The sequence below is a fragment of the Rhizobium sp. 32-5/1 genome (assembly GCF_029537235.1).
Lineage (GTDB): Bacteria > Pseudomonadota > Alphaproteobacteria > Rhizobiales > Rhizobiaceae > Pararhizobium.
Genome location: NZ_CP120638.1, coordinates 3,251,268 through 3,362,319 on the forward strand (window position 1 = coordinate 3,251,268; position 111,052 = coordinate 3,362,319).

Sequence of the window (111,052 nt, forward strand, 5' to 3'; positions counted from 1 at the left end):
ATTGGGGCTTCGGTGTGGACCTGGGCGATCGTCGTCGACAAGACGCTGAAGTTCGGCAAGGTTCGCCGCCAGCTCGACGCCTTCGAACAGGTGTTCTGGTCGGGGCAGTCGCTCGAGGAGCTCTATCGGACGCTCTCCGATCGCACGACCTCAGGCATGGGTGCGATTTTCGTATCGGCCATGCGCGAATGGAAGAAGAGCTTCGAGCGCGGTGCCCGCTCGCCGATCGGCCTGCAGATGCGCATCGACCGCGCCATGGATGTGACGCTGTCGCGCGAAGCAGAGACGCTGGAAGCACGCCTCGGATCGTTGGCCACCATCGGTTCGGCGGGTCCTTTCGTCGGCCTGTTCGGTACGGTCGTCGGTATCATGACCTCTTTCCAGGCGATCGCCGGTTCGAAACAGACCAGTCTCGCGGTTGTTGCGCCGGGTATCGCCGAAGCGCTGCTGGCGACGGCAATCGGCCTGCTCGCCGCTATTCCGGCGGTTATCGCCTATAACAAGTTCTCCGCCGATGCGGGCAAGCTGACGGCTCGCATGGAAGGTTTCGCCGATGAGTTCTCGGCCATTCTTTCGCGCCAGATCGATGAGAAGCTGCAGCCGCGGCAAGCTGCACAGTAAGCACGGATCGCCAGCGAATACGGAGTAAGTACCATGGGTATGGCAATGGGCGGATCGAAGGGCTCGGGCGGCGGACGTCGCCGGCGGGGTCGCGGCGGCAAGGCCATCATGAGCGAGATCAACGTGACGCCGTTCGTCGATGTCATGTTGGTTCTCCTGATCATCTTCATGGTGGCCGCCCCGATGATGACGGTCGGCGTTCCGATCGACCTGCCGGAAACCCAGGCCAAGGCGCTGAATTCCGAAACGCAGCCAATCACGCTCTCCGTCAAGACCAATGGCGAAGTCTTCCTGCAGGAAACCCCGATCCCGCTTGAAGAGATCGTTGCCAAGCTCGAAGCGATTGCCACCACTGGCTACAGCGAGCGCATCTTCGTGCGCGGCGATGCGACGGCGCCCTATGGCGTGATCGCCGACGTGATGACGCGCATCCAGAATTCGGGCTTCAAGAATATCGGCCTCGTTACGCAGCCGAAGAAGGACCAGTAGAGCGCGCGCGATGAAGACCAGTCTCGTCACATCTGCGGTTCTGCATGCGCTGGTTCTCACCTGGGCGCTGGTGTCGCTCGGCAGTCCGGAAGCTTTCGAAGTTATGGACAGCGAGGCGCTGCCTGTCGAGATGGTGCCTGTCGAGGAACTGACGCAGACACAGCAGGGCGTGAAGGAAGCGCCGAAGGCGGAGAAGTCGTCGCCAACGCCGACCAAGCGTCCCGACAAGGTCGAGAATGCCGAAAATGCCGGTGACAACGACGTCGATCTGAAGACGCCGCCGGTCCCGGATGCGAAGCCTGCCAACACGGAATCGGCCGCCGCTCCGGAAAAGACCGAAAAGGCCTTGCCGACGCCTGATCCCGTGAAAGAAGAGATAGAGGAACAGACCGAGGAAAAGCCGGCATCCGAGCCAGCGACCGAAGTCGCGGCTTTGCCAACGCCCAAGGAAGAGGTCAAGCCGGAGTCGCAGCCCGAGGAGACGCCCGCGGAAGAGCAGCCGGCCGAGAACCCGGAAGCCGAAGCGCTTCCCGACAAGATCCCGACGCCGATGGCCAAGCCCAAGGTTGAGCCGCAGGCCCAGACTGCAAAGACGCCGGACCGCAAGAAAGAGGAAGCCAAGAAGGAAACGAAGAAGGCCACGTCCGCCAATGAAAGCGATTTCAATGCTGACGAGGTGGCCGCTCTTCTGAACAAAACCGATCCTTCCGGCGGCGGTGCAAAACGTTCGACAGAAACAGCGTCGCTCGGCACGAAGAAGACGACGACCGGCAATACGCTCTCCCAAAGCGAGATGGACGCGCTGCGCGGCCAGATTCAGAACAACTGGTCCGTTCTTGCGGGTATCGCCGACGCAGGCGAGGTTCGGGTTCGTATCGCCATGCAACTCGATCGCGACGGCAATATCATCGGCGATCTGGATGTTGAAGCGACCGGGGGATCCGAGGCTGCACGCAGGACGATTGCCGGTGGCGCGCGCCGTGCCGTGTTGAAATCCGTCCCCTTCAAGGGCTTGCCCCTGAAAAATACGACTCGTGGAGCGAAGTGGTTGTGAACTTCGATCCGAGTTCGATGATGATCCAATAGTCAATAATGAATGGCTGAAAGGCTTCGATGATATGCTGAGACGCACCTTTTTCCGTATTCTCGTCACGCTTGCGGCGGTTGTCACCTTGTCGACACCGCCCGCATTTGCGCTTGTCGAACTGAATCTTAACAAGGGCAACGTCGAGCCGATGCCCATTGCCGTCACCGACTTCCTGCAAGGGAGCTCGGCCAGAAGATTTCCGACGTCGTGGCCGCCGACCTGAAACGATCAGGCCTCTTTGCGCCGATCGACAAGGGCGCCTTCATCGAGAAGATCAGCAATCCAGACGCGGCTCCCCGCTTCGAGGACTGGAAGATCATCAATGCTCAGGCGCTTGTCACCGGCCGCGTGACGCAGGAGGCCGACGGGCGTCTCAAGGCGGAGTTTCGCCTTTGGGACTCGTTTGCCGGGCAGCAGTTGACCGGCCAGCAGTTCTTTACCCAACCGGAAAACTGGCGTCGCGTCGCTCATATCATTGCCGACGCGATCTATGAGCAGATCACCGGCGAAAAGGGCTATTTCGATACGCGGATCGTCTATGTCGCCGAAAGTGGCCCGAAGACAGCCCGCAAGCGTCAACTGGCGATCATGGACCAGGACGGAGCCAATGCCCGTGCCGTCACCAACAACAACGATCTCGTGCTGACGCCGCGGTTTTCGCCGAACAAGCAGGAAATCACCTATATGTCGTTCGAGGGCAACCAGCCGCGCGTCTATCTGCTGCAACTGGAAACCGGGCAACGCGAAGTCGTGGGCAATTTCCCGGGCATGACCTTTGCACCGCGCTTTTCGCCGGACGGCCAGCGGGTCATCATGAGCCTGCAGCAGGAAGGCAATGCCAACATCTACACGATGGACCTGCGCTCGCGCACAACGACCCGCCTGACGAATACAGCCGCGATCGATACGTCGCCCTCCTATTCGCCTGATGGTAGCCAGGTGGTGTTCGAAAGCGACCGCGGCGGCAAGCAGCAGCTCTACGTGATGAGCGCCAATGGTGGCGGCCAGAACCGCATCTCCTTCGGCGACGGCTCCTATTCGACGCCGGTCTGGTCACCGCGCGGCGATCTGATCGCCTTTACCAAACAATCTGGCGGCAAGTTCTCGATTGGTGTGATGAAGCCTGACGGTTCGGGCGAGCGCATCCTCACGACGGGCTTCCACAATGAAGGCCCGACATGGGCACCGAATGGCCGCGTGCTGATGTTCTTCCGTCAGAATGCCGGTGCCGGTGGTCCGCAGCTCTATTCCATCGATCTGACCGGTTACAACGAACAGCTTGTTTCGACGCAGGGCTTCGCGTCCGACCCGGCCTGGTCGCCGCTCCTGGAATAGCTCTTGTGCATTGCGGCGGGAATTGTGGCAGTGCTGCCGCGTTCTCGCCGCAAAGTGCTGATTAGCAAGCCTTCAAGTATAGAATTGTCAATCTGTTAACCATACCTGTTGAAATCGGATTAACCGCTTCCGGTTACAGTCTGGCAACCCTGAATACAAACAGTCCAGATTTTTACTGACAGCCAAGGAGACCGGCCCATGAGCCGCATTCACACCCCGGCCGCAAGCCGCATGAATACCATCGCTCGCAATCCGGTGATGATTGCCTTGTTCATGACGCTCGCCATCGCCGGCTGCGCATCGAAGAAGAACCTGCCGAACAACGCCAACGACCTTGGCCTCGGCGCCAATGCCGCGACCCCGGGTTCGCAGCAGGATTTCACGGTCAACGTCGGCGACCGCATCTTCTTCGACACCGATTCGTCGTCGATCCGCGCCGATGCACAGTCTACCCTCGCTCGCCAGGCCCAGTGGCTTGCCAAGTACCCGAACTACCAGATCACGGTCGAAGGCCACGCCGACGAACGCGGTACCCGCGAATACAACCTCGCACTCGGCGCTCGTCGTGCTGCAGCTACCAAGGACTTCCTTGCTTCGCAGGGCGTTCCGGGCAACCGCATGCGCACGATCTCCTTCGGCAAGGAAAAGCCGGTCGCCGTCTGCGACGACATTTCCTGCTGGTCGCAGAACCGCCGCGCCGTCACGGTGCTGGGTGGCGCCGGCATGTAATGCCGGCTCCTATCGAAAAGACACCGGAAATGGCGGCAGTTTTGCCGCCATTTCTTTTTATCCATACTTTGGCCGAACTCCGTTGCTTTTTGACGGCAATTGGAAAAGTGTGCGGCAATCACCGCAAGGCCGCAATCCCAATGGCCGGCGGGTGAGATCATGGGTTTTCGAACAGGATATGACGATATGAAACATCTTGTCGTGGCAGCAATGATTGGCCTTTCCGCCGTGGCGGGTCTGGGTCAGCCGGCGATGGCCATGCCGCTTTCAGCGCTTTTGAACCGCGCCCTCCACGGCGATGCCCAGACCGGGCAGACGCCGCCGCTCTTGAAAGTCCAGGCGACTGAAGCCGGACGTGTCGGGCAGCTCGAAGAACAGATCCGCTCTCTCAACGGGCGTATCGAGGAGATGAGTTTCCAGCTTCTGCAGATGCAGGAGCAGATCCGCAAATTTCAGGAGGACAATGAATTCCGCTTCCAGGATCTGGAAAGCGGAAAACCGGGAGCCACCAAGAAGAGCGGCGCGCTGGAAACACCGAAGACCAACGACCAGGCATCCGCAACCGCTCCGGCAGGCGAGGCCCAGGCAACGGCAACCGATCCCAACGCAGGTTTGGGATCGGACACTGCGGCAGCGACACCACCCTCGACGCTGGGCCAGATCATTTTCGATGAGAACGGCAATCCGGTTGCCGCCAATACGGATACGCAGGCAGGTCTCGACACCACGCTTCCGGGTATCGACAGCGGCATCAATGCAACCCCGGAAACACAACAGCAGACAGCTTCGCTCGATAATCCCGGCGATCTCTATCAGGCCGCCTACGGTCATGTGCTGTCTGGCGACTATGGCGTGGCCGAACAGGAGTTCCGCGACTACCTGGATGTTTTCCCGAACGGCGAAAAGGCAGCCGATGCGAGTTTCTGGATGGGCGAAGCCCAATATTCGCAGGGCAAATTCAACGAATCGGCCAAGACCTTTCTGAATGCCCATCAGGCCTACAGCAAATCGCCGAAGGCCCTGAAATGCTGCTGAAGCTCGGTATGTCGCTCGCAGCGCTCGACAACAAGGACACCGCCTGCGCCACGTTGCGCGAGGTGAACAAGCGTTATCCGAAGGCCTCCAGCGCCGTGAAGGCCAAGGTGACCAGCGAGCAGAGCCGCCTTGCCTGCTAAGGCCAAGTCGACGGGCACTGCTGCGGTTCGAGATGCCGCGCGTCAATTTCTCAACAGATTCAAGAAACCCGGCCTTATCCTCGTTGCCGTTTCCGGTGGCAGCGATTCCAAGGGGCTGCTTATTGCCCTGCACGAAGCCATGGTCGGCATGCCGGGATTTTCGCTGGCCGCCTGCACGGTGGACCACGCCCTTCGTCCCGAATCAGCGGCAGAAGCCAATGCCGTCGCGCAGCTTTGCGCCCGCCTTGGGTTTGTCCACCTGATCCGACGCTGGGATGGGGAGAAACCGCCAACCGGTCTTCAGGCGGCGGCCCGCAATGCGCGCTACAGCCTGTTATCGGCGGCAGCGCAGGAAACGGGCGCTCTGTGCGTCGTCACCGGCCATTCGCGCAACGACCAGATCGAGACGATCGTTATGCGCAGCGTCCGTTCCAGCAGGGACAGCACAGGCTTTTCCGGCATGGCGGATGCCGTGCTTTTCGATCGCATGACATGGATCCTGCGTCCGTTTCTCGATCTCGATCGCGTGGCGATCTCGCGACTATCTTTTGGAGCGCGGAGAGGGCTGGTTTGAGGATCCGAGCAATGACAGCCTTCGTTTTGAGCGGGTCAGGGTGCGCCAGGCGCTGGCTGAAAGCGGCGAGGCTGGCGCGCAGGATGAAGAGGGCGGACCGGCGGAGCGGCTGGCAGTGGCAAAACAGGCGGCGGCATTTCTGGCGGCGCATGCACGGGTGTACGACAGGCTTGTGGCACGGATCGATCCGGTGGGGGCTGATGCCTGCTCCGGTGGTGCGGCCATGAAGGCAATTCTGTCGCTCGCTGCCTGCCTTGGCGGGCGTGCCTATCTTCCCGGTCGCGAGACGACGGATCGCATGCGTCGTTTCATCGATAGCGGGCTCGACGGGCGGCAAACGGCGGGGCGTGTGGTGTTCGACCGCCGCCGCTTTGGTCTTTACTTGTATCGCGAAGCGCGGGACCTGCCTGACCTGCGCCTGGAATCGGGGGAAGACTGCATTTGGGACGGCCGCTTCCACATGCGAAACCGAAGCAAAAGGGTCATGAGCGCCTCCGCAGGGACCATCGATACGCAGACAGTGGCGGGACTCATTGCCGCAGGTGTGCCGCACGGTGTGGCGCGGCGCGCGGTGCGGGCGTCTCCACCGCTTTCCATGGCCGGCACTGAGATTGCCACTGCAACCCCTGTGAACATTGAGGTTTGCCTTTCGCCGTGGGACACCTTTTTGCCGCGTTTCGACATGATACTCGCAAATCAGTGCGCTGCGCTTTTGGGTCGGGAGCCCTACAAGCCCCTGCCGGTTCACCATGTTTTCGCAGAAACTGCCGGCTTTTGAAGGATAAAGATGGCTTGAGCCGCGGTTTGCCTTGGCAAGGCGATCCGGCAACCCTATGTTAAGCGCAAGAAAGCAGCTTCAAATCATTGCAGGCTGCGAGAGGTTCCGGGGAGTTCGATGAACCCTAATTTTCGTAATTTTGCCCTTTGGGCAATCATAGCGCTTCTTTTGATCGCATTGTTCAGCATGTTCCAGCAACCGGCCGAGCGCACGGGCTCGCGCGAAATTCCATTCTCGCAGTTCATGAAGGACGTGGATGGCGGCCGGGTCAAGGAAGTCGTGATCACCGGCAACAAGGTGATCGGCTCCTATGGCGAGAGCGGCGCGACCTTCCAGACCTATGCTCCGGCGGTGGATACAGCGCTGACCGAGCGTATGGAAGCCAAGAACGTGACCGTCACGGTTCGCCCCGAAACCGATGGTTCTTCCGGCTTCCTCAGCTATGTCGGCACTTTGTTGCCCATGCTTTTGATCCTTGGTGTCTGGTTGTTCTTCATGCGTCAGATGCAGGGCGGCTCGCGTGGCGCCATGGGCTTTGGCAAGTCCAAGGCCAAGCTTTTGACTGAAGCGCACGGTCGCGTCACGTTTGACGACGTCGCTGGTGTCGATGAAGCCAAGCAGGATCTTGAGGAAATCGTCGAGTTCCTGCGTGATCCGCAGAAATTCCAGCGTCTCGGCGGCCGCATTCCACGTGGCGTGCTTCTGGTTGGTCCTCCCGGTACCGGTAAGACGCTTTTGGCCCGTTCCGTGGCCGGTGAAGCCAATGTTCCGTTCTTTACCATTTCGGGTTCGGACTTCGTCGAAATGTTCGTCGGTGTCGGTGCAAGCCGAGTCCGTGACATGTTCGAGCAGGCCAAGAAGAATGCGCCCTGCATCATCTTCATCGACGAAATCGACGCTGTCGGCCGCCATCGTGGCGCCGGTCTCGGCGGTGGCAATGACGAGCGCGAACAGACGCTCAACCAGTTGCTCGTCGAGATGGACGGCTTCGAGGCCAATGAAGGCATCATCCTGATCGCTGCGACCAACCGTCCTGATGTTCTCGACCCTGCGCTTCTGCGTCCAGGCCGTTTCGACCGCCAGGTCGTCGTTCCGAACCCTGACATCAATGGCCGCGAGCGTATTCTCAAGGTCCACGTGCGAAATGTGCCCTTGGCGCCGAATGTCGACCTCAAGGTTCTTGCCCGCGGCACCCCAGGTTTTTCCGGTGCCGACCTGATGAACCTCGTCAATGAATCTGCCCTGATGGCTGCGCGTCGCAATAAGCGCGTCGTCACCATGCAGGAATTCGAAGACGCCAAGGACAAGATTATGATGGGCGCGGAGCGCCGCTCGTCCGCCATGACCGAGGCCGAGAAGAAGCTGACGGCCTATCACGAAGCTGGCCATGCGATCACGGCGCTCAAGGTGCCGCTCGCCGATCCGTTGCACAAGGCAACGATCATTCCGCGCGGCCGTGCGCTCGGCATGGTCATGCAGCTTCCCGAAGGCGACCGCTATTCGATGAGCTACAAGTGGATGGTGTCGCGCCTGATTATCATGATGGGCGGCCGCGTGGCCGAAGAGATCACTTTCGGCAAGGAAAACATCACGTCCGGCGCATCCTCCGATATCGAGCAGGCGACCAAGTTGGCGCGTGCAATGGTCACGCAGTGGGGCTTCTCCGACGTGCTGGGTCATGTTGCCTATGGTGAAAACCAGCAGGAAGTGTTCCTTGGGCATTCTGTCTCTCAGTCCAAGAACGTATCGGAATCGACTGCGCAGAAGATCGACACGGAGGTTCGCCGCCTGATCGACGAGGCTTATGTGGAAGCGACCCGTATCATTACCGAGATGAACAGCGAATTCGTCGCGATTGCCGAAGGTCTGCTCGAATACGAGACGCTGACAGGCGACGAGATCAAGGCTCTGATCCGCGGCGAAAAGCCGGCGCGCGATCTGGGCGACGATTCGACGCCGCATCGCGGTTCCGCTGTCCCTTCGGCCGGTTCGAAGAAGGACGGTTCGGTTGGCACCAAGGGCGATGAGGCCGAAGGTGGCTTCGAACCCCAGCCGCAATAACGAGCGAACCGTAAGGTATGATGAAAGCCGCCGACCGTAGGGTCAGGCGGCTTTTTCTTTGGCTCGGGTAGAGGTTCGCAGCCACCCGCCCATTTGGTAACCGGATGTAATGATTTCTGATGATAGAACTGGTGCCATTTATTGCAGTTTTATGGCACAGAGAGCGCCAGCATGCCGGATTTCCGTGCCAGATGGCACGATGACAGCGGAGCGCCCAGAGCGCGCGCACGGTGTGATAACAGGAACGGAGCTTACATGAAGCGGAAATATTTCGGTACGGACGGCATCCGCGGGCAGTCGAACATGTTTCCGATGACGCCAGATCTAGCCATGCGCGTCGGCATCGCCGTCGGAACGATCTTTCGCAACGGCGCCCATCGTCACCGGGTGGTGATCGGCAAGGATACCCGGCTTTCGGGCTACATGCTGGAAAATGCCATGGTTGCGGGGTTCACCGCCGCCGGCCTTGATGTCTTCCTGCTCGGCCCGATCCCGACGCCCGGCGTCGCCATGCTGACGCGCTCCTTGCGTGCGGATATCGGCGTGATGATTTCCGCCTCGCACAATCCCTTTGCCGATAACGGCATCAAGCTCTTCGGCCCTGATGGCTATAAACTTTCCGACGAGATGGAGAGCCAAATCGAGGATCTTCTCGACAAGGACATGACGGCGCAACTGGCAAAGTCGCATGAGATCGGCCGTGCCAAGCGCGTCGAGGGTGATATCTATCGTTATATCGAACATGCCAAGCGCACCTTGCCGCGTGACGTGACGCTGCAGGGTCTGCGCATTGCGATCGATTGCGCAAATGGCGCTGCCTACAAAGTGGCTCCGCTGGCGCTTTGGGAACTAGGCGCCGATGTGGTGACAATCGGCAATGAGCCGAACGGCGTCAACATCAATCTCGATTGCGGCTCGACGCATCCGGAAACTTTGGCCCGGAAGGTGCATGAGGTCCGCGCCGACATCGGGATCGCGCTGGATGGCGACGCCGACCGCGTGCTGATCGTCGACGAAAACGGCACGGTGATCGACGGCGATCAGTTGATGGCCGTGATTGCCGATAGCTGGGCGGCGGAAGGCACGCTGAAAGGCGGCGGCATCGTTGCGACCGTCATGTCTAACCTGGGCCTTGAGCGCTACCTGAACGGTCGAGGGCTCGATCTGCACCGCACCAAGGTCGGCGACCGCTATGTCGTCGAGCATATGCGCCAAAATGATTTCAACGTCGGCGGCGAACAGTCCGGTCATATCGTGTTGTCCGATTTCGGCACGACCGGTGACGGCCTCGTTGCTGCGCTGCAGATTCTTGCCTGCGTCAAGCGGCAGGGCCGCACGGTCAGCGAAGTTTGCAACCGTTTCGAGCCTGTGCCGCAGATCCTCAAGAATGTACGTGTCTCCACCGGCAAGCCGTTGGAAGACAATGCGGTTCGAGCAGCCATCGCCGATGCCGAAGCCGAGCTTGCAAAGTCCGGCCGCCTGCTGATCCGTCCGTCCGGCACTGAGCCGCTGATCCGGGTGATGGCGGAAGGTGACGATCGGGCACAGGTGGAGCGGATCGTCAACGATCTCATCGGCGTCATCGGCAACGCACGCAGCGCGGCCTGATCACCGCAATACTTCCCATTTTTGAAAATTGCAGAAGGACCGGTCGGCGCATCGGTCCTTTTTTATGTCTAGTTCGAGCTTTTCTTGGTAAATAGTCCTTAATACTGAAATACATTAACAAGCACGGTAAATTTTTGTAGTTAATCGAGCCTTAACCTTTCTAATCCATGATCCATTGCGAGAAACGGATTTTGGACACCGCAATACGGGTGGCCAAGCAACAATGGTATTGGAGTGTGGCCATGAAGAAGATTTTGAGTGGCGTTGTTGCAGCACTGCTCTGCGGCACATCGGCTTATGCGGCGGACGTCTATGAACCGCCGGTCGAGCAGCCCATCATTGAGCAGCCGGTTGCCGTTGAGGCCGCCAGCGGCTGGTACCTGCGAGGTGACGCCGGCTATTCGTTCACCAAGCTGCGCGGTGCGCATTTCTACCAAGGTTCGAATGCCAACGACCGCGATTTCGACAGCGCCGATCTGGACGATTCCTACACTCTGGGCATCGGTGCCGGCTATCAGGTCAACAACTACCTGCGCGGCGACGTGACGCTCGATTATCTCGGCGAGGCCGATTTCGAAGGCTCGACGAGCGGCGCCTGCGGCGTGGCTGCGGCCTGCACCTCGCGTGACATTTCGTCGATGACCGCCTGGAGCCTGCTCGCCAACGCCTATGTCGACATCGGCACCTATGGTTCGATTACACCTTACGTCGGCGCCGGTATCGGTGGCACGAATGTCAAGTGGGACAAGCTCCGCAACACGAGCTGCGAAACCGGCAATCCGGCAAACTGCGATCCGACCGTCGAACACGGTGGCAAAGACAAGTGGCGCTTTACTTACGCGCTGATGGCCGGCGCGTCGATCGACGTGACCTGCAACGTCAAGGCCGACCTCGGCTATCGCTTCCGCCATGTATTGGGCGGCAACATGTTCGGCTATGAGCAAAACGGCGGCCCGGGTTCCGACAAGGGGCTATATCTGCACGAAGCCCGCGCCGGCATGCGCTACTCTTTCGGCGGATGCGAACAGCCTTACGAGCCGGTCGATTACCCTGCTCCCCAGCCTGTCTATAAGTAACAGCGCTCCCAATTACATCCTGAATTCAAGCCGTCCGGTTCCGCCGGGCGGCTTTTGCGTTGGGCTTGATTGGCGCTCGTTGACAAACGGCAGAACGGGGCGTGCACCTTTAAGGCTTTCTTAACGGAGGACGATTTATGGTTAACGAACTCTGAAACGCGGATTCGAGGCAAGGCCCGACGCGCCGGAGATGCAAAACTTTCCATTGAATAGGCGCACGGACTGCGCGGCGGAAAAGGGTGAAGACCATGAACTGGCGCAACACATTTGTCGGCATCTCCGTCGCACTCGCGTCAGTTGCGCCCATGACTGCGCTTGCGGAAGACATCATCGACGCGCCCGAAGTGACGATCTCGACCGCGGCTGAACAGCAGGGCTTCTATCTGCGCGGCGACATCGGCTACGCGCCGTGGAGCGGGCAGGGCGATCCATCCTACCGCACCTTCGATGCCGGCACCGGCACCTATGGCAGCGTGCCCTTCAATGGCGAGCGATTCGGTGAACCTCTCGCTGCCTCTCTCGGTCTCGGTTACCAGATCAATGACATGTTCCGCGCCGACGTCACCGGGGATTATTTCGATGGTCGCTTCGAAGGCGCTTCGGCGGTGGCGCTACCCTGCGCGGGCGAGGGGCGGGCACGACTTGCTCCATCGGCACGAATGCCGACGTCAAGGCCTATGGCCTGATGGCCAATGCCTATGTCGATCTCGGCACGCTGGCCGGCTTCACGCCCTATCTGGGGGCCGGCCTTGGGGCCACCAACCTGCGCTTCTCGGACGTGTCGCAGACATCCGCCTGCATCGCCGGTCTCGGCGTCTGCTCCGGTGGATCTTCGGCGAGTGCTTCCTATGATGGCTATGACAGCTGGCGCTTCACCTATGCGCTGATGGCCGGCGTCTCCTACGACGTCACCGATCGCCTGAAGCTCGATCTTGGCTATCGTTATTCCCATATCGGCAGCGGTGAGATGTTTGGTTTTGGTGCCGAATCACTGGCCGGTGCCAGCGGCGCAAAAGGTCTCGACGATGGCCTGGGGCGCCACGAATTGCGCGCCGGGTTGCGGCTGTCCATCTGGTAGCGCGCTTGCGCCGCTTGGATCCTTTGTCCGCAGCGCCAAAAATCTTGTCATTCACGACACAACATTCTTGACTTCCTTCCCGCTCCACCATATTCACGGCGGCAGGCCACCTCTCCCTAACGAGAGGCTTTCTATCTGGAAGGATAGCTTTGATGACGAACCCTGCGACACCGGACCTGCGTCCGAAAAACACCCATTTTTCTTCTGGTCCCTGCTCGAAGCGTCCCGGTTGGTCGCTCGAAGCGCTCTCCGATGCCGCCCTCGGGCGCTCGCATCGCGCCAAGATCGGCAAGAGCAAGCTCAAGCAGGCCATCGATCTCACCCGTGAAGTTCTTGATGTGCCTGCGGATTACCGCATCGGCATCGTGCCTGCGTCCGACACCGGCGCCGTCGAAATGGCGCTCTGGTCGCTACTCGGCCCGCGTGGCGTCGACATGGTCGCCTGGGAAAGCTTCGGCTCCGGCTGGGTCTCGGATGTCGTCAAGGAACTCAAGCTCCCGGATGTCAGAAAGTTCGTCGCCGATTACGGCAAGCTGGTCGATTTCTCGAAGGTCGATTTCGATCGCGACGTCGTCTTCACCTGGAACGGCACCACCTCTGGCGTGCGCGTCCCGAATGCCGATTTCATTCCTGCTGACCGCAAGGGCCTGACGATCTGCGATGCGACGTCCGCCGCTTTTGCCCAGGATCTCGATTTCGCCAAGCTCGATGTCGTAACCTTCTCCTGGCAGAAGGTTCTCGGCGGCGAGGGCGCGCATGGCATCCTCATCCTCAGCCCACGTGCCGTCGAGCGTCTAGAGAGCTATGAGCCTTCCTGGCCGCTGCCGAAGATCTTCCGCATGACCAAGGGCGGCAAGATCATCGAAGGCATCTTCCAGGGCGAGACGATCAACACGCCGTCGATGCTCTGCGTCGAGGACTATATCGATGCGCTCCTGTGGGCAAAATCGCTCGGCGGCCTGAAGGCGCTGATCGCGCGGGCCGATGCCAATGCACAGGCCATCGAGGATTTCGTCGCCAAGACCGACTGGATCGCCAATCTGGCGGTTGATCCGGCGACGCAGTCCAACACCTCCGTCTGCCTGAAGATCGTCGATCCGCAAGTTGCTGCCCTTGATGCAGCAGGCCAAGATGCCTTTGCCAAGGGCATGGTGGCGCTGCTGGAAAAGCAGGGTGTCGCCCATGATATCGGCGCCTATCGCGATGCTCCCTCGGGTTTCCGTATTTGGGCTGGCGCGACGATCGAAACAACGGACCTTAAGGCGCTGATGCCGTGGTTCGACTGGGCGTTCGCGACGCAGAAGGCAACGCTTTCCCAGGCTGCGGCCTGACGCTTTCGACCGCGCCGACAGGGCGCGGTTACACCATCCCTTTCATTTTTGACGAAACTCATGGAGGCCTCTCATGGCACCTCGCGTACTCGTATCCGACGAACTTTCCGAAACCGCCGTCCAGATATTCCGGGATCGCGGCGTCGACGTCGATTTTCAGCCGAAGCTTGGCAAGGACAAGGACAAGCTTGCCGAGATCATCGGCAACTATGACGGTCTTGCCATCCGTTCCGCCACCAAGGCGACGGAAAAGCTGATCGCTGCTGCGACCAATCTCAAGGTCATCGGCCGCGCCGGCATCGGCGTCGACAATGTCGATATTCCGGCCGCCTCGCGCCGCGGTATCATCGTCATGAACACGCCGTTCGGCAATTCGATCACCACGGCCGAACATGCCATCGCGCTGATCTTTGCGGTTGCCCGGCAGTTGCCGCAGGCCGATGCCTCGACGCAGGCCGGCAAGTGGGAAAAGTCCAAGTTCATGGGCGTCGAGATCACCGGCAAGACGCTCGGCGTCATCGGTGCCGGCAATATCGGCGGCATCGTCTGCGCCCGGGCCATCGGCTTGAAGATGCACGTCATTGCTTACGACCCCTTCCTGTCGAAGGAGCGCGCCGAGGAAATGGGCGTCGTCAAGGTCGAGCTCGACGAACTGCTGGCCCAGGCGGATTTCATCACCCTGCACGTGCCGATGACCGACAAGACGCGCGGTATCCTGAGCCGCGAAGCCCTGGCGAAGACCAAGCCGGGCGTGCGCATCATCAACTGTGCCCGCGGCGGTCTGGTCGACGAGCAGGCGCTGGCCGATGCCATCAAGTCCGGCCATGTCGCCGGTGCAGGCTTTGACGTTTTCGAAGTCGAGCCTGCCACAGAAAGCCCGCTGTTCGGCCTTCCGAACGTCGTCTGCACGCCGCATCTGGGTGCGTCCACGACCGAAGCGCAGGAGAATGTGGCCCTCCAGGTTGCCGAGCAGATGTCGGATTATCTGATCAAGGGTGCTGTCTCCAACGCCATCAACATGCCGTCGATCACGGCCGAGGAAGCGCCGCTTCTCAAGCCCTTCATCAAGCTTGCGGATGTGCTCGGGGCCTTTGTCGGCCAGGTCACGGAAAGCGCGATCAAGGAAATCGAAATCCTTTACGACGGTGCGACGGCGAGCATGAACACGCGGGCGCTGACCAGTGCGGCCCTTGCCGGTCTGATCCGCGCGCAGGTAGCCGACGTCAACATGGTTTCGGCACCTGTGATGATCAAGGAAAAGGGCATCATCCTGTCCGAGGTCAAGCGCGACAAGTCGGGCGTCTTCGACGGCTACATCAAGCTCACGGTGACGACGGACAACCAGACGCGCTCTATCGCCGGCACGGTGTTCTCGGATGGCAAGCCGCGCTTCATCCAGATCAAGGACATCAACCTCGATGCCGATGTCGGCAATCACATGGTCTACATCACCAATACCGACGTTCCCGGCATGATCGGCTTCATCGGCACGACCCTGGGGGATGCAGGCGTCAACATCGCCAACTTCCAGCTTGGCCGCAACACGGCGGGTTCGGATGCGATTGCGCTTCTGTATGTCGATGGTGCTGTTTCGGAAGCCGTGCTCGACAAGCTGCGCGCCAACCCGGCCATCCGGGCCGCCAAGCTGCTGGTCTTCAACGTCGACTGATAGCATCCCAAGCGATCGAAAGGGCACGCCTGGTCAACCGCCGGGCGTGCCCTTTTAGTTTGAGCGTGATTTGCTTTGCGGGAACCAATCCTGGTCCTCGGCGTTTCTGGCCATGGACCAGATCATCGCCGAAATCTTCCCGAATACCCAACTGCCATACCCGATCATTTTTGCCCGCTTCTGCGGTGCCATCTTTTTCGGGGGATTGATCGGGATCGAACGGGAAGTGCGCGACAGGCCGGCGGGTCTCAGGACCCATATTCTCGTCAGTCTCGCGGCCGCGGTTTTTGCGATCATCTCGATAGAGAGCATTCACATGCCCGGTTTGTCAGAGGAGCAGGTGCGTATTGATCCGCTGCGCGTTGTCGAAGCGGTGACGGCCGGCGTCGCGTTTCTGGCCGCCGGAACGATCTTCCTGTCCAAGGGCGAGGTTCATGGGCTGACCACAGGTGCAGGCCTCTGGCTTGCCGGCGCGATCGGGCTGGCATTGGGCTTCGGCCATTGGCTGATTGCCGCCTTTGCGCTGGTAGCAGGGCTGACGGTGCTTTTGCCGTCGGCCGTTTTGAGATCCGGATGAAGTGGAAGAGCGAGCAAGACGCTGCGACGAAACTCACCGAAAAATCCGAATAACGATTCTCAAGCCGGATCCTTGGGGCGCCCCCGTTCGGCAACGGCGATGCCGCCAAGTACAAGCCCCATCGCGATGATGTGAAATGTCTGCAGGGCCTCGCCGATCAGGAGGATCGAAAGCACCATGCCGAAGATCGGTATGGTGTTGATGAACAGGCCGGCCCGGTTCGGCCCGATCAATTCCACACCTCGGACGTAGAGGATCTGCGATACCAGCGAGGGCAAGAGACCGGCATAGGCGACGATCACCCAGCCGGTCATATCAGGCCAGATCATGCGATCTGTTGCGATTTCCCAGCCGACCAGCGGAATGCTGCTCAAGAGGGCTCCGAAGGCGGAGATGGCAATCAGGCTCTTCCAGTGAATCTCCGGCTTGAAGCGCAGCGCCACCGTATAGGCGGCATAGACGAGCACGGCCGCCATCATTAGCGCGTCGCCCTGGTTGAGGTCTAGGGTCAGGAGGGTGGTCAGGTCGCCGTGCGAAGCCGTCAGGGCGACCCCGAACAGCGTCAGCGTAAAACCGGCGATCTGGGCTGGGGAAACCTTTGTCCGGAACAAAAGGAAGTTGACGACGAAGATAACCATTGGAATGCCGGCCTGCTCGATTACGCAGTTGATGGCGCTGGTAAACTGCAGCGCGGAATAGAGAAATGCGTTGAAGCCGGTGAAGCCGACAAGGCCGTAACCCAGAAGCAGGGCCCAGTTTTTTCGGATGACAGGCCAGTCGCGGCGCACCTGTGGGGCTGCGAAGGCCAGAAGCACCGAGCAGGCGATAACCCACCGCATACCAGTCAGCATCATCGGACTGACATGGCCGACGGCGAGCTTGCCGGCAACCGAATTGCCGCCCCAGATGAGGGTCGTGATGCAAAGAATAATATAGGCCTGGACATTCACGGGGGCGTATTTCCGAAGGTTGATTGGCTTGCCTTCGATCAGGAAGCGCACGGGATGCACCGTGATATAGGCCAAACCGGTCAAATGTCATGCAAAAAGCCTGATGTGCGGGCACAACAGGGTCGCTTTCCAAAAACAAAACAGTATAGATGCGCGGGTTTGAAGGCTGCGCACGGACGGGCGCCCGAAAACGCGAAACAGAAAACAGGAAATCTGAAATGACGAATGTGGTGGTGGTTGGTTCGCAGTGGGGTGATGAAGGCAAGGGCAAGATTGTCGATTGGCTCTCCGAGCGTGCCGATATCGTCGTGCGCTTCCAGGGTGGCCACAATGCCGGCCATACCCTTGTGATCGACGGCATAAGCTACAAGCTGTCGCTGCTGCCTTCGGGCGTCGTGCGCCCCGGCAAGCTGGCGGTCATCGGGAACGGTGTCGTCATCGATCCGCATGCGTTGCTTGCCGAAATCGAGAAGCTGGCCAAGCAGGGCGTGACGATCACGCCGGAGAACCTGCGTGTTGCCGACAATGCCACGCTTATCCTGTCCCTCCACCGCGAGTTGGACGGTATCCGTGAAGATGCGGCCTCCAACAGCGGCACCAAGATCGGCACAACCCGTCGCGGCATCGGCCCGGCCTACGAGGACAAGGTTGGCCGTCGTGCCATCCGCGTCATGGATCTCGCCGATCTCAGCACGCTGCCAGCCAAGGTCGATCGTCTGCTGACGCATCACAACGCTCTGCGTCGCGGCCTCGGCGAAGCCGAAGTCAGCCACGAAGCCATCATGCAGGAATTGTCCTCGATCGCCGATCGCGTTCTGCCCTTCATGGATACCGTCTGGCTTCTGCTCGATCGCCAGCGCCGCAAGGGTGCGCGTATCCTGTTCGAGGGTGCGCAGGGCACCCTGCTCGATATCGACCACGGCACCTATCCTTTCGTCACCTCATCCAACACGGTCGCGGGCCAGGCGGCCGCGGGCTCTGGCATGGGTCCAGGCGCGCTCGGCTACATCCTCGGCATCACCAAGGCCTACACGACCCGCGTCGGCGAAGGTCCGTTCCCAACCGAGCTTTTCGACGAAGTCGGCCAGTTCCTCGGCGAGAAGGGCCATGAATTCGGCACCGTTACGGGCCGCAAGCGGCGTTGCGGTTGGTTTGATGCCGCGCTCGTGCGCCAGTCGGTTGCCACCAATGGCATCACCGGCATCGCGCTGACCAAGCTTGATGTTCTCGACGGGCTGGATGAGTTGAAAATCTGCGTCGGCTATACGCTGGATGGAGAAGAGATCGATCATCTGCCGGCAAGCCAGGCGCAGCAGGCTTTGGCTAAACCGGTCTACATCACGCTTGAGGGCTGGAAAGAATCCACTGTCGGTGCGCGCAAATGGGCTGATCTGCCGGCGCAGGCGATCAAATATGTCCGCCAGGTCGAGGAACTCATCGGTGCGCCGGTCGCTCTGCTGTCGACCAGCCCGGAGCGGGACGACACGATACTTGTGACGGACCCCTTTGAGGACTAGTCTTCATTGATAAGACACATATATGAGTTTGACGTGAAAGAGCGTCGAATTAGTTTGAGAAAGTTCTGATGGCGGATTTTGTAGCAGTTATTCGAAGGACCGTTGACGGCCTGTCGGACAATGTTCCCGAGATGCGGGCCAAGGTCTATGACAAGGCCCGGGGCGCTGTTCGCCGTCAGCTGGAAAGCATGAAGCCGCAACCATCGGAAGAGATGATCAACCGGCAGATGGCCAAGCTCGAATTGGCCATTGCCGAGGTGGAAAGCGATCACGCCGAAGCCTTGCCGCCTGTCGAAGAGCAGCCGGTCTTTGCGGAGGAGCCTGCCCGAGAAGAGCCGGTTGCCGTTGAAGAACCACACGTCGTCACGCAGCCGGAAGCGGTTGACGAACCTTCCGATGTCGAGCCTTCTGTGGAAGCACAGATCGATACGCCGCCGCCAGCCGGGGCCGTTCAGGAAGACACGCCGGTAGAGCCTGAGGTTGCCGCGGAAAGCGAACCCGAGACTTGGCCCTCTGATCCCGCTGCCGCGGAAGTCATCTCCGCCACCGAGTCGGCGAGTGCCGAGGAGCATGTAGCCAGCCTGCATTCCGATCCAATCTGGGAAGCGGCGGAGCCTCCAGTTGAGCCTGAGGCCGATACGAGTGCGGAATCTTCCGTCGAAAATCAGCAAGCTGTCGAGGTCGTATCGTCAGAAGCTGAGTATGTCGAAAGCGATCATGCGCAAATGCACGAGCGGGAACAGGCAGAGCCCGAGGCTGCCGAAGCCGATCGACACCATGACGATGTGCCAGCTGAAGCGCCCGCCGAGGTGCATACGGCGATTGAAGTAGAACCCGAGCCTGCGCCTGCGACGGTCGCCTCCGAATGGGAGCTGCCGGAATGGAACGACCCGGCGCCGGCATCCGCCGAAGCAGAGGTGGCATGGTCCGACCGCGAGCAGACGGTCGAACATGCGGAAGAGGCAGTCGAGCTTGCTGTCGAACGGGTTGGGGAGCTTGCGCGCGAAACGGACGGTAATGCGCCGACGACGATCGAGCCGACCCATTCATGGGCCTGGGAAGATGGCGATCCATTTGCACAGAGCACAGCTCCGGAAAGCCAAGCGACCACGGAACCCGCAGTCTCCGACTGGTCCTGGCCTGTGGAGAAGACTACCGCTGCCGACGTCGTTGACGATCGCACCTTAACAGGCGAGCGTCAAACTAGCTCGTGGGACGACATCGACGCGTTGTTGAACGGCGCCGGTAGTGCTTCCGTGGCTGCAGCAACAGCCGATCTCGCGCCAGAACGCGTGGCTGACCCACAACCTGTCGATGGAGCGCCGCTCCAATCACGACCAGTGTCCTATCGTGTCGAGCCGAAGCGCTCTGCCCTTAACGTGAAGACAATCGGCCTCTCCGCCGTTTTGCTGCTGTTGTTGGGCGGCGGAGGATTCGCCTATTGGCAGAATCAGGACAGAATCAACGATTGGGTTGTAGGCATGATCGCTACGGCGACCGCGCCGGCGCCCGCTGAGCAAACCGTCGATGCGTCCGGTTCCGGGACGGCCGAAACCACGCCGGCGGCGGATACGGCAACGCCAGTCGGCCAAGAGGTTGCGGCCCTTAACGCCGCAACGCCCACGAAGTTCACGCAGCGCTTGCAGGCCGATGGTAGCGAGGTCGATGAAGGCCCGGCGGTCACTGCAGCGGGAGAAAGCTCCCAGCAGGAAGGCAAGTCGGTTGCGGCCCAGACCGAAGCCGGGAAGCCTACCGATACTGCTGTCTCGGCGCAGGTGACACCTGAGACGACGCCAACGACCACAACAACCGAGGCGCAGCCGGCACAGGATACGACTCCTGCCGCCACCGATAACGCACAGTCGCAGGCCGTGCCGGCCGGAGCGCAGAAGATGTTTCTCTATGAGGAGCGGCTCGGGCAGTCGGCTCCCACGGCGATCGAGGGCAATGTTGCCTGGTCGGTGAAGGAAGAATCGCCGGGTGGCGATGCAAAGCCTGAACCGGTGATCGAGGCGCAGATCAACGTGCCGGAGCGGGCCTGACGGCGCTTGTTACCATCAAGCGCAATGCCGACGCGTCGCTTCCGGCAAGCCATGTGATCGAATTTGTCTTCTCGCTGCCCGATACATTCGACGGCGGCAGCATTGACAGCGTTCAGCGTGTTGCGATGAAGCGCAACGAGCAGGATCGCGGGGATGCGCTGATTGCCGTGCCGGCAAAGATCACCGAAGATTTTCATATGATCGCGCTCAACGATTTTCCGGAAGCGGTGACCACCAATACCGAGCTGCTGCGCAGCCGCAGCTGGATCGACATTCCGCTGACCTATCGCAATGGCCGCCGAGCCCTGCTGACGCTTGAAAAGGGACCTACCGGGACCGAGGCCTTCAACAAGGCGCTGCAGGCATGGAGCTTGACTGCGACGGCAAGCCCAGCGGCGCAATAAGGACCGGTTCATTCGTCCAATAAAAAACAGGCCCGGCTGAGATATCAGCCGGGCCTGTTTGATTCTGAAATGCGTACGCTTATGCGTCTTCGACGACCCGCAGCGAATTCTGGCGATCAAGCGCCGCCTTGCGGACTGCGTCCTGAACCTTTTCGAAGGCACGAACCTCGATCTGGCGGACGCGCTCGCGGCTGATGTCGAATTCGGTCGACAGTTCTTCAAGCGTGACCGGGTCTTCCGTCAGGCGCCGAGCTTCGAAGATGCGGCGTTCACGGTCGTTCAGGACTTTCATGGCGCTCGACAGCAGGGCACGGCGGCTTTCCAGTTCGTCCTGCTCGATCAGGATGGTCTCCTGGCTGTCATGGTCATCGACAAGCCAATCCTGCCATTGCCCGGATTCGCCTTCGCTGGCGCGGATCGGCGCGTTCAGCGATGCGTCGCCCGACAGGCGCTGGTTCATCGAGATCACTTCGGCCTCGGACACTTTCAGCGTCGTTGCGATCTGCGTCACATGCTCGGGCTTCAGGTCACCCTCGTCGAGGGCCTGAATCTTGCCCTTGAGGCGACGCAGGTTGAAGAACAGCCGCTTCTGGTTGGCGGTCGTGCCCATCTTCACCAGCGACCAGGAGCGCAGGATGTATTCCTGAATGGACGCCTTGATCCACCACATCGCATAGGTCGCCAGGCGGAAGCCGCGTTCGGCATCGAATTTCTTGACGGCCTGCATCAGGCCGACATTGCCCTCCGACACGACTTCGCCGATCGGCAGGCCGTAGCCGCGATAGCCCATGGCAATCTTGGCTACAAGACGAAGATGGCTGGTCACGAGCCTGTGGGCTGCTTTCCGGTCGTCATGCTCCTGATAGCGCTTGGCGAGCATGTACTCTTCCTGCGGCTCGAGCATGGGAAACTTGCGGATTTCGTCCAGGTAACGATTAAGACCGCCTTCTCCGGCGGTAATTGACGGCAATGTACTGCGGGCCATGATGCACCTCTTTCGCGTTCCGGTCTCCAGATGGCTGACCGGGCATGTGGGTCTATCCGACCCCACGATCTACTAAATAAGTACGGCGAAAGCATGATTCAAGCATTCCGGTTTCACGGATTGGTGAACCGGGAGAACGGGATGCCAGACTGTGGTTGCTTCCCGTAAATTGTGTTTCAAAGCCGGGAAAGCAAGCCTTGAGCCGCTAAAAAACGCTGTTCAAGGGCCTGCGTTCATCAGAATCGTCGATAAAAATTATTGGATCATGCCGGTGTCTTCAGGGCCTTGACCAGAGCGCGCATGTCGTCCGGCATCGGGCTTTCGAAATGCATGGTCTTGCCCGTCGCCGGGTGTTCGAACTGAAGCAGGAAGGCATGCAGCGCCTGTCGCGGAAACCGGTCGACAACGGTCTTGGCGGCATCGGGCAAAAGGTTGGATTTGGTGCGGAACGCCGCGCCATAGTCGGGATCGCCGATCAAGGGATGGCCGACATAGGCCATGTGCACGCGGATCTGATGGGTGCGGCCAGTTTCAAGCCGGCACTCGACCATGGAGGCGAGCGCGGTGGAATCCGGTTTTTCGAGAAAGCGGTCGATCACGGTGTAGTGCGTGATGGCTTCGCGGGCATCATCGGTGTCTACCTTCTTGACGGCACGCTTGATGCGGTCTCCGGCGCGGCCAAGCGGCGCATCGATGGTTCCCTTCAATGTCTTCGGCCGGCCCCAGACGATCGCCTGGTAGGCGCGCTCCAGCGGGCCGGTGCGGCCGTGGTCGGCGAACTGTTCGGAAAGATGGCGATGGGCATTGTCGTTCTTGGCGACGACCATGACGCCGCTGGTGTCCTTGTCGAGTCGGTGGACGATACCGGGGCGCTTGACGCCGCCGATGCCCGACAGGCTGTCGCCGCAATGATGGATCAGCGCGTTGACCAGCGTGCCGGTCCAGTTGCCGGCACCCGGATGCACCACAAGGCCGGGCGGCTTGACCAGCACGATGACGTCCGCGTCCTCGTAGACGACGTCGAGCGGAATGTCTTCGCCCTTGGGTTCCGGGTCTTCCGGTTCGGGCAGCCCGATCTCGAAGACGTCGCCGGGCTGCACCTTGCGTTTCGGCTCGGTGACCGCCTTGCCATTGACGAAGACCACGCCCTGCTCGATCAGCGCCTTGATGCGATTGCGCGAAAACTCGCCGTCCAGTGCGTCCGTGAGATACGCATCCATGCGGCCGCTGGCATCTTCAGCGGCCGTCAGGACTTTCCTAATCGCCGGGGCTTGTTTAAAGGGGTCGTTCATCATTCTTCGATCTCACAGGTAAAGGCCAGCCATGTCGCACCAGGAAAAAGACGGACAGGAAGAAAAGCCGCTCGATCCGGCGATGGAAAACGTCCGCCGCAAGATGATCAAGCTGCAAGTCGTCTCGGTCGGCGTCATGCTGGTGATGCTTATGGCTGTGCTGGGCGCGATTGTCTACAAGGTGACCCGCCCGAGTGGCACGCCAGCGGCACAGACAGCGTCGCTGAGCGTGCCGAGCGATGCCCCGGTTGCGGCTGTCGCCGCGTTGCCTACGGGCTTTGTGGTGTCTGATGTGGCGCTGTCCGGCGGGCAGATCCTGTTTTATGGCAGCCTTTCCGGTGGCGAGCGCAAGGCTCTGGTCTTTGACATCGCCAGCGGTCGCATCGTTGCCGACATTCTCGTCAAAAACTGAACCGGTGCGGAGGTGAACGCCGACCGAGTACGTATCGCCGATCCCGCCGATCCGCGGGTGGCGGGCTTCGTCTCCATCAAGGAGCGGGATCTCATCGGCCGACAGGGCCTGTTTATCGCAGAGGGCACGGTGGTGCTGCGCATGCTGGCCGCGGCCCATGCAAGGCGCCGTGGCATCACGGCGGAGGCGATCCTGATCCTTGAAAACCGGCTGGATGGGCTTTCAGAGATTCTGACCGCCTTTCCGGGCGATGTGCCGGTTTATGTCGCCACGGCGGCAGTCTTCGATGCCATTGCCGGCTTCAACATGCACCGTGGCGTGCTGGCGCTGGGCAGCCGATCGGGTGTGGCCAGCCGGGATGTCTTGCTCGATGGTCTTCCCGCCCACAGCCTCGTGCTTGCCGCCTGCGGTATCTCAAATCACGACAATCTCGGGTCGATATTCCGCAATGCCGCTGCCTTCGGTGTCGATGCGGTGCTGATGGACGAGACGAGTTGCTATCCGATGTACCGCAAGGCGATCCGCGTGTCGGTCGGATCGGTGCTGAGCGTGCCTTTCGCCCGCGAGGGTTCGATTGCGGCCCTCATCGAGCGGCTGCAGGCGGAGGGTTTTGCGATCTGGGGGCTATCGCCGCGCGGGGAAACCGACCTGCACGACATTCCGCCATCACCGCGCACGGCGCTTCTTGTCGGAACGGAAGGGGAGGGGCTGCCTGCGGCGATCCTGTCGTCGATCCGCACTGCCCGTATCCGCCAGCGTCCGGGCCTTGACAGCCTCAACGTCGCCACGGCAACGGGCATCGCGCTGCATCAGGTGGCGATGGTCAACACTTTCATCTGACAAGGGCGCGCTGCTTTACGCGTCGTTGGGCGGCAACATTTCGTGCGCGCGCTTGGCAAGGCTCTTTCGATTTCCGGTATTCTGGGAGTTTGCGGCAGACGCAAGAAGTGCGTGGATCGACGAGGCACTGCCTTCCTTGGCAGCCGTAACCGCGATCATGGTCGCGGCAATGCCGGCGATTTCCTCGCGCAAAGCGTCGTCATGCGCCGCGGTTTTCGAATTGCTCAGCCGTTCGGAAAGCGCTGTCGCGCGGTTGCGGGCCTCATCGGAAAGCAGCGGAATATCAATTGTCGAAGGGGCAATTCAGCAACCGCCACTGGCTCGGGCGTTTTCTTTTCCTTGCGCGGCAGCGGCGTCACGCCGGCCGAGCGCAGGGCACGCGACGCATCCCGTAGCTCAAGCCCGGCTTCCTTGTTCTTTGCCCGCAGGCGCTCGATTTCGGCCATGCGCCGTTCGATGATGTTGTCCTTGTCTGCATTGGCCGAAACCTCCTTGGACAGCGTTGTTTCAAGCTGGCGAATGCGGACTTCCTCGCGGCCGAGACGCACCTCCATTTCACGCGCACGCGCACCTTCGACCTTCAGTTCTGCGCGCAGTCCTTCGCGTTCGTCACGAAGGCCCGCAATCCGGCTTTTCAGGTTTTCCACCTCAGTATCGCGGGCAGCAAGATCGATGCGCATGCTGTCGACATCTGCGGATATACGGTCCAGTTGCCGAACCAGTGTGCGGATTTCGTTGCTCTTGCTCGCATTGTCCGTTTCAACGGAGGAAAGCGTCGTATTCAGCCGCTCCAGCCGCTGCTCGAACTGGCGGATGGTGGATCGTAGGTCTGCCGCCTCGACGTTCATGTCGGCAATCTGGGTGTGCAGTTCCGCATTTTCGCCGGATAGCCGTTGGGCTTCCTTGAGCACTGTGCCATTGGTGACCATCAGCGCCACCGTCTTGTCTCGCTCGCGCTTCAGAGCCTGGCTGGTGCGCGCGTTTTCAGCGGCATACCCAGCACGCGCGGCATCTTTCTGAGCGCGGACTTCCTGCGGCGAAAGCGGCATGGTGGCCTTCAGCCGGTCCTCGGCGAAGCGAACGATGCGCCTGTGAACGGCAGGGGCAAGCATCAGGCCGATAATGGCAGCCGTCAGAAAACCCAAGACAAACAGCAGGGCAAATTCGATCACGGGCCAGAACCACTCAAGATAAGTTTACAGCGATTTTTCAGGTGCTGCGGCCTCAGACATCTATTTCACACGGCCAAAACTCGCCCATGTGCATTAGATGTTCTCGTCCCGCTTTTCTCTATCTATGCTCTAAGCATGCCGTTCTTATAACTTCAAGTATTCGATGGTTTGAACGGCAATTTGATACATGGCCGGAGCCCTAGATCAGAAGGGGTTCCAGGTCGGTCTATCGGTGAGCTTGAGGTAGCCGACATTGATCCCCAGTCTGGCGCCGAGGCCGGTACGAATGGGAACGAGCACGACATTGTCATCGGTCAATACGGTCATGCCGACACCGGCGACCACATAGGCCGAGCCGGAGACGCCGCCGTAGCGTTTGTAGAGGGCAGGGATGCTTGGCAGGTTGTAAACCAGCATCATCGTACGGCTGCCTTGCCCACCCCAGTCCAGGCCGAGAGATGGGCCTTGCCAGAAAACATTATGCTGGCCGGCATTTTTCGTATTGAGCTCGCCCTCCCCATAGGTCAGGCCGGCCACGAAGGCGCCGGAGCCTTCCTGCCCCAGGATGTAACCGTTCGGGAGTCCATAATTCTGGAAAGCGCGCTCCACGACCTTGGCAAGTCCGCCGGATGTGGATCCGAAAAAACCGTGCCCGGCATCGACGATTTCCTGTGCCGTATACTGCGTGCCGCCTGACTGTTGTGCCAGTGCTGGCATAAGCGAAGCTGCGACGGCAACCGTCGCAACGCACAGTCTCAGGAACAGGGACCTTGCGGCATTGATGATCGACTGCATTTTTCCTCCGTCAAAGCCTGCCTTCGTGGACGCTGAAGGGGTGCGGCTTGCTGGTCAATGAACCCGTTACCAACGCAAGCGCCGTTTTACCATGGATCATGTTCCATCGCCGCAATTTGAACCGATGATCTTAACAATCGGTTTACCAAATGTGGTGTCTTTATGACCTTCGTCTTCGCGGATATGTCCGCGCAATCTTCACCGCATATTATGCGGGTCGGTTGAATGTAAACGGCCAGCCAATTGCCGGAATGACACCGGAAGCCGAACGAAGGCCATTGAGGATATTCTATGGGAAAGAACCCGAACCTGACGCTGACCGGCCCCGATCTGGCAGCACTTCTTTGCAGCCGCGTCTGCCATGACATCATTTCTCCGGTGGGTGCGATCAACAACGGTCTCGAACTTCTGGACGAAGGCGGCGCCGATGCGGATGCCATGGACCTCATCCGGACCAGTGCGCTGAATGCATCGGTTCGCCTGAAGTTCGCCCGTCTGGCTTTCGGTGCATCTGGTTCGGTCGGTGCATCGATCGATACCGGCGAAGCCGAAAAGGCCGCCAAGGATTTTGCTGCCGCTGAAAAGAAGACAGAAGTCATCTGGACCGGCCCACGTGTCATCATTGCGAAGAATCGCGTTAAGCTGCTGCTCAACCTGTTTCTCATCGCCTATGGTGCCATCCCGCGCGGTGGCTCGATCGATGTTATCCTGGAAAATCCGGAATATGATGCTGTTTTCAAGCTGATCGCGAAAGGCCGGATGATGCGGGTTCCGCCACGGCTGGTCGAACTGCTGTCCGGTACGCTGGAAGAAGCTGTCGATGCACATACGATCCAGCCTTACTACACGGTGTTGCTTGCTGAAGAAGCCGGCATGGAAATCGAAGTGTCATCGACCAGCGAGGAAATCCTCTTCACGGTTCGCATGGCTGCGGCATAGGCGAAAAAATCGTGTTTTAGCAAACGCGGTAACAGAATCTTTGCCAAAGGCCGATACGGTTGTTTCCGAGGAAGTTGCTCCCGTTTAGGTATGCGGGTGTATAGGAGCTGAACATGCAGCGCTTGATGATTGCCGATGATTCCGATGTGGTCCGCAAGGTTGGAAAGAGAATTCTTTCCGGCATGGGGTTCCTCGTGTCGGAGGCTTCCAACGGACTGGAGGCGCTCTCGAACTGCCAGGCGGAACTGCCCAACATAATGATCGTCGATGCGGGTCTGGATGGTGCGCTCGAACTGATCGCCAACATCCGTCTCATGGAAAAGGGCAAGACCGTGCGTATCTATTACTGCGTCGTCGAGGCTGATCTCAAAAAGATGATGGCCGGAAAGCGCGCCGGCGCTGACGACTTCCTGCTTAAGCCCTTCGACCGCAAGATCCTCACGAACGTCTTTGCGAGCCTGTCGATCGCCGCCTGACGAAAATCCATAGCAGACGTCAGACAAGCCGCAGTTTGCCTGCGGCTTTTTGCTGTCTGCTGTGTCGATAATATTTGTCTCCAGAGGGCCCTTTTGAAACCCTCCGGACATAAAAAAAGTCCGACCTGTGAAGGACGGACTTTTCAAAACGGGTCATGAACAGACACGACGCCTCCGCATATGCGGGATGCGGGACATCATCGTCCACCGCTGAATGCGGTCGTTCAGGCGCTTTCGGCGAATTCGCCTTCTGGCTCGCGCAGCACATAGCCGCGGCCCCAGACAGTCTCGATATAATTTGCACCACCGGCGGCATTTGCGAGCTTCTTGCGCAGCTTGCAGATGAACACGTCGATGATCTTGAGTTCCGGCTCGTCCATGCCACCGTAGAGGTGGTTCAGGAACATTTCCTTGGTGAGTGTCGTACCCTTGCGGAGCGAAAGCAGCTCCAGCATCTGGTATTCCTTGCCCGTCAGGTGAACGCGCTGGCCGCCGACTTCGACAGTCTTTGCATCTAGGTTGACGATCAGTTCGCCCGTCGAGATGACCGACTGTGCATGACCCTTGGAACGGCGCACGATCGCATGGATACGGGCAACCAGTTCATCCTTGTGGAAAGGCTTGGTCATGTAGTCGTCGGCGCCGAAGCCCAGGCCCCGAACCTTGTCCTCGATGCCGGCCATGCCGGACAGGATGAGGATCGGTGTCTTCACCTTGGACAGACGCAGCGTCCGCAGAACCTCGTAGCCGGACATGTCGGGCAGGTTGAGGTCGAGCAGGATGATGTCGTAGTCGTAGAGCTTGCCGAGATCGACACCCTCTTCACCGAGATCGGTGGTGTAAACGTTAAAACTTTCCGACTTGAGCATCAGTTCGATGCTCTGCGCTGTCGCGCTGTCGTCTTCAATGAGTAGAACCCGCATAATTTATCCCCTTTTCCGCCGCCGAAAGGTCGTTTTGGCCCCCTTACGCGATACGGATCCAGACGTTGCCTGATTTGGAGGCTGCCAGCAAATGGTTAACAAATTCTGATTCACTCTGGCAAGGTGTATCGGAAATGTTAAATATTTTTTGCAGTCCTCTGATTTTGCACGTGAATCTAGAATGGCCTTCCTCATCCGAAACATGAAGAAAACCAGCTATCTGACTCATCTGACTCAATCTATGCCGCCTGTAAAATTTAATGGGCGTCATTTACTGACCCTTAAATGATCGTCCCTATGATTAACGATGCCCGTAAACGAAAGGTTACCAGCGGTAGGTATTTGTTAAGATCGCTGAAAATTTTTTCGTTTCCGACACTGTCTGGTCGGTTTGTCGGGCCAAATCCAGTAACCGGGATCTCGCATCACGGGAGTATTGCGTATGAAGTCACGTGAGAGCCTAGTTCGCCTGAAGGAATTTCAGGTGAAGGAGAAACGGCGTCAGTTGAGCCAGCTTCAGCTGATGATGTCCGAATTTGAGCGGATGACCAAGGAATTGGAAAACCAGATCACGTTCGAAGAGAAGAAGTCCGGAATCGCGGACCCTTCGCATTTCGCCTACCCGACCTTTGCCAAGGCTGCTCGTCAAAGGGCTGACAACCTGCAGGTCTCCATCCGCGAGCTGAAAGTTCAGCAGGATGCAGCCGAGTTGTCACTTGAGGAAGTCCAGGCGGAATTTGCCAAGGCTGCTGCCATCGAGGAGCGTGACAACGCTGTTCGCATGCGGGCCTGACGACCGACCGTGACCGGTTGCGCATCTATCAGCGCAGCACGGCGCCTCGACTGTCCATGTCTTAAACATTGGACGGACAAAAAGGCCCTTCTCAAGGACTCATCCGAGTCCCTGAGAAGGGCCTTCTGTTTTTCCACCATTCGTTTGCGTCAGCCTTGGATTACATCCTGCCATTCGGGATGACGCTGTGATTGTGCGCGCATGAAGGGACACAACGGAATGATTTTCCAGCCGCCTTTGCGGGCCTCGTCCACGGCGTGTTGCGCCAGCGCCTGACCGACACCCTTGCCGCGCAATTCATCGGGAACCCCGGTATGGTCGATGATGATCAGTTGCGCAGATGCCCTGGAATAGGTCATTTCACCCGTGTGGCCACCAAGGGTCGCGCTGTAGCGGCCATGCGATCCTGATTCCTCGTTTTTGACATCCATATTGTTTGTCTCCGTGCCCGGTTTTCGGTTATTGCTTGACTATGTACGGTCACGGCTTCGGATAAAAGAGGATGGGCGCCGCTTCATGGCCTGGATTTTTCCGCTGCTGGTGGTTCTGTGCCCATTTCTTCTTGCTCTCGGTATCGTCCTGCCGCTGGTTCGGTTTGAAAGTTTCTATTTTTTCTCTCAAACCCCATCCCTCCTCGGGATTCTGTCGACGCTTTGGGGCGAGGGCGACTATCTCTTGTGTCTGCTGGTCGGACTGTTCTCCGTCGTCTTCCCATTGTCAAAGATGATGGCGACGGCGATTTTGCTCTATGGCATCGAACCCAGCGCGCGGGGAAGCGCGGGATCGAACGGCTTCTGCCGCTTTTGTCCAAATGGTCGATGATGGATGTTATGCTGGTGGCGCTGTTGATTTTTGCCGCAAAGACCAGCGGCGTCGCCTCGGCCTTCACCCAGCCCGGGCTTTGGTTCTATGCCGCCTCGAGCATTGCATCGGGTGTGATGCAAAGCATCGGGGGCTGCGAATATCTCCGCAGCCGCCCGAATAGAGTCAAAGATGTTCAGAACTTTACTGATGCGCTTGTCAGTGCCGGTATTGCTGAATGCGCGTTGTGCGCAGACCGGCCAGACCATGGTCTGAAATCGAGGACTGCCAGGAAAGGAATTCTTCGACGGTCAGGGTATAACGGTCGCAGGCTTCTTCAAGGCTGAGCAATCCGCCGCGAACGGCGGCAACCACTTCAGCCTTTCTTCGGATCACCCATCGCCGTGTATTGGCGGGCGGCAGATCGGCAATCGTCAGGGGCTGCCATCGGGTCCGATGACATATTTCACGCGGGGTCGTATCATTTCGGTCATCGGACTCTCTACACATACGCAAGACCATATTCACGCAACATACTCCGCCACATTTAACATTTGCCTAAACTGCCGGTAACAATTTGCTCATAATTTGAGGGACTTCGCGGGAAGGGGGCAACTGCCTGTGCGCCGTTGGCACAAGGATGCCGCTCGCTGCCATGTCTGAGCAAAAAACAGGCACCCCTCGCTTCTGCTTAAAGGATGCGCGGGGTGAAACCGTTCAATTTTTGGCTGTTTTCACCCGGTTCCGATGGCGCATGGGAGCCATGCAAATATATCTGTTCAATTTGCATAAAATTGTTGCTATATCAGGCACAGAAATTGAGCACGAACATCATTTGATGTTCCCGGAATGCTCTTTGTCGCATCACATTATTTTCAGACCACGGCATGTTGCTTCAATGGCAACGAAACAGGCGCTTCACGGCGCTTTTTTATGTTTGGTTCGATGTTGTGCCACAGAAAAATTCCGGAGCCTGGAATTTTTGCGCCGGCGCTATGGTCCGGCTGATTGGTGATCAATAATGAAAGACCCCGAAAAACTGGCCTTGCGTGGCGAGGCCTATGCTGATTTGCTGTTCAGCATGCCCTCCACTGTCGTCCAGACGGAATATGAAGTATTGCATCTGATGCGCCAGTGCGCTGCGCGGTTCGGCTTCAGCCACTTCATGATTGCCCGCATGCCTTTTGGTGAGCAGCAACGCTTCTCCGAGCGGCTGATGCTGAGTAGTTGGCCGGCAGACCTGGTTCGGCAGTATGATGCCTCAGGACTGTTTCATTCTTCGGCCCTGGTGGAGCGGCTTCGGCAAACCAAGCTCCCGGTTTTCGCCGATGCGACGCTGTTGCTGGGCGACAATGTCGCCATGGCTCAGCCTGGCATGAGCCAGATTTTCGCGGTGACCCTGCATACGACCTATGGCGAACCGTTCATTGCCACGTTTTTCGGTACGCGCGGTGAGCCGGACAGAGCAGAGACTGCTGAACTCTGTTTTGTGCTTCTGCAATTGTTCGAGACGTTGGAGCGAACGTTCGAAGCGGGGATCTCCATGCGTGATCGCCTCTCGGCCCGCGAGATCGAGTGTCTGCGCTGGGCCGCGGCCGGTAAGAGCAGCGACGAGATCGCCACGATCCTTGGCATATCCGTCTACACCGTCTCCAGCTACTTCAAGACGGCGGCGAAAAAGCTCGATTCTGTCAACCGCATGCAGGCGATTGCCCGGGCCATGCGGCTGAAGCTGATCTGACGCCGTCAAAACTGAGGTTCAGGCCTTGATGTTTGTGGCCTTGCTAGCAGCGTCACGACTTTCTATATAGCACAGATGTCGGCCAGCAGCGGAATGCTGCAAATAAGCGCTTCTGGCTGTTTTGCCGTTTCCCTGAACATGGACATGGTCATCGACAGGCCAGAAGACCGGATTGGATGCCGTGAACAGTCTCGATTTTGATCGCAAGCCCGAAGACACCCGTGTTGTCGTCGCCATGTCTGGTGGCGTCGACAGTTCCGTGGTTGCCGGTATCCTCAAGCGCCAGGGCTATGACGTTCTCGGCATTACCCTGCAGCTTTATGACCACGGCGCTGCCGTCCATCGCGCCGGCTCGTGCTGCGCGGGGCAGGATATCGACGATGCCCGCCGCGTCTGCGAAGTGCTCGGCATTCCGCATTATGTCCTCGACTACGAGCAGCGGTTCCGTGAAACGGTGATTAATCCTTTCGCGGAAAGCTACGTCGCCGGCGAAACGCCTATTCCCTGCGTTGCCTGCAATCAGACGGTCAAATTTGCCGATCTTCTGGCGACCGCGCGCGATCTCGGCGCCGATGCGCTGGCGACCGGTCATTACATCCGGTCAAAATCCAATCCGCAGCAGGGTGCGCCCGGCCGCCGCGCTTTGTTCCGGCCGACCGATGCCGATCGGGACCAGAGCTATTTCCTCTTTGCCACGACCCAGGAGCAGATTGACTATCTGCGCTTCCCGCTGGGAAACCTGACCAAGGCGGAAACCCGCGCATTGGCGGAGGAGATGGGTCTTGTTGTTGCCAAGAAGGCCGACAGCCAGGACATCTGTTTTGTGCCGCAGGGCAAATATGCGGATATCATCAACAAGCTGAAGCCCAATGCGTCGCTGGCAGGTGATATCGTTCATCTCGACGGTCGCGTGCTCGGCAGTCATGACGGCATCCTGCACTATACGATCGGCCAGCGCCGCGGCATCGGCGTCGCCACCGGCGAACCGCTTTATGTCGTGCATCTCGATGCGCGCTCGCGCCGGGTCATCGTTGGCCCTAGAGAAGCGTTGGAAACCCGACGCGTCTACTTGCGCGACATCAACTGGCTTGGCGACGGCGATATCCATGACGTCGCCGCCAACGGGTTTGAGTGTTTTGCCAAGGTCCGCTCGACCCGCCAGCCAGCGCCGGCGATCCTGCGCGCGGATATCCACGGCATTTCCGTCGAACTGCTGGAAGGTGAGGCGGGCGTAGCACCAGGGCAGGCCTGCGCGCTCTATTCGGGCATTGGCGAAGATGCCCGCGTTTATGGCGGTGGCTTCATTCTTCGCTCTGAACGCGCGCCAGAGGCCGAAGCGGCCCTGCAGGGTCTGCTGCAGAGCGTGGCCGCAGCCTGACGAGTGCCCGCACGCTTGACGGCTGAGCCTCTCTGCACCTTGTCCACTGTGCCTTGGAAAACTTTAGATTTTTTGAAACGGCTCGGCTTGACACCGGCATGAACCGCACCTTATAAGCCGCCATCTGATGACGGCGACGCGGCAAAAACGCAGTTTCCGTCCCGGCGGCGGGGTAGCTCAGTTGGTTAGAGCACGGGAATCATAATCCTGGGGTCGGGGGTTCGAGTCCCTCTCCCGCTACCATTTCAATTCGGGTCTTGATTTCAACACAGTCGGATCCTATATAAACTCCATCGGCATTGCTGGTGAGCCTCCCAAAACTTCGCGGATGTTCGCAATGCCTTCGTCGCTTGAGCCTTTTGACCACGGATGTACTGGCACAAGTGATAAAGCGACGGACACGAAGGTCGGTGCGATTTCGCCCCGACCTTTTTTGTTGACCGGTTCTACTCACCTACCGCCGTTCGCTTAATTGCGATCCATTCTGCTGGAACGAATTTTTGCCGGACCCAAGGCGGCTAGCGAAGAGCGCAGCAGAAGCTACGGTCGAGACGGCTGCTGCCGGTGATCGCCTTGGCAACGCTGTCGCGCGATATGTTAAAATGCTTTGCCGCCTGACGCTGGATCATGCCTGCAGAACAAGCCAGTTGCGCCTTCAGATAAAGTTCCACGGTTTAGCTCCCCAGGCCCTCCTGGATTCGGCGCAGAAGGGAAATAGATGACCGGATTTTACTCCGCCCGAAGCGGGATAATCCCGCCGCTATCGCGAACGATTTGCACCGGCGTTTTCGATCTCGATCGACAGATGCGGCTCCAGCGCGCGCAGGAAGCTGGCGGCGTCGAAAATCGCGGCTGGCGGCTTTGCGCCGGTACCGCGGATGTCGCCCGACAGGATGCGCTGGACCGCTTCACCGATGATGGGTGCCGTGACGGCGTAGATGTCCTGACCCTGCGCGATGATCCGGCGACGCACGTCTCCTTGCGTGACGATCACCTCCACCGCGAAGCGCTGTGACGAACGTCCGGTTTCGTCGACCGGCTGGGGCGCAGGGGTGGACGGATCACGCACATCCCGCAGGGCTGTCGTGCTGAGAAAGGCGTGCAGTTCCTTTGTCCGAACGTGACGGGCAATCAGCGGCACTTCTGAGAAGGGAAGCTCGACGAAGGTCTGGCGACCAAACGGGGCAGGTAGAACGGATATTTTTTCAGCGGGTGGCTGATGCACCGGCTCCATCTGCCCACCGCTGACAGCAAGGCGCTTTGCAGTGTTCTTTTCTCCGGTGATGCGCGTGCCTTTTGTTGGAAGCCAGCTGTCGAGTGCGACGTGAATTTCTATGGCGTCGGCGTGATCCCACTTGCCCATGACGGTTGCGACCAGCAGATCGGCCAAGCCACCGTAAAAGCCCATTGCGGGGATGATGACGATGCCTGCGTCGCGCGCCGCAATCTCGTGGTGTTCGAATGTCGCCTGCACGCTCGGCTGCTCGGCCGTCACGTCCAGATAGTGGATGCCCGCCCGCAAGGCGGCGCGGACAACAGCGTCGGCCGTATCCATGAACGGCCCGGCGCAGTTGATGACCGCAGCCGCGCCGGCAAGGGCCCGGTCTAGCGCTCCGTCGTCTTCCACCGCAGCCTCACGGCATTCGATACCCCGCTCGGAAAACCCGCCTCCGCCAGCCGCCCGCTGCTGCGGCCGATCGCGATCGGCTTGATCCCGCGTCGCAACAGCTCGGCGACGACAAAATGGCCAGTATGGCCGCTCGCACCTATGATCGCTACGGGCTGTAGTGTCCCGGTGATATGGCAAAGAACACAGCGACCTCTTCCACCTCTGGTACGAACGAGGTGCGGGACAGAATTCTAGAGACAGCATCGGAGCTCTTTTACCGGCGTGGCGTGCGCGCTGTCGGAGTCGATCTGGTGGTGGAAAAATCCGGTGTTGCCAAAACCAGTCTCCATCGACATTTCGGCACGAAGGACGACTTGATCGCCGCCTTTCTCAAGCGCGAGGATCTGGATTTCTGGAACACCTGGGACCAGGTGAGAGAACAGCATCCGGAGGATGCCGGGGCGGAGCTCGACGCGCATTTCGAGTGGATCGGCGAGAGGGTCGGACGGGACAACTACAGGGGTTGCCCGCAGATCAACACAGCGGCCGAATTTCCAGAAGCGGATCACCCCGCCCGCAAGGTCGCCCAGGCCCATATGCGCGAGATGCGGCGGCGCCTGAAGACCATCGCCGAGGGGCTGGCGGTTGCCGCCCCGGACCGACTCGCCGGTTAACTCGCGGTGCTGATCAACGGCGCCTTTGTGAGCATGCAGCTCTTTGAACCCGGCGAGGCAACCGGCTTGCTCCGCGATGCCGCCCATGCGCTGATTGCTGCAAGCCGCAGTTGATTGGACTCATAGCCGTTAAAAGGAGAACGGTGACTGCGTGGGTCGCCGCTCCCGCAGTCCGGGATTGCCGACGATCCGACAAGGCGCGTGTCGCCAGAGCCGGCGAGGTAGGCGGAGCCTTGCGTGCTGCCATTCAACGCACGGCTACAGCCGCCAGTGAATTGCTTAGTGGATCTACGCGCTCGAATATCTTGGCGGTTCGTTCGGAGGCTTCTATTCAGCTTTTCGAATTGCGTTTATGAAGTCGCCGGTCTCGCAAATCAGCGCATCTCCCATAAATGCTATGTTGGCCAATGAACGCTCCGCAGCCTCAGCATGACCGCCGCCGCAGGCGTCACGGATGACAAGCGGGACGAGACCCAGATCAGCGCCATGACGAACCGTAGGCTCGATGCCGATTTCAGTCGCTACGCCGCATATTGCGAAACTGGTCAATCCCAAATCCCGGAGGATGATGGCCAACGGCGTGCCTTCAAAGGCCGAGAACGTGATCTTGTCTATGACGGCTTCATCGTCGCGGGGCTGAAGTTCTGGGACGATCTCAAAACCCGGGCTTCCTCGAAGAAACCATGGCGTGATTGCCGCAGGATCCCCAGTTTTTTGCCAGGCCATAGCCTGCCTGCGCTGGAAAGCTCCCATCAGTGAAAGGGGCATCGACAAGTGTCGCATGAAGATGACCGGAAAACCCGCCGCCCTTGCCGCTGACAGGACTGACGCCACTTTGGCTGTGATCTCTGCGCCGTGGGTCATCTGCCGCATGATTCCGATCTGCATATCGTAGATGATCAGAGCCATTTGATCAGAACTACAAAAATCGTCTATGGTCTTGCCTGGATGTCGTACGGAGTGCATGGGCGACCTCTTTCGTTTGCGGGAATTTAGAGGATTTCGGTCCGTGCATGCAAGGCGAAGATGTCCTCTAAACCGAGGAAGCCTGACACGATCTTCTTTACGGCCTTGGCGCGCTCTATCGGAAACATGTGGGTCTCGCCCTCAAAGATCGCGGTCTTGAGGTTCGGTGCGTAAGCGTGTGCCTCGACCATAGCCTCAGCGAAGAACTGATCCCGGCTTCCTCCGATAATGATCGTCGGTGTATTCAGTAAAATCGCGCTATCGTCAGGCAACTCGCTTTCCAGCATAGCTTCGAGGTACTGGAGGGTCACCTTTGGCTTGGCGAGTCGCTGGACCAAGTGTCTACCCCCAGGCGCACTCGCAAACCGACGAGAAAATTGAGCCATGGATTTCGGAACAGAGAGGTGAATTCTTGCAGGAGCCCATTCAGGTCCCCAGCATGGATAAGGTCGATCTGACGCCGAAGCCGACGTTCTCCCTCGGCGGAAAACCATGGAGCGCTGGCTATCAATACGAGCCTGCCAATGCTCTCCGGCGAACGCAAGGCGAGCCTGGATGCGACCACACCGCCATAGGAGATACCCACGACGTCTGCTTTACCCCCAAGATGCTGATTAATGATCATCGCCACATCACCAACCAGGTTCTCCACCGTCACCGTCGCGACCCCCGGATCGTAACCGAGGAGGATGAAGCCCCGATCGTCCGGCAACACCCGCTTCAGGCGCTGGGCGTCTTTCGCCATTCGCGCGTCGCTGGGTTTCATCATAAACCCTTGTCCGCCATTGATCACAAGGATGGGATTTTGGTCAAAGCCAACTTTGGCAAAAGGAATGCGCTCAAGGAGCTTGCCCGTCTCAATAGAAAGCATGTCACGCAACCGGAAAATGTCCGGCCTCCAATAAAGATATTGCGATCAGGTTTAACAGAGTTGACGAATAATTGTAGCGGCGTCAAATGTAGGCGGCCGCTCTATACAGTTGTACACGCCACAGTCTGGGATCCGCCAAGCGTGACGCCGGCCCGCATTGAAAGCCGTGATGGGTCCTTCGGAGCCCGCCTGCCAAATCATATCTGTTGATCGCAAGACGATCCAATACCGGTCGTGCCCGACCGTTGTAGCTCGAACTGCGGACGAAGCTGCGTGATCTGGCTAAAGAGTGATGGCGTTTCGGTTGCGTGTGATCATGGCCACCGAGCCGTTCTGCAACATCCTGCTAGGAAAGCCTCCGCACACCGCAACACCATCCGGCATCGATCCCACAGCGAGCGAAGTTATTAGTGCTGACGCACTTGGATTTAAGGAAGTTCCTACCTCCGTCCCTCAGCACCAAGATATCTGCTCGCCTGCCCACCATCACTCAACCTCCCGCTGTTGCCGGAGAAAAGGCAAAATGAAGCCTAATTTAGTTCCGGATGACTGGGGCGGAATTTCAATTCAGTGGGATGCTGACGGCGCCTGGGCCCGATTGGCCGGTCTGGGCATAGGTCGTGTTGCTGGACGCAGTGGTCGAGCAGCCTGAAAGGGTCGAAAGGCTGGCTGCGGCGGCCAGGGCTAGAATCGTCAAGCGCATGAGGTCTCCATTCCGATCTTTTGAATTGCAACGGGTTTCATAGGGAATTGCATTATCCGATCTCGAAGCTCAAAGATGTCCTGTATCGTGCAACCATCGGTCAGGCCGCGGTTTGCCTTCATCGGGAAAATCTCACCCCCGCTGTTTCACTTCCACGAAACGGTCGTAGCGTCGCGTCAGCGGTAGACCACGGTGGCTCGTCGATTTGATAACTCCGGAGCATATTGGTCGCTCCTTCTTGCAATTGCGGCAGATAGTAGAAATGCGCGACCGCCAAGGCGCAAAGGCCGGCCGTCAAATGAATGACGGTGAAAAGCAAGGCTTGCGTGTTCATGAACCGGCTCCGCGTTGACGCATGGACAACACCGGAACGGTCAGATGGTTCCGAAGAGGAGATATCGCGCACGAAAAAGGCCGCAGCTTGCGCTACGGCCCCGTTTTTCGGAGAGCGAGAACGCTGTTGGACTATTCGCGTTCGCCGGTGAAATACAGCAGCAGCTGGAAGATATTGACGAAGTTGAGGAACAGGGACAGAGCGCCGAAGACGGCGATCTTCTGCTGCGATTCCTGGTCGAAGTTTTCAGCATATTGCTGCTTGATGTTCTGCGTGTCCCAGGCGGTCAGACCGACGAACACGGCGATGCCAATCAGCGAGATCGCGAACTGCAGGGCCGACGAGCCGAGGAAGATGTTGACGACCGAGGCGATGACAACGCCGATCAGACCCATCATCAGGAACGAGCCAAACTGGGCGAGGTCACGCTTGGTGACATAGCCGTAAAGACTGGTCGCGCCGAACATGGTGGCGGCAATGAAGAAGGTACGCGCGATGCTGGCGCCGGTGAAGACCAGGAACACCGAAGCGAGGGACAGGCCCATAACGGCACAGAAGGCCCAGAACATCGTCTGTGCCGTCGCAGCCGACATGGTCTGAATCTTGAACGAGAAGAACAGCACAAAGGCGAGCGGGGCCAGCATCACCACCCACTTGAGCGGCGAGGAAAAGATCGGCACGTAAAGCGCCGGCGTGTTGCCGATGACGAAGGCAACGATGCCGGTGATCAGCAGGCCGGCACCCATGTAGTTGTAGACGCGCAGCATATGTTTGCGCAGGCCCTCGTCGAAGAGGGCGCCCGACTGGGCGGTTGTTGCGCCGAAGCGCTGTTCGTTCGGGTACATGAAAGTCTCCTTTGTTGAACTCAGTACAGGGTTTTCGACAACGCGCGGGCTTCAGCTGCGAGTTTCGTATCGGGTGTGCTCGAGACGAGGGCATAGGCGACATCGCCGATCTGCCAGTAAGCCGCCTCAGCACTGGAAAGGTTGACATCGGTCACCGCCTCAACCGCGAAGAAACCGGGTCGTACGGCGAACAGCGAAAGCCTTGCACCTCCGCCATTCGTGATCGACATTTCGACGCTCGGGCCGAAATCGGACGGAAAGATCTGCACATCGGCGACTTTCCATTCCTTCGGTAGCTTCGGCATGACAATCGCGGTCGCGGCACGGATTTCTTCCGGGTCGTAACCGGGTGTTTCGCGTTGCGACGCCATGCCGGCGCGAACCTCGCTGGTCTGGTGGGCGCGGATCGCTTCCTCGACATAACCAGGTGCATGCACGGAGGCATTCACGGCGGTTGCGTTGAATGGCCCGATCTGCGAGGCGGCGACCCAGCCTGTGCCAACGAGGATGCCGACGGCCGCGATCCGCTGGATGGTTGCCCAGGTCAGGCGCATCGACAAATTGCTTTCAAGGCGGCGGGCAGCCTCCCGGGTTTCTGCGCGATGGGGGGCGTCATGTTCGCCGATGGCAAGCCGGAGCGAGCTGCGGATTTCGAGATCCGCCATGACACGGGCAGCCTCTGCCGGATTTTTCGACAGATGGCTCTCCACCCGGATGCGGGCTTCCGGCGAAAGCCTGTTGTCCACATAGGCGTCGAGTTCGCTTTCAAGGACTGGTTCCGGATTAATCATCTTTGCCTCCGACAAGCTTCAGATGCGCTTGCGATGCGGGTGTGTTTTCAAAGGCGCGCAGTTTTGCGCGGGCGCGGGAGACCCGAGACATCAGCGTGCCGACCGGAATGCCAAGGGCATCCGCGGCGTCCTGATAGGACAGGTCTTCAATGGCGACGAGGTGCAGCGCCTCGCGCTGGTCTTCCGGCAGGTCGTAAAAGGCGTTGCGGATCTGGCCAAGCCGCACGACGCTTTCCTGGTCCGCCGGTTTGGATATTTCGGCCTCTTGCAGCACGGCGTCGTCGCGGCGCTGTTGCGCGCGCGCCGATCGGCGGTCATCGACATGGGTGTTGTGAAGGATGGAAAGGAGCCAGCTGCGCAGATCGGCGCCGGTCCGGAAGGTGATGCGCCGTTCATAGGCCTTGACCAAAGTATCGTGGACGAGATCTTCGGCATCATTCGGATTGCGCACCAGCGAGCGCGCATACCGCCTGAGGGCGGTGAGCTGGCCGAGCACATCGAAGGGGCGCTGTTTTAAGTCCATGCAAGAGTATACGAGGCCCGGTGGTGTCTCATTCCACCTTTCCGAAAATAATTTCGCATCGTCGTCAGAAAATTTGTGCGGTCACTGCAGCCAAAGCGAGATAACGGCCGATCTTGGCAATGGAAACCAGAAGCAGGAACATCGGGAAAGGCTCCTTCAGCACGCCGGCCATGACGGTCAGCGGATCGCCGACGATCGGCAGCCAGCTTCCGAGCAGCGACCATTTGCCGTAACGACGATACCAGGTCTGCGCCTGTTCCAGTTTTTCCGGTCCAACGGGAAACCAGCGTCGGTCCCTGAAACGCTCGATGCCGCGACCGAGCAGCCAGTTGATCACGGCACCGAGAATATTGCCGAGGCTGGCGACCGCCATCAACAGCGCCGGCGAATGGTTGCCACCGGCAAGCAATGCCACCAGCACAGCCTCGGACTGCATCGGCAAAATGGTCGCGGCGATAAGGGCGGAGAAAAACAGCCCGGCATAGGCGGCAAAATCGGCCATCAGGGTGTTGTCGTCACGGCTGGAGGAGGGGCTGTCTGGGCGGCAATCCCTTGCCAACCATGAAGGCCGACATAGAGCCCGACGGCGATGATCAGCAGTCCGGAAAAGTATGGCGCCTTTCGGGCTGCATCATTCAACCATGACCAGCGGCTGGTGGCGTGACGCACGCTGAGCGCGGCCAGCGCACCGACCGTCACCAGCGTGATGGCAAGGCCGATCGAGAAGCACAGGACCAGCGCGAAACCGAGCGTAAAGGCCTTCAACTGCAGGCAGAGCAGGAGGACGGTGATGGCGGCCGGGCAGGGGATCAATCCGCCTGTCAGGCCAAACAGGATGATCTGCCCGGTGGTCGCCTTGCGGTCGGTGAACTGTCGGCGAATGTCGTCCGCATGCGCCCGCTGATGGGCGTCCTGATATTCACCGTCTTCGCCACCGTTCCTGGCTGCCGGTTCGTCGTGATGATGATGGTGGTGGTGCGGATGATCGTGGCCGTGTTGATGGGTATGATCATGGGCGTGTCTGTGAGCGTGCTTATGCTGCGCATGGCCTTTCGCGGCCTGCTGGTCATGCCAGGTCCGCCATATCATCCATAGGGCGATCACGATGATGATGATCGCCGACAGCAGCTGGAAATAGGGCTCGAAGGTACCGGCGTCGACATCCTGCCACAGATAGAGGCCGGCAAAGGCAATGCCCCAGACAACAGCGGTATGGGAGATGGTCGCGGCAAGGCCGAGCAACACCGCCTGGGCAACCGTGCCGCGCACAGCCACGATAAAGGCAGCCATCATCGTTTTCGAATGACCGGGCTCAAGCCCATGCAACGCGCCGAGCAGGACCGCACTGGGTATAAAAATCCAGGCGTGGCCCGAGCCTTGCTGGATGAGTTCGGCAAAATCAGGCATCGTTTGGTGGCCTTCAGAGATATTTGGTGATGGATTTGAACGCGTCGATCGAGTGCCGCTGTTCGCGCGGCAGTGTGCCCACCGCCTCCTCAAGGCAATGATCGAGATGGTCCTGGATCAGGGTGCGCTTTGCCTGAATGATGGCCTTTTCGACGGCGTGGAGTTGCTGGGCGACATCGAGGCATGGCTTTCCGCCCTCGATCATGGCGATCACGCTTTTCAGGTGACCTTCCGCCCGCTTCAGCCGTTTGATGATTTCGGGGTGGGTCTCGTGTCGGTGCTCGATCATATGGAGAACCTATCCCCCTGGAGGGGATATTACAACTGCTGACTTGGCAGAAGAGGATCGCTTCGACGGCGAGATCGTTCAGGTGGGGACGTGAACGGCGACAGAGGCCATCGTCTTGCCGGATGCCCTGTGGGGAACGAGCAGGATACTGCAGATGGTGGCGATCAGCACTCCGATTAAAATGATACCGACCGGCATGGATTTACTCTTCATTTCGCAGAACTGTCCCGTTGAGGAAGCAGTTTCTCACGGGCAAGCTGTCAGCGGGCTGTCAGCTTCGCCGCCGTTTCAGTCGGGCCGCCCGCGTTCCTGGATTCCTATCCCTCGCTCAGCATTTCCATGCCGCCCGTAAGCCGTTCGACCAGGCTCTGGCGGACGCGGCCGACGTCGCGCAGTGGTGGCGCGCCGAACTGGCGGGCGTATTCGCGACTGAACTGCGACTGGCTTTCATAGCCGACCTGATGCCCGGCCGATCCCGCATCCAGCATGTCCTCCAGCATCAGCCTGCGGGCTTCCTGCAGGCGCAGCTGCTTCTGGTACTGGACCGGGCTCATGGCAGTGATCGCCTTGAAGTGGTGGTGCAGCGATGAAACGCTCATGCTGACGCGATGCGCCAGTTCCTCGACCCGTAAAGGCAATGCATAATGCTCCCTGAGCCAGGCGCAGGCGCGGCTGACCTGATGTGACTGGCTTTCCGCAACCGCCATGTGCCGCAGGCGCGCACCTTGCGGCCCGGTCAGCAGGCGATAGACCAGTTCCTGTTCGATCAGTGGCAGAAGAGCCGAAATATCGGCCGGCCGTTCGAGCAGGCGCAGCATGCGGATTGCGGCGTCGCGCAAATCGTCCGTCACCGGACTGACGGCCATGCCGCGGGCGGCAGGCCCAGGCAGGGGCCGGTAACGCCCGTCTGGGCGATCAGGCCAGGGAGACGACCGGTGTCGATCTGGTAGGACATGCTGAGATAGGGCTTGTCCGGCTCTGCCTCCACGATCTTAGTGGTCACCGGCAGATCGACCGCGGTCAGAAGATAGTCGGAGCCGCTGTAGCGATAGGTTTCATCCGCGAGCGTCACCTGCTTGGTGCCTTGGGCGATCAGAGCCAGACTCGGCTTGTAGGACCCGCAGGCCGGCATATCCAGCGTCGAGCGGCGGTGAATGGTCAGACCCTCGATCGCGGTTGGGTGGTCACCATCTGTTTCGGCGAAACGGGCAATGAGATCAATCAGTTCCTGTTGGCGACTGTGTCTTGTATCCGTCATATTGAGACGTCTTTCCAATACTTTAGGGATTGTCCTGCGATCTGCAATTTAGTCTTTTCATGTGCATTTGCAAAAGCCTTGTTCGCCATTTTGCAGGATTGTGCAAAAATTTTGCAGGATTGAACTAACGCTTGCCCGCCATCATGCACATAGTGCGCTCGGGGAGAGACGCGATCCGCGCCTCGTTTGCAAATCCCCGATCCAACATAAGAGGAAGACATAATGGCCCAGGCAAGAGGATATGCGGCGACCGATGCGTCGAAACCGCTTTCGCCCTTCACCTTCGAACGGCGCGAACCCAATGATGACGACATCGTCATCGACATCAAATTTTCCGGCATTTGCCATTCGGACATCCATCAGGCTCGCAACGAATGGGGCAATTCCAGTTTCCCCATGGTTCCCGGCCATGAGATTGCCGGCATCGTCACGGCGGTTGGCGCCAAGGTGACAAAGTTCCGGGTCGGCGACCGCGCCGGCGTCGGCTGCTTCGTCAACAGCTGCACCCAGTGCGCGACGCGCGATCTCGACATCGAGCAGTATATGCCGGGTCTCGTCGGTACCTACAACGCCTTCGAGGCCGATGGCATCACCCCGACCTATGGCGGCTATTCCGATCATATCGTCGTCAAGGAAGGTTATGCGCTTTCGATCCCGGAGAACCTGCCGCTCGACGCATCTGCACCGCTGCTCTGCGCCGGTATCACGCTCTATTCGCCGCTGGTTCACTGGAAGGCCGGTCCCGGCAAGAAGGTTGCCATCGTCGGCATGGGTGGCCTTGGCCATATGGGCGTCAAGCTTGCCCATGCCATGGGCGCCGAGGTGACGGTTCTCAGCCAGACGCTTTCGAAAAAGGAAGACGGCCTCAAGCTCGGCGCCGATCACTACTATGCCACCAGCGACGCGGAAACCTTCAAGACGCTGGCCGGCACGTTCGACCTGATCCTCTGCACGGTGTCTGCAGAGATCGACTGGAACGCTTATCTCGGCCTGCTCAAGGTCGATGGTTCGCTGGTCCTGCTCGGTATCCCGGAAACTGCGGTACCGGTGCACGCCTTCTCGCTGGTTCCGGGTCGCAAGAGCATTTCGGGATCGATGATCGGCTCGATCAAGGAAACCCAGGAAATGCTGGATTTCTGCGGCAAGCATAACATCGTCTCGGAAATCGAACTGATCCGCATGGACCAGGTCAACGACGCTTATGAACGCGTCATCAAGTCCGACGTCCGCTATCGCTTCGTCATCGATATGGCGACGCTGTAAGGAATTAGGCAGTAGGCAATAGGAATTGGTAGGATATTTTCTACTGCCTACTGCCTACTGCCTACTGCCTACTGCCTACTGCCTACTCACCCTAGGGGCAGCGGCCCGTCGTTCTTGATCTCTTCCATCACCGCATAGGTGCGCGTTTCCTTGACGCCTGGAAGCGTCCAGAGGACCTGGCCGAGGAAGTTGCGGTAGGCGATCATGTCCTCGAAGCGCGTCTTGAGGAGATAGTCGAAACCACCTGCCACCATGTGACATTCGAGTACAGACGGCGCCTGTTTGATGGCGGCGGCGAATTTGTCGAAGACCTCCGCGGTCGTCTTGTCGAGCATCACCTCGATGAAGACCAGCAAGCCGAAACCGAGCTTGTGCGGATCGAGCCGCGCGCCGAAGCCCGAGACAAACCCTTCCTTGAGAAGTCGTCGCAATCGCTCGCTGGTCGCTGTCGGCGACAGGCCGATGCGGTCGGCAAGTTCCAGATTGGTGATGCGCCCGTCTGCCTGCAGGATGTGAAGGATCCGGCGATCGATCTTGTCAATCTCGTACATGCAGCCCCCTTTTCCCGCTCTCAGGCGGCCAGCCGCGTTTCGGTCAGCTTGACCCAATAGGAGATGCCGTGCGGAATTGCCTCGTCGTTGAAGTCGTAATTGGGGTTGTGCAGGCCGGCCGTGTCGCCATTGCCCATGAAGATGAAGGCGCCCGGACGCGACAGAAGCATATAGGAAAAATCCTCTCCGCCCATCATCGGGTCGATATCCGAAATGACCTTCGTTTCGCCGGCGATGCTGGCCGCAGCTTCTATCGCATGGGCCGTCTCGGCACGGTGGTTGACCGTGACCGGGTAGTTGCGGCCGTACCAGACCTGCACGGTGGCCCCGAAGGCAGCCGCGATGTTCTGCGCGATTTCGCGGATGCGCGTCTCGGCCATGTCGCGCACGTCGGCGCGCAGCGTGCGCACGGTGCCGGCGAGAACGGCCTGTTCCGGGATGACGTTGTGGGCAAAGCCGGCGTTGAATTTGGTGACGGAGACGACTACGGACGCCAGCGGGTCGGCCGTGCGCGAGGGGATGGTCTGCAATGCGCCGACAAGCTGGGCCCCGATGACGATCGGGTCGATGGTCTTGTGCGGTTGCGCCGCATGGCCGCCGCGCCCCTGGAGGGTGATGGTGAACTCATCGGTCGAGGCCATGATCGGGCCGACGCGCGTACCGAATTCCCCGATCGGCATGCCCGGCATGTTGTGCATGCCATAGACTTCCTCGATGGCGAAACGCTCCATCATGCCGTCCTTGACCATTTCGTTGCCGCCACCGCCGCCTTCTTCTGCCGGCTGGAAGATGACCGCGACCGCGCCGTTGAAGTTTCGGGTCTCAGCGAGATACTTGGCGGCGCCTAAGAGCATGGCGGTATGGCCGTCATGGCCGCAGGCGTGCATCTTGCCAGGCGTCGTCGAGGCCCATGGCACGCCACTGGTTTCGGTCATCGGCAGCGCGTCCATATCGGCGCGAAGGCCGATGGTGCGGCCCTCGCCAAGGTTGCCGCGGATCAGGCCGACGACCCCGGTGCGTCCAAGGCCGGTCACGATTTCGTCAACGCCGAACTCGCGCAGTTTCATTTCGACGAAGGCTGCCGTATTTTCGACCGCGAACATCAGTTCGGGTCTGGTGTGCAGATGGCGGCGCCATTCGGCGACTTCGCTCTGGAGTTCGGCGGCTCTGTTCAAAATGGGCATGATGCGTTCCTGTTAATCCGCTACGGTCAGAGGTGTACAGCGTGATTTTGCCATCGGCGTGGATAGAATGGCCTTTGCCATCACCCTGCCATATAAGGTAAATAGCCGAACGATACGAGGCAATTCCCGAAATTTGAAGGTTGGATTGTGGTGATAGGACAAATCTGGACGGATGGTAAGCTCAAGGGACTGGGCGCTCTGGCCGGCGCCTGCGCGTCGCTTCTGGTGGCGATCGTGCCGGCCGCCGCCAATCCGCGCCTTGTGGTGGACGTCAATTCGCTCAAGGTGATGGAGCACGAGGATATTTTCCAGAAGTGGTATCCTGCATCGCTGACCAAGATGATGACTGCCTATACCACGTTTCGTGCCATCAAGTCCGGCCGGCTGACACTCGATTCGCCTGTGGTGATGACCAAGAATGCGGCGGCGGAACCGGCAAGCAAGATGTATTTCAAGCCCGGCCAGGCGCTCACCCTCGACAGCGCCTTGAAGATCCTGCTCGTCAAGTCGGCAAACGACGTGGCGGTGGCGATCGGCGAAACGGTGGCTGGATCTGAAGCGGCCTTCATCGAGCAGATGAATGCAGAAGCGCGGCGGATCGGCATGACCTCCTCGCATTTCATCAATCCCCACGGTCTTCCCGGTGCCGGCCAGTACACGACGGCGCGCGACCTCGCCGTTCTGGCCATCACGCTGAAGCGCGAGTTTCCGCAATATGCCGGCTATTTCGCGCTTGAAGGGTTTACCACCGGCAAGAAGAATTTCCCGAACTACAACATGCTGATCGGTCGCTTCGACGGCGCCGACGGCATGAAGACCGGCTTTATCTGTGCCTCGGGTTTCAATCAGGTCTCCTCCGCCACGCGCAATGGCCGCAGCGTCGTCTCCGTCGTTCTCGGTGCAGACAGCCTGGGCGGCCGTGCCGACGAATCGGCTCGCCTGCTGCAACTTGGCCTGACCAGCAGCGGCGCCGGCAAGCCCGGTCTTGGCAAGATCGCGCCCTATGGCGCAACACGCGACAGCGTTACCGACATCAGCAAGCAGATCTGCTCCAAGGCGGCCGCCAAGATCCGCAGCGAAGGTCGCGACGAGGTCGGTCGCCAGAAGCTTTTGTCGCCGTTCATTCACGAAATCAACCGGCCGCTGAAGCTGGTCTATGCCGGGCTTATTCCGGGTACCGAGACGAAAGGTGCTCAAGGGGCCACAGCGGGTAAGGGCGAGGTTGCCAATGTGCCGATCCCGATACCGCGTCCGGCCTATTGACCGGTCCTCGTCCTTAACCGGCCATCACTTTATCGGATAACATCATGAGCCTGACATCATCGGCCGTTCCGGTCTCGATCCTCACCGGATTTCTCGGTGCGGGCAAGACGACGCTGCTCAACCGGCTCCTGAAGGACCCCGATCTCACCGATACGGCCGTGATCATCAACGAGTTCGGCGACGTATCGATTGATCATCTTTTGGTGGAAGCATCCAGCGACGGCGTGATCGAATTGTCCGATGGATGCCTCTGCTGCACGGTGCGGGGCGAACTGGTAGATACGCTGGCCGACCTCATGGACCGGATGCAGACCGGAAAGATCAAGCCGCTGAAGCGCGTTGTCATCGAAACGACCGGCCTTGCCGATCCGGCACCCGTTTTGCAATCCGTGATGGGTAACCCGGTGATTGCGCAGAGCTACCGGCTGGATGGCGTGGTGACCGTGGTCGATGCGGTCAACGGATTGGCGACGCTTGGCAATCACGAGGAAGCGGTCAAGCAGGTGGCTGTCGCCGACCGGCTGGTGATCAGCAAATCCACGCTTGCTTCGCCGGAAGCGCTGGAAAGCCTGAAAGCGCGGTTGCGGAAACTCAATCCGCGCGCCGAAATGATCGATGGCGATCTTCCCGAAGCGGGCAAGGCCGAACTGTTTCACTGTGGGCTCTACGATCCCGCAACCAAGATCGCCGATGTCGGGCGCTGGCTGCAGGACGAGACCGTGGCCGAACATGCGCATCATGGGCATCACCATGGACATGATCACGATCATTGCGACCACGACCATGATCACCATCACCATCATGATGCAAGCCGGCATGGCGCCGATATCCGCTCCTTTTCGATCGTCCATGACCGGCCGATCGACCCGATGGCGCTGGACATGTTCATCGACCTGTTGCGGTCGGCCCATGGCGAAAAGCTGCTGCGTATGAAGGCCGTCGTTTCGATGTCGGACAATCCGGACCGGCCGCTGATCCTTCATGGCGTGCAGAGCGTCTTCCATGCGCCGCAGAGGCTGGCCGCATGGCCGGATCCTGCCGATCGCCGCACCCGCATGGTGCTGATCACCAACGACCTGCCGGAAGCCTTCTTGCGCGATCTGTTCGACGCCTTCACCGGTCGTCCGCGCATCGACCGCCCCGACGCCACGGCCCTGTTCGACAATCCGCTTGCTGTGCCGGGTCTGAAGATCTGAGTTTTTTGCTGTGCCTTAAAACTCAGACGATCGAATGATCGACGATCACGATCGCCTTTCCAAGCGAACAGGCCTCGACCCGCGCCTCGACGCGGTAAACGTCGCGTAGCATGGCGGCGGTGACGACTTCGCTGGTCGGGCCGCTTGCGGCCATCGCGCCATTGGCAATGACAATCGTATTTTCGCAATAGCGCAGCGCATGATTGAGATCGTGCAGGGCAATCAGAACGGACATGCCGGTTTTGGCCGCGAGCGACTTCATGAAGCTCAAGACCTCGATCTGCCTGAACAGGTCGAGCGCCGAGGTTGGCTCGTCCATCAAAAGCACTTCCGGCTTGCGGATGAGCGCCTGGGCGATCGAAACCAGTTGCCGTTGTCCCCCGGAAAGTTCTCCCAGCCCGCGAAAGGCAAGATCCTCGATGCGCAAGGCCTGCAGCGTCTGATCGATCTCGTGCAGTTCGCTGTCGCTGACCCGCCAGCTGGAGCCCTGTTTCGAGGCCAGAAGCACGGATTCGTAAACCGTCAGCACGGCATTGGCGCCGGTGTCCTGCGGCATGTAGCAGATCGTCTCCGGACCCTTCAGCGTATCGGAAAGGACCACCGTGCCGGGGCCGGAAGACAGGCCGGCAATGCGCTTGAACAGCGTGGATTTTCCGGCCGCATTGGGGCCGATGACCGCCGTCATGCCGCCGCCGGTCATCATGTCGGTATTCACATCGGAAAGAACCGTATGCTTGCCATATTTTGCACCGACGCCATTGAGGGTGAGGGCTACCATGACCGCCTCCTGTTGGTGAAGATCAGCACGAAGAAGAAGGGGACGCCGACAAGCGCGGTGATGACGCCGATGGGCAGGATCGCACCGGGGATGAGGACTTTGGAAACGACTGAGGTCGCCGACAGCAACAGGGCGCCGCAGAGGACTGATGCCGGAAGAAAGAACCGCTGATCCTCGCCGACAAGCATGCGGGCGATGTGGGGACCAACGAGACCGATGAAGCCTATGGTTCCGACGAAGGAGACGGGGATGGCAGCAAGCAGGCTGACGGTTAGCATGGTCTGCAGCCGCAGCCGGCGGACATTGATGCCGAGGCTCGCGGCCTTGTCCTCACCCAGCCGCAGCGCCGTCAGCGCCCAGGCCTGACGGGCAAACAGCGGTATGGCGAAGACGAGGACGGCACCGGTGATCCACACCTTCGGCCAGGTCGCCTTGGTGAGGCTGCCCATGGTCCAGAAGACGACCGCGGCCAGCGCCTGTTCCGATGCCAGATATTCGAGCAGCGACAGCAGCGCATTGAAGGTGAAGACCAGCGCGATGCCGAGCAGCACGATGGTTTCGACCGTGACGCCGCGCATGGTCGATGCGAAATGGATGAAGAGAGCCGCCGCCATCGCCATCAGGAAGGCGTTGATCGGGATCATGAACTGCACGGCGCCCGGAAACAGCGCCACGCCGCTGACAAGGCCGAGTGCGGCACCAAAGCCTGCCGCAGCCGAGATGCCGAGCGTGAAGGGGCTCGCCAGGGGATTGGCAAGGATCGTCTGCATCTGTGCGCCGGCAAGCGAAAGCGAGGCACCGACGGTAATCGCCATCAGCGCGATCGGCATGCGGATATCCCAGATGACGACCCTCAACTGGTCGCCGACCGATTCGGCATGGAACAGCGACGACAACACTTCCCGCAGGGTGTAGTTCGCCGGGCCGAGCGCCATGTCGATCGACAGGCTGAGACACAGAGCGACGAGCATGATGCAAAGCATGACAATCCGTCGAAAGGCCAGGGCGCGGTATTGACCGCGCCCCGACGTCGTCTCAAGGGTTTCAGTGGCGACGGCCATCGATTATTCGCCCTTCAACGAGACGAAATAACCGGGCTTGTAGTCGAGCGGCAGGAAGCGCGCATGCAGTTCCTTGAAGGTCGCCTCGGGGTCTAGATCTCTAAAGAGTTCCGGGTGCAACCATTTGGCGATCTCCTGGATCGCGACGAACTGATAGGGGTTGTTGTAGAACTGGTGCCAGATGGCGTGGACGTTGCCATCCTTCACAGCCTTGACGCCGGTAAAGGCTGGACGCTTCGTTAGGTTCTCAAGCTTGCGGTGCGCTTCCTTGACGTCTGCGCCATAGCCGACGCCGACCCAATCGCCGCCGGGAACATAACCCTGCCAGTTGCCGCCGGTGATGATGACCTGATCCGGGTTGGCCGCGATGATCTGCTCCGGATTAACCGCGCCGAAGGTGCCGGGGATGATATCCTTGGCCATATTGATGCCGCCGGCAATCTCGACCATCTTGCCGAAATTCTCGTCGCCGAAGGACATGCAGCAATCGTCGGAATAGCCGCCGGCACGCTCGACGAAGACAACCGGTCGGGCCGGCTGCTGCTTGGCGAGCACGTCGGTCACCTTGGCAATGCTGTCGGCGCGGAACTTGATAAAGTCTTCGGCCTTGGCTTCCTGGCCGAGCAGCTTGCCCATGATCCGCATGCTGGCTTCGGTATTTTCCATCGGCTTTTCGCGGAAGTCGATATAGACCAGCGGGATGCCGACCTTGCCGAGCTTCTCGATATAGCCGGCTTCTTCCGTCGCTGTCTTGGCATCGAGGTTCATGACGATCACGTCGGGCTTGAGCGCCACGGCCTGCTCGACATCGAATGTGCCGTCCTTCATGCCGCCGAAGGTGGGCAGCTTGGCAATATCGGGATATTTCGCGAGATAGGCGGCGTAGCTCTCCGGATCGGCCTTCGGCAGGTCATCCCGCCAGCCGACAACGCGCTTGAAGGGCTCATCCCGGTCAAGGGCGGCCACGAAATAGATCTGCCGTCCTTCGCCCAGAATGACATGTTCGACCGGCACGCTGACCTCGACGTCGCGCCCTGTCACATCCTTGATGATTACCTTTTCCCCAGCCAAGGCTGTCCCGGAAAAAAGCGCGCAGAAACCCGCAGCGACCAGGGTCGCTTTGCGAAATACAGTCATGATTTTGAACTCCGTCTCGAAAACTGAGCGGTTTCTAAATTTCTTGATGTTGACAGTCAAGTTTTATCTTTTAGAAAGCCTCTACACTGAGGCTGAACAAATCTGCGCTACAATCTGCAAGGCATTTCCCATGAGCGACGTTTCCAACATTACGAATTACGATCTACGCGACGAGATCAAGGCCTATTGGTCCGAGCGGGCTGCGACGTTTGACCTGTCGCCCGGCCACGAGATTTTTCCGAGGAGGAGCGTGCCGCCTGGCATCGCTTGTTCACCCAGCATCTGGGCAAGGGCGATGGGCGGGCGGCGCTTGATCTTGCCAGCGGCACCGGGGTTGTTTCGCATTTGATGGACGATCTGGGCTTCAGGGTGACCGGCCTCGACTGGTCGGAGACGATGCTGGCGCTGGCGAGGGCCAAGGCCAAATCACGGGGACGCACTATCTCCTTCCGCATGGGTGACGCGGAAAACACCATGGAGCCAGACGATCACTACGATGTCGTCGTCAATCGCCATCTCGTCTGGACGCTGGTCAATCCGGCCGGCGCCTTTGCGGAATGGTTTCGCGTGTTGAAGCCCGGTGGCACCCTGCTGATAATCGATGGCGATTTCGTCAACTCGACGCTTCGCGAGCGCATTCTGTCAAAACTGGCGGGATGGGGGCAGCGGCTGGGTTGGCTGAAATCCGATGCCGTCAGCAATTCCCCGGAGATGATGGCGATCCACCGCAGCATTCTCTCCCGCGTTTATTTCCGGGACGGTGCCCGTGCCGACGCGGTTGCCGATTTGCTGATGCGCTCGGGATTTGCGGACATCTCCATCGATACCCGATTCGGAGATATTCACCGGACGCAGGCCAGGAACTGGAATGTGCTGAAGAGCATGGTGCGAAAGTCGCAGCACCGATACGCCATTCGCGCGGTGAAGCCGGAGAATGCCGTTTAGCGCGATCGCTAAAGAGCGGTTGTGATTGTGCATGTGCCCCATTCAAGGCGACAGGCCTCTATCGCATTTTTCTGATCAGAAACCTGTGCCCGCCGGCGATCGTTTCGGATCGCTCCATCGCGTGGCCGTCCTCATGGCAGAAATGCGGAATATCGATGACGGCCAGCGGGTCCGTGGTTTCGACGGCAATGAGGCTTCCGGTGGCGAGCGACTGCATGCGCTTGCGCGTTTTCAAAACCGGCAGCGGGCATTTTAGCCCCTTGAGATCATAGATCGCAACGATCGTCTCGGGCATCAATTGCCCCAGATCTTCCAGAATGGTTTTTTCTTCGGCTGCTGCTCGGTCGCTGCCTGCTCGAGCGGCGGCGTCCCTGTCCCTTCGCCGTTTTCGGCCGTCGCAACGGTTGTGGTATTCGCCGGTGTCTGGGCCGTTACGGGCTTGGCTTCGGCCTTGTTCTTTTCGACGGGCTTCTCGACTGCACCTGCGGTCGATGCGGCATCTGCCGGTGCGGCGTCAATTGGGACCTGCGTCGCGGCTTGCGGGTCGTCAGCAGTCTTTCGCGAGAACAGGCTGCCGAAGAAGCCTTTCTTTGCGGGCGCCTGATCGATCGCGGCCTGCTCGACGGGGCGTGCGATCGGGTTTTCCTGCGGCACGGGAATATTCTTGCCGTTGCGCGTCGTCTTTTCGAGTTCGGCCTTCTGAAGTTCGATTGCTTTCTTGGCCTCTTCCAGCTCGGCGCGGCGGGCCATCTGCTTTTCGAGATCGGCGACCTTCATCAGCTTGCCGGCGTCGAGCGAGGAACCGGTCGGCGCATAGGCGAGTTCCTTGCCGACGCGCTGCTTGGCAACGATCGCCTTGCGCTCGGCCTCTGTCGGCTCGTACCAGACCATGCCCTCATATTTGGACATCGCCTTGGCGTAGTCGGCATCGTATTTCTTGTTGTAGGCGGCAAGGGCAGACTGCATGGCCGCCGGGGTCGACATCGCCGGGCACTGCCCGGTTGGCGAAAACTTGCCGTCTGTCTGCTGGTTGAAGACATATTTCTTCTCGCAGACATTGACTTCCGGCGGGCGCTTGGAGATTTCGAACTGGTCGTAGCCAGGCTTCAGCATGTTCCAGAATTCGATATGCGGGCTGTTGCGATGGCGGGCCATGTTTTCGGCGGTCATGCGGAAGGGCAGCGATTGCAACTGAATGGTCTGCTGGCCGCCCTTGTAGGCGTCGCGGGCAAGCGCGAATATTTCCAGCATCTGCTCGTCGGTCATCGAATAGCAGCCGGAAGATGAGCAGGCGCCGTGGATCATCAGGTTGGAGCCATGCCGACCGTTGGCCTGATCGTAGCGGTTGGGGTAGCCGGTGTTGATGGCCAGATAATAGCTGGAATTGGGGTTCATCTGGCCGGGAGAAAGCGGATAGAAGCCTTCCGGCGCCTGCCGGTCGCCCTCTTTCAGCTTCGGGCCAAGCTTGCCCGACCAGGCGCAGATCTTGTACTGGCGCAGCATCTCGAAGCGGTTGGCGCTGTTGGCCTTCCAGACCTCCAATGCGCCTTCTTCTTTGAAGATGCGCAACATGATCGGCGAGGTCTTGGCCATACTCATGGCCTGCATCTTCTGCACGATCTTTCCGGAGAGCTGATAATTAGTCTTACTTGAGACCTTAGAAAGGTCGACATCCACCGTGTCCAGCGCTTCATTGGCTGTGCAGCCTGCAAGGCTTGCAGCCAGGATGGAAACGGCGAAGAGATGTGTCAGGCGCATCAGCAAAGGCCCATCAAGCAGAACAATCGAATGCGGCGTGTGCCCGCAAAGGGGAGACCGGGGAATCAATACCCTGTTTATACTTCACAAAATGTTACCTTGCAGCCCAGCCTTACCCCAAACAGTTCCAGAGCGCAGGAATATGGCCAAGGTTTGGCCATAGTTGAATTTCGTGGGATAAGCGTCCGCAACAGGCCTCGAAATGCCTAAAGCTGGCGGCCGATGCTCAGATATTTTTGGCGGCGGTCGGAGCGCAGCTGATCGCCGGTGCGCGCTGAAAGCTCCTTCAGCGTATCGGCAATGATCGTTCCAGTGCTGTCGATCACAGCCTGTGGATCGCGATGCGCGCCGCCGGCCGGTTCTGCGATGATGCCGTCGATGACGCCGAGCGACTTCAGGTCCTCGGCCGTGATCTTCATGTTGGTCGCGGCTTCCTTGGCGCGCGTTGAATCGCGCCAGAGGATCGAGGCCGCACCTTCCGGCGAGATCACGCTGTAGATCGCGTGTTCCAGCATGTAGACGCGGTTGCCGGTGGCAATCGCGATGGCCCCGCCGGAGCCGCCTTCGCCGAGCACCACGGAAATGATCGGAACGCGCACGTTCAGGCACATCTCGGTCGAGCGTGCGATGGCTTCCGCCTGGCCGCGCTCCTCGGCTCCGATGCCGGGATAGGCGCCGGCGGTATCGATCAGCGTGATCAGCGGCAGGCCGAAGCGATCGGCCATTTCCATGATGCGGATCGCCTTGCGGTAGCCTTCGGGGCGGGCGCTGCCGAAATTGTGCTTTATGCGCGATTTCGTGTCATTGCCCTTTTCCTGGCCGATGATGGCGACTGGCGTGCCGCGAAACCGCGCAAAGCCGGTCTGGATCGCTTCGTCATTGCCGAATTTGCGGTCGCCGGCCAGCGGCGTGAATTCGGTGAAAAGCGCCGACGCGTAATCCTTGAAGTGCGGACGCTGCGGATGCCGCGCGACCTGCGTCTTCTGCCAGGGATTGAGCTTGGAATAGATTTCGGCCATCGCATCGCGCGCCCGCACCTCCAGCCGCTCGATCTCGTCAGCGGTATCGATGCTCTCGTCCTCGCTGGCAATCTTCTTCAACTCGTGAATCTTGCCTTCGAGGTCGGAGATTGGTTTTTCGAAATCGAGATAATGGTGCATGGTCTGCGTTTCCGATCCTATAGCGCCAATGGCCGCCTGCTCTGTGATCCCAGTGTTTCTGGCCAAGGGTTATGGCGCTCCTAATCCTGTTTTTTTGCCTGTTTGGCAAGAGGGTGATGGTTTTGAACGAGTTGATGCAGCCGTTCTTCCAGCACATGGGTATAGATTTGTGTCGTTGAAATGTCCGAATGGCCCAGCAATTCCTGCACGGCGCGAAGGTCGGCACCATTCGCCAGCAAATGGCTTGCAAAGGCATGACGCAAAACATGTGGGGATATGGCGGCAATGCGGATGCCGGCGCGCGCCGCCAGATCCTTGAGATCACGGGCAAAGACCTGGCGCGGCAGGAAGCCCGCCTTTCCGGAAGACGGAAAGAGCCACGGGCTTTCCGGCGGCTGATCCTTGCGGCTGGCAACGTCTTTGGCCATCGCCTGTCCATAGGCCTGCATGGCGCGAATTGCGCTGTGGGACAACGGCACCATGCGCTCCTTGTTGCCCTTGCCCCGCACCACCAGGAACCGGCCGTTCTGCGAAAGCACGGAAGCCGGCAGGGAGACGAGTTCGCTCACCCGCATGCCGGTGGCATAGAGAAGCTCGATCAGCGCGTGCATCCGCATGCGGGCAAGCACGTCGCCACCGCTTTGTCCTGCTTCCTGTTCCGCCTGCGTGATCAGCCGGGAGACGTCGTCGACGCTCAGAATTTTCGGCAGCGGCCGGCTTTTCTTCGGGGCATCGAGCACCCCCGTCGGATCGTCGGTGCGCAGGCCCTCGGCATAGAGAAACTTGTAGAATTGCCGGAGCGCCGATAGCCGCCGCGCCTGTGACGAGGCCTTGAATCCCTCTCCGGCCAGATGGCTGAGATAGGCGCGCAGGTCGTCGCTTCCGGCTTCGTTGAGACGAACGTTTCGACCCTTCAGGAACGAATGCACATCGTCCAGATCGCGCTCATAAGAGATGAGCGTGTTGTTGGCGGCGCCGCGCTCCGCACTCATCATTTCGAGGAAAGATTCGAGATGGGCGGCGGAGAGATCCATCATTGCGCCGGATTGATGCGTTCAGAGGGAATGCGGATCGTCACATCGCGTTCGACTGGATCAACGAAGGTTACCAGCGCCAGCATGGTTCCATAGATGCTTCCGGCGATCAGCGCGCAGATGAACAGAAAGCGGAACAGGGTCGGCATTTCAAACTCCTCGGACTTGCCGACTATATGACCATGCCGGCCACCGAGCGCAAGAACCGTTGCGTTTCCATGCGTTTGGGTGGCCTTTGCTGGCCGTCCGTCTTGACGCTTCCTGCCGTTTTGTCGATACCGTTGCGAAACGGGGAATATCAAACGGCATGAACGACGTCATCGAGCCTGTTTCGGAAACGCTGGTGGAGCGGGCAAAGGCTGTATTGGGCCGCAGGAACCTTGTGTTCGTCGGCCTGATGGGTGCGGGCAAATCGGCGATCGGCCGCATGACGGCGACGCTGCTCAACATTCCGTTCATCGATTCCGATCACGAGATCGAGCGCGTGTCCCGCATGACGATCAGCGAGCTTTTTGCCGCCTATGGCGAGGAGGAGTTTCGCGCTCTCGAAGGCCGGGTGATCAAAAGGCTGCTGCATTCGGGCCCGCGCGTTGTGTCCACCGGCGGCGGCGCCTATATCAACGAGCGCACGCGCCGGCACATCAAGAAGAGCGGGCTCTCCGTCTGGCTGAGCGCCGATCTCGACGTGCTCTGGGAACGCGTCAACAAGCGCGACACCCGTCCCTTGCTGAAGACCGAAAATCCGAAGCAGACCCTCGAAAACCTGATGAAGCTTCGCTACCCGATTTATGCCGAGGCGGATCTCACGGTCGTTTCGCGGGATGTGAAGAAGGAAGTCATGGTAGAAGAGGTTCTCGCCGCCATCGCCTCCATGCCGAAGAAGTGACACCATGAACACTCATGCCATCATCGCGCCGAAGCGCACCGTCCGTGTCGATCTTGCCGATCGTTCCTACGATATCCTGATCGGCCCCGGCCTGATTGCATCCGCAGCCAGCGAGATCGCCTCTCGGCTGAAGGGCCGGCGCATGGCGGTCATCACGGATGAAAATGTCGGCGCGCGCTACCTTGCGCCTTTGATGGACAGCCTTGCTGAAACGGGCATTCAGGCCGTATCGCTGGCTTTGCCGGCGGGCGAGAAGACCAAGAGCTTCGAGCATCTGATCCCCGTATGTGATACGATCCTTGGCGCGCGGATCGAGCGCAATGATGCGGTGATCGCGCTAGGCGGCGGCGTGATCGGCGACCTGACCGGCTTTGCCGCCGGTATTGCCCGGCGCGGATCGCGCTTCATTCAGATCCCGACGTCTCTTCTGGCGCAGGTTGACAGTTCCGTTGGCGGCAAGACCGGTATCAATTCACCCCACGGCAAGAACCTGATCGGGGTCTTCCACCAGCCGGACCTCGTCCTTGCCGATACTGATGTGCTCGATACGCTGAGCCCGCGCGAATTTCGCGCTGGTTATGCCGAGGTCGCCAAATACGGGTTGATCGACAAGCCCGAATTCTTTGACTGGCTGGAGAAGAACTGGCAGGCCGTCTTTGCTGGCGGCGAGGCTCGCATCGAGGCGATTGCCACGAGTTGCCAGGCCAAGGCCGATGTCGTGGCTGCCGACGAGCGCGAGAATGGCCGTCGCGCACTTCTCAATCTGGGGCATACTTTCGGCCACGCACTGGAGGCGGCTACGGATTACGATGGCAGCCGGCTGGTGCATGGCGAAGGCGTTTCGATCGGCATGGTGCTGGCACATCAGTTTTCTGCGCGCATGAACCTTGCAAGCCCCGACGATGCGACTAGGGTCGAGGCGCATCTGAAAGAGGTCGGCCTGCCGACACGGATGAGCGATATCCCCGGCCAACTCCCTCCCGTCGAAACGCTTATGAATGCGATTGCGCAGGACAAGAAGGTCAAGGGCGGCCAGCTGACCTTCATCCTGACCCGCGGTATCGGCCAGTCCTTCGTTGCCGACGATGTCCCGTCTTCCGAGGTGGTTCGTTTCCTTGAGGAGAAACATCCGCAATGATCGTTGAAAACGTCCTCGCCTTCCTGGCCGAATATTGGCTGACGCTCGTATCGGTCATCGGTCTTTTGTTGTGCTCGGCATTCTTTTCCGGGTCGGAAACGGCGCTGACCGCGGCATCGCGGGCGCGCATGCACACGCTCGAAACCAATGGCGACGAGCGTGCGACAATCGTAACGGCGCTGATTGCCCGCCGCGACAGGCTGATCGGCGCACTGTTGATCGGCAACAACCTGGTCAATATTCTTGCCTCATCCCTGACCACGAGCCTTTTCCTCGGGCTGTTCGGGAATTCGGGTGTTGCCATCGCGACCCTGGCAATGACGGTGCTGCTGGTGATTTTTTCCGAGGTCCTGCCGAAAAGCTGGGCGATTGCAGCGCCCGATCGTTTCGCGCTCGTCGTCGCCCCCTTCGTTCGACCATTCGTTCTTGTCGTCGGTCCGCTCTCCAGCCTGGTCAACGGCATCGTCCGGCGCCTGCTGGCTCTGTTCGGTGTCAGCCTGTCGGCGGAAATCTCGATGCTGACGGCGCATGAGGAACTGCGCGGCGCCGTCGATTTCCTCCACCGGGAAGGTTCCGTCATCAAGGCTGACCGCGACCGGCTGGGCGGCGTGCTCGACCTTGGTGAGCTCGAAGTGTCCGATATCATGGTCCACCGCACCGCGATGCGGGCGATCAATGCCGACGAACCACCCGAGGTCTGCGTCCGGGCCATTCTGGAGAGCCCCTATACCCGCATGCCGGTCTGGCGCGGTTCGGCCGATAACATCATCGGCGTTGTGCATGCCAAGGATCTCCTGCGAGCGCTGGCCGAGCCGGATGTCGAGCCGGAAAATCTCGATATCGTCCGCATCACGCAGAAGCCATGGTTTGTGCCTGACACCACCAATCTCAAGGATCAGCTCAACGCCTTCCTGCGGCGCAAGGCGCATTTCGCCATCGTCGTCGATGAATATGGCGAGGTGCAGGGGCTGGTGACGCTCGAGGACATTCTGGAGGAAATCGTCGGCGATATTTCGGACGAACACGACATCGAAATTCAAGGCGTGCGCCAGGAAGCGGACGGCTCCATCGTGGTCGATGGCAACGTGCCGATCCGCGACCTGAACCGCGCGCTCGACTGGACTCTGCCCGATGACGAGGCAACCACGATCGCCGGGCTCGTGATCCACGAATCGCGCACGATCCCCGAGGAGCGGCAGGCCTTCACTTTCTATGGCAAACGGTTCCTGGTGATGAAACGTGTCAAAAACAGAATCGTGCGCCTGCGGATTCGGCCGGCGGACGATGCTACGCAAAGCGCTGCCGATATGTCCTCCTGAGGGGAGGCGGTCGGCAGCGCGTAGCAGTTTTCAAAAATATCCCGTCGGGCCTCAACGGTTGCTCAAAATCCCGCCCAGTGCGCCGCCGAGCAAGGCGCCGGTGAAGGCAGCGCCCGCAGGCGTCATTTCGTCATTGTTGTTGCTTTCGACCGGGCCTTCAAGCGTTCCTTCCCGATTGTTGTTTGTCCGCCGGACGGGTTTCTGGTTTGTCGGAGTCGCCTTGTCGGTCGTTGTTTGCGATCTGCGCAGCGCCGCTTTTGCGGCGGCAGCCTTGTCGGTCTCGTAGCGCGCCCGGACCTGCGCCATCATCGGATCGGTCTGGACGATCAAGAACAGATGTTGCTGGGGTGTCAGGTAGGTCGTCTCGATCATGCCGCTCTGCCGCTGCCAGGCACCGATGGCCATGCGCGATTTGGCACCGAGCGCGCCGTCGGCGCCGCCGGTCACATGGCCGAGCGCGCCCAGGCGCAATTGCAGATCGATGCGGCCGGCCTTGTCGAGGTTGATCATGGTTTCGGTGTCCGGCGTTCCGGGCACCAATTTGATGTCCTCGGGCATGGCGACAGCCGTACGGGAGGTTGAAGCGAAGGCCGTTGCCTCACCAGGGGTCGGATCGACTGACGCGACTTCGGTCTTCTGTGCCTTCAACTGGTCGAGGTTGAGGTTGGCGAGCGTCGAGAAATTGCCGTTCGGGTATTTTGCAAGATAGAGTTCGTAATGCGCGACGGTGTTGCGCTTGGATGCCTCATCCCACAGCTTCTGTTCGATCGTCCAGTCGATGGCTGTATTGTCCGCAGCCGGGATGGTCGGCAGGCCCATCGTATCGGCGGTGACGGCAGAAGCGGCTTTGGCCGTCGGTTCACCACCAAGGAAGACTTCGCGGGACAGAGACGCGTTGTGCCAGGGGTTCTGGTTGCCGCGCGTGGCTTCAGAGACGTCTGCCCGGACGCGCGTCAGCGCGCTCTGGATCTCCAGGCCGGGCGTTGTCAGATGCCGCGCGAGAGCGGCGGTATAGGGGCTGTGGTTGTCCGTTCCGTCGCCGGCAATGGCACCTGGATCGGTCGCATAGGCGATCAGCAGACCGCCGCCGGTCACGCTGTTGGTCTGAACGGACGCCAGGCCCTTGCTGACACCCATCGAGCGGCCGGCCGGTAGCGATGCCGCAAGCGAGCGACCGAGCGGATTGTCCCGGCAAGCATCGAGCACGACGATGTTGACGGCGGGGGCCGGCGGCAGGGCTGCCAGCAGCTTGTCGATCGGGATGGTCCGGGTCTGGAGTTGTGCCGCCTTCTCGAGATTGGCATCAACAGGCACGAGATAGTTCTGACCGTTCACTTGCAGACCGTGGCCGGCATAGAAGACCAGTGCCGTGTCTGCATCATAGGCTTCCTCGGTGAATTTATCGACGATATCGAGCATGGCCGATTTGCTGAGGTCGAAGCCGCTGATGACCGAGAAGCCGGCAAGACGCAAGGTTTCGCCGATCAGTTGCGCATCGTTCTTGGGGTTTGGAAGCGGTACGGAATGTTGATAGGCGCTGTTTCCGATGACCAGCGCGACGCGTTTGCCCGGCGGCGTCGCAGCGTGCGCCTGCGCTATCGAAAGAACCGTGGCAAAGAATATCGTAATCAGGTTAAGCCCGTTCAACATGGCAAAAGCCCTCAACCAGGTCTGCGGTCTGGATCGACCTTCGGCCTGCGTTTCCGATGAAAAGATAAGACTGCAATGGATCGAAGTAAAAATTGACGTGGCGGACGCCCATATCCGTTATCGTCTCGGCAACGGAGAGTATGGCTGTTTTATTGATCGTCAATTCAGTCAATCGAATTATATCACTGTCTTGCCGATCACTATGACCAGTCTGTTACCAGCGGGTTGTTTCCCGGGAACAGCCGGCTCCAGCGCCAGCGCATGCAATCCGGCATCTATCTCCGCCTTCAGGACATCGTTGATGGCACGGTGGCGGGCAATGCGGCTCATGCCGGCAAAGGCGTTCGAGACGATGCGCACACGCATGTGGGTTTCACCTTTCCCGTCGATATCGGGATGATGACCGGCATGCAGATGGCTCTCGTTCAGCACGATCAAGCGATCCGGTGAAAAGGCCTGCGTCAATTTGGTTTCAATTCGGCTCTGGAGAGACATGTTTTGGCCCCGTTTCTCTGGCTTTTCCGGACAACCGGCCATCGACCGAAATGCACGTTTCGGGCTGCGTTTTGCGCGGCGCAAAATAGCTTCACAAAGCCTGCAACATTCCGGTTTGTCAATTCTTGTTGTGGCGCTCGCCACGTCCCATAATTAGCGCCATGAAACTTGATTCAAAATATTTTGACGGCATCCGGACAAAGCGACGTCCGAGCCAGAAGCCGGAGCCGATGGCGCCCACGTGCCAGTGGGACGGCTGCGAGGAGAATGCTGTCCATAAGGCCCCGGTCGGGCGCAATGCCGAGAACCAGTATTTCATGTTCTGCTTCGAGCATGTGAAGGAATACAACAAGGGCTACAACTATTTCTCCGGTCTGTCCGACAACGAAATCGCCCGCTACCAGAAGGAGGCCCTGACCGGCCATCGCCCGACCTGGACGCTTGGCGTCAACAAGAATGCCAAGAATGGCCCTGCGCAATCGCAGCAGCGCTCAGGAAGCGCCGGCGCCCAGGCCCGCATGCGCGATCCCTTCGGCTTCGTCGATCAGGCACGCGCCCGCGCGCCGCGCCAGGAACCACGTGCCCGCAAGCTAAAGACGCTGGAAGCCCAGGCTTTCGAAACACTCGGCCTGCATGCCAATGCAACGGCAACGGACGTCAAGACGGCCTACAAGGAGCTTGTAAAAAAGCATCACCCCGATGCAAATGGCGGAGACAGGGGATCGGAAGATCGTTTTCGCGCCGTGATCCAGGCATATCAATTGTTAAAACAGGCTGGCTTCTGCTAGGAACGCACTTTAATACCCTTCCCCTGAAGCATCCCGCGTTCAAGCGACCCACCTTGAACGTCCACGCTTTCAAAGACGATTTTACGGGAGCAGTCTGGTTCCCGCGCTGGAGACATGATGAGCAAGGTAGACCTCGATATTTCCAACCTTCCCGATACGACTGTGTCTGTTCGCGAGGTTTTCGGCATTGATTCCGATATCCGCGTGCCCGCCTATTCCAAGGGGGACGCCTATGTTCCGGATTTCGACCCGGACTACCTGTTCGATCGCGAGACGACGCTCGCCATTCTTGCCGGTTTCGCCCATAACCGCCGCGTCATGGTGTCCGGTTATCACGGCACGGGCAAGTCCACCCATATCGAGCAGGTTGCTGCCCGGCTGAATTGGCCTTGCGTGCGTGTCAACCTTGACAGCCATGTCAGCCGTATCGATCTCGTCGGCAAGGACGCGATTGTCGTCAAGGACGGCATGCAGGTCACCGAATTCAAGGACGGTATCCTGCCCTGGGCCTACCAGCACAATGTCGCGCTCGTTTTCGACGAATACGATGCCGGCCGCCCGGACGTGATGTTCGTCATCCAGCGCGTACTCGAATCCTCGGGTCGTCTGACCTTGCTCGATCAGAGCCGCGTCATCAGGCCGCACCCGGCCTTCCGTCTGTTCGCGACGGCCAACACCGTTGGTCTCGGCGATACGACCGGCCTCTATCATGGCACGCAGCAGATCAACCAGGCGCAGATGGACCGCTGGTCGATCGTCACCACGCTGAATTACCTGCCGCATGACAACGAAGTCGATATCGTCGCCGCCAAGGTCAAGGGCTTCACCAAGGACAAGGGCCGCGACACGGTCTCCAAGATGGTGCGCGTTGCCGATCTGACGCGTGCCGCCTTCGTCAATGGCGATCTATCGACCGTCATGAGCCCGCGCACGGTCATCACCTGGGCGGAAAACGCCCATATCTTCGGTGACATCGCCTTTGCCTTCCGCGTCACCTTCCTCAACAAGTGCGACGAACTCGAGCGGACCCTGGTAGCAGAGCACTACCAGCGCGCCTTCGGCGTCGAACTCAAGGAAAGTGCTGCCAACATCGTTCTCGAAGCGACGGCGTAACCGATGGCAGGGCGTGGCGACAATTCCAAGCCGAGACCCGGCGGGGCCGTGGACGTGGAGCCGTTTCGCCGCGCGCTAACGGGCTGCATCCGCTCGATCGCCGGTGATCCGGAGGTCGAGGTCGTCTTCGCAAACGAACGTCCGGGGCTTGCAGGCGAGCGCGTGCGGTTGCCGGAAATCTCCAAGCGCCCGACACGGCAGGAATTGTCGGTCACCCGTGGTCTCGGCGATTCCATGGCGCTGCGCAAGGCATGCCACGACATGCGCATCCATGCCACCATGTCGCCGCAGGGGGCGGATGCGCGGGCGATCTTCGATGCTGTCGAGCAGGCGCGTGTCGAAGCGATAGGCTCGATCCGCATGAGCGGTGTTGCCGCGAACCTCACAACCATGCTCGACGACAAATACGCTCGTGCCAATTTCGCCGCCATCGACCGGCAGGCCGATGCACCCCTGGAAGAGGCCGTGGCGCTGATCGTCCGCGAAAAGCTGACGGGGCAGAAGCCACCGGCATCTGCCGGCCGGGTTCTCGATCTCTGGCGCGATTTCATCGAGGACAAGGCCGCCGGCGATATGAGCAATCTGTCGGCGACAATCAACGACCAGCAGGCTTTTGCACGGGTCGTTCGCAACATGCTGTCATCCATGGACGTGGCCGAGAAATACGGCGATGACGAGGTCGAGCCGGATGACCAGGAAAGCCAGACCGACGAAGACCAGCCGCGCAGCCAGGAGGAGAACGAGAACAGCTCCGACGAGGATGCCGGCTCAGATGCTGCCCCCGCAGACGAGAACGAATCCGCCGACGAACAGATGGACGAAGGCGAGATGGACGGCGCGGAGATTTCCGACGAAGACCTGCAGGACGAAGGTGACGACGACAGCGAGACCCCCGGCGAGGCCAAGCGCCCAAACAGCCCGTTCTCCGATTTCAACGAGAAGGTCGATTATTCGGTCTTCACCGAAGCCTTTGACGAGATCATCACCTCCGAGGAGCTTTGCGACGAGGCGGAGCTTGATCGGCTTCGTGCCTTCCTCGACAAGCAACTGGCGCACTTGCAGGGCGCAGTCGGCCGGCTTGCCAACCGCATGCAGCGCCGCCTGATGGCACAGCAGAACCGGTCTTGGGAATTCGACCTCGAAGAGGGTTATCTCGATTCGGCGCGGTTGACGCGCATGATCATCGACCCGATGCAGCCGCTGTCCTTCAAGCGGGAGAAAGACACGAATTTCCGCGATACGGTGGTGACGCTGCTGATCGACAATTCCGGCTCAATGCGCGGCCGGCCGATCACGGTGGCTGCCACCTGCGCCGACATTCTCGCGCGCACGCTCGAGCGCTGTGGCGTCAAGGTCGAAATCCTCGGCTTCACCACCAAGGCCTGGAAGGGCGGTCAGGCGCGTGAGCAATGGCTCGCCAGCGGCAAGCCGCAGACGCCAGGCCGGCTGAACGACCTGCGCCACATCATCTACAAGTCGGCGGACGCACCCTGGCGGCGGGCGCGGCGCAATCTCGGCCTGATGATGCGCGAAGGCCTGCTCAAGGAAAACATCGACGGCGAGGCGCTGATCTGGGCGCATAACCGGCTTCTGGCGCGGCCCGAGCAGCGCCGCATCCTGATGATGATTTCGGATGGCGCGCCGGTCGACGATTCGACGCTTTCCGTCAATCCGGGCAATTACCTGGAGCGGCACCTGCGCGCCGTGATCGAGCAGATCGAGACGCGCTCACCGGTCGAACTGCTGGCCATCGGCATCGGCCACGATGTGACGCGCTACTATCGCAAGGCTGTGACGATCGTTGACGCTGACGAACTGGCCGGTGCCATGACGGAACAACTGGCTTCGCTGTTCGAGGATGAAACCCGCCGCCGCAAGCCACAGGGCCGCCGGCGCGCCTGATCGTAGCCGCGGTTGGGCGTTCTTTGCGGAACTGGTCGTTGTCAACGGAACATATTGCCTTGGCCAGTCATAGAAAGACGCCATTTTGAAAATCCGTTCCGCTCTTGCCGTTCTTTTCTGTTCCTGGCTTGCCATGCCTGCTCCCTTGGCGGCATCGCCACCGCAGAGCGAAGCGGTCCCGGTCGTCAGCCGGCAGATCGCCAATTTCAAGATCGGCTCCGACGAGAAGCGTTTCGGCGACCTCGAATTTGTCGGCGGCCTTGAACTGTCGTCGTCCAATCCCCTGCTGGGCGCGGTCTCGTCGATCCGCTTTCGGGCGGATGCCAAGTCCTTCGTGGCCGTGCTTGACACCGGACACTGGCTGGAGGGATCGGTGACGCGCGATGCGCAAGGTCGTTTATCTGGTCTGGGTGATGTGACCGTCACATCGATGATGGACGGTGAGGGGCGGTCGGAGCGGGTCAAGCAATTGATGGATTCGGAGGGGCTCGCGCTTCGCAATGGGCAGGCTCTGGTCAGCTTCGAGCAGCATCACCGGGTCGATGTCTATCCCGATCCGGGCTTTGCGCAGGCCAAGCCGATTGCCAGCCTGCCAATCCTCATTCCGCAAGGCGCCTTGCGTGGCAACCGGGGTCTTGAGACGATTGCCGTTTCCCCGCCGGCAGTCCGCTCGACGGCGCTGTCGTTATCGTTTCCGAACTCAGCTTCGACAGGGCCAATCACCTCTTGGCTGCCGTTATCGATGGTCCGCTGAAGGGGAACTTCGGCGTCGCCCAGAACGATCCTTTTGCGATTACCGACGGGGCCTTTCTGCCGAACGGCGACTTGCTGTTGCTGGAGCGCCGCTTCAGCTTTGCCCAGGGCCTCGGCATGCAGATCCGCCGCATTCCGGGCGATACGATCAAGGCGGGTGCGGTGGTCGACGGACCGGTGATCCTCTCCGCTGACATGCGCTACCAGATCGACAATATGGAAGGCTTGGATGTCGTGTCACTCCCAAATGGTGAGATCCGCATCATCATCGTTTCCGACGACAATCATTCGATCCTTGAACGCAACTTGATGCTGGAATTCCGGCTGGTTCAGTGAACGCACGCGATAGGCTGCGGCAGGAGAATACAATGACTGACACCGTTCTCGATCGTTTCCTGCGTTATGTCGTCATCGATACACAGTCGGACGCAGCGTCGAAAACACAGCCTTCCACGGAAAAGCAGAAAGATCTCAGCCGCCTGCTGGCTTTCGAACTGCGCGCCATGGGCCTGTCCGATGCCCATCTCGACGAACATGGCTATGTTTATGCGACCATTCCGTCGAATACCGAAAAATCAGTGCCGGTCATCTGCTTTTGCTCGCATGTCGATACGGCGCCGGATTTTACCGGAACCAACGTCAAGCCGCAGATCATCCGCGATTATCGCGGGGGCGATATCCAGCTTCCCGGCGACCCGCAGCAGATCATCCGCGTCGGCGATCATCCGGCCCTGCTCGACCAGATCGGCAACGACATCGTCACCACCGATGGCACGACGCTGCTTGGCGCCGACGACAAGGCAGGCGTGGCCGAGATCATGACGGCGGCGCAATTCCTCATCGACAACCCGGATATCCGGCATGGCGAGATCAAGATCCTCTTCACCGCCGACGAGGAGATCGGTCGTGGTGTTGACAAGGTCGATCTGAAAAAGCTCGGTGCCCAATTCGCCTATACCGTCGATGGCGAAACGGCCGGCCATATCGAGGACGAGACGTTTTCGGCGGATGGCGTCGAGATAACGATCCAGGGCGTTGCCATCCATCCGGGCTTTGCCAAGGACAGGATGGAAAATGCCATCAAGATCGCCGGCGCCATCATCGATCGCCTGCCGAAGGATGTCGCGCCGGAGACCACCGAGGGCAAGCAGGGTTTTGTCCATCCGGTCAGCGTCAGCGGTTCGATGGAGAAGGCCAACCTCGGCCTCATCATCCGCGATTTCGACGATGCGGGGCTTGCGAGCAAGGAAGCCATGCTGGAGGCGATCGTCAAGGATGTGATGACTGGCTTTCACGGCTCGTCCTACACGTTCACGGTCAAGCAGCAATATCGCAACATGAAGGTCGTGCTCGACCGGCATCCGGAAATCATGGACAACGCCATGGAAGCGGTGCGCCGGGCCGGCCTCGTGCCGGTGCGCGGCAGCATCCGCGGTGGCACGGACGGCTCGCGCCTGTCCTTCATGGGGCTGCCATGCCCCAACCTCTTCGCCGGCGGCCATGCTTTTCACTCGCCGTTGGAATGGGTGAGCCGTCAGGACATGGAGAGTGCGGTGAAGACGCTGGTGGAACTTGCGAAGGTTTGGGAAGAGCGGGCGTGATCATCCGTTGATCGGAAACGATAAAGGCGGCGATCCGGATGGACGCCGCCTTTGTTGTTGTCGGAAATCGGGCTTACGCCGATGCCTTCACGCCCGGCATCGGCTTGATCACGCTCATCAGCGCCCCGTAGGGCAGTAGCAACGCGATGCCGACGATGATCTTGACGATCAGGTCACCGAGTGCCCAGGAGATCCAGCGTGGCGCCTCGGTCGAGAGCAGGCCGAGCAGCGGCGCGTTTTCGAGCGCAAAACCGTCATTCGGGCCGATGAACACGAAGATGGCGGCGAAGGCGACAGAAAGAAGATGGTCGTATCGAGCAGCGAGCCGACCAGCGAGCCAACCAGCGGCGCCCGCCACCAGCTCTGTGCCCGCAGCTTGTTGAAAAGCGAAATATCGAGGAACTGGCCAAGCAGGAAAGCTGAACCCGACGCGATCGCGATACGCGGCGTGGCAACAAGGAACGACAGCACGATGGCAACGGCAAAGCCGGCGACCACGACTTTGCGCGCGACCTGCGGGCCGAACTGGCGGTTGGTGAGGTCGGTGACGAGGAAGGCGACCGGGTAGCTGAAGGCACCCCAGGTCAACAGGTCACCCAGTTGCATGCCGGCAATGCTGCCGGGCAGGGGATACTGGACGAGGAAATTGGAGGCGACGACCACGAGGGTCATCATCGCGACATAGACAAAGAACGTGCGGTTCGTCAGCATTTTTTATCCTGGGTGATGCCACCAGTTGGAGGGATATAGTCCCGCATTCACGCCTGGGTCGATGACCCGCGATGCCTGCGAAACGGTTTTCAGTAAAAATCATACGAGAAAAAGGCTCACCGGTTGCCCAGGCAAGCCTTCAAAACGTTATCCTTGCGTGCTGATCAGGCAGCGACAGCTTCAGCTGTCTTCTTGACGATCTGGCGACGCAGCAGGCGAGCGCGCTGCGAAAGCTCGGCTTCGTCTGCCTTGACGAGGAAGGCGTCGAGGCCGCCGCGATGTTCGACCGAACGCAGGGCCGCAGCCGAAACGCGCAGACGGTAACGCTGGCCGAGAGCGTCGGAAATCAACGTGACCTGGCACAGGTTCGGAAGGAACTTGCGCTTGGTCTTGTTGTTTGCGTGGCTCACATTGTTGCCCGACTGGACGCCCTTGCCGGTCAATTCGCAACTACGGGACATGATGCACCTATTTTCTTTTCGCTTCCGGTCAATGCGTTGGCGGGCTAAAAGCCCAGGCCGCATTCCGTTGGCCATGATTGGAAAGTTGCGGTTCTATAGTCAGAGACGGACGGCACGTCAAGCCAAACCTTTCCCGCCAGCGAAAACTTCTGGCGGAAAAACCGGGTTTCCCAGGGATAAACCGCCTAGAAACAACATTTCTCACCCATGATCACGGCTTTCCAGGCAGTTCCGTTTCGGCATGTCATAAGCTAGGACTTGCGCGGGATTGAGGCGTAGAATCGCCGTAAACGCCGATTATTCAGGTTTGATGCTGCCGAACGCGATGGGAATCAGAATGAACGTGCGAAATGGGTCTGTTGCGCTTCTGTTGCTGGCCTCAGGGGTGTTTTCCACAACTCACGCGTCTGCCGCGGATGTGGAACACAAGACGGACTACAATATTTCCCTTTCCGGTTTCCCGATTGCAAGGGCCTCCTTCCATACCGAACTCACCGACGGTCGTTATACGATCTCCGGCACGCTGAATTCGGCAGGGCTCGCCGATGTCATCAGCAGCACGTCGGGGCGTACCCGCGTTTCCGGTGTCGTACAGGAGGACAAGCTGCGCGCTTCGGAATATTCCGTGTCCTACAAGACCGGGAAAAAGGCCGGGACATCGATGTCCAGTTCCGCAACGGCAATGTCACATCCGCCACCATGACGCCGAAGCGGCTGATCCCCAAGAACTGGATTCCGGTCAAGCCGGGCGATATGCGCAATGTGCTCGATCCGCTGTCCGGGCTGATTTTTCCGGCCAAGACCAAGGTCTGCCCCAAGACACTCCCCATCTTTGACGGCGAATCGCGCGTCGACCTCAAGCTTTCGGCCAAGGGAACGCGACCCTTCAAGACCGATGGCTTCGAGGGCGACGTCATCGTCTGCGGCGTGCAGTTCGTGCCGAAATCCGGTTTCCGAAAGGGGCGCGACGATGTCGAATATCTGCGCCGGTTGGCATCGATGGAAATCTGGTTTGCCAAGGCCGAAGCGGTGGATGTATATGCTCCGGTCTATGTCCGGATCCCGACCAAGCTCGGCCCGGTCACGGTTTCCGCCACCCGTTTTGGCGGCTGATCGATTAAACGGCGCCGATATCCGGCGTGACCGGGGGCAGGCGCAATGAAACTCAAGGCAACGCTGATCGGCTTTTCGGCGATCCTCATGTGGTCGCTTCTGGCGCTGTTTACGGCCGCCTCCGGCAAGATGCCGCCGTTCCAGCTGTCAGCCATCTGCTTTTCCATCGGCAGCCTGCCGGGGCTGATTGTCCTGGCCTTTCGGCCGGAACGACTGGCGCTCCTGAAGCAGCCGGCCAAGGTCTGGATCGTCGGCATTGCCGGCCTGTTCGGCTATCACTTCCTGTATTTCACCGCCTTGCGAAACGCGCCTGCCGTCGAGGCCGGGCTGATCTCCTCTCTCTGGCCGCTGCTAATCGTCGTCGGCTCGGCGCTTTTGCCGGGTGAAAAGCTGCGCTGGTATCATATTGCTGGCGCCATTTGCGGCCTGCTGGGAACTGTGATGATCGTCGCGCGCAATGGCGTCGAGTTCGACAACGCCTACGCGCTCGGCTATGGCGCGGCGCTCGCCTGCGCTTTCACCTGGTCCAGCTATTCATTGGTGACGCGGCGTTTTGAAGCCGTTTCGACCGACGTCGTCACCGGTTTCTGCATGGCAACGGCCGCTTTGTCGTTTCTCTGCCATCTCGGGCTTGAGACGACGGTCTGGCCGCAATCCGCGACCGAATGGATCGCCATTGCCGGTCTTGGCTTGCTGCCCGTGGGAGCTGCGTTCTATGCCTGGGATTACGGGGTCAAGAACGGCGACATCCAGATTCTCGGTGTCGCCAGCTATGCAGCCCCTGTGCTTTCTACGCTGGTGCTGATCCTGTTCGGTTTCGCCGAGCCGTCGCTTCGGATCGCACTTGCCTGCCTGTTCGTCACCGGCGGTGCCGTGCTGGCCGCGCGCGACATGATCTTCGGCCGTCGCGAGAGGCAAGCCACGCCGGCCGAATAGGTTTATTCCTTCGGAGGCTGCCAGTCTGGCGGCGCCATTTCAAAGGCTGAAAAGTCGAAGCCGGGCGAGACCGTACAGCCGACCAGCGTCCAGGCGCCGAGTGAGCTTGCCGATTGCCACCAGTTCGCAGGCACGACGATCTGCGGCATTTCCCCAAGCAGAATGTTCGAGCCGAGCTTGAACGCCTGTTCCGTCTTGCTGTCTTCCACGATCTTCAGTTCCAGCGGCGAACCGGCATAAAAATGCCAGACCTCGGCTGCATCGCGCACCCGGTGCCAGTGCGAGCGTTCGCCGCGTTCCAAGAGATAGTAGATGGCGGTCGAATGGCCGCGCGGGCCGCCGGCTGTGTCCTTGAAGGTCTGGATGTACCAGCCGCCCTCCGGATGCCGTTCCATCTTCAGCGTCTCTATGATCGCGCGCGCCGACAGCGGCAGTTGGACGTCCATCAGAAATGATCCTTGCGTTTGCGGATTTCAGCAAAGACTTCCGCGTCCGTCGCCGAGAGCATGTTGAGATGGGCGCGAATGCCGGCATCCTTGGGACGCAGGAACGGGCTTGTCTGTTTTTCAAGGCCGATGGTCGTCGGCGCGGTAAACCGTCCCTCCGCGCGTGCCGTCTCGATTTCCGCGACCCGGATCGTGAGGTCGGAGTTTTGCGGATCGATGGTCAGCGCGAAGCGGGCATTGCTCAGCGTATATTCGTGACCGAAATAAACCGCCGTATCATCCGGCAGCGCCATCAGTTTCTGGAGCGATGTCCACATATCGGCGGGCGTGCCTTCGAAGAGACGGCCGCATCCAAGCGCAAACAAAGTATCGGCGGCAAAGAGGAGCTTGTCGTCCGGCAAGTGAAAGCAGATATGGCCTGCCGTGTGGCCGGGCGTTTCGAAGACATTCACGGGGTGGCCGGCAAAATCGAACTGGTCGCCGTCGCCGACCTTCCTGTCGATTCCCGGAATTTTGTCCGCCTCGTGCACGGGGCCGGTTATGGTGGCGCCAAACCGGTCCTTGAGCGCCAGATTGGCCGCCACATGGTCCTGGTGATGGTGCGTCGTGAAGATCTGCGTCAGCGTCCAGCCGCGCCGCTCCAGGACGTCCAGAATCGGTGCTTCTTCCGGGGCATCGATCGAAGCCGTCTCGCCGCTCACGGGGTCATGGATCAGCACGCCGAAATTGTCGGTGCGACAGAGGAAGAGTTCGAGATCGAGCTTAGCCATTGGAATTCCTGGAAATGATGCCTGTGGGCGTGTCGGACGGGCCTGTGGCGTGAATGTAGTCGGCCGCGCCTTGAAGTCCAGCCGTTCCCGACTAACATAGGCACATGCACGCAGATATCGTCGATCTCCGCCAGTTCTATCATTCCCGCCTCGGACGCTTCGCCGAACAGTCGATCACCATGGCGCTTTCGTCGCTCTGGGCGAAGTTGCCGGAGGAGCGGCTGGTGGGCCTCGGCTATGCCGTGCCCTATCTCGAGCGCTTCCGGGCCGACACGGAACGCACCTTCGCCTTCATGCCGGCGGGGCAGGGCGCCGTGAACTGGCCGGTGGCTGAACTGTCCTCGACAGCGCTGATCTTCGACGAAGAGCTTCCCTTGCCGGATTCCTCGATCGATCGGGTTTTGATGGTGCATGCGCTGGAATTCGCCGAAAATCCGCGCGAGACGATGAAGGAACTGTGGCGGGTGCTGGCACCCGGCGGCAGGCTGGTGATCGTCGTGCCCAACCGGCGCGGGGTTTGGGCCCGAATGGAACACACGCCCTTCGGCTCGGGCCGGCCCTATTCGCGCGGACAACTGACCGCGCTCTTGCGCGAGACCAATTTCACGCCTGGCGCCTCTGCCGACGCGCTGTTCTTCCCGCCCTCGAAGCTGAAGACGGTGCTGAAGCTGCGGCGCGGCTTCGAGCGCATCGGTCGTTCGCTCTGGCCGATGTTCTCAGGCGTGATCATCGTCGAGGCGCAGAAGCGGCTGTACCAGGGTCTTCCGGTCGCTGCACGGGCTTCCCGCCGCGTCTTCGTGCCGGTTCTTGCGCCGCAGGGCGTGCCGACGACGCGGGAAAAGCATCCAGCAGGCCGCTTTGATCTGGTTCTGCGCATCCTTGCCGCATCCCGCGCCCTCGACAAAATCGGCGTTCCTCTTTAATGGCTGATGCTCGTTTCCAGTCTTTGCCTTGTCCCCGAAAGCCGAGCCCATGAACACCGAAAATCTCTCGCCCCTTCCACGTCCCGGTATCCTTGATATTGCCGCTTACGTGCCGGGCAAGGAGCATGCGCCGGGGGTTGCCAAGGTCTACAAGCTGTCATCCAACGAAACGCCGCTCGGCCCGAGCCCAAAGGCAATCGAGGCCTTCCAGAAGGCGGCGGGCAAGCTTGAAATCTATCCGGATGGCCTGGCCATGCAATTGCGCGAGGCGATCGGTTCCGTCTTCGGCCTGAACACAGCCAACCTGATGTGCGGCAATGGTTCGGACGAACTGCTTGGCCTTCTCTGCCACGTCTATCTCGGTGATGGCGACGAAGGCATCATCACCGAGCATGGCTTTCTCGTCTACAAGATCCAGATCATGGGCGCCGGCGCCACGCCTGTTGTCGTCAAGGAAAAGGATTGCCATGTCGATGTCGACGCGATCCTCGCAGCGGTAACACCGCGCACCAAAATCGTGTTTCTGGCCAATCCGGCCAACCCGACGGGCACCTATGTGCCGGTCAGCGAAATTCGCCGCCTGCAGGCCGGGCTGCCGAAGAACGTCATCCTCGTTCTCGATGCTGCCTATGCCGAATATGTCCGTCGCAACGACTACGAGGCCGGCCTCGAACTTGTGTCTTCCAACCAGAACGTTGTGATGACGCGGACCTTTTCGAAGATCCACGGACTGGCCGCGCTGCGCATCGGCTGGATGTATGCGCCGCTGCCGATCATCGATGCGCTGAACCGGGTGCGCGGGCCGTTCAACATGAATGGTCCGGCCATTGCCGCCGGTGCCGCCGCAATCCGCGACCAGGCCTTTGCCGCGACGGCGGTTGATCACAACCTGCTCTGGCTCGGCAAGGTCACGGGCGCCCTGTCGTCCATCGGCCTGACGGTCACGCCATCGGTCACCAATTTCGTGCTCATTCATTTTCCGGAGACCGAAGGAAAGCGCGCGGCCGATGCCGATGATTTCCTGACAAGCCGGGGCTTCATCCTGCGCGCCGTGCGTGGCTATGGTTTCCCGAACGCGCTGCGCATGACGATCGGCTCGGCCGAGGCCAATGAAGGCGTGATTGCAGCACTCACCGAATTCATGGGACGCCGGTGATGGCCAAGCAGTTTGAAACCATTGCGCTGATCGGCATCGGGCTCATCGGATCGTCGATCGCCCGGGAAATTCGCCACAAGGGTCTTGCCGGTTCCATCGTCGTTTCGACCCGCAGCGAAGCCACGTTGAAACGGGCCGAAGAACTGGGGCTGGGTGATCGCTATACGACATCAAGCGCCGACGCCGTGAAGGATGCCGATCTCGTCATCGTTTCCGTGCCGGTTGGGGCATCGGGAAGCGTTGCTGCCGAAATCGCCGCCCATCTGAAATCCGGCGCCATCGTCACCGATGTCGGCTCGACCAAAGCGTCGGTGATCGCGCAGATGAAACCGCATATGCCCGATGGCGTGCATTTCATTCCCGGCCATCCGATCGCCGGCACCGAATATTCCGGCCCGGATGCCGGGTTTATCGGCCTGTTCCAAGGGCGCTGGTGCATCCTGACGCCGCCGCCCGGTACGGACGATGCCGCCAAGGCGAAGCTGCGTGTCTTCTGGGAAGCGCTCGGCTCGATGGTCGACGAGATGGATCCGGAGCATCACGACAAGGTGCTGGCGATCGTCTCGCACCTGCCGCACATCATCGCCTACAATATCGTCGGCACGGCTGATGATCTGGAGGCGGTGACCGAATCGGAAGTGATCAAGTATTCGGCTTCCGGCTTTCGTGATTTCACCCGTCTAGCAGCTTCCGACCCGACCATGTGGCGCGACGTCTGCCTGCACAACAAGGACGCGATCCTTGAAATGCTGGCGCGGTTTTCCGAGGACCTTGCCTATCTGCAGCGGGCGATTCGATGGGGCGACGGCGACAAGCTGTTCGATCTCTTCACCCGCACCCGCGCCATCCGCCGCTCCATCGTCCAGGCCGGCCAGGACACCGACAAGGCCGACTTCGGGCGGCATGCGATGGAAGAGAAGAAGTAGACGGCTGGCATACGCCAGAACTCTCGTTTCGCCTAAAACGTGTGAATGTTCTCTGGCGGTTAGATCTTTGAGAAATCCACATTTTGATAAAATGCCCAAATGCTTATACGGCTATTTGCTGTCGCAGTTGTGCTTTTCATGATCAAAATGAGGGGCTGATTAGCTGTTGTCGCAGGTATTAGCTGTGAAAAAAGCATCCTTTCGCCTTTTTTCTTGAGTAATACCGACCTTCAAATCCCATTCGTAATTCCATTCACGAATTATTTTTGACGACTCCTCAAATTGGTCTCTCATTGCATTTTCGTTTAAAAATGCATCGTCACTGAGGGATTTGAAACTGGTCCACGAGGAGGTTTGCGCTGCGGCTAAGATCTTAGTCAGTCGCTCTGACTCGTGATCGGAAACTTTCAATATAAGCATCTTCACGGCCGCCTCCTTTGTGCCGGCAGTACATGACATCGGGATGTTGGATTCTGGCTTTAGCCGGGATTTCTGCAATCAAGCCGTCGAGCGGACAGCGCGCCCTTTGCGCTGTGCATCTACTGCCAATTTCCATTTGTCCCTAGCTGCGGAGTAAGAATCATCGACGCTCTCAAAGTCGAACTTAACGGGATTTCTTTCGTAGAATGCGCGGAAGGCCAACACCGTCGTGTTTTCTCGAAGGAAATCACATAGTGCCTTCCGAAACTTCCAAGGCTTCGCTTGCTTTGGTAAGCGTGCCAGCCAATGCCTTGACGGGCGACCGATTGCACAATCTGGAACCAAAGAATATCCTGACGGCAATGGATTTCTCGACATGACAGTGAGAAACAAGTCGAGTTCCTCGATCATTGCAAAACGAAGATCTACGCCGTTGAAATGCACCGATAGCAGGCACCAAGATTTCCTTTGCTCAAGGAAGGGATGATCAACTCTTTCGGGGCTTTTCGGTTGCCCGCTGTCGTTGGTACGTTGAACCCAGCCATAATATCTCGCACCCGCACGCCCACTCATGGGTGTGTCGGGGAAGTTGCGGTAGAGGTTGATCTTCGCAGATTTCATGGCTTGAATTCCGTTGGACCGCATTATTATGTGAGATCAGAATTTTGGAAGCAAGTCGTTGCCAATCTCTTGCCCCCGGCTTGCCCTCGCCGGCATCCAAAAGTCCGAAAACGGAATGAAATTTGAGATTGTTTCTGATTATCGCGTAAAGTGCAGCCACGTCATGTAAGCATAAGCGCAGAGTATTATCGTAATCACACCTACTGCTGCGCCAATGATGAACCGCAATAAAAAACTATGGCGAGGCCAATACGGTGTCCCGCGAGCCAGGCCTTGCTCGGCCTTGGAACGTCCTGAAATCCCTGACGGTTCATGGTTTTGACACGGCTGTTATTCTACCAGAAGACTGGACCGATGATTCTCGCGACTTGAGGCGAAACACCGAAGCCGATAATCGCGCCGCTCACAAGCAGAACGAAATTTCTTATCCAGATGTTGATACGCCGCAACTGCGAAGAGTCCGTTTTCATTCTCACACTCTTACTCGTCAACGGCAACTTATACCATCCCTGAAAACGTTGAGCACGGCAAGACGGATAAGAGCCGTGCAGGGCGCATGAGACGTCCCAAATGTGCGTTAAGGCCGCTTCACAACTGCGGCAGCACGCCGATCGGGATGAAGGCCAGAAACGCGGTGCCGTCGCGGACGTTGAGTTTGACGGTCGATTCGTTTTTTCCGTCGGCGAGTGCCTTCAGCATGTTGGCGATGTTGTTGATGAGGATGGTGCTGTCCTCGTCCGGAAATGCCTTCGTCAGGTTCTGGCGCCAGCCCTCGATGTTCTTCAGGGTCACGCTGAATTCCCCGGAGATGAAGCCCTCGCCGTCGACGCTGAACGGGCCGGTGATGGTGCCTAGCATGCCGTTGCCGAGATCGAGCGTCAGGTTGCGCATTTCGCCCTTGCTGTTGTAGAGCGCATCCGGTGCCGCTTGGCCGGCGTCCAGCAGGTTCGCCTTGTCCACCAGCGTCATGTCGATGCTGGCTTTGATGGGGAAGCAGGCTCTGGCTTGAGCCGGCCTTGATATCGAGGCCTGAAACGGAATAGGCGGCATCCAGATCGGGGCCGTTGCGGCGCATGTGGACTTCGCTGTGCTCGCTGGCAAAGGCGAGGCTCTCGCCGGTGCCTGTCATCAGCAGGGTGCCCGCGAGCTTGTCGGAGGCGATCGAGGTTCGGTCGAGGCCATCAAGAGTGGCCTTGAGGCTTGCATGCATCAGCGCCCAGTCTGCCGACATCGAAAGGCCGGGCGAGACCCGGATTTCGGCGGGCCCGTCCAGTTCGACGATGGCGTGGCCCGGCATGTAGACCTGCGCTGCGGTCCGTAGGGCTCCGAAAGAACCGGAAGCGGCAGCGCGCGTGTCGTCGATCCGCACGTTATCGCAGAAGACGCCGATCCGGAACGGGAAGCCGCGCACATCCATGCTGTCGCACTCCGCCGAAAAGCCGGTCGCTGTTCCGCTTTCCAGGAAGGCTGAGAGCCGGGTCTTGATCTGATGTGCCGCGAAAAACCAGGCGCCCGTGTAAAGCAGGATGACGACCACGATGCCGATGGCCAGCCGCCAGATCTTCCGGCTTGCCGGCGAGGCGGCGGTATCAGTGGCTGTCATGCAGTTCTCCAAGAGTTTCGCTTGTCAGGATGCTTTCGCGCCCGCGGACAAGTGGCATAAGGTCTGTTTTGCGCTTACTGGCGATTCCGCCAGGCTGGCGGGCTTTGGCAGTATTGAAGCAACCGCGATAAACTGGCGGATAGGCGCGGCCTTTTTGTGAATGGCAGTGGATATGGACGATTTTTGGGTCTTTGGCTACGGTTCCCTGATGTGGAACCCGGGCTTTGAATATCAAGAGAAAATGACGGCCCGAGCATTCGGCTATCGGCGCTCGCTGTGCGTCCGCTCGTGGGTGCATCGCGGAACCCAGGAAAAACCCGGTCTGGTGCTGGGGCTCGATCATGGCGGATCCTGCCGGGGCATGGCGTTTCGCGTCGCGCCTGATCTTAAGGAAGACGTCGTCGCCTATCTGCGCGAGCGTGAACTGGTCACGCATGTCTACAAGGAACGCAGCATGCCGGTTCTTCTGGCCGATGGTCGTCGAACCGCGGCGCTGACCTACGTCATCGACCGCGCCCATATCCAGTATGCCGGTGCACTATCGGTGGAGGAGGCCGCAGCTATCGTTGCCGGTGCCGAGGGGAAATCGGGAGCGAATCCCGATTATGTCTTGAATACGCTGTCGCATCTCAAGGAAATGGGCATTCGCGATCATTGGCTGGAAGAGGTGGCCAGCCTTCTTCCGCAGACGATAATTCCTACGGTTGCCGGTATGATCAACCGGAAACCGTATCAGCGCTGAAAGCCGAGTTCCTTCAGCCGCTGCACGGCGGTTGGTGGCAGGGGCAGGTGCGGATTGTTCCGTACCGTTTCGATCAGCAGCGCATCGCTCGCCGCTTCCGTCACATCGACCAGCCTCTGCAGAAACTCATCCGGATCGAGACCGGCTGGGATGGCGGGCAGGATGCGCACCTTGAAATGGCCGGGATACCGCAGGAACTTGCGGCGCGGCCAGAACAGGCCGGGGTGCATGGCAACGGGCACGACGGGCACGTCGAGATCGCGGTAGAGACGGGCAATGCCGTATTTATACTCCGGCGGCGAGCCAGGCGGGCGGCGGGTGCCTTCGGGGTAGATGATCAATTGACGGCCAGCGGCCATCTCTTCCTTGGCGCGGTTCATCACTGCTGTCATGACCCTGCCGCGGGCGCCGCGATCGACAGGTACCATGCGTTGTTTCTGCACATACCAGCCGAACAGCGGAATCCACATGAGTTCGCGCTTGAGGATGAAAAGAAGTCGCTCAGCCACGGCAGGAGCGCAAAGACGTCCCAGAAGGACTGGTGTTTCGGCGCGAAGATGTAACCGCCTTCGGGGATATTCTCGAGTCCCTCGATTTCGAAGGTCGTGCCCACCATCTTTTCCAGAAGCCAGTGATTGCTGCGCGCCCAGTTCTTCGGCACGACCAGCGCAGTCTTGCGCGACACCAGGAAGTAGAACGGCGTCAGCACGATCATCTGCAGGATCAGATTGGCGTAGAAGACGATGTTGAAGAGCACGGAACGCAGGATGATCATAAGCGAGGGCTTTCGCAGAATAGGGACGAACGCTGCGTACACGAATATTACGACAAGGAAAACTGCTGTTCCGGCGGACCTTATGTTTGTCCGCTTTATTGGTCAGCAGGCGGGATGGTGCCCTGCTCTGTCCGCAGGCCGCTCGGTGTCCGCGCACCGATCCAGTCCCTGATATAGGCGATGGAATATTTCGCGTATTCCGACAGGATGGTTCGCAGCGTCGTCGGGTTGCGCAGCCAGTTCTGGCTCTTTAGGTCGGAATTGACGACCGGATAGGCGATGAAACTGATATGCGGATTGGCCCGGCGCAATTCGAGCAGGCTGCGCGGCATATGATAATTGTTGGTGACGACAAGGATGCTCTCATAGCCATTGTCCCGGATCCAGTTGGCCGTCTCGTTGGCATTGCCGATCGTATCGATCGCGTCATGGCCGATATCGACGCAGCATTTGAACAGGTCAGCGGAGCTCTGCGTGTTGCGGCGGATCTGGGTGCCGGTTGTCGTCGGATGAACGCCGGAGATCAGCAGGCGCTTGCCGGCGCCGGATTTGAGAAGATCGACGGCCTGGTCGATGCGCTGGAAGCCGCCGGTCAAAACGACGATCGCATCGGCGACGGGCGCGGCGGGCGGCTGCAGCGAAGCCACCTCATCAGCGAAATACAGGAAGCCGGCGGCCATGATCCCGATGCAGATCAACAGCACATAGAAGATCAGCCGCACGAAGCGGCGCATGGGGCCCCTGCGCCTGCGGGCAAAACCAATGTTTTCCTGTCCTTCCGTCATGCCGTTTCCGTGCGTTCAGCCAGCCGTCGTGGCAACCCCTCGCAGAGCGATTGCGAAAGAGGGCTGATTCGAGTCTGGACGATCATCATGGCGAATTCCAGCATGGCGGCTAATTCTGGTGCGTGTCTGTTCGCGCCGGATCGGATCGGATCAGGTCGATTTCATAGATCGTCCGCATCACGGTGTAACGCGCGGTCAGCGTTGTCAAAAGCGCGATGACGATCATGATTGCGGCGATGCCGAGATAGCCCATCCAGCCGATCGCAAACGTGCCGAACAATGCGGTCGCCTGGTCGCTTTGCGGTGTGGCCAGCGCCCTTGCCTGCCAGAAGCTCGCTGCCGCAAAGCAGAGAGCTGCCAGCAACCCGCCTGCGCCAGCGCCTTTCAGGCTGATCTTCAGGAAATGCTTCTGGAATTCGGATGCCACGAAACTGGCTTCCGCACCGACGAAATGCAGAACCTCGACGATATGGCGGTTGCCCGAAAGCGTGCCGCGGGTGGCAAAGATCACGGTCAGCACCATGGCCGAGAAGACGAGCACCAGCACACCGGTGCCGATCAGCGCCGTCGTATGCGCCATGGCGATCAGCCGGTCGACCCAGGTCCTGTGGTCGTCGAGATAGGCCTGCGGGATCGCCTCCGTCAGCGCCTTGCGCATGGCGGCAAAGTCGGGCGGATTGCGTTCGTCGATGGTGATGATGACGAGGCGCGGAACGGGCAGTTCGTCGAGATCGAGACCTTCGCCAAGCCAGGGTTCGAGCAGCCGGGCGGTGGCTTCCTTGTCGACGATATTGCCGGCCGTCGTGCCGTCGAAGGTGAGGGCAAGATCGCGCGCATCGGCAAGCGCCTTGTCCATATCAAGCTTTTCATCGGGTTTGATCTGCACGGTGATTTCGCGCGAGATCTGGCTCTGCCAGCTTTCGGCCGTCGCCCGCACCATGCTGACGGCACCGAGCGTCAGGCAGGCGAGGAACGACATGATGGCGATCACCAGCATCAGCGCATTGCCGGAGACATTGGTGGAAGGCACGATCGGTGCTGTCGGCCGCACGCGTAGCGCGGTCTTGCGGGAGGGATCGGCCGGCTCTGCCGCCTGGCGTTTGGGGGAGGGGCCTTACTCATAGATATCGAGCCGCCCCTGCGACAGGATCATGCGGCGGGCCTCGACCTGATCCATCAGCGAAAGATCATGCGTGGCGATGACGACGGCAGTGCCGAGCCGGTTCAGTTCCATGAACAGATTGAGCAGGCGTCGCGCCATCGGCGGGTCGACATTGCCGGTCGGCTCGTCGGCGAGCAGGATTTCCGGGCGGTCGATCAACGCGCGGGCAATAGCGGCGCGCTGCTTTTCCCCGCCGGAAAGCACCGGTGGAAGCACATTGATGCGCTCACCGAGACCCACCCAGTTCAGGAGTTCCAGGACATCCGAGCGGTAGGTATGCTCCTCCTTACCGCGGACGCGTAGCGGAAGCGCGACGTTCTCGTAGGTGGTCAGGTGATCGAGCAGGCGGAAATCCTGAAAGACGATGCCGACGCGGCGGCGCAGCATCGGAAACTCCTCGCGCGGAATGGCGGAGATATTGCGGTCAAACATGCGGATCAGGCCGCGGGTCGGCTGCAGCGACAGGAACAGCAGCTTGAGCAGCGTGGTCTTGCCGGCGCCGGACGGGCCGGTCAGGAACTGGAACGACTTGCGCGGAATATCAAACGTGAGGTCGCGGAGAATTTCCGGTCCCATTCCATAGCGCAATCCGACATTTTCAAAATGAATCAACGGGCCAGCCCAGTTTCTCTTGTCGATTTTCTTATACGGCCATTCCGGCCGGCTCACCGCGCAAGCGCGAATGCCGTTCCAACATGGTTAAACAGGCGTTAATTTTCCATGAAAACACGCCGCTTTGAGGGCGCTCTTTCCGAAGCATTAACCATTTAGGTTTACGTCTCGGCAAGATTTGTTTCAATGCCCCGATTCTGGCTATCCGGAGTTCGGGACATCGCGCGGGCTTGGGCCCGTCTGCGGCAAGGAGAGGCGATGCACGCTTTCCGGTTCAACAGCAAGGATGCTGCGGCCTCCGTCGATCTCCTGCCGCCGGAGCGCACGCCGCGTTCTGTTGCAAAATCCTCAACGTCCCGGTCGCTGGACGTCGTCGATGTCGAGTTCGAGATTGTGCCGACGGTGACCCGGCGCGGTCCCTATCCGGTGTTCAACGATAACAGTCGCACGACTATCCGCGACAGCGCGTCCACGACGATGGCTCCATCCTTGCCGATGCGGGCGCTGCTTGGTCTCGAAACCATGCTGCAGATGGCCTCGCCGAAAACCTTCGCGGCGCTGGTCGCCGGCATTGGCGCCTCGACCTTCGTGTTCTTCATCGGCCTGCCGGGCGGTGCCGTGGCTGTTCCCTCGCCGCCGCTGGTGCTGGCGGATGTCAAAACCGCCGTCAATGAGGCGAACGGCATGAAGGTGCTGTCCGTCTTCGGCACGGTCGAAAACCGGTCCAATGCCCCGAAGGCGGTTCCGACCATTCTGGTCGATGTCATCTCCAATGGAAAACGCGTGACCGCCAGCCGCGTGTTGCCAGCATCCGATGCGCTGGGCGCAGGCGAAAGTCGTGCCTTTTCCACACGGCTGCTGCACACAGGTGGAAAACTGCCTGACGTGACCGTTTCCTTCGGTCAACCGGGTGTGTCTGCGCCCTGACTGTGCTAAGCGCCTCCCCAGAGTTGAGATTCCGGAGAAGTCCTTATGCCCGTCGTGCGTGGAAAAAACATCGATCCGCTTTATACCGCCGAGACGATTGCGGCCCGCAACATCGAAATGGCGCAGCAGATCGCGAAGGGACCGAACCACGATCTGCTGGTGATCGCGGTGCTGAAGGGCTCGTTCATTTTCGCCGCCGACCTCATCCGCGCCATGCACACGACCGGGCTTGCGCCCGAGGTCGAGTTCATCACCCTGTCGAGCTATGGCACCGGAACGGTGTCGCAGGGTGTGAAGATCATCAAGGATATCGACAGCGATGTGCACGACCGCGACGTGCTCCTGATCGACGACATTCTGGAATCCGGCCGCACGCTGCGTTTCGCCAAGGAGCTGATGTATGAGCGCGGCGCCCGCACGGTGACCATCGCCGTCCTGCTGGACAAGAAGGTGAAGCGCAGCACCGAGCTCGAGGCAGATTATGTCGGCTTCGAATGCCCGGATTATTTTGTCGTCGGCTATGGCATGGACGTCGCCTATGCCTTCCGCGAACTGCCCTTCGTGGGGATCGTAACTGGCGACGCTGCCTGATCAGCGGCACCGTCACGACCGGCTGACCCGTCAGATCAAACCGCCGGCCGTTTACGAAAAGCAAACGAAGAACTGGTTTCTTGGCCCCCATGACGTGCCGCTATCGGAGCGCACGATGCTGACGGGAGCCATGATGGCAAAGATCCTGATTACCGAAGATGAGGACAGCCTGCGCCGTTTCGTTGCCCGGGCGCTGCAACTGGACGGTCATGAAACAGTCGAGGCGGCCGATGGCGCCGATGGTTTGGCGCAGCTCCACGACCAGAGTTTTGACCTGCTGCTCTCCGATATCCGCATGCCCGTCATGGACGGCATCGAGCTCGCCCTCAAGGCATCCGCCGCCTTTCCGGCGCTGAAAATCCTGCTGATGACCGGCTATGCCGAGCAGCGCGAGCGGGCCGACAATCTTTCCGGCAAGGTCATCGACGTCGTGTCTAAGCCATTTACACTGCCGGATATCCGCAAGGCGGTTGCGGTGGCGCTGGCGGCTTGAGGGGTGTTTAAAGGGCAGTGTCTGAGGAAATTTTACCCCCTCTGTCACTGCGTGACATCTCCCCCACAAGGGGGAGATCATTCTTTTTCATCAAACTCTTCAAGTCAGGGACGCAGAATATGAGCGGTCAATCTCCACCCTTGTGGGGAGATGTCGGCGTAGCCGACAGAGGGGTATTTTCCGGCACTTCCGATACACGCCAAAAGGCGTGCGTTTTAGACCTCACCTGATATCCAGCAACCGTTCCAGATACTGCCGCTCCGTCTCCGGCGATGAATTCGTGCCCAGACGGCGGCGGATCTCTTCCAGGATTTCGCGTGCGCGTTGCGTGTCGATCTCGTCCGGCACCTTGACCTGATCGCCGAAATCCGGGCCGGCATTCTGCTGGCGGCGGCCGAGCGGATCGCGGCCGTTCTGGCCGTATTGCGGGACGCCCTGTCCCTGGCCGGGGCCTTGTCCCTGGCCCTGCATCTGCTGCATCATGTCCTGTGCGCCTTCGCGCAGCGCCTGCAGCGCGCGGCCCTGGCTGCCGACGGCCTGTTCGCCCTGACCCTGGCCAAGAGCGCCCGCAGCGCCCTTCATTTCGCGGCCGGCCTGACCGAAACCCTTGCCGGGCTTGATGCCCATGCCCTCAAGTCCCTTCTGGATTTCGCCAAGCTGCTTGCCGAGCGCTTCCTGCTGGGCGCGCAGCTGCTTCAGCGCTTCCTTCAGCTGTTCGGCCGTCATCTGGTCGGTCGGGTTCTGTTCGCCGCCCGGCTGCTGTTGCTGGCCCGGATCCTGCGGCATGTCCTGGCCGAACAGTTCGTTGTCCTCGCCCTGCAGCGGGTCGCCGCGCTGCATGCGGTCGCGCAGGGCCTGGTCGAACTTGAATGTCTCGTCCATCAGTTGCTGCTGCTGCTGCATCAGTTCGCCGAGCTTATCCATCTGCTGGCGCATTTCGCTGTTTTCCTGGCCCTGCTGCTGTTGCGGCCTGCCGGCCTGCAGGTTGTTCATCATCCGCTGCATTTCGGACAGCATCTGGCGGGCCTGATCCTTTGCACCGGATTTCGCCAGATTCTCGATCTGGTCCATCATCTTTTCCAGGTCCTGCTGGCGCAGCGAATTGTTCGGCTCCGGTCGGGCCGCCATTTGCGGGTTCTTCATCGCCTGCTGGGCCAGGGCCTTCATGTATTCCTGCATGGCGTCGCGCAGTTCCTGCATCAGCTTGGCGATTTCTTCGTCGGACGCACCCTTTTCCAGCGCGTCGGACAGCGCCTGCTGCGCATCGCGCAGGCGGCGATCGGCGAGCGACAAGTCGCCATCCTCGATGCCGAGCGCGATTTCCCACAGGTGATCGGCGGCATCGCGCAGCATGTCGTCATTATAGGCCATTTCCATGCGGCTGCGGGCCGATTGCAGCAGGAGGTAATGGGTCAGGTTCGGAATGTTCTCGTCCGGGCGGACCATCACGGCATCATTGAGATCGAGCGCCCGGGAAGCTCCTTGGCATTCAACGCAAAGACCTGCCGCTGTTCGGCAACGGCGCCGGCGAGCGGCTCGAAGAATTGACGCCCCGGCAGCACCATGTCCTGCGGAACGCTGCGGCCTTCCTGGCCGGCGGCATCGCGGGCGACCAGCGTGATGCGGACGCGCTTTCCGGACAGCGGATGTTCGCTGAGATTGCGGCTCGTCAGCCCCTTGGCGTCGCGCGCGTTGCGGCGCGGCAGATCGAGGCGGTATTCGGGTAGCGGATAAAGCGGTTTGGCGTCCGCTGCGGGTGCCTCTAGCGGCTTGATCTCCGCCCAGGCCTGCTGCAGCCCGTAATCGTCCTTGGCGAGAAAGCCGATTTCCAGTGCGGCATTGACGGTACCGCGTGGCAGGCCGTCGAAGGCAATCTCCGGCACGCTGTCGGGAATGACCGTGAAATTCCACTGCCGCCCGCCGACATCGAGCGCGCCGTCGCGGGTGATCTTGTAGAGGTGGGTTTCGCCCTGTGCAGGCACCGGTACGGCCGCTGCGGTCTCGACCGGTTTTTCCGCGGTCTCTGTCGCTGCCTTTACCTCTTCGGCCGCAATAACGATCGGCGCGGCGGCGTCTTTTCCAGATAGGTGACCGGCGTCGAACCAGCAGCGCTGGTGATGCGCACCGTCACGTCGCTGAATTGCGGGATGCGCAGTGCGTCCGTGTTTGCCTGCTCGCCGGCCTGGTTGCCGGTGAGGAAAATCGGTGCGCGCCCGGTATAGGCGGGCGGCGTCACCCAGGCGTCAATGCGGATATCGGGCTTCGACACCACCGGCTGTGGCAGATGGACGACATCGGCCAAAAGGCCGGCGCGGTTGGAATAGGAATAGACGAAGGCGACGCAGACGAGGAGCACGGGGATGGCCCGAAGCGCAAAGGGATCGTGCCGGGCGATATCCGGTCGCGGCATGCCCGCGTCAAGCGCGCCGATCATGCGCGCCATGCGCTTCTGGTGTTCCTGCCAAAGCGCAAGGCCAAAGGCGCCATCCGTTGCCGGCTGGTCTTCCTGCACGCGGATCGCCTGATGCGGCAGAGCATTGCGAGCCTCGAGCATGCGATCCGCTTCGGACACATCCGGCCAGCGGATGCGGGCAAGCGGGATCAGAAGCAGGATGAAGGCGATGGCAAAGGCAAAGAGGGCGAGGCCATGCAGCCATGTTGGAACGCTGCGGAAAAAGCCGAACCATACCGTAGAAAGAAAGAGCATGACGACGATTGCCGGGGGAACGGCGCGCGGCACGCTCTGTTCTGCAACGAGAACGAGACGGGCGAGGAAGCGTTTCACGCCCAGCAGACTGGCGAGCCGGATCTGTGAGTCTGGTGCATCCCGCCGGATTTCCGTCATCCGTTGCTCTTCCTTTTCACGCCTGCGCGTAGCGGCGCATTTCCGACCAACAGGCCAGACCGATTACGAGCAAAGGATAACACTCTTTGTGGCGAAGACGAGGGCGACAACGAAATCGTGATCGAAAAGCGACCCTGTCGCGTCGCGCCGTCAACAGATGTGGTCCGATTGTGCCACCGGCCTGCTAGGCGAGCCAGTCCGGCACGGAATCGAGACCGATAAGGTCCTCATAGCTGGTGCGCGGGCGAATCACGTGGAAGCGGTCGCCGCTGACCAGAACTTCAGGCACCAGAAGCCGCGTGTTGTAGGTGCCCGCCTGCACGGCGCCATAGGCTCCGGCCGAACCGACCGCGATCAGGTCGCCGGGCTTCGGCATGGCCATTTCCCGGTCGAGTGCCAGATAATCGCCGGTCTCGCAGACCGGGCCGACGATATCGGCCTTGATGCGCGGCGCGTTGGCGGCGGAAATCCGCACCGGGCGGATCTCGTGATAGGCCTCGTAAAGCGTCGGGCGGATCAGATCGTTCATCGCCCCATCGACGATGACGAAGGTCTTCGAGCCGCCGTCCTTCACATAGATGACTTCCGTCACCAGGATTCCGGCATTGCCGACGATCAGCCGACCGGGCTCCATGACGATCTTGCAGTCAAGCGTGCGCAGCTGGTTCTTGACGATTTCGGCATACGCATCCGGTAGCGGCGGCGGGTTGTTGTCTTCCTTGTAGGGGATGCCGAGGCCACCGCCGACATCGACGTGGTCGATCGCATGGCCGTCGGACCGCAGCGAATCAACGAGTTCGCGCAAAAGCTTGAAGGCTTCCTCGAAGGGCTGCAGATCGGTGATCTGGCTGCCGATGTGCATATCGATGCCGGTGACCTTGATGCCCGGCAGGGCCGCGGCATGGGCGTAGACGGCCCGCGCGCGCTCATAGGAAATGCCGAACTTGTTTTCCTTCTTGCCGGTCGAAATCTTGGCGTGGGTCCGAGCATCGACATCAGGGTTGATGCGGAAGGAGACATGCGCCTTCTTGCCCTCGCGCACGGCACGCGCGTTCAGCACTTCCAGTTCCGGCTCGGATTCGACATTGAAGCAATAAATGCCGGCGTCGAGCGCGAGATCCATCTCCGCAGCCGTCTTGCCGACGCCGGAGAACATGATGCGCGAGGCGGGGATACCGGCGGCAAGCGCCCGGCGCAGTTCGCCGCCCGAGACCACATCGACCCCGGCACCAAGCCGGCCGAGGGTCTTCAATACGGCCTGGTTTGAATTGGCCTTCATCGCATAGCAGACCATCGCATCGACATCAGCGAAAGCCTTGGAGAAGACCGAATAGTGGCGCTCGAGCGTCGCAGTCGAATAGCAGTAGAAGGGCGTGCCAACGGCCTTGGCGATGTCGGTTATGGCTACGTCTTCCGCATGGAGAACGCCGTTGCGATGTTCGAAATGGTTCAAGGGAGTGCTCTGACTAGAGGAGGGGATCGAGAAGGAAGGGCCGGTCTTCGGCTTCCTGTTTCGTCTCTGCCGTGCCGGCGGGCGTCTTGGTGTTCAACGGCGTGCTCATGCCCGGCCGGTCGAGGTCGCCCTTGCGGCCGCAGCCCGAAAGCGCGACGCTGGCTGCAGCCAGCCCGACGAGGAGATAAACTGTGTTTCGCAGAAGCATGGAACTCTTTCCCGGCCCGGAAGATCGGCCATTCCTACAATTCGTCAGAACTCATAACGAGTTTTCAGGATGTTGTGCACCCTGAATCTTGTGTCTCAGTTTCGCGCGCGCCACCAGGCGATCTGCTTGCGCACTTCGCTCGGTGCCGTGCCGCCGAAGGATGTGCGGCTGGCGACCGAGGCTTCCACGGTCAGCACGCCAAAAACCTTGTCGGTGATGGCAGGATTGAGCGCCTGCAGGTCTTCCAGCGAGAGCTCGGCCAGTTCGCAACCCTTCGTCTCGGCAAGCGCAACCGCATGGCCGGTCACGTGATGGGCGTCGCGGAAGGGCAGGCCGGCCTCGCGCACCAGCCAGTCGGCGAGATCGGTGGCGGTGGAATAGCCGGAGCCGGCAGCCGCCTTCATACGGTCGGTGCGGATGGTCATGTCGCGCACCATGCCGGTCATGGCGGCGATCGCCAGTTCCAGGCTTTCAGCCGAATCGAAGACCTGCTCCTTGTCTTCCTGCATGTCCTTGGAATAGGCGAGCGGCAGGCCCTTCATGACGGTGAGCAGCGCGATCAGCGAGCCGTTGATGCGGCCGGTCTTGGCGCGCACCAGTTCGGCGGCGTCGGGGTTCTTCTTCTGCGGCATGATCGAGGAGCCGGTCGAAAACGCGTCCGACAGGCGGATGAAGCCGAATTGCGGCGTCGACCAGATGACGATCTCTTCGGCGAGCCGCGAAAGGTGCACCGCGCAGATCGAGGCCAGCGCCAGGAATTCCAGCGCGAAATCGCGGTCGGAGACGGTGTCGATCGAATTGCGGGTTGGCTCGCGGAAACCGAGCGCCCTCGCCGTCATGTGGCGGTCGATCGGAAAGCCGGTGCCGGCAAGGGCGGCAGCGCCGATCGGGCTTTCATCCATGTGCTCGATCGCGTGGCGGACGCGCGACCTGTCGCGACCGAACATTTCGACATAGGCCATGCAGTGATGACCGAAGGTCACCGGCTGGGCGGTCTGCAGATGGGTGAAGCCGGGCATGACGGTGTCGGCATGCTCTTCCGCGCGGTCGAGAAAGGCGGCGATCAGGCCGGTCAGCATCGTCTCGCATTTCTGCAGTTCTTCCTTCACCCACAAGCGAAAATCGAGCGCCACCTGGTCATTGCGCGAGCGGGCGGTGTGCAGGCGTCCGGCGGCCGGGCCGATCAGGGTCGCAAGCCGTGCCTCGATGTTCATATGGATGTCTTCGAGGCGACGGGAGAATTCGAACTGGCCGCTTTCGATCTCTGACAGGATCGTGTCGAGACCGTGAACGATCTTGTCTTTATCGTCGTTGGAAATGATGCCTTGATGGGCCAGCATGGTGGCATGCGCTATTGAGCCGCGGATATCCTGTGCGAAAAGCTTCTTGTCGAAGCCGATCGAGGCATTTATCTCCTCCATGATCGCATCCGGCCCCGAGGCGAAGCGTCCGCCCCACATCTGGTTGGAGGATTTGGTCTCAGAGATGCCGTCAGCCATGAACAATGCCCGCCTTGGAGAATGATCCGTCTTGGAAAATCAAACGACAGACCCGAAGAAACGCCTTTCGGCCGCCAGGCTGGTGGCGATTGCCGCCATTGCCGGGCTTTTTGCCGGTGCGGCAGGGGTATACGTGATCGAAACCCGGTCTGGCAAGGCGACAGTCGCGGAAACCGCTGATGCTGGGCGCTGCGAAGCGGCCAAGGACAAGGTGGCGGCGATCACGCCGTTCCTGAAAGGCCAGGTCGCCGCCATGGCGCCTGTCAGCGAGCCGCGCCCGCTTGCCGGGCTGACGTTCAAGAACAAGGATGGCAAGGACCTGACACTGGCCGATTTCGACGGGAAGACAGTCCTTCTCAATCTTTGGGCGACGTGGTGCGTGCCCTGCCGCGAGGAGATGCCGGCCCTGAATGCCCTGCAGCAGTCAGCAGGCAGCGACAAATTTGAAGTGGTCGCCGTCAATATCGATATCGGCGACGACGAGAAGCCAAAGGCCTTTCTTGACGAAACCAAGGTTCATGACCTCGGTTACTATCGTGATTCCTCGATGGGCGTCTTCAATGCGCTGAAGAAAGAGGGCCTCGCCTTCGGCCTGCCCGTGACGCTCTTGATGGACGACAAGGGGTGCCTGATTTCAGCAATGAACGGCCCAGCGGTCTGGGACAGCGAAGACGCCAAGGCTCTGGTGAAGGCGGCGATGGGCGGAAGCTAAGCCAAATTTCTGAGACTGGGCGGCATTCTCCCTCTTCTCCCCTGCGGGGAGAAGGTGCCCGAAGGGCGGATGAGGGGCCTTCCCGCGAATTCAGAATTTTCCGCACGACCCCCTCATTGCCTCGCATACCCTCGGCTCTTCTCCCCGCTGGGGAGAAGAGGGAACAGAGATCAACGCGTCGGAACCGGAACTTCGCCGCGATAATCGTAGAAACCGCGGCCGGATTTGCGGCCGAGCCAGCCGGCTTCGACATATTTGACCAGCAGCGGGCAGGGACGATATTTCGAGATCGGCGAGGCCGTCATGCAGGACCTGCATGATCGACAGGCACGTATCGAGACCGATGAAATCGGCAAGCTGCAGCGGCCCCATCGGGTGGTTTGCGCCGAGTTTCATCGCGGTATCGATGGCTTCGACCGAGCCGACGCCTTCATAGAGCGTGTAGATCGCCTCGTTGATCATCGGCAGCAGGATGCGGTTGACGATGAAGGCCGGGAAATCCTCGGCGACGGTGATCGTCTTGTCGAGCGCAGTGACGAATTGTTTGGCAGACGAGAAGGTTTCTTCCTCGGTGGCTATGCCGCGCACCAGCTCCACCAGCTTCATCACCGGGACCGGATTCATGAAGTGGATGCCCATGAAGCGTTCCGGCCGGTCGGTGGCTGAGGCGAGGCGGGTGATCGACAGCGACGAGGTGTTGGTCGCAAGGATGGCGTCAGCCTTCAGCACAGGACAGACCTGACCGTAGATCTTGCGCTTGACGGTTTCGTCCTCGGTTGCGGCCTCGATCACCAGGTCCATCGGCGAGAGGTCGTTGAGATCGGCGGATCCCTTGATCAGCGACAGCGCCTTCTTGCGCTCGTCATCGGTCATCTTGCCGGAGGAGACCTGGCGGGCGAGGTTGCCGTTGATCGTTGCAAGGCCTGCCTCGATGCGGTCTGCGGAAATATCGTAGATATGGACCTTGTAGCCGGCCACTGCCGATACCTGGGCTATGCCGCAGCCCATCTGCCCCGCGCCAACAATTCCGACATTCTTGATCATCGAGCCGATTTTCCATCATCAGGACGAAAGCGCGATTGCGACTTCCGTTTATGCAAAGACACCACTGGACCGGCCGGTCCGGTCCGGAGCCAGTGATAAAGCCATATGTCCTAATTTTCCAGCCTTTATTGATTGCTTCGCCGCAACTCTGCCATGTTCGCAAAGAGCAACTCCGGCCTTAAGGACAGGTAACAAAAAGGCGACCACGCCATCGACGTGATCGCCTGATTTTTTAGCGGATCAAGGCGTTCAGAGCGCCTTTTCGAGTTCCGGCAGGATCGTGAACAGGTCGCCGACGAGGCCGTAGTCCGCGACCTGGAAGATCGGGGCTTCCTCGTCCTTGTTGATGGCGACGATAACCTTCGAGTCCTTCATGCCGGCCAGGTGCTGGATGGCGCCGGAAATGCCGACCGCGATGTAGAGCTGCGGGGCAACGACCTTGCCGGTCTGGCCGACCTGCCAGTCGTTGGGGGCGTAACCGGCGTCGACCGCGGCGCGCGATGCGCCGACGGCGGCACCGAGCTTGTCGGCAACCGGAAGGATGACTTCCTGGAACTTCTCCGCGGAACCCAGCGCGCGACCACCCGAGATGATGATCTTGGCAGACGTCAGTTCCGGACGATCCGACGAGGACAGGGCATCCTTGACGAAGGTCGACAGGCCGGGGTTGGCCGCCGCCGAGATGCTCTCTACCGATGCCGAACCGCCTTCACCAGCGGAGGCGAACGAGGCCGTCCGCACGGTGATCACCTTCTTGGCCTCAGACGACTGTACCGTCTGGATGGCGTTGCCGGCATAGATCGGGCGCTTGAAGGTGTCGGCCGAGACAACCTCGGTGATTTCCGAGATCTGGGCGATGTCGAGCAGAGCGGCAACGCGCGGCAGCACGTTCTTGCCGACAGATGTCGCTGCCGAGATGATGGTGTCGTAGGAACCGGCGAGCGAGACGATCAGCGCTGCCAGCGGTTCTGCGAGGTTGTTGGCAAGGTCGTCGCTTTCGGCGAGCAGCACCTTGGAAACGCCGGAGAGTTTGGCAGCGGCATCGGCAGCACCCTGGGCGCCCTTGCCGGCGACCAGCACATGAACGTCGCCGCCGATCTTCGACGCTGCCGTCAGCGTCTTGGCGGTCTGGTCGGACAGGGTTGCGTTGTCGTGATCAGCCAGAAGAAGAATGGCCATGATGAAATCTCCTTTTCTGGACCTTAGAGGACGCCGGCTTCGTTTTTCAGCTTATCGACCAGCTCGGCGACGGACTTGACCTTGATGCCGGCCTTGCGGCCGCCTGGCTCCTCGGTCTTGAGAACCTTGAGGCGCGGCGTCGTGTCGACACCGAAATCGGCGGGCGTCTTCTTGTCGAGCGGCTTCTTCTTCGCCTTCATGATGTTCGGCAGCGAAGCGTAGCGCGGCTCGTTGAGGCGCAGGTCGGTAGTGACGACCGCCGGCAGCTTGATCTCGATGGTCTGCAGACCACCATCGACTTCGCGGGTGACCTCAGCCTTGCCGTCGCCGATCTCGATTTTCGAGGCAAAGGTGCCCTGCGCCCAGCCGAGCAGCGCCGACAGCATCTGTCCGGTCTGGTTCGAATCGTCGTCGATCGCCTGCTTGCCGACGATGATAAGCCCCGGCTGTTCTGCTTCCGCCACACCCTTGATGATCTTGGCAACCGCCAGCGGCTCGACCTGATCCTCGGTCTCGACCAAGATCGCCCGATCGGCGCCCATGGCCAGCGCCGTGCGCAACGTTTCCTCGGCCTTGGCCGGACCCACGGAGACGACGACGACTTCGGTTGCCTTGCCGGATTCCCGGAGGCGAAGGGCTTCCTCGACCGAGATTTCGTCGAACGGGTTCATCGACATCTTCACATTGGCGAGTTCGACGCCGGAACCATCCGGCTTGACGCGGATCTTCACGTTGTAGTCAACAACCCGCTTGACGGTGACGAGAACTTTCATGGAATCCTTCCTTCAGTGCGTTTGCAGGAAAATGCGCTTTAACGAAGCGGCCTGATTGTCGGTTGGCGACATCGATACGCGTTTTTCCCGAATTACAATCTTTGCCCGGGTGCGGCATATGGCTGTAAGCTCGGAATTTAAATGACGTTTACGTTCACGTCAATAAAATCATAGGCAAGATTTGTTTGATTGATGGAGCGGGCAGGCGCGTGGCCGGACTTTCCTCTGTTGAAGTCATTGAATTTGCGGCCCTGCGCCGGGCTCTCGATGCTTTCGACAATGCCCGTGTCAGGTCGGCCGGCCCCATGGACTCGGCTGATCGGGTTTCGTCTCGACGGTGGCTGCCGCTTCGGCCGGCGTTGCCTGTATGTGCTCGACCGCCCTTGGACTGACGATCGTCCGGTCGAAGAGGGCACGCCGCGGCGTCGCAAAATGACCACCAGCAGGGCGCCTGCAAGAATACCGCCGACATGGGCACCCCAGGACACGCCGCCTGAGGGATCGATCACGAGCATGAAGAATTGCTGGCCGATCCAGAAGGCCAGTGGAATGACGGCCGGTAAGGGAAGCGGAATGCGAAAGAGGACCAGCACCCAGACGCGCACCTTGGGGTGGAGCAGAAAATAGGCCGCCACGACGCCTGAGATGGCGCCCGACGCGCCGATCAGCGGCGCCTGCGATTCGACATCGATCAGCCCGTGCAGGAAGGCGCCAGCGGCGGCGCAGAGCAGATAGAAGATCAGGAAACGCACATGGCCCAGCGCATCCTCGACATTGTCGCCGAACACCCAGAGGAACAGCATGTTGCCGGCCAGATGCCAGAAATCGCCATGCAGGAAGGCATAGGTGACATAGGTCGCCTCGTCCGGCACCAGCACCAGTCCGGGCTCCAGCGTTGCATAGTCGAAGACGACGGCCGGAATATAACCGAGCCCGACCACGGCAGCATTGGAGAAGGCCTCCGGTGCGAGAACCGGCCCCGTGATCAGCCATATGACCACGTTGATGACGATCAGGCCGATCGTCACATATTGCAGCTTGATGTGTTTCAGGGAATTCGCGTCGTGCAGCGGTATGAACATGCGGTCCCCTGAAAGGCGATCAGATCCTGAGCGACATTACCTGTTTTTTCCGGGAACCCAAAGCACATCCGCGCGGCCCTTGTCATTGGTCCAGCGCGCCGCGACGAACAGGAAATCCGACAGGCGGTTGATGTATTCCAGGGCCTCCCGGCTGACGATTTCGTCGGGCTGGCGGGTCAATTCGACCATTTGCCGCTCGGCGCGGCGGGCGACCGTGCGGGCGACATGCAGCGTCGCCGAGGCCTTTCCGCCGCCCGGAAGGACGAAGGAGCGCAAGGGCTCCAGATCGGCGTTCAAAAGGTCGATTTCCGCTTCGATGCGGGCCACTTGCGCCGCCACGATCCGCAGCGGTTCGTATTCCATCGTCTCGCCCGTCTCCGGAGTCGCGAGGTCGGCACCGAGATCGAACAGGTCGTTTTGGATGCGCATCAGCATGGCGTCGAGGTCCGCCATATCCGAGATGTATTGCCGGGCCAGTCCGATAACGGAATTCGTCTCGTCGATCGTTCCATAGGCTTCGACGCGCAGATCCGATTTCAGGCGGCGCGGACCAGTGGCGAGCCCTGTCGTGCCGTCGTCGCCGGTCTTGGTATAGATCTTGTTGAGTTTGACCATGATGCCGTTCTTCTTGTTGCTTAGCGACCGCCGCCGGTGATCCACAATGTCAGCATGATCAGCGCGATGGCAACCGCCTGCAGCAGGACGCGCGCCTGCATCAGCTTGTTCGACGTGTTGCCGCTGCCGCCCTTGGCCATGTGCAAGAGACCGCGGATGAGGACGATGACGACGAGGCCCATGACGAGCAGCGTCAGGCCGGTGAGGAAACTGGACATGGGACAAGTACCTTTGCCTTTGCGATCAGCCGAGACGGCCGATGATGCGGTAAAACAGACCAGCGGGCAGGAGCTTCTTCAACAGGGCGCCTTGCCGGGCCGGCCGGGTTACAATGTAATGCGGCCTCGGCTTTTTGCCGTCAGCGCGTGTTTCAGCACGTCATAGACCGCATCGGGGTTGAGCTTGCCGGTGGCGGGCTTTCCTTCCCGCGCAGCCGGCGCATTTGTTTTTCATATTCGACCGCGTGCACCGAGCCCTTCAGATCGATATGCCGTTCGATATGGGTGATCGCGTTGGCCGTGAAGCGCGAGGCGATCGGTCCCGGTTCGATGAGGCTGACCTCGATACCGCTGCCTTCCAGTTCCATGCGCATCGTCAGAGACAGGCCTTCCAGAGCGAATTTCGAGGCATTGTAGGCACCTCTCCATTTATACGGCACGATGCCGAGAATGGATGAGCACTGGACGATCCGCCCATGCCCCTGCGCCCGCATTGCCGGGATGACGCGTCGGGTCAGGTCGTGCCAGCCGATCACATTGGTTTCCAGCTGTATCCGGAGAGCCTCTGTCGGCAAATCCTCCACTGCGCCCGCCTGGCCGTAGGCGCCATTGTTGAACAGCGCATCGAGCTGGCCGCCGGTGCGTGCAAAAACCTGTTCGACGAGATCCGATATGCTGTCTGCGTTGGTGTAATCCATGAGGAAGGCCTCGATGCCATCGGCTTCCAACGCTTGCAGATCCTCGGTGCGGCGTACCGTCGCAAAGACCCGCCAGCCGTCGTTTTTCAGTGCGCGGGCGCAATAGGCACCGATGCCGGAAGAGCAGCCGGTGACTATTATGCTCGGTTTGTCCTTCATTCGGCCCGTTCCCGTAGACATTTGCGTGTGCTTTCCCATATTCGGGAACGGGTTACACTTGAATGGCGCAAGAGACAATTGGAGACAGGATGCCGGCCTTCGTTCGTATCGCCTGGAAGGTCATCTTCGACGCGCTGTGGCATTTCAGCGAGGACGACGGCTGGGCCATGGCGAGCCATGTGGCCTTGTCGACGCTGCTGGCCATATTCCCCTTTCTCATTTTCGGAACGGCGCTCGGCAGTTTTCTCGGCGCCGACCAGTTTGCGGTCACGGCGGTGCATTTCATCTTCGACACCTGGCCGGAATCGATCGCCAAGCCGATTTCCGACGAGGTCGTGCAGGTCCTGACCATTCCGCGCGGCGGTTTGTTGACAATCTCGGTGCTGGCGGCCGCGTATTTCGCATCCAACGGTGTCGAGGCGCTCCGTGTCTCGCTCAACCGCGCCTACCGGGTCTCGGAAAGCCGCGCTTGGTACAAGACCCGGATTGCGAGCCTTGCCTTCGTCCTGGCGGGGGTCCTGGTTCTTGCCATGGTCAGCATCCTGCTCGTCGCCGTGCCGCTCGCACTGCGCTATGCCGGAACCTATCTGCCGCTGTTCAACAATCTCTTGAGCCTGCTCGACAGTTGGAGCCTTGCTGGCGTGTTTGTCATGCTGACCGCGGGCCTGATCGTCAGCCACCTCTGGCTTCCGGACGGGCGGCGCAAGATCATGGACGTCTTGCCCGGCATCATCCTGACGCTGACCGCCTGGTCGGTGGGGGCCTATGTCTTTGCCTCCTACCTCAGCTCCTTCGCCAATTACGTCTCGACCTATGCTGGGCTCGCCTCGATCATGATCGCGCTGGTCTTTCTCTATATCGTCGGGGCGATCTTCATCATCGGTGCCGAGATCAACGCGGCGATCATGAAATACAAGGTCAAGCGCATGGTGATCCAGAGTTTTCGCGGTGCCAGGAGCCCACAGGAGCCTCAGGCCGAAACTCCGCAGCCGGAACGGCCCGCCGAAACGGTCTTATAGGACAGCTGAGCGAATATCATTCGGCGTTTTGCCGGCAGCGCGCAGGGTGGCGATGCCCGTGTCGCGGTTGCTCTTCGAGAGCTTGCGGCCATCCTGTCCGAGGATCAGCCTGTGGTGATGATAAACCGGCTCCGGCAGGCCGAGCACCTTTTGCAGCAGGCGGTGCACCGCCGTTGCGTGGAACAGATCCTGCCCGCGCACGACATGCGTGACATCCTGCAGCGCATCGTCGATCGTCACCGACAGATGGTAGCTTGAAGGCGCATCGGCCCGCGACAGGACGACATCGCCCCAGATAGATGGATCGGCAGAAATTACCCCTGTTTCACCCTTCGGCCCGATTCCTGTTTCCTGCCAGGTCAGGGGGCGCCCACTGCCGCAATTGCCTTTGCCATGTTCAGCCGCCAGGCATGCTGTTTTCCCGACACTAGCAGGCGCTGTTGCTGGGTGGCGGAGAGGCGGCTTTCCTCCGGCGGATAGAGCGGTGCGCCGTCCGGGTCGCGTGGCCAGGGCTTGCCGCGTTGTTCGAATGTCTCGACGGTGGTCTTGATGGCGCCGCGCGTGAGAAAGGCTGGATAGGCAATATCCATGGCAATCAACCGGCGGAGCGCCTCGCGATAGACGTCGAAATGATCCGACTGCCGGCGCACCGGTTCTTCCCACTCCAAGCCCAGCCAGGCAAGGTCTTCCAGCGCTGCCGCTTCAAATTCCGGGGTGCAGCGCGCTGTGTCGATATCCTCCAAGCGCAGCAGCAAGCGGCCGCCGGCCTGACGCGCCATATCCTGGTTGAGGATGGCGGACAAAGCGTGCCCCAGATGCAGCAGGCCATTGGGGCTGGGGGCGAAGCGAAAGACGGGTGGTTTTGACAAAGTCTGGTTCATGGTTTCTTCTTGGCACGGAAGCGGGCGGCGGGCCACGTGCTTCGACATCGTGTTGTCCGGCCGGCCTCGCTGGAGGTCAAGCCATGCGGATCATCCGCACCCACGACGATATTGCATCCGGTCTCGAAGGCCTGGTCATGCTCGACGCCCGTCTCGATCCCATCGTTGCCAAGGCCGGCCCGGTGCCGCTGAGACGAACGGATCCGGGTTATCGCGGGATCGCCAATATCATCGTCTCGCAGATGGTTTCGAAAGCCAGCGCCGAGGCAATCTGGCGGCGCCTGGAGGTGATGCTGGGCGCAATCACGGCACCGGCGGTCATCGCCATGACGGATGAGCAGTGCCGGCTGGCCGGCCTGTCGCGCGCCAAGGCCGAGACGCTCCATCGTGTGGCGGAGGCGGTGGTTGCCGGCGACCTCGATCTTGAGGCCATCTGCTCCATGGAGGGGACTGTCGCGATCCGTGAACTGACGGCGATCAAGGGCGTCGGCCGCTGGACGGCGGAAGTCTATCTGCTGTTCTGCGCCGGCCACCCGGATGTCTTCCCGGTCGGCGATGTGGCGCTGCAGAATGCGGTTGGTCATGGGCTGGCGCTGGAGGCCAAGCCCACAGCCCGCGAACTGGATGCGTTGACGCAAATCTGGGCACCGTGGCGCAGCATCGCGGCGAGGCTTTTCTGGGCGTATTACGCCAGCGAAATGCGCCGCGACGGGCTGCCGGTGACACCTTAAGGAAAAAAGCGAATCTTTTGTTTCCTTTTTCCTTTTGGCTTCACAATCCTGACGCAACGCGCCTAATATAGAAGGTACAGATGCCGAATCGAGCAGGAGTTTACTGGCTTGACGATTGCAGTCTCACCGCAGGCCCTTCCAGCGCTCGTGTTGAACGCTGACTACCGGCCACTGAGTTATTACCCCTTGTCGCTCTGGTCCTGGCAGGACGCGATCAAGGCCGTTTTTCTTGACCGCGTGCATATCCTGGCCGAATACGACCATCAGGTTTCCTCGCCCAGCTTCTCCATGCGCCTGCCAAGCGTCGTGTGCCTCAAGAGCTACGTGCAGCCGTCCCGTCACCCGGCGTTTACACGGTTCAACGTCTTTCTGCGGGATCAGTTCAAGTGCCAGTATTGTGGTTCGCCGGACGATCTGACCTTCGATCACGTCATCCCGCGCTGCTGCGGTGGCCAGACGACGTGGGAAAATGTCGTCGCCGCCTGCTCGCCCTGCAACCTGCGCAAGGGCGGTAAGCTGCCGCGCCTCGCCGGCATGTTCCCGCACCAGAAGCCGTATCATCCGACGGTGCAGGACCTGCACAACAACGGCCGCCTGTTCCCGCCGAACTATCTGCACGAAAGCTGGATGGACTATCTCTACTGGGATGTCGAACTGCAGCCGTGAAAGCACAAAGGCGCCAATGTGGCGCCTTTTTCTCGTGCGGATGCTTGCTTTCTAGTGCCGGACTTTCGCCGCCCCACGCAGCGTGATCGCCGCCAAAACCAGGCTGGCCACAACATTCCATCCGGCGAAGGACAGGCCGAGGACGCGAAGTGCCGCATCCGTGCAGGAGGGGCCGTGTTTGCTGTCGAGATCGCCTAAGAGATCACCAACGTTCGATGATACGCCTTGAGCCGTGGTGGCGCAGGTAGCAGGGCCTTCCCAGAAATGCCATTCGACGCCGGCATGATAGACGCCGATGCCGGCGCCGATCAGCATGGCGATTCCGATCAGCAGAAGAAGCACGCGCGTCGTCCATGCCGGCAGCTTCAACAGGATGCTGAGGATTGCCAGAATGCCGAGCGGGATGCTGTAATAGTAAGGGTCGCGCTGCATCAGGCAGAGCGCGCAGGGGATGTAGCCGCCGATATGCTCGAAGGCGAGCGCCCCGCCGACCGTACCGGCCATGCCGAACGTGGTGGCAAGCGCCGGAAAAAGTCCTGTCGATGGCTGGCTACTGGTATGGTTCACGACAAACTCCCGACTGTTGGCTTACATGAACACGCGATAGGCGATGAACAGCACGATCAGCACGCCACAGCCGATGGCGGCAATCATGCCAAGACGTTTCTCGATGAAGTCGCGGATCTCCTCGCCATAGCGGCGCAGGAGCCAGGCCAGGAAGAAGAAGCGTGCGCCGCGGGCAATGATCGCCGTGATGATGAAAAGCCCGAGATTGATGTTGATCGCGCCGGCCAAGATGGTGACAACCTTGATCGGAGGCAGATGCGAAAGCCCCGACGTGATGAGAAGGAGCACCAGCATTTCGTAGCCGACGGTTGCCTTCATGGTCTCGAAGGCTTCAAGCTTGCCGTAGAATTCGAGCACCGGCTTGGCGATCGCTTCATAAGCGTAATGGCCGAGATACCAGCCGGCAATGCCGCCCAGCACGGAGGCTATCGTCGCGATGAGTGCATAGCGCCAGGCACGTTCCGGCCGGGCAAGCGCCATTGGCAGAAACAGCACATCGGCCGGAACGAGGAAGACCGAACTTTCGATGAAGGCGATGACGGCAAGCCAGACTTCCGCCGATTTGCGGGCGGCGAGCGACATGGTCCAGTCATAAAGGCGTCGAAGCATGCACAGGCCCCTGTTGAAGTCCAAAGCCTTTTAGGCAGGAATGACCGGTCTGTAAATGTGCTGCTGCAGTGCGAAGAGCACGCTTTAGTGATTCCGTTTCACTTCTCTGCAAAATCCCGGTTGACCCTACCGAAAGCCTTCGTGTAAACGCAATTTGCTACCGCAACGATCCCGTGCCCCATTGGCGGAACTGGTAGACGCGCTCGACTCAAAATCGAGTTCCGAAAGGAGTGCTGGTTCGATTCCGGCATGGGGCACCACCTCTAATTTCCAGTGTCTCCAATTTGCCCTCCTCGGCGTCAGCGCGTGATCAAAGCGTGCAATGTCATTCCACCTCGCATTGAGCGTTCCGTGATTATCTCGAAAATAAACATAAGTAAGACCATAGACTTAGCCTGTTTATAGGCCAGGTGTGGAACTTGGCATTGGCGATTGCGTTTTTTAGTTTGCTGGTACGCCGGCGAAGGAACGGAAACTGAAACATGTAGTGGAGGATTTTCGATGCCGCACTTGCCAGAACTCCATGAGGGGCATGCCCCGATCACCTTGCACGAACTTTTCCGGGATGCTGTCGAGAGTTTTGACGATTGGGACGATGGTTCTGCGGAGCCCGTCGTCATGTTCCAAGGCAACGTCATGCCGATCAGTGCCGTTTTCGATCACATGCGCGATTGCACCGACATTCTGCCGAACAATCTTCTCGGCGCCATCAAGGAGCGTTTGACGCGACCCTGGAGTGGGGAAACGCCACTGGACGAAATGACCGTGTCGACGGCGGCGCGGATCATGTCCGTCCTGTCGCGAAAGCGCCACCTACGGCACAGTGGTGGCGATCTTGCGGCCTTCCTGCGCAGGATGGACAGGAAAAGAAATCATTCTGCAATGTAGAGGGCGAAACATAGGCTGGGAAACTTGCGCTGAAAAACAGCTTGAACAAAATCCGTTTCTCCAGCATTAATGCCATTAAATTTATAGACTATGCGGCGTTTCGTGAACTGCCTGTCTGACGAAGATGGGCGCCTTTGTTCAACCATCCCGTCGGGTTCCGGCGGAAAGGAGGCGATATGACGGTTCACAGTCGTTCGGCGCCATTTTCCCATCCAAGCGGCAGATTGCAGATCGCCGTTATCGGGCGCGGGTTCTCCGGCATGATGATGGCGATCGCGCTTCTGAAAACCGTGACGCGGCCGTTCCAGCTTCGGCTGTTCGATCCGCACCCGACCGTCAGCGGCGGTCAGGCGCTGGCGTCCGCCAATTCCACGGAAATCCTCAACAGCCGCGTTCGCGACCTCTCCGTTTCCGGCGAAACGTCGGACTTCACCGACTGGTTGACGGAAAATTCGGACTTTCGCCAGGCCGTTCCAGCTGCGATTCCGGGATTTGGCCAGATCTTCGTGCAGAAGGCGATCTTCAGCGACTACGTCTATCAGCGTTTTTCTGAGGCCCTTGCCGAGCGGCCGGATGTCACCGTCCAGATGCTGAACGATATCGCCACCGGGGTCCGACGAACCGCTAAGGGCGGTTTTCTCATTGATTTCGAGGAGGGTGGCGAAGTCGCATGCGATGTCGTGTTTCTTGCCACCGGCTACGGGACGAGAGGCTCTTTGCCCCAAGGTGGGCAAAGTGTTCTCGACGCCCCGGCTGACCATCTGCCTGGCACCTCCCGCCATGTGGTGGTTCTCGGCAACGGCCTTCGGGCGGTGGACCGTGTCCTGCAATTGCGGGATGCCGGCTTTACCGGAGAAATCACCATCCTCTCGCGCCGCGGATTTCTGCCGCAGTCGCATACGCGCCTTTCTGCCGATCCTGTGTTTCCAGCCGAGGCCATGCCAAAAAGCTTCCGGAGATCCTGCGTTTCGTACGTCAGGTCTGCGCGCAGGCTGAAGCGGATGGCAGGGGCTGGCAGGCTGCAATGAACGGGCTGCGCAAGCGGGCGAGATCACTCTGGTCGGCCCTGCCGCAAAACGAGAAAAGACAATTCAACCGGCACCTGAGGGCTATTTACGACAGCCACCGCAACCGGCTGCCGCCGGATATGCACGGCCGGCTGGAGCGGGAACTGGCCAGTGGACTGACGAGGATGAAGCGCGGCCGCGCCTTGAGGCGAACACAGGATGGTCTGGTCGTCCGATGGCGGGGTGAGGAGGGGAAGATCTGCTCCGTGCAGATGAGGTCATGGACTGCCGGTGCCTGTCGCCGGATCTTGCCGATCCGTTGATTGCCGGGCTGCTTGAGGCCGGCCTTGCCATTAAAGATGAACTCGAACTCGGTCTGGCGGTGAAGGGGACGGGCGAGGTGCTGACGGCGAAGGCAGGGGGCGATGGCCTGTTGTTTGCCGTCGGGCCGATGGGCCTCGGCTCATTGCCGGATATCGATCTTGTCCCGGAAATCGTCACGCAGGCCTATTCGGCCGCCGCTCTGGTGGCGACCTCGGCACCTGTTCACGGGCCACCTGAGAAGCGATTCGTGAACAGGCAGGTTTCATCGCCGGAGGGCGTGGTCTAACGAGGGCTTGCGCTGTCTGTTCAGACTTGTCTCACACCGCGACGCGGCGGGCTTCCTTGTCGGCAGACTTGCGATCTGCACCGTGCTTCTCAAGAATGGCCTTGGCATCTTCGACGGAAATCCGGTGCTTTTTCGCAAAAGGGATCGGCTGGTAAGGTTGATCGGCGGACGCGGCATTCTGTTTCGTGGCAGACATATGATTCTCCGGATAACAACGATACGGACGGCTTCGTCCGGTTCGGTTCGATTGAAGGAGTTGAGCGCGAAGCAATGGAATGGCCGCACTGGCGTCAGGCAGCAGTCGCTTCGGCGATAACCTCTAAGTGGGGACGGACTTCGCTGCATTCAAGAGAACAGGCGACGGGCGACACGGGTTACTACCCTGTTCCGGGTGATATGTCGAATCCGTGGGCCAAGGTGTCGAGAACCATTACTTTTCCGAAATAAACCATTCTAGACGGACGGCACCGTACCCCAATCTATTCTGCCAATTTGCTGTGGAAGTATGCTAGACTGCTCATACTGAAGATTGCTCCAGCCGATTGGGGCCTCTTTTCTACGCCCTTGCGAATGTCGCAAGATTTTTTCTCAAGATCTCCGGCCGCTTGCAGCGGCCTTTTCCATTTCAGATCGATAGCCTATCCAAGGATACAATATGATTAAGCTCGAACTCACGCCGGTCCAGATCAGAGGACTGAAGCTTGCCAAGGAAGGCAATCTTTTTCCGCAGCCGGCGAAGAAGTGGACCCACCTGGACGCGAAGGTCACCTATGCGAAGACCGATCGCTTTCAGGAGCGCCCACAGAAAATCAGGTTTCTGACGACGACCACCCTGAATGAGTTGGAGGAATTCGGCTTTCTCGAGCGCAGCCATCTCGAAGACGACGTGGCCAATGATCCGCGCGGCATCACCATGGCCGGCAAGATGTGGTTGATGGCCAACAAGTAATTCCGATCTGCCCTTTTGGGTAATCGAAAAACGTGGGGCGGCCGGTGGTCGCCTCTCCATTGCGCGATCAGCGCCTCGGCTCGCCTGAAGGTGCGTAGGCCGTTTTCTGCTCGAATTTGAATTTATGGCCGCACCGGCAGCGAATGACGTGTTTGCGCGGATCGTTTGCAGCGAATTCCGTCTCGAAGCCTTTCGGTAGCGAATCGATCTGGAAGCCGCGCGTCTTGCGATTGGCGTCGTCGTCTTCGGAGACGTCGGCAAACCCCGTATGCCCGCATTGGGCACATTCCAGCTTTCTCGAATATCGATCCCGCGCTGCCATCTTCTCTCCTTCGAAAGACGCGGTCATACCAAAATGCCCGCCTGATGGAAGAGAGCTTCTGGTGCTATTTCACCCGCAGCGCTCGGAAAGCGTGTCCTGTTATTTGAATAGCGCCGGCAGCCAGAGCGAGAGGCCGGGGATATAGGTGACCAGCAGCAGAACTGCGACGCTGGCCCCGAAGAACGGCCAGATCGTCCGCATCGCCTCGCGGATCGAGATGCCGCCCACCGCGCAACCGACGAACAGAACCGTGCCGACCGGCGGCGTATTGAGGCCGATACCGGCATTGAGGATCATGACGACGCCGAAATGCACCGGGTCGATGCCGAAAGCCTTGACCACCGGCAGCAGCACCGGGGTCGAGATGATGACCAGCGGCGCCATGTCCATGAAGGTGCCGAGCAGAAGCAGCGCGACATTGATCATCAACAGCACGATGATCGGATTGTCGGAGATCGCACTGATCAGGATCACCATCGACTGCTGCACCTGCAGGAAGGACATGAGCCAGCCGAAGGACGCGGCCGTGCCGATGACCAGCAGCACCATGGCGGTAGTACGCACAGCCTGCAAGACCGCCTCAACGAACCCATGCCAGTCGAGTTCGCGGTAGACGAGCAGCGCGACGATCAATGCGTAGAAGACGGCGATGCAGGAGCTTTCTGTTGCGGTAAAGACGCCGGAGCGCACGCCGCCGAAGATGATGGCGATCAAGAGAAGACCGGGAACGGAGGCGAGGAAATAGTAGCCGAGCCGACGCAGTCCGGGAAATGGTTCTGCCGGGTAGCCGCGCCGGCGGGCAACGATATAGGCCGTGACCATCAATGCGGCGGCGAGCAGGATGCCCGGAACGATGCCCGCCGTGAACAGGTCGGCCACCGACACATTGCCGCCCGCGGCGATGGAATAGAGAATCATATTGTGCGACGGCGGGATCATCAGCGCGATGATCGCCGCATTGACGGTGACGTTGACCGCGTAGCTGCGGTCGTAGCCGCGCGCTGCCATTTGCGGGATCATCAGGCCGCCGACGGCCGAGGCATCGGCCACGGCCGAGCCGGATATGCCGCCGAACAGGGTTGAGGCGACGATGTTGACCTGGCCGAGGCCGCCGCGCATATGGCCGACGAGGCCCGCGGCAAAACGGATCAGCCGGGCAGCGATGCCGCCGCGCACCATCAGGTCGCCTGCAAAGATAAAGAACGGGATCGCCATCATGGCAAAGACGTTCATGCCGGAATTCATCTGCTGGAACACGACGATCGGCGGCAGGCCCATATAGAGCACGGTGGCAACGGAGGCGATGCCGAGGCAGAATGCGATCGGCATGCCGATCATCATGAGCACGGTGAACGTGCCGAAGAGAATGGTATAGGCCATCAGGCGGCTTCCTGTACGAGAACGTCGGCTGCAACGGCTTCGCCGAGCGCGACATCGAGAAAACGTTCAGCGGCAAAGATGGCGATCAGCACGCCGCCGCCGATCATGGGGAAAAAGTCGACGCCGCCGGGCCAGCCGAGGACTGGAATGGTGGCCGTCCAGGTGCCGATGGCCAAAAGCGTCGCGTAGAAACTCATCGCCAGCCCGAAGAGAAAGATCAGTCCGAGGCTCAGGAGGTCCATCGCGCGCTGCACGGGCGCCGGCGAATAGTGCCTGATATAATCGAGACCCAGATGCACACTTTCGCGCACGCCGACGGCGGCGCCCAGAAGGATGAACCAGGACATGAGTTGCAGGGACATGGGCTCGGCCCAGCTTGGCGTGTCGTTGAGCACGTAGCGGGCAAAGACCTGCCAGCCGACGATAACAGTCATTGCGACGATACCGGCGCCGGAAATATAAAGTGCTGTCCGGCTGAGCCAGGTCAGCGCGGGCCGGATGGCCAGCATGAAATGCCGCATTGATGAAACTCCCTCCCATGACCCGCCGCCCAAAGGCATGCGGAAAGAAAGGCCGGCCCCTCGATCGAGAGGCCGGCCTTGGTGCTTTTACTGAACGGCCTGGACCTGTTCGAGCAGGGCCTTCATCTTCGGATCGGTAACGAAGCGGTCATAGACCGGCTTCATCGCAGCGGAGAACGCCGTCTTGTCGACCTTGATGATGGTGTTTCCGGCAGCGCGCACCTTTTCTTCCGAGACCTTTTCGCGGGCAGACCAGAGTTCGCGCATCTTGCCCACCGAGTCCTTGGCAGCCTGCCGCAGGACCGTCTGGTCTTCCGGCGTCAGCTTGTCCCAGGCGATCTTGGAGATGACCAGGATTTCCGGATTGAGCGAGTGTTCGGTCAGCGTGTAGTTCTTGGCAACTTCGAAGTGGCGGGCGGATTCGTAGGATGGCCAGTTGTTTTCAGCACCATCGACGACGCCGGTTTCAAGCGAGGAGTAGACTTCGCCCATCGGCATCGGTGTCGGGTTGGCGCCAAAGGCTTCCATCATGGCGATCCAGAGGTCCGACTGCTGGACGCGGATCTTCATGCCCTTCAGATCTTCCAGCTTCTCGATCGGCTTCTTAGTCGTATAGAAGGAGCGTGCGCCGGAATCGTAGAAGGCCAGGCCGATGAGGCCGTGCGGTTCGAAGGCGGCCAGAACCTGATCACCGATCGGGCCATCCACCGTCTTGTGCATGTGTTCCGTCGAGCGGAACAGGAAGGGCAGGCCGAGCACTGTGGTTTCGGCAACCAAATTGTTGAACGGCGCTGCGTTGACGCGGTTCATGTCGATAACGCCGAAGCGGGTCTGCTCGATCGTATCTTTTTCGTTGCCGAGCGTGGCGTTGTTCATCACCTCGATCTTGATGCGGCCCTTGGTGCGCTCAGAAACGAGCTCGCCCATGTATTTCACCGCCTCAACGGTCGGATAACCGTCGGGATGGATATCGGCAGACCGCAGGGTGATTTCCTGCGCATGCAGGGTGCCGGCGGCCAGGGCAAAGCCCAGAGCCGCGCAAAGTGTTTTCGCAAGTTTCATGTTTCTCTCCTCCTTGAAAACAGGACCGGAGCCTCCTCGCTCCGTATCCGGCAGTTTCAGTCTCCCTGGCCCTGGAACGGAGCAAGGCCGTAAAGCTGTTCGGGATTGTCAACCAGCGCCAAGCGGCGGGCATTGTCGTCGGGCAGCCAACCGAGAACGGTGTCGGCAAGGGCTGCATCGTCGGGGTAATCTTCCGTGGTCTTCGCCAGATTGTGCGGCCAGTTCGAGCCCCAGACGATGCGCTCGGGCGCATGGGTAGCGAGTGCGCGGGCAACGGCTGCGACATCTGCGTAGTCCGGCGCGCCTGATTTCGACGACTCGTAGACCCCGGCGAACTTGAACCAGCAATTTCCGCCATCGATCAGCCGCTTGACGGTGGCGACCTGCGGACTGTCCGGTGTGACCCCGGAGAAGAACTTGCCGTGATGATCGAGCACCCAGCGGGACTTGAGTTTGGCGAGCCGCGTTTCGTGATCGAGAATGTTGCTGCCGTCGAACTGGACGGCGAGCATCCAGCCGCGGGCGCTGGCCCGCGCATCGATCGCCTCCAGCGCATCGAGCCCGACCGCACCGCCGGGAAGATCCATGATGCGGGCGCCGATCACGCCAGCCGCCGACAAGGTGTCGAGTTCACCATCCGGTGTGTCACCGTCGATGACTGCAACGCCACAAGCAACGTGACCCATTTCGGTAAGGCAGGCGAGAAGGTTGGCGTTGTCGCGCTGGTGGGCATTGCCCTGGGTGATGATCACCCTGTCGATGCCGAACCAGGACATGAACTGGCGATACTGACCAGCGTCAGGAAGGCCCCCGCCCGGCAGTGGTGGACCACCAGGCATCGCGGGAAAGCCGGGCAGATACATGTGCATCTGCGTGTCCACCGCACCGCGTGGCAGCGGAAACTTCAGGGCGCGTCCCGTGAGTGGCCGGACGATCATCAGGCGTCTCCCATGCGGAATTGCGCCAGCGCATCGCGGTTGATCTCGATGCCGAGGCCCGGACCATCCGGGATGTTCACGACCCCGTTCATATGCTCGATCGGTGTGCGGATAACGGCCTGGCGGAAGGGATTGTCGGTGCGGTCGAATTCGAGGATCGGTTCGATCGGATTGACGCGGACCGGGCTCGGGATCATCGCCGCCATGAACTGCAGTGCCGCGGCAATATGCACGGCCGTGCCCCAGACATGCGGAACGACCCGGATGCCGTGCAGCGCTGCCATGTCGGCAACGCGCTTTGCTTCAGTGAAACCGCCGACGCCGGCAAGGTCCGGCTGGAGGATATCGACCGCGCGGGTCTCGACCGGTTCGCGCATGCCCCAGCGGCTGTGCCAGGTTTCGCCGCCGGCAACCGGGATAGGCTGGGCGGCGCGGACCTCGCGATAGGCGCCGAGCTGTTCGGGCACGACAGGTTCCTCGAACCAGTCGATATCGTATTGCGCGGCTGCGCGACCGAGACGGACGGCCTCGATCACGTCGTAGCCGTGATTGGCGTCGATCATCAGCCGCATGTCGGGACCTGCCGCATCGCGCACGGCGCGGATGACGGCGAGGTCTTCCTCGACGCCGAAGCCGATCTTGATCTTGGCGGCATGGAATCCGTCGGCGCGGTGGCGGGCGACTTCCTGCGCATTGTCCTCAATCCGATCAACGCCGTCGCGCTTGAAGCTGCCGGTGGCATAGGCGCGCACGCTTTCGCGAAAACGGCCGCCGAGCAAGGTCGAGACCGGCACGCCGAAATGTTTGCCCTTGATATCCCAGAGCGCGATGTCGATGCCGGACAGTGCCGTGACGGCGAGGCCACGCTGGCCTTGGTCGCGCAGGGCATTGTAGAGGCGTGCCCAGAGCTTCTCGTTTTCCAGGGGATTTTCGCCGATCAGCCAGGGCGCATAGGCAGCAACCACGGCCGCATTTGGCCGGGCCGGGCCGAGGCACTCGCCCCAGCCGATGGTGCCGTCGTCGCAGATGATTTCCACCAGAACATGCGCCCGCCGATCGAAGCGCATCGAGGCGCTTTCGAACGGGACCGACAGGCGGTGTTCCAGAAGATGGGTGCGGACGGCGGCGATTTTCATCTTGGCGTTTCCCTCAACGCTTCCAGGGGCCGATGAGCTTGTCGAGCATTTCTTCTTCTTCCCGCGTCAGGTCGTCGAGCGGCGCGCGGACTTTGCCGGCATCGAAGCCTTGCAGGCGAACGCCGGCCTTGACGGCGGCGACGGCATAACCCTTGCGACGGGCGCGGATCGCCATGAACGGATAGAAGAACTCCTTGAGAATGGTTTCGCAGCGC

The 111,052-nt window shown here is 60.0% G+C and carries 105 protein-coding genes, 2 tRNA genes and 21 pseudogenes (2 of these 128 only partly in view); 58 read left to right on the forward strand and 70 right to left on the reverse strand.

Annotation, left to right across the window (positions count from 1 at the left end; genetic code table 11):
* The 15 genes and pseudogenes from tolQ to P6U16_RS16365 form a co-directional block, all read left to right on the forward strand.
* On the forward strand, window positions 1-621 hold the 3' portion of the coding sequence (gene tolQ, locus P6U16_RS16295; protein WP_277701405.1) for a protein TolQ. It extends 96 nt beyond the left edge of the window; only the last 621 of its 717 coding nucleotides appear in the window; its start codon lies off the left edge, out of view; its stop codon occupies window positions 619-621.
* Window positions 622-654: 33 nt separating this feature from the next.
* Window positions 655-1,110: a protein TolR gene (gene tolR / locus P6U16_RS16300; RefSeq protein ID WP_277701406.1), complete on the forward strand. Its 456-nt coding sequence runs from the start codon at window positions 655-657 to the stop codon at window positions 1,108-1,110.
* Between the two features lie 10 nt (window positions 1,111-1,120).
* Window positions 1,121-2,196, forward strand: a pseudogene (locus P6U16_RS16305) (hypothetical protein).
* Window positions 2,197-2,228: 32 nt separating this feature from the next.
* A pseudogene (gene tolB, locus P6U16_RS16310) lies at window positions 2,229-3,532 on the forward strand (Tol-Pal system beta propeller repeat protein TolB).
* Window positions 3,533-3,730: 198 nt separating this feature from the next.
* Complete coding sequence (pal, locus tag P6U16_RS16315) at window positions 3,731-4,261, forward strand: peptidoglycan-associated lipoprotein Pal (RefSeq protein WP_277701407.1); 531 nt, start codon at window positions 3,731-3,733, stop codon at window positions 4,259-4,261.
* A 186-nt stretch (window positions 4,262-4,447) separates the two neighbouring features.
* Window positions 4,448-5,436, forward strand: a pseudogene (gene ybgF / locus P6U16_RS16320) (tol-pal system protein YbgF).
* Window positions 5,426-6,010 (forward strand): tRNA lysidine(34) synthetase TilS, encoded by a 585-nt coding sequence (gene tilS, locus P6U16_RS16325; RefSeq protein WP_277701408.1) that lies wholly within the window; start codon window positions 5,426-5,428, stop codon window positions 6,008-6,010. The pseudogene ybgF and the gene tilS overlap by 11 nt, the downstream one beginning before the upstream one ends.
* Window positions 5,985-6,788: a hypothetical protein gene (locus tag P6U16_RS16330; protein WP_277701409.1), complete on the forward strand. Its 804-nt coding sequence runs from the start codon at window positions 5,985-5,987 to the stop codon at window positions 6,786-6,788. The genes tilS and P6U16_RS16330 overlap by 26 nt, the downstream gene beginning before the upstream one ends.
* Before the next feature lie 117 nt (window positions 6,789-6,905).
* Window positions 6,906-8,849, forward strand: coding sequence for an ATP-dependent zinc metalloprotease FtsH (gene ftsH, locus P6U16_RS16335; protein ID WP_277701410.1), 1,944 nt, complete (start codon window positions 6,906-6,908; stop codon window positions 8,847-8,849).
* A 255-nt stretch (window positions 8,850-9,104) separates the two neighbouring features.
* A complete protein-coding gene (gene glmM / locus P6U16_RS16340) occupies window positions 9,105-10,457 on the forward strand; it encodes a phosphoglucosamine mutase (protein ID WP_277701411.1) in 1,353 nt (450 codons plus the stop codon).
* Window positions 10,458-10,699: 242 nt separating this feature from the next.
* Window positions 10,700-11,533, forward strand: coding sequence for an outer membrane protein (locus tag P6U16_RS16345; RefSeq protein WP_277701412.1), 834 nt, complete (start codon window positions 10,700-10,702; stop codon window positions 11,531-11,533).
* Window positions 11,534-11,838: 305 nt separating this feature from the next.
* Window positions 11,839-12,611, forward strand: a pseudogene (locus P6U16_RS16350) (outer membrane beta-barrel protein).
* 152 nt (window positions 12,612-12,763) lie between these two features.
* Window positions 12,764-13,942 (forward strand): phosphoserine transaminase, encoded by a 1,179-nt coding sequence (locus tag P6U16_RS16355; RefSeq protein ID WP_277701413.1) that lies wholly within the window; start codon window positions 12,764-12,766, stop codon window positions 13,940-13,942.
* A gap of 73 nt (window positions 13,943-14,015) precedes the next feature.
* Window positions 14,016-15,611, forward strand: a complete 1,596-nt coding sequence (serA, locus tag P6U16_RS16360; protein ID WP_277701414.1) for a phosphoglycerate dehydrogenase — start codon at window positions 14,016-14,018, stop codon at window positions 15,609-15,611.
* A gap of 112 nt (window positions 15,612-15,723) precedes the next feature.
* Complete coding sequence (locus P6U16_RS16365) at window positions 15,724-16,188, forward strand: MgtC/SapB family protein (RefSeq protein WP_277701415.1); 465 nt, start codon at window positions 15,724-15,726, stop codon at window positions 16,186-16,188.
* Between the two features lie 59 nt (window positions 16,189-16,247).
* Here the strand turns inward: P6U16_RS16365 and P6U16_RS16370 are convergent, their stop codons facing one another.
* Window positions 16,248-17,138: a DMT family transporter gene (locus P6U16_RS16370; RefSeq protein WP_277703875.1), complete on the reverse strand. Its 891-nt coding sequence runs from the start codon at window positions 17,136-17,138 to the stop codon at window positions 16,248-16,250.
* Between the two features lie 218 nt (window positions 17,139-17,356).
* On the opposite strand from P6U16_RS16370, the gene P6U16_RS16375 reads away from it, so the two are divergent.
* On the forward strand, window positions 17,357-18,655 hold the full coding sequence (locus P6U16_RS16375) for an adenylosuccinate synthase (RefSeq protein WP_277701416.1): 1,299 nt from the start codon (window positions 17,357-17,359) through the stop codon (window positions 18,653-18,655).
* Window positions 18,656-18,723: 68 nt separating this feature from the next.
* Window positions 18,724-21,101: pseudogene (locus P6U16_RS16380) on the forward strand (hypothetical protein).
* Between the two features lie 79 nt (window positions 21,102-21,180).
* On the opposite strand, the gene rpoH reads toward P6U16_RS16380, so the two are convergent.
* Window positions 21,181-22,086 carry an RNA polymerase sigma factor RpoH gene (gene rpoH / locus P6U16_RS16385; protein WP_277701417.1) on the reverse strand — a complete coding sequence of 302 codons (906 nt, stop codon included), beginning with the start codon at window positions 22,084-22,086 and terminating at the stop codon, window positions 21,181-21,183.
* 263 nt (window positions 22,087-22,349) lie between these two features.
* On the reverse strand, window positions 22,350-23,378 hold the full coding sequence (locus P6U16_RS16390; protein ID WP_277703876.1) for an RluA family pseudouridine synthase: 1,029 nt from the start codon (window positions 23,376-23,378) through the stop codon (window positions 22,350-22,352).
* A gap of 31 nt (window positions 23,379-23,409) precedes the next feature.
* On the opposite strand from P6U16_RS16390, the gene P6U16_RS16395 reads away from it, so the two are divergent.
* Both P6U16_RS16395 and P6U16_RS16400 read left to right on the forward strand, forming a co-directional pair.
* Window positions 23,410-23,790 (forward strand): hypothetical protein, encoded by a 381-nt coding sequence (locus tag P6U16_RS16395; protein ID WP_277701418.1) that lies wholly within the window; start codon window positions 23,410-23,412, stop codon window positions 23,788-23,790.
* Window positions 23,791-23,802: 12 nt separating this feature from the next.
* A complete protein-coding gene (locus P6U16_RS16400) occupies window positions 23,803-24,630 on the forward strand; it encodes an RNA methyltransferase (protein ID WP_277701419.1) in 828 nt (275 codons plus the stop codon).
* A 15-nt stretch (window positions 24,631-24,645) separates the two neighbouring features.
* On the opposite strand, the gene P6U16_RS16405 is transcribed toward P6U16_RS16400, so the two are convergent.
* The 3 genes from P6U16_RS16405 to P6U16_RS16415 all read right to left on the reverse strand — a co-directional run bounded on the left by P6U16_RS16405 (window position 24,646) and on the right by P6U16_RS16415 (window position 26,597).
* Window positions 24,646-24,822 (reverse strand): hypothetical protein, encoded by a 177-nt coding sequence (locus P6U16_RS16405; protein ID WP_277701420.1) that lies wholly within the window; start codon window positions 24,820-24,822, stop codon window positions 24,646-24,648.
* A 32-nt stretch (window positions 24,823-24,854) separates the two neighbouring features.
* The gene (locus tag P6U16_RS16410; RefSeq protein ID WP_277701421.1) at window positions 24,855-25,802 is read right to left on the reverse strand and encodes a hypothetical protein; all 948 of its coding nucleotides are present in this window, start codon (window positions 25,800-25,802) and stop codon (window positions 24,855-24,857) included.
* A 204-nt stretch (window positions 25,803-26,006) separates the two neighbouring features.
* Window positions 26,007-26,597 (reverse strand): EipA family protein, encoded by a 591-nt coding sequence (locus P6U16_RS16415; RefSeq protein ID WP_277701422.1) that lies wholly within the window; start codon window positions 26,595-26,597, stop codon window positions 26,007-26,009.
* 291 nt (window positions 26,598-26,888) lie between these two features.
* Here P6U16_RS16415 and P6U16_RS16420 point away from each other — a divergent pair, with 291 nt between their 5' ends.
* Window positions 26,889-27,536: a histidine phosphotransferase family protein gene (locus P6U16_RS16420; protein WP_277701423.1), complete on the forward strand. Its 648-nt coding sequence runs from the start codon at window positions 26,889-26,891 to the stop codon at window positions 27,534-27,536.
* Between the two features lie 113 nt (window positions 27,537-27,649).
* The gene (locus P6U16_RS16425; protein WP_277701424.1) at window positions 27,650-28,012 is read left to right on the forward strand and encodes a response regulator; all 363 of its coding nucleotides are present in this window, start codon (window positions 27,650-27,652) and stop codon (window positions 28,010-28,012) included.
* 224 nt (window positions 28,013-28,236) lie between these two features.
* Here the strand turns inward: P6U16_RS16425 and ctrA are convergent, their stop codons facing one another.
* Window positions 28,237-28,935: a cell cycle two-component system response regulator CtrA gene (gene ctrA / locus P6U16_RS16430; RefSeq protein WP_060639445.1), complete on the reverse strand. Its 699-nt coding sequence runs from the start codon at window positions 28,933-28,935 to the stop codon at window positions 28,237-28,239.
* A gap of 442 nt (window positions 28,936-29,377) precedes the next feature.
* Between ctrA and P6U16_RS16435 the strand changes: the two genes are divergently transcribed.
* Window positions 29,378-29,728 (forward strand): flagellar export protein FliJ, encoded by a 351-nt coding sequence (locus tag P6U16_RS16435; protein ID WP_277701425.1) that lies wholly within the window; start codon window positions 29,378-29,380, stop codon window positions 29,726-29,728.
* A gap of 149 nt (window positions 29,729-29,877) precedes the next feature.
* Here the strand turns inward: P6U16_RS16435 and P6U16_RS16440 are convergent, their stop codons facing one another.
* Window positions 29,878-30,159 (reverse strand): GNAT family N-acetyltransferase, encoded by a 282-nt coding sequence (locus P6U16_RS16440; protein WP_277701426.1) that lies wholly within the window; start codon window positions 30,157-30,159, stop codon window positions 29,878-29,880.
* A gap of 85 nt (window positions 30,160-30,244) precedes the next feature.
* Between P6U16_RS16440 and P6U16_RS16445 the strand changes: the two are divergent.
* A pseudogene (locus P6U16_RS16445) lies at window positions 30,245-30,600 on the forward strand (paraquat-inducible protein A); the annotation flags it as partial.
* A gap of 148 nt (window positions 30,601-30,748) precedes the next feature.
* On the opposite strand, the pseudogene P6U16_RS16450 reads toward P6U16_RS16445, so the two are convergent.
* Window positions 30,749-31,023 (reverse strand): annotated as a pseudogene (locus P6U16_RS16450) (DUF1153 domain-containing protein).
* A gap of 161 nt (window positions 31,024-31,184) precedes the next feature.
* Between P6U16_RS16450 and P6U16_RS16455 the strand changes: the two are divergent.
* The 4 genes from P6U16_RS16455 to P6U16_RS16470 all read left to right on the forward strand — a co-directional run bounded on the left by P6U16_RS16455 (window position 31,185) and on the right by P6U16_RS16470 (window position 33,891).
* Window positions 31,185-31,544, forward strand: coding sequence for a hypothetical protein (locus P6U16_RS16455; RefSeq protein ID WP_277701427.1), 360 nt, complete (start codon window positions 31,185-31,187; stop codon window positions 31,542-31,544).
* A 6-nt stretch (window positions 31,545-31,550) separates the two neighbouring features.
* Entirely contained in the window at window positions 31,551-32,270 is a 720-nt protein-coding gene (locus P6U16_RS16460; protein ID WP_277701428.1) for a LuxR family transcriptional regulator, read from the forward strand.
* A gap of 181 nt (window positions 32,271-32,451) precedes the next feature.
* Window positions 32,452-33,648, forward strand: a complete 1,197-nt coding sequence (gene mnmA / locus P6U16_RS16465) for a tRNA 2-thiouridine(34) synthase MnmA (protein WP_277701429.1) — start codon at window positions 32,452-32,454, stop codon at window positions 33,646-33,648.
* 166 nt (window positions 33,649-33,814) lie between these two features.
* Window positions 33,815-33,891 (forward strand) — tRNA-Met (locus P6U16_RS16470).
* A gap of 275 nt (window positions 33,892-34,166) precedes the next feature.
* Here P6U16_RS16470 and P6U16_RS16475 read toward each other — a convergent pair.
* Window positions 34,167-34,319, reverse strand: coding sequence for a hypothetical protein (locus P6U16_RS16475; RefSeq protein ID WP_277704025.1), 153 nt, complete (start codon window positions 34,317-34,319; stop codon window positions 34,167-34,169).
* A gap of 89 nt (window positions 34,320-34,408) precedes the next feature.
* Window positions 34,409-35,521, reverse strand: a complete 1,113-nt coding sequence (locus tag P6U16_RS16480; RefSeq protein WP_277701430.1) for a saccharopine dehydrogenase NADP-binding domain-containing protein — start codon at window positions 35,519-35,521, stop codon at window positions 34,409-34,411.
* Here P6U16_RS16480 and P6U16_RS16485 point away from each other — a divergent pair.
* Window positions 35,449-36,045: pseudogene (locus tag P6U16_RS16485) on the forward strand (TetR/AcrR family transcriptional regulator). The gene P6U16_RS16480 and the pseudogene P6U16_RS16485 sit on opposite strands and share 73 nt — an antisense overlap.
* A 213-nt stretch (window positions 36,046-36,258) precedes the next feature.
* On the opposite strand, the gene P6U16_RS16490 reads toward P6U16_RS16485, so the two are convergent.
* The 13 genes and pseudogenes from P6U16_RS16490 to P6U16_RS16550 all read right to left on the reverse strand — a co-directional run bounded on the left by P6U16_RS16490 (window position 36,259) and on the right by P6U16_RS16550 (window position 43,918).
* Window positions 36,259-36,897 carry a cysteine hydrolase gene (locus P6U16_RS16490; RefSeq protein WP_277701431.1) on the reverse strand — a complete coding sequence of 213 codons (639 nt, stop codon included), beginning with the start codon at window positions 36,895-36,897 and terminating at the stop codon, window positions 36,259-36,261.
* A 26-nt stretch (window positions 36,898-36,923) separates the two neighbouring features.
* Window positions 36,924-37,235, reverse strand: coding sequence for a hypothetical protein (locus P6U16_RS16495; RefSeq protein ID WP_277701432.1), 312 nt, complete (start codon window positions 37,233-37,235; stop codon window positions 36,924-36,926).
* Window positions 37,205-37,768: an alpha/beta hydrolase gene (locus P6U16_RS16500; protein WP_277703877.1), complete on the reverse strand. Its 564-nt coding sequence runs from the start codon at window positions 37,766-37,768 to the stop codon at window positions 37,205-37,207. The genes P6U16_RS16495 and P6U16_RS16500 overlap by 31 nt, the downstream gene beginning before the upstream one ends.
* A 562-nt stretch (window positions 37,769-38,330) precedes the next feature.
* Window positions 38,331-38,471, reverse strand: a complete 141-nt coding sequence (locus P6U16_RS16505) for a hypothetical protein (protein ID WP_277701433.1) — start codon at window positions 38,469-38,471, stop codon at window positions 38,331-38,333.
* A gap of 118 nt (window positions 38,472-38,589) precedes the next feature.
* On the reverse strand, window positions 38,590-38,805 hold the full coding sequence (locus P6U16_RS16510; protein ID WP_277701434.1) for a hypothetical protein: 216 nt from the start codon (window positions 38,803-38,805) through the stop codon (window positions 38,590-38,592).
* Window positions 38,806-38,936: 131 nt separating this feature from the next.
* A complete protein-coding gene (locus P6U16_RS16515; protein ID WP_277701435.1) occupies window positions 38,937-39,650 on the reverse strand; it encodes a Bax inhibitor-1/YccA family protein in 714 nt (237 codons plus the stop codon).
* Window positions 39,651-39,670: 20 nt separating this feature from the next.
* Complete coding sequence (locus P6U16_RS16520) at window positions 39,671-40,441, reverse strand: anti-sigma factor (protein WP_277701436.1); 771 nt, start codon at window positions 40,439-40,441, stop codon at window positions 39,671-39,673.
* A complete protein-coding gene (locus tag P6U16_RS16525; RefSeq protein ID WP_277701437.1) occupies window positions 40,434-40,964 on the reverse strand; it encodes a sigma-70 family RNA polymerase sigma factor in 531 nt (176 codons plus the stop codon). The genes P6U16_RS16520 and P6U16_RS16525 overlap by 8 nt, the downstream gene beginning before the upstream one ends.
* Before the next feature lie 64 nt (window positions 40,965-41,028).
* On the reverse strand, window positions 41,029-41,466 hold the full coding sequence (locus P6U16_RS16530) for a YqaA family protein (RefSeq protein ID WP_277701438.1): 438 nt from the start codon (window positions 41,464-41,466) through the stop codon (window positions 41,029-41,031).
* Window positions 41,466-42,371: a nickel/cobalt efflux protein RcnA gene (locus P6U16_RS16535; RefSeq protein ID WP_277701439.1), complete on the reverse strand. Its 906-nt coding sequence runs from the start codon at window positions 42,369-42,371 to the stop codon at window positions 41,466-41,468. The genes P6U16_RS16530 and P6U16_RS16535 overlap by 1 nt, the downstream gene beginning before the upstream one ends.
* 13 nt (window positions 42,372-42,384) lie before the next feature.
* Window positions 42,385-42,660, reverse strand: a complete 276-nt coding sequence (locus P6U16_RS16540; protein ID WP_277701440.1) for a metal-sensing transcriptional repressor — start codon at window positions 42,658-42,660, stop codon at window positions 42,385-42,387.
* 78 nt (window positions 42,661-42,738) lie between these two features.
* Complete coding sequence (locus P6U16_RS16545) at window positions 42,739-42,873, reverse strand: hypothetical protein (protein ID WP_277701441.1); 135 nt, start codon at window positions 42,871-42,873, stop codon at window positions 42,739-42,741.
* 104 nt (window positions 42,874-42,977) lie between these two features.
* Window positions 42,978-43,918 (reverse strand): annotated as a pseudogene (locus tag P6U16_RS16550) (AraC family transcriptional regulator).
* A gap of 222 nt (window positions 43,919-44,140) precedes the next feature.
* Here P6U16_RS16550 and P6U16_RS16555 point away from each other — a divergent pair.
* Window positions 44,141-45,181: an NAD(P)-dependent alcohol dehydrogenase gene (locus P6U16_RS16555; protein WP_277701442.1), complete on the forward strand. Its 1,041-nt coding sequence runs from the start codon at window positions 44,141-44,143 to the stop codon at window positions 45,179-45,181.
* An 86-nt stretch (window positions 45,182-45,267) separates the two neighbouring features.
* On the opposite strand, the gene P6U16_RS16560 is transcribed toward P6U16_RS16555, so the two are convergent.
* Window positions 45,268-45,732, reverse strand: coding sequence for an Lrp/AsnC ligand binding domain-containing protein (locus tag P6U16_RS16560; RefSeq protein WP_277701443.1), 465 nt, complete (start codon window positions 45,730-45,732; stop codon window positions 45,268-45,270).
* A gap of 20 nt (window positions 45,733-45,752) precedes the next feature.
* On the reverse strand, window positions 45,753-46,916 hold the full coding sequence (locus tag P6U16_RS16565; protein ID WP_277701444.1) for a M20 aminoacylase family protein: 1,164 nt from the start codon (window positions 46,914-46,916) through the stop codon (window positions 45,753-45,755).
* Between the two features lie 189 nt (window positions 46,917-47,105).
* On the opposite strand from P6U16_RS16565, the gene P6U16_RS16570 reads away from it, so the two are divergent.
* Together P6U16_RS16570 and P6U16_RS16575 are read left to right on the forward strand one after the other, a co-directional pair.
* Window positions 47,106-48,179 (forward strand): D-alanyl-D-alanine carboxypeptidase family protein, encoded by a 1,074-nt coding sequence (locus P6U16_RS16570; RefSeq protein WP_277703878.1) that lies wholly within the window; start codon window positions 47,106-47,108, stop codon window positions 48,177-48,179.
* A gap of 44 nt (window positions 48,180-48,223) precedes the next feature.
* A complete protein-coding gene (locus P6U16_RS16575; RefSeq protein ID WP_277701445.1) occupies window positions 48,224-49,375 on the forward strand; it encodes a GTP-binding protein in 1,152 nt (383 codons plus the stop codon).
* A gap of 22 nt (window positions 49,376-49,397) precedes the next feature.
* Here P6U16_RS16575 and P6U16_RS16580 read toward each other — a convergent pair whose 3' ends face one another.
* The 3 genes from P6U16_RS16580 to P6U16_RS16590 are packed head-to-tail and all read right to left on the reverse strand — an operon-like array spanning window position 49,398 to window position 52,351.
* On the reverse strand, window positions 49,398-50,153 hold the full coding sequence (locus tag P6U16_RS16580) for an ABC transporter ATP-binding protein (RefSeq protein ID WP_277701446.1): 756 nt from the start codon (window positions 50,151-50,153) through the stop codon (window positions 49,398-49,400).
* Window positions 50,147-51,214, reverse strand: coding sequence for an iron ABC transporter permease (locus P6U16_RS16585; protein WP_277701447.1), 1,068 nt, complete (start codon window positions 51,212-51,214; stop codon window positions 50,147-50,149). Before P6U16_RS16585 ends, P6U16_RS16580 begins: the two co-directional genes overlap by 7 nt.
* A 3-nt stretch (window positions 51,215-51,217) precedes the next feature.
* Entirely contained in the window at window positions 51,218-52,351 is a 1,134-nt protein-coding gene (locus tag P6U16_RS16590; protein ID WP_277701448.1) for an ABC transporter substrate-binding protein, read from the reverse strand.
* A gap of 130 nt (window positions 52,352-52,481) precedes the next feature.
* Between P6U16_RS16590 and P6U16_RS16595 the strand changes: the two are divergent.
* Window positions 52,482-53,296: pseudogene (locus tag P6U16_RS16595) on the forward strand (class I SAM-dependent methyltransferase).
* A gap of 58 nt (window positions 53,297-53,354) precedes the next feature.
* On the opposite strand, the gene P6U16_RS16600 reads toward P6U16_RS16595, so the two are convergent.
* The 5 genes from P6U16_RS16600 to P6U16_RS16620 all read right to left on the reverse strand — a co-directional run bounded on the left by P6U16_RS16600 (window position 53,355) and on the right by P6U16_RS16620 (window position 57,397).
* Entirely contained in the window at window positions 53,355-53,591 is a 237-nt protein-coding gene (locus P6U16_RS16600) for a sulfurtransferase TusA family protein (protein ID WP_277701449.1), read from the reverse strand.
* A complete protein-coding gene (locus P6U16_RS16605; RefSeq protein WP_277701450.1) occupies window positions 53,591-55,054 on the reverse strand; it encodes a murein L,D-transpeptidase family protein in 1,464 nt (487 codons plus the stop codon). The genes P6U16_RS16600 and P6U16_RS16605 overlap by 1 nt, the downstream gene beginning before the upstream one ends.
* Before the next feature lie 206 nt (window positions 55,055-55,260).
* Complete coding sequence (locus P6U16_RS16610) at window positions 55,261-56,214, reverse strand: acetyl-CoA carboxylase carboxyltransferase subunit alpha (protein ID WP_277703879.1); 954 nt, start codon at window positions 56,212-56,214, stop codon at window positions 55,261-55,263.
* 80 nt (window positions 56,215-56,294) lie between these two features.
* The gene (gene xerD / locus P6U16_RS16615; RefSeq protein ID WP_277701451.1) at window positions 56,295-57,251 is read right to left on the reverse strand and encodes a site-specific tyrosine recombinase XerD; all 957 of its coding nucleotides are present in this window, start codon (window positions 57,249-57,251) and stop codon (window positions 56,295-56,297) included.
* Window positions 57,248-57,397: a hypothetical protein gene (locus tag P6U16_RS16620; RefSeq protein WP_277701452.1), complete on the reverse strand. Its 150-nt coding sequence runs from the start codon at window positions 57,395-57,397 to the stop codon at window positions 57,248-57,250. Before P6U16_RS16620 ends, xerD begins: the two co-directional genes overlap by 4 nt.
* 158 nt (window positions 57,398-57,555) lie before the next feature.
* Between P6U16_RS16620 and P6U16_RS16625 the strand changes: the two genes are divergently transcribed.
* Genes P6U16_RS16625 through P6U16_RS16635 form a run of 3 tightly spaced genes read left to right on the forward strand, consistent with a single transcriptional unit; the run spans window position 57,556 to window position 60,591 of the window.
* Window positions 57,556-58,134, forward strand: a complete 579-nt coding sequence (locus P6U16_RS16625) for a shikimate kinase (RefSeq protein ID WP_277701453.1) — start codon at window positions 57,556-57,558, stop codon at window positions 58,132-58,134.
* A gap of 4 nt (window positions 58,135-58,138) precedes the next feature.
* Window positions 58,139-59,272 carry a 3-dehydroquinate synthase gene (gene aroB, locus P6U16_RS16630; RefSeq protein WP_277701454.1) on the forward strand — a complete coding sequence of 378 codons (1,134 nt, stop codon included), beginning with the start codon at window positions 58,139-58,141 and terminating at the stop codon, window positions 59,270-59,272.
* On the forward strand, window positions 59,272-60,591 hold the full coding sequence (locus P6U16_RS16635; RefSeq protein ID WP_277703880.1) for an HlyC/CorC family transporter: 1,320 nt from the start codon (window positions 59,272-59,274) through the stop codon (window positions 60,589-60,591). The genes aroB and P6U16_RS16635 overlap by 1 nt, the downstream gene beginning before the upstream one ends.
* A 51-nt stretch (window positions 60,592-60,642) precedes the next feature.
* Here P6U16_RS16635 and P6U16_RS16640 read toward each other — a convergent pair whose 3' ends face one another.
* Window positions 60,643-62,241, reverse strand: coding sequence for a caspase domain-containing protein (locus tag P6U16_RS16640; RefSeq protein ID WP_277701455.1), 1,599 nt, complete (start codon window positions 62,239-62,241; stop codon window positions 60,643-60,645).
* Between the two features lie 177 nt (window positions 62,242-62,418).
* A complete protein-coding gene (locus P6U16_RS16645) occupies window positions 62,419-62,736 on the reverse strand; it encodes a BolA family protein (protein WP_277703881.1) in 318 nt (105 codons plus the stop codon).
* A gap of 152 nt (window positions 62,737-62,888) precedes the next feature.
* On the opposite strand from P6U16_RS16645, the gene P6U16_RS16650 reads away from it, so the two are divergent.
* The 5 genes and pseudogenes from P6U16_RS16650 to pepT all read left to right on the forward strand — a co-directional run bounded on the left by P6U16_RS16650 (window position 62,889) and on the right by pepT (window position 68,893).
* Complete coding sequence (locus P6U16_RS16650; protein ID WP_277703882.1) at window positions 62,889-63,524, forward strand: DnaJ domain-containing protein; 636 nt, start codon at window positions 62,889-62,891, stop codon at window positions 63,522-63,524.
* Between the two features lie 117 nt (window positions 63,525-63,641).
* A complete protein-coding gene (cobS, locus tag P6U16_RS16655) occupies window positions 63,642-64,637 on the forward strand; it encodes a cobaltochelatase subunit CobS (protein ID WP_277703883.1) in 996 nt (331 codons plus the stop codon).
* Window positions 64,638-64,640: 3 nt separating this feature from the next.
* Window positions 64,641-66,539, forward strand: coding sequence for a cobaltochelatase subunit CobT (cobT, locus tag P6U16_RS16660; protein ID WP_277701456.1), 1,899 nt, complete (start codon window positions 64,641-64,643; stop codon window positions 66,537-66,539).
* Between the two features lie 133 nt (window positions 66,540-66,672).
* Window positions 66,673-67,628 (forward strand): annotated as a pseudogene (locus P6U16_RS16665) (esterase-like activity of phytase family protein).
* A gap of 32 nt (window positions 67,629-67,660) precedes the next feature.
* Window positions 67,661-68,893 carry a peptidase T gene (gene pepT, locus P6U16_RS16670; protein ID WP_277701457.1) on the forward strand — a complete coding sequence of 411 codons (1,233 nt, stop codon included), beginning with the start codon at window positions 67,661-67,663 and terminating at the stop codon, window positions 68,891-68,893.
* Window positions 68,894-68,966: 73 nt separating this feature from the next.
* Here pepT and P6U16_RS16675 read toward each other — a convergent pair.
* Together P6U16_RS16675 and rpmB are read right to left on the reverse strand one after the other, a co-directional pair.
* Window positions 68,967-69,604 (reverse strand): annotated as a pseudogene (locus P6U16_RS16675) (queuosine precursor transporter).
* A 164-nt stretch (window positions 69,605-69,768) separates the two neighbouring features.
* A complete protein-coding gene (rpmB, locus tag P6U16_RS16680; protein WP_071834939.1) occupies window positions 69,769-70,065 on the reverse strand; it encodes a 50S ribosomal protein L28 in 297 nt (98 codons plus the stop codon).
* Between the two features lie 325 nt (window positions 70,066-70,390).
* On the opposite strand from rpmB, the pseudogene P6U16_RS16685 reads away from it, so the two are divergent.
* Window positions 70,391-71,178: pseudogene (locus P6U16_RS16685) on the forward strand (DUF3108 domain-containing protein).
* A gap of 45 nt (window positions 71,179-71,223) precedes the next feature.
* A complete protein-coding gene (locus P6U16_RS16690) occupies window positions 71,224-72,114 on the forward strand; it encodes an EamA family transporter (protein ID WP_277701458.1) in 891 nt (296 codons plus the stop codon).
* A 2-nt stretch (window positions 72,115-72,116) separates the two neighbouring features.
* Here the strand turns inward: P6U16_RS16690 and P6U16_RS16695 are convergent, their stop codons facing one another.
* Window positions 72,117-72,560, reverse strand: a complete 444-nt coding sequence (locus P6U16_RS16695) for a cupin domain-containing protein (protein ID WP_277701459.1) — start codon at window positions 72,558-72,560, stop codon at window positions 72,117-72,119.
* On the reverse strand, window positions 72,560-73,330 hold the full coding sequence (gene gloB / locus P6U16_RS16700) for a hydroxyacylglutathione hydrolase (protein ID WP_277701460.1): 771 nt from the start codon (window positions 73,328-73,330) through the stop codon (window positions 72,560-72,562). The genes P6U16_RS16695 and gloB overlap by 1 nt, the downstream gene beginning before the upstream one ends.
* Window positions 73,331-73,434: 104 nt before the next feature.
* Here gloB and P6U16_RS16705 point away from each other — a divergent pair, with 104 nt between their 5' ends.
* From P6U16_RS16705 to P6U16_RS16715, 3 genes are read left to right on the forward strand one after another with little or no spacing between them, the layout of a single operon-like run.
* Window positions 73,435-74,253: a class I SAM-dependent methyltransferase gene (locus tag P6U16_RS16705; protein ID WP_277701461.1), complete on the forward strand. Its 819-nt coding sequence runs from the start codon at window positions 73,435-73,437 to the stop codon at window positions 74,251-74,253.
* Between the two features lie 49 nt (window positions 74,254-74,302).
* The gene (locus P6U16_RS16710) at window positions 74,303-75,409 is read left to right on the forward strand and encodes a histidinol-phosphate transaminase (protein ID WP_277701462.1); all 1,107 of its coding nucleotides are present in this window, start codon (window positions 74,303-74,305) and stop codon (window positions 75,407-75,409) included.
* Window positions 75,409-76,335, forward strand: coding sequence for a prephenate/arogenate dehydrogenase family protein (locus tag P6U16_RS16715; protein WP_277701463.1), 927 nt, complete (start codon window positions 75,409-75,411; stop codon window positions 76,333-76,335). The genes P6U16_RS16710 and P6U16_RS16715 overlap by 1 nt, the downstream gene beginning before the upstream one ends.
* 159 nt (window positions 76,336-76,494) lie before the next feature.
* Here P6U16_RS16715 and P6U16_RS16720 read toward each other — a convergent pair whose 3' ends face one another.
* From P6U16_RS16720 to P6U16_RS16735, 4 genes and pseudogenes are all read right to left on the reverse strand, one after another.
* Window positions 76,495-76,761 (reverse strand): hypothetical protein, encoded by a 267-nt coding sequence (locus tag P6U16_RS16720; protein ID WP_277701464.1) that lies wholly within the window; start codon window positions 76,759-76,761, stop codon window positions 76,495-76,497.
* Window positions 76,762-76,833: 72 nt separating this feature from the next.
* Window positions 76,834-77,376, reverse strand: coding sequence for a hypothetical protein (locus P6U16_RS16725; protein ID WP_277701465.1), 543 nt, complete (start codon window positions 77,374-77,376; stop codon window positions 76,834-76,836).
* A 588-nt stretch (window positions 77,377-77,964) separates the two neighbouring features.
* Window positions 77,965-78,345 (reverse strand): DUF2125 domain-containing protein, encoded by a 381-nt coding sequence (locus tag P6U16_RS16730; RefSeq protein ID WP_277701466.1) that lies wholly within the window; start codon window positions 78,343-78,345, stop codon window positions 77,965-77,967.
* Window positions 78,346-78,409: 64 nt separating this feature from the next.
* A pseudogene (locus tag P6U16_RS16735) lies at window positions 78,410-78,979 on the reverse strand (DUF2125 domain-containing protein); the annotation flags it as partial.
* On the opposite strand from P6U16_RS16735, the gene P6U16_RS16740 reads away from it, so the two are divergent.
* Complete coding sequence (locus P6U16_RS16740) at window positions 78,915-79,139, forward strand: hypothetical protein (RefSeq protein ID WP_277701467.1); 225 nt, start codon at window positions 78,915-78,917, stop codon at window positions 79,137-79,139. The pseudogene P6U16_RS16735 and the gene P6U16_RS16740 sit on opposite strands and share 65 nt — an antisense overlap.
* Complete coding sequence (locus tag P6U16_RS16745) at window positions 79,140-79,721, forward strand: gamma-glutamylcyclotransferase (RefSeq protein ID WP_277701468.1); 582 nt, start codon at window positions 79,140-79,142, stop codon at window positions 79,719-79,721.
* Here P6U16_RS16745 and P6U16_RS16750 read toward each other — a convergent pair.
* From P6U16_RS16750 to ftsE, 4 genes and pseudogenes are all read right to left on the reverse strand, one after another.
* A pseudogene (locus P6U16_RS16750) lies at window positions 79,712-80,496 on the reverse strand (1-acyl-sn-glycerol-3-phosphate acyltransferase). The gene P6U16_RS16745 and the pseudogene P6U16_RS16750 overlap by 10 nt on opposite strands.
* A 95-nt stretch (window positions 80,497-80,591) precedes the next feature.
* A complete protein-coding gene (locus tag P6U16_RS16755; RefSeq protein WP_277701469.1) occupies window positions 80,592-81,281 on the reverse strand; it encodes a YdcF family protein in 690 nt (229 codons plus the stop codon).
* A gap of 109 nt (window positions 81,282-81,390) precedes the next feature.
* Window positions 81,391-82,278 (reverse strand): ABC transporter permease, encoded by an 888-nt coding sequence (locus P6U16_RS16760; protein WP_277703884.1) that lies wholly within the window; start codon window positions 82,276-82,278, stop codon window positions 81,391-81,393.
* 117 nt (window positions 82,279-82,395) lie between these two features.
* Window positions 82,396-83,055 (reverse strand): cell division ATP-binding protein FtsE, encoded by a 660-nt coding sequence (ftsE, locus tag P6U16_RS16765; protein WP_277701470.1) that lies wholly within the window; start codon window positions 83,053-83,055, stop codon window positions 82,396-82,398.
* A 258-nt stretch (window positions 83,056-83,313) separates the two neighbouring features.
* On the opposite strand from ftsE, the gene P6U16_RS16770 reads away from it, so the two are divergent.
* From P6U16_RS16770 to P6U16_RS16780, 3 genes are all read left to right on the forward strand, one after another.
* Window positions 83,314-83,982 (forward strand): hypothetical protein, encoded by a 669-nt coding sequence (locus tag P6U16_RS16770; RefSeq protein ID WP_277701471.1) that lies wholly within the window; start codon window positions 83,314-83,316, stop codon window positions 83,980-83,982.
* Window positions 83,983-84,027: 45 nt separating this feature from the next.
* Complete coding sequence (hpt, locus tag P6U16_RS16775) at window positions 84,028-84,573, forward strand: hypoxanthine phosphoribosyltransferase (RefSeq protein ID WP_277701472.1); 546 nt, start codon at window positions 84,028-84,030, stop codon at window positions 84,571-84,573.
* 133 nt (window positions 84,574-84,706) lie between these two features.
* Window positions 84,707-85,066: a response regulator gene (locus tag P6U16_RS16780; protein ID WP_158475563.1), complete on the forward strand. Its 360-nt coding sequence runs from the start codon at window positions 84,707-84,709 to the stop codon at window positions 85,064-85,066.
* Window positions 85,067-85,288: 222 nt separating this feature from the next.
* Here the strand turns inward: P6U16_RS16780 and P6U16_RS16785 are convergent.
* The 4 genes and pseudogenes from P6U16_RS16785 to argH form a co-directional block, all read right to left on the reverse strand.
* Window positions 85,289-87,911: pseudogene (locus P6U16_RS16785) on the reverse strand (TIGR02302 family protein).
* Between the two features lie 184 nt (window positions 87,912-88,095).
* Complete coding sequence (gene lysA / locus P6U16_RS16790; RefSeq protein ID WP_277701473.1) at window positions 88,096-89,364, reverse strand: diaminopimelate decarboxylase; 1,269 nt, start codon at window positions 89,362-89,364, stop codon at window positions 88,096-88,098.
* A 13-nt stretch (window positions 89,365-89,377) separates the two neighbouring features.
* On the reverse strand, window positions 89,378-89,572 hold the full coding sequence (locus tag P6U16_RS16795; protein ID WP_277701474.1) for a lipoprotein: 195 nt from the start codon (window positions 89,570-89,572) through the stop codon (window positions 89,378-89,380).
* 95 nt (window positions 89,573-89,667) lie between these two features.
* Complete coding sequence (argH, locus tag P6U16_RS16800) at window positions 89,668-91,071, reverse strand: argininosuccinate lyase (protein WP_277701475.1); 1,404 nt, start codon at window positions 91,069-91,071, stop codon at window positions 89,668-89,670.
* Between the two features lie 31 nt (window positions 91,072-91,102).
* Here argH and P6U16_RS16805 point away from each other — a divergent pair, with 31 nt between their 5' ends.
* On the forward strand, window positions 91,103-91,783 hold the full coding sequence (locus P6U16_RS16805) for a TlpA disulfide reductase family protein (protein ID WP_277701476.1): 681 nt from the start codon (window positions 91,103-91,105) through the stop codon (window positions 91,781-91,783).
* Between the two features lie 170 nt (window positions 91,784-91,953).
* Here P6U16_RS16805 and P6U16_RS16810 read toward each other — a convergent pair.
* The 7 genes and pseudogenes from P6U16_RS16810 to P6U16_RS16840 form a co-directional block, all read right to left on the reverse strand.
* Window positions 91,954-92,827, reverse strand: a pseudogene (locus tag P6U16_RS16810) (3-hydroxybutyryl-CoA dehydrogenase).
* Between the two features lie 249 nt (window positions 92,828-93,076).
* Complete coding sequence (locus tag P6U16_RS16815) at window positions 93,077-94,006, reverse strand: electron transfer flavoprotein subunit alpha/FixB family protein (protein WP_277701477.1); 930 nt, start codon at window positions 94,004-94,006, stop codon at window positions 93,077-93,079.
* Window positions 94,007-94,029: 23 nt separating this feature from the next.
* Complete coding sequence (locus P6U16_RS16820) at window positions 94,030-94,779, reverse strand: electron transfer flavoprotein subunit beta/FixA family protein (RefSeq protein ID WP_277701478.1); 750 nt, start codon at window positions 94,777-94,779, stop codon at window positions 94,030-94,032.
* 288 nt (window positions 94,780-95,067) lie between these two features.
* Window positions 95,068-95,861, reverse strand: a pseudogene (locus P6U16_RS16825) (rhomboid family intramembrane serine protease).
* A 36-nt stretch (window positions 95,862-95,897) separates the two neighbouring features.
* Complete coding sequence (locus P6U16_RS16830; protein ID WP_277701479.1) at window positions 95,898-96,476, reverse strand: cob(I)yrinic acid a,c-diamide adenosyltransferase; 579 nt, start codon at window positions 96,474-96,476, stop codon at window positions 95,898-95,900.
* 20 nt (window positions 96,477-96,496) lie between these two features.
* Window positions 96,497-96,694: a twin transmembrane helix small protein gene (locus tag P6U16_RS16835; protein WP_277701480.1), complete on the reverse strand. Its 198-nt coding sequence runs from the start codon at window positions 96,692-96,694 to the stop codon at window positions 96,497-96,499.
* A 25-nt stretch (window positions 96,695-96,719) separates the two neighbouring features.
* Window positions 96,720-97,551, reverse strand: a pseudogene (locus tag P6U16_RS16840) (SDR family oxidoreductase).
* 89 nt (window positions 97,552-97,640) lie between these two features.
* On the opposite strand from P6U16_RS16840, the gene P6U16_RS16845 reads away from it, so the two are divergent.
* A complete protein-coding gene (locus P6U16_RS16845) occupies window positions 97,641-98,570 on the forward strand; it encodes a YihY/virulence factor BrkB family protein (RefSeq protein WP_277701481.1) in 930 nt (309 codons plus the stop codon).
* On the opposite strand, the pseudogene gluQRS reads toward P6U16_RS16845, so the two are convergent.
* Window positions 98,565-99,451: pseudogene (gene gluQRS / locus P6U16_RS16850) on the reverse strand (tRNA glutamyl-Q(34) synthetase GluQRS). The gene P6U16_RS16845 and the pseudogene gluQRS sit on opposite strands and share 6 nt — an antisense overlap.
* A gap of 83 nt (window positions 99,452-99,534) precedes the next feature.
* Here gluQRS and P6U16_RS16855 point away from each other — a divergent pair.
* Window positions 99,535-100,182, forward strand: a complete 648-nt coding sequence (locus P6U16_RS16855; RefSeq protein WP_277701482.1) for a DNA-3-methyladenine glycosylase — start codon at window positions 99,535-99,537, stop codon at window positions 100,180-100,182.
* 108 nt (window positions 100,183-100,290) lie between these two features.
* The gene (locus P6U16_RS16860) at window positions 100,291-100,848 is read left to right on the forward strand and encodes an HNH endonuclease (protein WP_071834982.1); all 558 of its coding nucleotides are present in this window, start codon (window positions 100,291-100,293) and stop codon (window positions 100,846-100,848) included.
* Window positions 100,849-100,899: 51 nt separating this feature from the next.
* On the opposite strand, the gene P6U16_RS16865 is transcribed toward P6U16_RS16860, so the two are convergent.
* On the reverse strand, window positions 100,900-101,415 hold the full coding sequence (locus tag P6U16_RS16865) for a disulfide bond formation protein B (RefSeq protein WP_277701483.1): 516 nt from the start codon (window positions 101,413-101,415) through the stop codon (window positions 100,900-100,902).
* Between the two features lie 21 nt (window positions 101,416-101,436).
* Window positions 101,437-102,024 carry a YqaA family protein gene (locus tag P6U16_RS16870; protein WP_277701484.1) on the reverse strand — a complete coding sequence of 196 codons (588 nt, stop codon included), beginning with the start codon at window positions 102,022-102,024 and terminating at the stop codon, window positions 101,437-101,439.
* Between the two features lie 175 nt (window positions 102,025-102,199).
* Between P6U16_RS16870 and P6U16_RS16875 the strand changes: the two genes are divergently transcribed.
* The 3 genes and pseudogenes from P6U16_RS16875 (at window position 102,200) to P6U16_RS16885 (ending at window position 104,529) form a co-directional block, all read left to right on the forward strand.
* Window positions 102,200-102,284 (forward strand) — tRNA-Leu (locus P6U16_RS16875).
* Between the two features lie 241 nt (window positions 102,285-102,525).
* Window positions 102,526-102,912, forward strand: coding sequence for a hypothetical protein (locus P6U16_RS16880; protein ID WP_277701485.1), 387 nt, complete (start codon window positions 102,526-102,528; stop codon window positions 102,910-102,912).
* A gap of 176 nt (window positions 102,913-103,088) precedes the next feature.
* Window positions 103,089-104,529, forward strand: a pseudogene (locus tag P6U16_RS16885) (FAD/NAD(P)-binding protein).
* 31 nt (window positions 104,530-104,560) lie between these two features.
* On the opposite strand, the gene P6U16_RS16890 reads toward P6U16_RS16885, so the two are convergent.
* Entirely contained in the window at window positions 104,561-104,725 is a 165-nt protein-coding gene (locus P6U16_RS16890) for a hypothetical protein (RefSeq protein ID WP_277701486.1), read from the reverse strand.
* Between the two features lie 459 nt (window positions 104,726-105,184).
* On the opposite strand from P6U16_RS16890, the gene P6U16_RS16895 reads away from it, so the two are divergent.
* Window positions 105,185-105,478: a hypothetical protein gene (locus P6U16_RS16895; protein WP_277701487.1), complete on the forward strand. Its 294-nt coding sequence runs from the start codon at window positions 105,185-105,187 to the stop codon at window positions 105,476-105,478.
* Window positions 105,479-105,545: 67 nt separating this feature from the next.
* Here P6U16_RS16895 and P6U16_RS16900 read toward each other — a convergent pair whose 3' ends face one another.
* From P6U16_RS16900 to kdgD, 7 genes are all read right to left on the reverse strand, one after another.
* The gene (locus P6U16_RS16900) at window positions 105,546-105,800 is read right to left on the reverse strand and encodes a hypothetical protein (RefSeq protein ID WP_277701488.1); all 255 of its coding nucleotides are present in this window, start codon (window positions 105,798-105,800) and stop codon (window positions 105,546-105,548) included.
* Window positions 105,801-105,899: 99 nt separating this feature from the next.
* Window positions 105,900-107,180 carry a TRAP transporter large permease gene (locus tag P6U16_RS16905; protein ID WP_277701489.1) on the reverse strand — a complete coding sequence of 427 codons (1,281 nt, stop codon included), beginning with the start codon at window positions 107,178-107,180 and terminating at the stop codon, window positions 105,900-105,902.
* Window positions 107,180-107,701, reverse strand: coding sequence for a TRAP transporter small permease (locus P6U16_RS16910; RefSeq protein WP_277701490.1), 522 nt, complete (start codon window positions 107,699-107,701; stop codon window positions 107,180-107,182). Before P6U16_RS16910 ends, P6U16_RS16905 begins: the two co-directional genes overlap by 1 nt.
* An 87-nt stretch (window positions 107,702-107,788) precedes the next feature.
* Window positions 107,789-108,763: a TRAP transporter substrate-binding protein gene (locus P6U16_RS16915; protein ID WP_277701491.1), complete on the reverse strand. Its 975-nt coding sequence runs from the start codon at window positions 108,761-108,763 to the stop codon at window positions 107,789-107,791.
* A gap of 56 nt (window positions 108,764-108,819) precedes the next feature.
* On the reverse strand, window positions 108,820-109,701 hold the full coding sequence (locus tag P6U16_RS16920; RefSeq protein WP_277701492.1) for an amidohydrolase family protein: 882 nt from the start codon (window positions 109,699-109,701) through the stop codon (window positions 108,820-108,822).
* Complete coding sequence (locus tag P6U16_RS16925) at window positions 109,701-110,837, reverse strand: mandelate racemase/muconate lactonizing enzyme family protein (protein ID WP_277701493.1); 1,137 nt, start codon at window positions 110,835-110,837, stop codon at window positions 109,701-109,703. The genes P6U16_RS16920 and P6U16_RS16925 overlap by 1 nt, the downstream gene beginning before the upstream one ends.
* Window positions 110,838-110,850: 13 nt before the next feature.
* Window positions 110,851-111,052, reverse strand: the 3' portion of a protein-coding gene (gene kdgD / locus P6U16_RS16930; protein ID WP_277701494.1) for a 5-dehydro-4-deoxyglucarate dehydratase. The gene runs 704 nt beyond the window's last position; only the last 202 of its 906 coding nucleotides appear in the window; the start codon falls outside the window, past its right edge; the stop codon is at window positions 110,851-110,853.

What these genes read in the sequence shown, in the direction of transcription:
- aroB (WP_277701454.1), top strand. Translation starts at nt 58,139, where the DNA reads ATGAACACTCATGCCATCATCGCGCCGAAGCGCACCGTCCGTGTCGAT.
- P6U16_RS16845 (WP_277701481.1), top strand. Translation starts at nt 97,641, where the DNA reads ATGCCGGCCTTCGTTCGTATCGCCTGGAAGGTCATCTTCGACGCGCTG.
- P6U16_RS16420 (WP_277701423.1), top strand. Translation starts at nt 26,889, where the DNA reads ATGGGAAAGAACCCGAACCTGACGCTGACCGGCCCCGATCTGGCAGCA.
- P6U16_RS16910 (WP_277701490.1), bottom strand. Translation starts at nt 107,701, where the DNA reads ATGCGGCATTTCATGCTGGCCATCCGGCCCGCGCTGACCTGGCTCAGC.
- P6U16_RS16915 (WP_277701491.1), bottom strand. Translation starts at nt 108,763, where the DNA reads ATGAAACTTGCGAAAACACTTTGCGCGGCTCTGGGCTTTGCCCTGGCC.
- P6U16_RS16600 (WP_277701449.1), bottom strand. Translation starts at nt 53,591, where the DNA reads ATGCCCGAGACGATCGTTGCGATCTATGATCTCAAGGGGCTAAAATGC.
- gloB (WP_277701460.1), bottom strand. Translation starts at nt 73,330, where the DNA reads ATGGCTAAGCTCGATCTCGAACTCTTCCTCTGTCGCACCGACAATTTC.
- P6U16_RS16705 (WP_277701461.1), top strand. Translation starts at nt 73,435, where the DNA reads ATGCACGCAGATATCGTCGATCTCCGCCAGTTCTATCATTCCCGCCTC.
- xerD (WP_277701451.1), bottom strand. Translation starts at nt 57,251, where the DNA reads ATGATGGATCTCTCCGCCGCCCATCTCGAATCTTTCCTCGAAATGATG.
- P6U16_RS16390 (WP_277703876.1), bottom strand. Translation starts at nt 23,378, where the DNA reads ATGAACGACCCCTTTAAACAAGCCCCGGCGATTAGGAAAGTCCTGACG.
- P6U16_RS16480 (WP_277701430.1), bottom strand. Translation starts at nt 35,521, where the DNA reads ATGCTGTCTCTAGAATTCTGTCCCGCACCTCGTTCGTACCAGAGGTGG.
- P6U16_RS16440 (WP_277701426.1), bottom strand. Translation starts at nt 30,159, where the DNA reads ATGGATGTCAAAAACGAGGAATCAGGATCGCATGGCCGCTACAGCGCG.
- P6U16_RS16525 (WP_277701437.1), bottom strand. Translation starts at nt 40,964, where the DNA reads ATGGACTTAAAACAGCGCCCCTTCGATGTGCTCGGCCAGCTCACCGCC.
- glmM (WP_277701411.1), top strand. Translation starts at nt 9,105, where the DNA reads ATGAAGCGGAAATATTTCGGTACGGACGGCATCCGCGGGCAGTCGAAC.
- P6U16_RS16355 (WP_277701413.1), top strand. Translation starts at nt 12,764, where the DNA reads ATGACGAACCCTGCGACACCGGACCTGCGTCCGAAAAACACCCATTTT.
- rpoH (WP_277701417.1), bottom strand. Translation starts at nt 22,086, where the DNA reads ATGGCCCGCAGTACATTGCCGTCAATTACCGCCGGAGAAGGCGGTCTT.
- P6U16_RS16540 (WP_277701440.1), bottom strand. Translation starts at nt 42,660, where the DNA reads ATGATCGAGCACCGACACGAGACCCACCCCGAAATCATCAAACGGCTG.
- P6U16_RS16880 (WP_277701485.1), top strand. Translation starts at nt 102,526, where the DNA reads ATGCCGCACTTGCCAGAACTCCATGAGGGGCATGCCCCGATCACCTTG.
- P6U16_RS16925 (WP_277701493.1), bottom strand. Translation starts at nt 110,837, where the DNA reads ATGAAAATCGCCGCCGTCCGCACCCATCTTCTGGAACACCGCCTGTCG.
- P6U16_RS16455 (WP_277701427.1), top strand. Translation starts at nt 31,185, where the DNA reads ATGTCTGAGCAAAAAACAGGCACCCCTCGCTTCTGCTTAAAGGATGCG.
- P6U16_RS16780 (WP_158475563.1), top strand. Translation starts at nt 84,707, where the DNA reads ATGGCAAAGATCCTGATTACCGAAGATGAGGACAGCCTGCGCCGTTTC.
- hpt (WP_277701472.1), top strand. Translation starts at nt 84,028, where the DNA reads ATGCCCGTCGTGCGTGGAAAAAACATCGATCCGCTTTATACCGCCGAG.
- P6U16_RS16755 (WP_277701469.1), bottom strand. Translation starts at nt 81,281, where the DNA reads ATGACGGAAGGACAGGAAAACATTGGTTTTGCCCGCAGGCGCAGGGGC.
- P6U16_RS16690 (WP_277701458.1), top strand. Translation starts at nt 71,224, where the DNA reads ATGAAACTCAAGGCAACGCTGATCGGCTTTTCGGCGATCCTCATGTGG.
- P6U16_RS16645 (WP_277703881.1), bottom strand. Translation starts at nt 62,736, where the DNA reads ATGTCTCTCCAGAGCCGAATTGAAACCAAATTGACGCAGGCCTTTTCA.
- P6U16_RS16855 (WP_277701482.1), top strand. Translation starts at nt 99,535, where the DNA reads ATGCGGATCATCCGCACCCACGACGATATTGCATCCGGTCTCGAAGGC.
- P6U16_RS16500 (WP_277703877.1), bottom strand. Translation starts at nt 37,768, where the DNA reads ATGCTTTCTATTGAGACGGGCAAGCTCCTTGAGCGCATTCCTTTTGCC.
- P6U16_RS16695 (WP_277701459.1), bottom strand. Translation starts at nt 72,560, where the DNA reads ATGGACGTCCAACTGCCGCTGTCGGCGCGCGCGATCATAGAGACGCTG.
- pepT (WP_277701457.1), top strand. Translation starts at nt 67,661, where the DNA reads ATGACTGACACCGTTCTCGATCGTTTCCTGCGTTATGTCGTCATCGAT.
- serA (WP_277701414.1), top strand. Translation starts at nt 14,016, where the DNA reads ATGGCACCTCGCGTACTCGTATCCGACGAACTTTCCGAAACCGCCGTC.
- P6U16_RS16395 (WP_277701418.1), top strand. Translation starts at nt 23,410, where the DNA reads ATGTCGCACCAGGAAAAAGACGGACAGGAAGAAAAGCCGCTCGATCCG.
- P6U16_RS16830 (WP_277701479.1), bottom strand. Translation starts at nt 96,476, where the DNA reads ATGGTCAAACTCAACAAGATCTATACCAAGACCGGCGACGACGGCACG.
- P6U16_RS16425 (WP_277701424.1), top strand. Translation starts at nt 27,650, where the DNA reads ATGCAGCGCTTGATGATTGCCGATGATTCCGATGTGGTCCGCAAGGTT.
- P6U16_RS16375 (WP_277701416.1), top strand. Translation starts at nt 17,357, where the DNA reads ATGACGAATGTGGTGGTGGTTGGTTCGCAGTGGGGTGATGAAGGCAAG.
- ftsH (WP_277701410.1), top strand. Translation starts at nt 6,906, where the DNA reads ATGAACCCTAATTTTCGTAATTTTGCCCTTTGGGCAATCATAGCGCTT.
- P6U16_RS16365 (WP_277701415.1), top strand. Translation starts at nt 15,724, where the DNA reads ATGGACCAGATCATCGCCGAAATCTTCCCGAATACCCAACTGCCATAC.
- P6U16_RS16640 (WP_277701455.1), bottom strand. Translation starts at nt 62,241, where the DNA reads ATGTTGAACGGGCTTAACCTGATTACGATATTCTTTGCCACGGTTCTT.
- P6U16_RS16795 (WP_277701474.1), bottom strand. Translation starts at nt 89,572, where the DNA reads ATGCTTCTGCGAAACACAGTTTATCTCCTCGTCGGGCTGGCTGCAGCC.
- P6U16_RS16870 (WP_277701484.1), bottom strand. Translation starts at nt 102,024, where the DNA reads ATGCTTCGACGCCTTTATGACTGGACCATGTCGCTCGCCGCCCGCAAA.
- P6U16_RS16740 (WP_277701467.1), top strand. Translation starts at nt 78,915, where the DNA reads ATGCCGATGGCCAGCCGCCAGATCTTCCGGCTTGCCGGCGAGGCGGCG.
- pal (WP_277701407.1), top strand. Translation starts at nt 3,731, where the DNA reads ATGAGCCGCATTCACACCCCGGCCGCAAGCCGCATGAATACCATCGCT.
- P6U16_RS16560 (WP_277701443.1), bottom strand. Translation starts at nt 45,732, where the DNA reads ATGTACGAGATTGACAAGATCGATCGCCGGATCCTTCACATCCTGCAG.
- cobS (WP_277703883.1), top strand. Translation starts at nt 63,642, where the DNA reads ATGAGCAAGGTAGACCTCGATATTTCCAACCTTCCCGATACGACTGTG.
- P6U16_RS16620 (WP_277701452.1), bottom strand. Translation starts at nt 57,397, where the DNA reads ATGCCGACCCTGTTCCGCTTTCTGTTCATCTGCGCGCTGATCGCCGGA.
- P6U16_RS16415 (WP_277701422.1), bottom strand. Translation starts at nt 26,597, where the DNA reads ATGCAGTCGATCATCAATGCCGCAAGGTCCCTGTTCCTGAGACTGTGC.
- cobT (WP_277701456.1), top strand. Translation starts at nt 64,641, where the DNA reads ATGGCAGGGCGTGGCGACAATTCCAAGCCGAGACCCGGCGGGGCCGTG.
- P6U16_RS16345 (WP_277701412.1), top strand. Translation starts at nt 10,700, where the DNA reads ATGAAGAAGATTTTGAGTGGCGTTGTTGCAGCACTGCTCTGCGGCACA.
- P6U16_RS16760 (WP_277703884.1), bottom strand. Translation starts at nt 82,278, where the DNA reads ATGCTGGTGATCGCCATCATGTCGTTCCTCGCCTGCCTGACGCTCGGT.
- P6U16_RS16515 (WP_277701435.1), bottom strand. Translation starts at nt 39,650, where the DNA reads ATGTACCCGAACGAACAGCGCTTCGGCGCAACAACCGCCCAGTCGGGC.
- P6U16_RS16545 (WP_277701441.1), bottom strand. Translation starts at nt 42,873, where the DNA reads ATGAAGAGTAAATCCATGCCGGTCGGTATCATTTTAATCGGAGTGCTG.
- P6U16_RS16555 (WP_277701442.1), top strand. Translation starts at nt 44,141, where the DNA reads ATGGCCCAGGCAAGAGGATATGCGGCGACCGATGCGTCGAAACCGCTT.
- P6U16_RS16730 (WP_277701466.1), bottom strand. Translation starts at nt 78,345, where the DNA reads ATGACGCTGGTGGACAAGGCGAACCTGCTGGACGCCGGCCAAGCGGCA.
- P6U16_RS16710 (WP_277701462.1), top strand. Translation starts at nt 74,303, where the DNA reads ATGAACACCGAAAATCTCTCGCCCCTTCCACGTCCCGGTATCCTTGAT.
- P6U16_RS16835 (WP_277701480.1), bottom strand. Translation starts at nt 96,694, where the DNA reads ATGTCCAGTTTCCTCACCGGCCTGACGCTGCTCGTCATGGGCCTCGTC.
- P6U16_RS16815 (WP_277701477.1), bottom strand. Translation starts at nt 94,006, where the DNA reads ATGGCCATTCTTCTTCTGGCTGATCACGACAACGCAACCCTGTCCGAC.
- P6U16_RS16725 (WP_277701465.1), bottom strand. Translation starts at nt 77,376, where the DNA reads ATGAAATCTGCGAAGATCAACCTCTACCGCAACTTCCCCGACACACCC.
- P6U16_RS16575 (WP_277701445.1), top strand. Translation starts at nt 48,224, where the DNA reads ATGAGCCTGACATCATCGGCCGTTCCGGTCTCGATCCTCACCGGATTT.
- ctrA (WP_060639445.1), bottom strand. Translation starts at nt 28,935, where the DNA reads ATGCGGGTTCTACTCATTGAAGACGACAGCGCGACAGCGCAGAGCATC.
- P6U16_RS16625 (WP_277701453.1), top strand. Translation starts at nt 57,556, where the DNA reads ATGAACGACGTCATCGAGCCTGTTTCGGAAACGCTGGTGGAGCGGGCA.
- tolR (WP_277701406.1), top strand. Translation starts at nt 655, where the DNA reads ATGGGTATGGCAATGGGCGGATCGAAGGGCTCGGGCGGCGGACGTCGC.
- P6U16_RS16890 (WP_277701486.1), bottom strand. Translation starts at nt 104,725, where the DNA reads ATGTCTGCCACGAAACAGAATGCCGCGTCCGCCGATCAACCTTACCAG.
- P6U16_RS16565 (WP_277701444.1), bottom strand. Translation starts at nt 46,916, where the DNA reads ATGCCCATTTTGAACAGAGCCGCCGAACTCCAGAGCGAAGTCGCCGAA.
- P6U16_RS16460 (WP_277701428.1), top strand. Translation starts at nt 31,551, where the DNA reads ATGAAAGACCCCGAAAAACTGGCCTTGCGTGGCGAGGCCTATGCTGAT.
- P6U16_RS16590 (WP_277701448.1), bottom strand. Translation starts at nt 52,351, where the DNA reads ATGACTGTATTTCGCAAAGCGACCCTGGTCGCTGCGGGTTTCTGCGCG.
- P6U16_RS16770 (WP_277701471.1), top strand. Translation starts at nt 83,314, where the DNA reads ATGCACGCTTTCCGGTTCAACAGCAAGGATGCTGCGGCCTCCGTCGAT.
- P6U16_RS16905 (WP_277701489.1), bottom strand. Translation starts at nt 107,180, where the DNA reads ATGGCCTATACCATTCTCTTCGGCACGTTCACCGTGCTCATGATGATC.
- P6U16_RS16505 (WP_277701433.1), bottom strand. Translation starts at nt 38,471, where the DNA reads ATGCGCTTGACGATTCTAGCCCTGGCCGCCGCAGCCAGCCTTTCGACC.
- P6U16_RS16745 (WP_277701468.1), top strand. Translation starts at nt 79,140, where the DNA reads ATGGCAGTGGATATGGACGATTTTTGGGTCTTTGGCTACGGTTCCCTG.
- P6U16_RS16605 (WP_277701450.1), bottom strand. Translation starts at nt 55,054, where the DNA reads ATGCGCCTGACACATCTCTTCGCCGTTTCCATCCTGGCTGCAAGCCTT.
- P6U16_RS16520 (WP_277701436.1), bottom strand. Translation starts at nt 40,441, where the DNA reads ATGATTAATCCGGAACCAGTCCTTGAAAGCGAACTCGACGCCTATGTG.
- P6U16_RS16900 (WP_277701488.1), bottom strand. Translation starts at nt 105,800, where the DNA reads ATGGCAGCGCGGGATCGATATTCGAGAAAGCTGGAATGTGCCCAATGC.
- P6U16_RS16585 (WP_277701447.1), bottom strand. Translation starts at nt 51,214, where the DNA reads ATGGCCGTCGCCACTGAAACCCTTGAGACGACGTCGGGGCGCGGTCAA.
- P6U16_RS16530 (WP_277701438.1), bottom strand. Translation starts at nt 41,466, where the DNA reads ATGGCCGATTTTGCCGCCTATGCCGGGCTGTTTTTCTCCGCCCTTATC.
- P6U16_RS16715 (WP_277701463.1), top strand. Translation starts at nt 75,409, where the DNA reads ATGGCCAAGCAGTTTGAAACCATTGCGCTGATCGGCATCGGGCTCATC.
- rpmB (WP_071834939.1), bottom strand. Translation starts at nt 70,065, where the DNA reads ATGTCCCGTAGTTGCGAATTGACCGGCAAGGGCGTCCAGTCGGGCAAC.
- P6U16_RS16820 (WP_277701478.1), bottom strand. Translation starts at nt 94,779, where the DNA reads ATGAAAGTTCTCGTCACCGTCAAGCGGGTTGTTGACTACAACGTGAAG.
- P6U16_RS16895 (WP_277701487.1), top strand. Translation starts at nt 105,185, where the DNA reads ATGATTAAGCTCGAACTCACGCCGGTCCAGATCAGAGGACTGAAGCTT.
- P6U16_RS16580 (WP_277701446.1), bottom strand. Translation starts at nt 50,153, where the DNA reads ATGGTAGCCCTCACCCTCAATGGCGTCGGTGCAAAATATGGCAAGCAT.
- P6U16_RS16435 (WP_277701425.1), top strand. Translation starts at nt 29,378, where the DNA reads ATGAAGTCACGTGAGAGCCTAGTTCGCCTGAAGGAATTTCAGGTGAAG.
- argH (WP_277701475.1), bottom strand. Translation starts at nt 91,071, where the DNA reads ATGGCTGACGGCATCTCTGAGACCAAATCCTCCAACCAGATGTGGGGC.
- P6U16_RS16510 (WP_277701434.1), bottom strand. Translation starts at nt 38,805, where the DNA reads ATGAACACGCAAGCCTTGCTTTTCACCGTCATTCATTTGACGGCCGGC.
- P6U16_RS16535 (WP_277701439.1), bottom strand. Translation starts at nt 42,371, where the DNA reads ATGCCTGATTTTGCCGAACTCATCCAGCAAGGCTCGGGCCACGCCTGG.
- P6U16_RS16610 (WP_277703879.1), bottom strand. Translation starts at nt 56,214, where the DNA reads ATGCACCATTATCTCGATTTCGAAAAACCAATCTCCGACCTCGAAGGC.
- P6U16_RS16920 (WP_277701492.1), bottom strand. Translation starts at nt 109,701, where the DNA reads ATGATCGTCCGGCCACTCACGGGACGCGCCCTGAAGTTTCCGCTGCCA.
- P6U16_RS16490 (WP_277701431.1), bottom strand. Translation starts at nt 36,897, where the DNA reads ATGCACTCCGTACGACATCCAGGCAAGACCATAGACGATTTTTGTAGT.